This window comes from Clostridium gasigenes (assembly GCF_900104115.1).
GTDB lineage: Bacteria > Bacillota > Clostridia > Clostridiales > Clostridiaceae > Clostridium > Clostridium gasigenes.
Genome location: NZ_FNJM01000002.1, coordinates 1 through 115,343 on the forward strand (window position 1 = coordinate 1; position 115,343 = coordinate 115,343).

The window sequence follows — 115,343 nt, forward strand, 5'->3', positions numbered from 1 at the left end:
TTGTAACTCTGTTATTTCTAACAAAAATGTTTTTGAAATGACAAATCTAGTTCCTGGTATCCATACGGCTAAAATAGTAGTTACTTCTACTAAAAGTAATCTAGCTACTTCATCTCATATTTCTATTGATAGTATTAATATAACAAATTAATATTTTTATAGTCTTATATTTTATTATCTGGTATCAAAGTTACTTTGATACCAGATAATAAAAAGTAGTATTCAATTTTCAATAATTGAATACTACTTTTTTTCGCATATTACTATTATAAGAATATCAACTGTTTATTTATATTTGAAACTGGTTCGTCATCATATTTGTTGGATCAAATATTAATTAAGTTCATTACTTAATTAATATTAAATAATACTTTTTGCCTTAAAAGATGAAAACCAGCTCGTCTATACATTGTTCTTTTAATCATTTTCAATCTATTTATGTTGCATTCAAGGACACCATTATTATAGTTATAAATCATACAATTTTTAACACTCTGATAATCTTTTCTTACTCCGTTTACAAAGCTTTTAATCTGCTTAATACTAGAATTTTCATGATAACCTAACCATTCATTAAGTAAAATTACGCTCCTACTTTGAAATATCTCGCTAAACCCGGAAATAGCTGCTTTTATTTCATTTAAATGAGCTATTCTAAGAAAAGTGCTTCTACTTATAGGTATTAGCTCCTTAATAATCTAGTTAAACTATTATCACTTTGGGATAGTGATAATTTAACTAAGTAATTTGTTAGTCTACCAGTTTTCCTATTATATTTTCCTGCAATATCATCAATTTTTCCTGTGAATGCCACTTGTACACATTCGTAATTTATCCTAAAATCAGTTTAATTCAACTATAGAATTATAAACAATTATACTAAAACCAACAAATTTGACTGCTTTTCAATATTAACCGACGCTAAAAACAATGTAATACCATTGCTTTTGAAAATAATAATTTATATTTAAAATAAAACTATCTAGTTAATAAACTTATTTTTAATTACTCTAATATATTTTTTAAAATCCTCTATCTTTATTCTAATTTCATTTTTAATAGATTTGTTATTCTCAATTTTTTTACTTTCCTCTATAATTGAAATTATGTCTTCAGTAATTTCTTTATATACTTTTCTCTCATAGTGTCTTATATCATTTACTAAATTCTTCTCTGTAGTTACATATTTTCTAACATCAACAATGTGTGTATTATTTAACTCGCCTATAACGGTGTCTAAAGCTTTATTCATCTTAATATGGTGTAAATATCTATCTTTTTCTTTACTATTTTCAATATTAATTTCTGCGCCATTTAAAATAATTAACGTAGTATTATCATCTATTTCATTTCTTAACCACCTTAGATTTCCTTGCAATTCTTCTTGAGAAATTGCTCCTTTAAACTCATAATTATTATCAATATTATTAAAGAAATTATCATCTAATTTATTATTATAATACTTTCTAATATCTTCTCTTATGCTTTTATCCGTAAATTTTCTATCATAATGTCCATATACAAAAGATAGACCGTCTTTCCTATTGTCATAAACTCCAAATGTATAGTCTATTAATAAACTATAAATAATAACATCATATTTCTGATTGTATATCTTTGATTCAAAACTATCGTTTTCATAAAACGGAAGTTCTTCTACCAGTTTCTTTTTTTGAATTTCATTTAGTTTCTTTATTTGCTTTAATATATTAGTATGTTCTTTATGAATTCCTAATCCAATATTATTTGCATAATTAAATTCTGTATCTACCTCAATATTAGTAGAGTTTAAATAATGGTAGATTTGCATTAAATCACACCCACCTCTTATCAAACATTTTACATCTTTGGGCTTATTTTTCTCATTTTTTATATTACTTTCATTTTCCTTTACTTTTATCCAATTTGGTTTATCAAATACATTCAAATTATATGCAACATCTCCACTTACATCAATTTTGGGGAAATTTAAATTTGCATAAACCCATTGTTCTATTCCTAAATTCATAGTTCTACACGAAAACAGAAAATGTTCCAAACAGTCACCCTCAATGCAATAAAATCCACATATTCCATATTCTCCGTATTCGTCGTAAACTTTTATATATTTTTTCACTCTAGTTTTATCATTTATAATTTTACATAATTCATCTTTTGAAATTCTTTTTTTAGTATAATTAAGTTGATTAGTTCTATGGATCAACTCATAAATTCTTTCAATTTGATCATTACAATTATCTAATATTTCAATTTTAATATTGCAACTTTCTAAAAACTTTTCATTTGATGTATATTCAAGCTTTTTAGTTGATTTTTCTTCTAAAATTTTGTATTGTTTTAGCCTACTTAATTCCAAATCTTGCTTTCCTTTAAATGATTCATGTTCTAATATTTTAGGTATAAAACTTTCATCAATTACATTAATATTTTCATTGTAAAAACTAACTTCTTGTCTATTAAGATGATTATCATCTATAAACAAAACGTTTTCTGATCTCAAATGTACTTCATCTAAAATTTGTTTTACAAGTTCTCCCTTGGCAATCCAATCAATTTTGGGAAAGATAAAATAATCCCATAAATCTAGTTTAACTAATTCTTCTTTTGCATCTACAAATGTATTTTTTGAACATACAGAATTCATTATTCCTCTTTTTGATAGTTCTTTTATAATTTTCACAGTATTTTCATCAACTTTTATGCCACCTTCACTCAAGGTTCCGTTCCAAAAAGTATCATCTAAATCCCATATTACTAATTTGATGTTTGTATTCATCTTTAATTTCTCCTCTAATTACAAATTAATATTTATATTCTCCTTAATGATTTAAAAAGTTTTTTAAGTAATGTAAAATTTATTATTACAAAAGCAATTAAAACAATAATGGCTATTATTATATGCACATAATTATATTCGTGACTAAACATAATAAATAAGTTATACACTAAAATATTTATTATATTATATACCAAATGTTTTTTCTTTAATAATATCTTTATTTCAATCTTTTTATCTAGAACCCTTATCATCCAAATAGTGAAGAATGCTATTGTTGTTGCTAATATCGCACCCCATATTTTATAACTTGGTATTAAAATTATATTTAGGAGTATATTTAATATAGCTGCAATAATAGTTGTTATCATAATTTCTTTAGTTTTCTTCATAGTAATATAATTACTAGCATAAAATATCGCAAATGTATTAAATAATAAAGCTAAACTTATTAAAGGAACATAATACCAAGCATTTATAAATTCTTCGCCAATAAAATATGTGAAAATAAATTTACTACCTATACTTATGAGTATCGTTATTAAAATCTGAAATGAATAAAAGTACTCAAACATTCTACTATAAAAAACATCTCTATCTTTAGAATTTTTTTCTTTTATCGAAATATTCTGCCAAGCCATAAAGAAAATAGAGTTAAAAACTAGTAATATACTTGCAATTTTATTAGCAATTGCATATAATCCTACATATTCATTACCCCATATATAATTTAATATATATCTATCAGAAACGTTTAAAATCCACCATGCTAGAGTATTCAGAATCAATGGCGTTGAGTATTTTAATAATAATTTTATTATATCTAATTCTATTTTAAAAACTAATAATTTATAAAATTTACACGAAATAAAATTAAAAAATATTATAAATATTGATGTAATTATTTGAGATAACAAATATCCCATTATCCCCATTTTTACTTTTGATATAAAAATTATACTCAAACTCATAAATACAGCACTGTAAATAATACCCGATAGAGCATATTTCTTATTAAAATTTAATCCTCTTAAAACTTGATTAAAATATTCATATAACGAATTAGAAATTATTATTGCTACTATAATAAATTTATATTTACTAAAAACTTCATTATCCGTATTAATTATTGTTATTAAAAATATTGCTATAAATGAGTTGATTAATATCACGATCAAACCATTTGTAAATATTTTTTCCTTACTAATATCTTCTTCTAACAAATATCTATAAGCAGCATCACCCAATTGCAATGATATAATAGGTATAATTAGAGATGCTGTAGTATTAATTATATCAATTGTTCCGTACTCTGAAACACTTAAAACCATAGTGAAAAATGGTAGCATAATAAATGATATAAGTTTCGATCCAAAATTTCCAATAGTATATATAAATGTGTCATTTATTATTTTTTTCTTTCTATTCATTTTTTCTCCAATCATCTTCTATCCTATAAATATATTTAATTTTATCGTTTTTTTCTATTAATAAATTTCTTTTTTATAAATCTACTAAGTTAATATTGAATTCATTAATTATTTTTGATTTTCTTTTCCTAATTTCATTTATATATTTTTCATAATTATTATTAATATAAATACATTTATCTAATATTTCCTTATTTTTTTCTCCAATATCAGCTATATTAAATTTATATGAATCTTTTTCTATATATTCAAAAAAGCCATCTACTTTAGGTTGCCAAGATAATCCAATTAACGGTATTTCTTGTGTGTATGCTATTATCATTGAATGTAATCTAGTTCCAATTAGAATTTTAATTTGATTATATAATTCTATTACTTGATCAAATGAATATATATAAGAAATCGTAGTATCACTCTTAGTAGTATTATATAGTTTATCATATACTTCTTTTACGCATTTATAATCATTTGCTTCTGTTGAAAATAATACTATTTCTTTATTAAACCTTATATGTATATCATTAATAAGATTTGCAAATTCAGTAATATACTTCTCATATTCTTTTGAATTTCCTTTGGTATTTAAGTATGGATCCTTATAAGGATAAATGCTTACTCCTATCTTTTCCTTTTTATTCATATTTGTAATATTATCATAAAGTAATGCTGGATCACATGATAAAAGGATATCCGCTCTTTTAGTTATAGCTTGTAATTTTTCCTGTGATATTTTGTCTCTAGTGCTAATATGTTTAATGTTTTTTACTGATTGTTTAACTATATTAGTAACAATTTTATTTTTAAATGGTCCAACACCTACAGATACTATTCTTATTTCCTTATTAAATTTCTTAGCTATTTTAGTATATTTATTTAAAATCATAGGAAAATCATAAGATAATCCCATTAACATATTTCCTCCACCAATAATTAATATATCAGTACTCTTAATTTCTTTTTCTACGCTACTCCAATCTATGTTTTTTATTGTTTTTAATGAATCCTTTAAATTAACAATCTCACTAATAATATTATTTTTCTTCAACTTATATTTTATAGTTTTTTCATTATTGTAGTTATTTTCATTAATTTTGTTAATTGTTATATATTTTTTTGATTCGTTCATTAATTTTCCGGTTAGAAAATCTATTCTTTTCACTTTAATTTTTTTCTTATATTCTTGGTATAATTTTTCTGATAGAATTATATCACCAATATTTTCACTATCAAAAAAACTAATAATTATTGCTTCTTTCATTTATTTCACCTCAAAGTTTTAATATTTTTTTATATAAATCAAAATATAATGTTGCTATTTTATCTTCATTAAATTTATAATAAATAGATTTTGTAGATATTTTTCTATCATAGCCTAAATTTATTTTTTTAATAGCTTTCATTATTGATTTTCTAAGAGATTCTATATTTTTATATTCTGCTAGAAATCCATTTATACTATCATCAATTATATCTATACATCCTGTATTGTTATAAGCTACTCCTAAGCATCCACATGCCATACTTTCTGCTAATGTTTGTCCAAATGATTCCTCTATAGATGGTGATATAAATACATCTATAGAGGAATATATTTGTCTTAATTCATTTTCATTTTTTATATATCCTTCATTGATAATTTCTACATCTATATCATGAAACAACTCATTTATTTCTTTTTGCTCATCTGAACCAAAAATTATTAATTTTAGCTGTACTCCTATCTCCATTTTTTTTAAAGCTTCTTTAAGATCATCTATTCCTTTAAATTTATTTCTAATTCCTCCTATAGCTCCAAAGCCTAAAGTTATTATTTTATTATTTCTTATATATAACTCATCATAAAACATATTAGTATTAATTGGATTTCCTATCACATTAAGTTTATCTTTATTTATGTTTGTAAAAATTTCAGAATTTAAAGCAAAATTTTTATGTGCTGAACTAGGAAATACAAAATTCACATTATTATTAGATAGAATGTTTTTCTTTTTGTTAAAAATTTTTTTTGCTATCCATTTATTTTTATCATCTAACAAATGGCAATTTTCACAATAATTTTTATAGTTATCACATTCATTTCTAACATGACATATACCTGTAAATGGCCATGAATCATGACATGTCCAAACTATATTTTTCTTTATATTTTTTATACTATCTATAGAAAAAAAACCACCATTAATCCAATGAATATTAACAATATCAGCATTACGTATCTCTAAATTTTTATAATCATTAGCTCCTGATAGATTCAATGATATATATATTCTTTTATTTTTATTTATTTTATTCTTAAACTGATATTCAATTTGATTTAATATTTTTTTTACAATAGAATATTTTACATTTCGAGAAAATTTTTCTTCCCCTTTTAATGTTAATATTTTACTTTCCAATTTAAGTTTGTTTAGTGAATCACTTATCCTTTTAGCTGCTGACTGAGCAGATATTTCAGTTGATAAATGAATTATTTTCATTTATATTACCTCTTTCTTCAATTTTTTTATAATTAATCAAATATACTATCCAAAACATATTTGTTATTAATATTAAAGAATCATTTTGGACCCAATTATAAAGTATTAATATAAAAATTGAAATATAAAATTTATTTTTAACAGTCAGAATCATATGTATAATGAAAATACATATAGCTATTATACCTATTAATCCAAATTCACTTGAAAATCTAGCATACATATTAATGCTATTTAAATATTCTGCATCATAGTTTCTCAACAACTCATAATTATTGTAATAATAAGGATCAACTTCCTCAATACTATCTCTATAATTTAAAATATAATACCCTCCACCATACCCCGTAATAGGTTTTTTCTTTAAAGCATTTATCCCTACTAAAGTATAATCTCGTCTTGCCCATAGAGAATTATCTGTAATTGCAGATGATTTATTTAGAATATTTGATATTCTCATTACTAATAAATTATCCGAATTAGCCCTTACTATGCTGGGTATCATTGTAGTTAATATTATTATAATTGGAACAAGTATTAAAGATAATTTAATATTTTTTTTGCTATTAATAATGCTTATTATAGTTATAGCTACTACAATATCTACTATCACTCGAAGAGAGTTAGCCTTTAAAGATAAAATTAACATTACTAAGATGCTAAATTGGATAATTTTATTAATTTTTATTTTGTTTATTATACAATAGATTATTATAGGCATAATAATTATTGTTATATGCGTTGAAATAAATGATGGTTCTCCGAACAAAAATTGTATTCTTCCATTTTCAATATGATTAGTACTATTAAGAAATATATCAAAAAATTTCAAAATAGATTGATTTTTGCTTAACCCATATATTAATTGAATTATTCCAAAGAAAGTATTAAATGTATATCCATAAAGAATTATTCTAATATTTTTTTCCATCTTCACTTTCCTTTTTATAAATATATCTTTTAAAGAACAATAGATAACAATAAATGAAATTATCTCATTTAAGAATTTAAATGCATTTTCTGGTTGTTTATATATTAATACCCCTTTTGTTATTGATATTAAATTAAATATTATCAATATTAAAAATATTAGTTTTTCTTGATTTTTATACTTATTATTTATTATCGACATTATATTTAGAACAAAATATATTCCTAAAAATGCTAATGATAATGGTTTAGAACTTCCCAATCCTATTTTTTGAAAAGGAAAAGAATCATAAAACAAAAAAAACATACTTAAATAAATTAAAATTTTATTTATCACTTATTTACTCCTTTATACCCCTATATCCTCAAAAATAGCTTTAATATTTTTATTGAAATTATTTATACTGAATTTTTTTTCTGAAAAATCAAATATTTTCTTTCTAATCTTTTTTATATTCAAATCATCCATCAATATTAATCTGCTTATGTATTTTTCTATATATTCTACCTTATAATTTTCTAAATAAAATGCATTATCTTCTAGTCTGTCAAATCCATTTTCTTTTATTACAATTGGGATTACTCCATGCATCATACATGTTAAGACAGATGTTGACATTGCTTCTGAACATGATGGGTATAGAACCCAACAACTCTCTTTACAAATTTGTAAAAATAATTTACTTTTAACTTCAACCTTATTAAATATTTTTATATTTTTTTGTTCTTTTATACGTAATTTTTTCTGTTCTTTTAAATTTAATCCACAAATTATCAAATTAATATCATCTCTTTTTAAAAATATTTCATATACAATATCTAAACCTTTATGAATTGCTCCGTTAGAACCAAACCATAAAAAAGTTTTTTTATTTATACTTATATTTTCATCTTCAAATTCAAACTCCTTATTTACCAATCCAGTAGGATTTATAGTGTAATACTTTTCCAAATAAGCGCCATTCCCCATGGTTATTATTTTATCTATAACCTCAAAATGTTTCTTCTTAAAGTATACATTACTTCTACTAACATATTTGTCTATTGCCCTATTTTTCTTATTTCTTCTATCCATAAAATATTCTATTCTTTCCATTTCCTTTTTGTAAGAAAATTCCGGATGATTTTCAGTTAAATACATTATTTTTAGGGCATTCTTGTTAATTAAACACATTTCATAAAATACATCCCCTAATCCAAATATAACATCATATTTTATATTTTTCAAATAATCAATTGCGTTCTCTTCGTGACAATTAATAACATCTATACTATAATCATTATCTATAAAATATTTAATTATCTGTGCTGACTCCTGAAATTGAGTGTGATATACATTTTCATATGTTTGTGTAAAATTTTGATGCACGTATACTATTGCTACCTTTCTCTGTTTTTCAGTAAAATCTTTATTAATATTAAGTATAATATTGTTTTTATTAGCTTTAGATTTAATATATGATATTATTTTATTTTTCATAAATATCACCTTCTTTTTATATAACTATGATAAATTTCTCTTATTTTCATAAATACTGATTGACCAAATATATTTTGTATTGCTGTTGCTGGGTTAGATATGTCTGTTATAAAAGTAATATCTATAATTTTATATAATTTATTACTTTTCCTTATTTTATGTCTTTCTAAAATATGTGGTTTTGCTGAAATACCATCTTTGCTAAAATTACTTATAATAACATCTAATTTTCTAAATTTAATATTATTTTTATAACATCTAATAGTAAAATCCCAATCAGCTCCAACCTTATATTTAATATTAAAATTACCAATTCTATCAAATACATTTTTCTTAACAAAACAACTTTGATGACTAAATCCCATTCCAGTTCTTAGTGTTTTTTCATTTAATAAATTAACCGAACAACTCATTTTTTCTATTATTTTTTTATCAAATGCATATATTAAATTAGTGTTTCCATATATATACTCGTCAGTTTCCTGTATTTTATTTTCTACTATATTTAATGCATTATCTTCATAAAAATCATCACTATTTAAAAAACCAATAAATTCTCCCTTGGCTAATCTTATTCCCTTATTCATTGCATCATAAATACCATTATCTTTCTCTGAAATAACAATTAATTTATTTCCCATTTTTTTTTTGTATTTATTCACTATCTCTAATGTAGAATCCGTTGATTTTCCATCTATTATTATGTATTCATAATTACCATTTCTTTGATTAATTATAGATTGTATTGTTTTTTCTATTGTTTTTTCACTATTATAACATACCGTAATTATTGAAAATAAATTCATTTTTAGCCTTCCCCTCTAACTATATAGACTTAAGTCTACACATATACCTTTCTCTATATATCGTATTTAAGTTATATTTAACTATATACTCCTTGTTTTTAATAACTCTTATTTTACTTGAAATTCTTCTATATTGTAATAAATATGAATAAAGCTTAGCTTTTATTTTTCCATACTTTGAATTTATTATCAAATTATAATTTCCATCTGCAAATCCTATCCACAATCTTTTCAAATATTCCATATCTAATCTTTTTACATCAATAAGATGATATATCACCATTTTATTATTATATCCGAATTTAAAACCTTTTGATTTCACGTATAAACACATTTCTGTATCTTCACAACTTGTTAAATTATCACTAGTTCTTCCTTTGCTTAAAAGCCAACCTTTTTCAGCTAACTCCTTAAGTGGTTCTGCTCTTATTACTAACCCTGCTCCAAAAGGAATTCTATATGGATGTTTTTTCTGAACAGCTCTTATATTATTAATCGAATAATCAGTACATGCTAATCCTTGTAAAACATTTTTCAAAATTTTTTTCTGTTCTTGACTTAATTCCTCTTTTATCGAGGGTATTACAACTCCGTTAAAAGCTCCAACTGTATGGTTTTCAATTATATAGTTATTCGTACTAATTATCCAATTTGCTTCTAAAATATTATCATCATCAATAAATATTATCCATTCAGAATTAGAGTTTTCTATACCCTTTAATCTAGCATAGCTTAATCCTTGTTTAAGTTCCTTTATCGACTTAATTCTACTATCTCTTATAATATTATTGTTGATAATTTCTACCGTTTCTTCATTTGAATTATTATCAATAATTAAAAATTCTTTCACATATTCATTATAACCATTTTGATTAATGACACTTTCAACAACATCACTTATTCTATTTCCACCATTATACGTGCACATTATAATTGAAAATTTTATATTTCCCATACTACCCATCCTCTAAATTATATTTGAAAATCTTTCAAGCGTATTACTCCATCTATAATTTTCACTAATAAACTTCTTACCTTTTATAGATAACTCGTTATTCAGTTCTTTATCTTCTATTAAATTTAATACTATATTTGCAATTTTACTTATTTCATTTTCTACTATTAATCCTGACTTAGTATCAATTTTTATACCTTCAGCACCAATTGAATTTGTTATTACAGGAACTCCCATAGCAAGTGTTTCTAATATCTTAGTTTTTATACCTGATCCATAAGTTAAATAAGCTACAGATACTAGGCCTTGTTGTACATGCACTCTAATATCATCAACTTCACCTGTCATAATTACATTTCTATTTGCCATTATTTTATTCATATAATTTTGATCATCACATTTCCCTACTATTTTAAATATAATTTCATTATCTTTATTTATTATATCTTCAAGAACATTATTAATAAAAAACTCAACTGCTTTTTTATTATGTGAAATGTTCATATTTCCTAAGTATATTATTTCTTTCTTTTTTTCATTATTCAGCTCTTTAGAATAGTATTCATAATCCACACCTATAGTTACATAATCCGCTTTATCAAAACAACATAACTTATTATACTCTTCCGCTTCTATTGGTGATACAAAAATATATTTATCAAAATAATTCTTTAGTCTTATCTCATACTTCTCAAGCAAACCACATTCTAAATTTAATATCTTCTTCATAAATATATTAACATTTAATATCCCTCTAAACCTTTTAGGAATTTTATTAATATATTCACCTATAGCTTCCCCACCCAATTCTTCACTTCCAAGTTGTCTCTTATATCTTTTAGATAACAAATCATCCATATCCAATATCTTCTTAAAAGAATTTTCTTTACAATTAACTACATATTCTGCCATTCTTGCCATGTCACATATTATAATATCAGGTGTATTTTCTTCTATATATTTATTAACTTGTTTTTGTGCATTTCTTGAATAATATAATGAAACTTGAATTGGCCACTTTCTTCTAATTATGCTGTTTATTAAAACATTATATATTTTTTCTAATAGACTTGGCGTCTTTAAAACACCTTTTAAATTTATAAATTCAGGTTGATTATCTAAATGCTGTCTATCTCCACTGTCCAAAAATGTTAATATATCTATAGCACAATTAAATTTTTCATTAAGCCCTTTACAGTAATTATATAAAACAACTTTCCTTCCACCATTTACAGGATAAATTAACCTTGTATTTATAAATAGAACTTTCTTTTTCATATTATACTCCTTTATTGGTACTTAAATACGAATTGTAAGCAAGTTCAATTCCTGAATTCAAGCTTACCTTATGTTTCCATCCAAGTTCATTTAGCTTATGAACTGTTGTTAATTTTCTTGGAGTTCCATCTGGCATATTAGTATTAAATACTAATTCACCTTCAAACCCTACTACTTTTTTAACTGTTTCAGCAAGTCTTCTTATTGAAACTTCTTCTCCTGTTCCAATATTAACATGTTGTTCTTCACTATAGTTTTCCATTAAGAATATACACGCATCAGCCATATCATCTACATATATAAATTCTCTAAGTGGTGTACCAGTTCCCCACACTTCAACTACTTCACTTCCACTTACTTTTGCTTCATGGAACTTTCTAATTAATGCTGGTAACACATGAGAACTCTTTAAGTCAAAATTATCATTTGGTCCATATAGATTTGTTGGCATGCAGCTTATAAAGTTATCTCCATATTGTCTTTTAAAGAACTTACACATTTCAAGCCCTGCTATTTTAGCTACTGCATAAGCTTCATTTGTTTCTTCTAGTGCTCCAGTTAAAAGACACTCTTCTTTTATTGGTTGTGGAGCCATTTTAGGATATATACATGTACTTCCTAAGAATAATAGTTTTGCTACTTTAAAATCATGAGCAGCCTTTATAACATTATTTTGAATCATTAAATTTTCATATATAAAATCTGCTGGATATGTATTATTAGCATGTATTCCACCAACTTTAGCGGCTGCCAAAAATACGTATTCTGGCTTTTCGGTTTCAAAAAACTCTCTTACTTGATTTTGATTAGTTAAATCTAATTCTTTATGAGTTCTAGAAATTATATTTGTAAATCCTCTTATTTCTAACTTTCTAACTAATGCCGATCCTACTAAACCTCTATGTCCTGCAATATAAATTTTACTTTCTTTATTCATAACTAAACACCTTTCTTTAAATAGTTATCTATACTTATTTGCAATTTCTTTATAACTATTGTTAAATTTGTTTTCTTTATAGTTTGGCATCCGCTTTTCTAAACTTTCTAACATCTTTATTATCTTAAATAACATAACATAACTAATAATAGGTATGTTTCTTGAATCATGACCAAACCCATATTCAGATATATAAAATGCTACTACATTCACTACTTAGTAACTGCTGCTTCTTGTTTAGTTGCAAATTCTTTTGAACCTATACCAGCAATTTCTTTCATATCTTCCTCTACCATCATTTGTACTAGCCCTCTGAAACTAACTTTTCTCTCCCATCCAAGTTCTGTTTCAGCTTTAGTTGCATCGCCCCATAGAAGTTCAACTTCTGCTGGTCTGAAGTATCTTTCATTAATATCTACAAGTACTTTCCCTGTAGCTTTATCTATTCCCTTTTCCTCTACTCCAGTTCCTTCCCAAACTATTTCTACTCCAACTTCAGCAAACGCTAATTCTACGAATTCTCTTACTGTATGAGTTTCGTTAGTTCCAAGTACGTAATCTTGTGGTTTTTCTTGTTGTAACATTCTCCACATACCTTCTACGTAATCCCCAGCAAATCCCCAATCTCTCTTTGTATCTATGTTTCCAAGTGATACCTTTTCTTGCTTTCCTGACATTATTGAAGCTACTGCCATTGTTACTTTTCTAGTAACGAAAGTTTCCCCCCTTCTTGGTGATTCATGGTTAAATAATATCCCATTACAAGCAAACATATTATATGATTCTCTGTAGTTTACTGTTATCCAATATGAATAAAGTTTAGCTACACCATATGGGCTCTTTGGATAGAATGGAGTTGTTTCACTTTGTGGAGCTGTTTCTGGAATTCCACCAAATAACTCTGAAGTTGAGGCTTGATAAAACTTACACTTAACTCCTGATTCCCTTATTGCATCTAATAATCTTAAAGTACCTGTCCCTGTTGCTTCTGCTGTATATTCTGGAACTTCAAAACTTACTGCAACATGTGATTGAGCTGCTAGGTTATATATTTCTTCTGGTTGTATTTTTTCTATTAATCTATTTAAGTTACTTGAATCTGTTAAATCTCCATGATGTAAGAATAAAGTCTTACCTCCAATTTCAGGATTTTCAAATAAATGATCTATTCTTCCTGTATTTATAGTACTATGTCTTCTAACTATTCCATGTACCTCATATCCTTTTTCTATTAATAATTCTGCTAAATATGATCCATCCTGTCCTGTTATTCCTGTAATTAGTGCTTTTTTCATTATTGTACCTCCAAAATTTTATACTATTGATTTTAATTTTTTTATATTTGAAACATTTTCTTTGTTACCAATTATTATTTGTCCATTGTTTTCTATAACATAAATCCCACTTAATCCATCAATTATTACCTTTTGATTAGATGCAATTACTAAGTTATCTTGGGAATCAATACTATTTATATTTCCTACATGTATATTTCCCATAGTATCCCTTTCTCTATACCTTTCAATTGCCTCCCAACTTCCAACATCATCCCAACCTATTTCACTAGGAACAACATATATCTCATTAGATTTCTCTAATATTCCATAATCAATTGAAATACTATCCGTCTTACCATATTCATTATTTATAAGTATTTGTAACTCTTCTTCTTTTACATCTTCTATTCCCTTAATAGCCTCATATGTATTCGGTAAATAAGTCTTTATCTCATTTAATATATTTTCTATATTCCATAAGAACATTCCACCATTCCATAAATAAGAACCATTTTCTAAGTAAGTCTTTGCAGTTTCTAAATTTGGCTTTTCCACAAATTTTTCTACTTTTATTACACTATTTCCTCTTATCTTTAACCCTTCGTTACCATACTTTATATAACCATATCCTATTTCAGGTCTATCTGGCTTCATACCTAATGTAACTATTGCCTTTTTATTTTCTTTTAAATATTCATTTGAAATTTCTATAATCTCTCTAAACTTCTCTTCATTTCTTATTAAATGATCAGCAGGAAGAACTACCATATTTGCATTTTTATAATATTTTTTAATAACCAGCGCTGAGAGCGCGATACAAGGTGCTGTATTTCTTCCTTGTGGTTCAACTATTATATTTCTATCTGGAATCTCTGGTAATTGTTCTTTTACTAAATCAACATAAATAGCCGCAGTACAAACAAATACTCTCTCTATTGGTATTATAGGAATAATTCTATTTACAGTTGTTTGTATCATAGTTTCCTCACCTATAAGATTTAAGAACTGTTTAGGCTTTTTCTCTGTTGATAAAGGCCAAAATCTTGTTCCCTTACCACCAGCCATAATTAAAGCGCATAGCATCTTGTCTTCCCCCTTATTAATGTGCATTTTCATCTCCAAATAAAACAAAAAACGTCCTAACTATCAACTTAATATCAAGTAAAAAGTTCCTATCATTCACATAATCTAAATCTAATTGCATCCACTGCTCAAAATCTATATTATTTCTACCAGACACTTGCCAATAGCAAGTTAACCCTGGTTTCACTTCTAATCTTTTTAACATCCAAGATTCAAACTTTTCTACTTCCTTTGGAAGGCTTGGCCTTGGTCCTACTAAACTCATTTCGCCCTTTAGCACATTTATAAGTTGTGGCAGTTCATCTATACTTGTTTTTCTTATAAATTTACCTGTTTTTGTTATTCTAGGGTCTTCTTTCATTTTGAACATTGGTCCTGACATTTCGTTTTGTTCTAATAGTTTTTTCTTTAATTCTTCCGCATTAGGTACCATTGACCTAAATTTATACATCTCAAACTTCCTACCTTTTAATCCTATTCTCTTTTGAGAAAATATAATTGGTCCTTTTGATTCTATTCTTATTAAAATCCCTATAATTACAATTAGTGGACTTAATACTATTAATCCTATTAAAGATGCGACTATATCCAAAGCTCTTTTTGAAAATAAGTATAATTTATTTTCATTTTCTATAGTCACTTCTATTTGTTGTATTATTTCTGTATTTAAATCAACCTTTTCCAAAAAATACCCCGTCCCTTCATTTTACTAACTAACCAAAAATTTTCCCTAAAAACCCTTTTTTCTTCTCTTTTATTGTTATCCCCATAAAACTTATTTCTTTATTTTCTATAGCCGCTTGTCCATTCTCTTTGAATATATTTACATATTCACTATTAATCTTCCTTGTAGCAGTTATTCCATCAGTTAAATTAGTATCTCTTTTTTCATCTCTGTGCCCATCAGAACCTATAAAGCTATATAATTTATTTTCTAAAAACATTTCTGCTGTTTTTTTCACATCTTTCCCAAAATACCCCACCAAACTTCCTGAGTTTAATTGGAATAGGAATCCTTCTTTTATAAACTTATTTATTAATATTGGGTTCTTTATAAATGGAATATAACGTTCCGGATGTGCAAGTATTGGTACGAGTCCTTTTAACTGCAACTCATATATATTATCTACAACTTCCGAAATGTTAAACTCTTTTATTGGAAGCTCTATTAACATATATCTCGAATCATTTATTGTGCTTATAAACCCTTCATTATAATGGTCTAGAATATTTTCTGAGTAGTAAACTTCTTGTCCACTATATATTTCAATATTTATATTATTTTCTTTTGCAAGAGTTTTAACATCTTCCAATCTTTCGCGAACTTCAGCAGTTGAAGCTTCCCACACTCCCCTATAGAAGTGTGGCGTGGCTACTATTTTAGTTGTTCCATTTACTTCGGCTATTTTAAGCATATTAAGTGTCATATCTTTTGATTTTGATCCATCATCTATATTCCATATTATGTGTGAATGTAAATCTACCATTACTTTTTCTCCCCATAATAGTAATAATACTTATTTCTTTTATTATCTACACCATTAAGAACAGTTCCAATTATATGTGCATTAACTTTCTTAAGTAAATTAATTGAATTTTGAACTGATTCTTTTTTTGTCTTTTCTGCTTTAACCACAAGTATTACACCATCTGCTTTTGCTCCCAATATTTGCGAATCTGTTACTGCTTGAATAGGTGGCGTATCTAAAATAATATAATCGAATATTCCTTGAAGTTCATTAAGCAGTGCTGTCATGGCTTTTGAACCTAACATTTCTGATGGGTTTGGTGGTATTTTTCCTGATGTTAAAACAGTTATATTTTTCTTATATCTGGTTGCTGCATTTTCTATAACTTCTCGTCCTATAAGAACATCTGATAACCCCATAATATTTGATATTTTAAACCTTTTGTGTAAACTTGGTTTTCTTAAATCACAATCTATTAAAATAACTTTTTTTTCCCCTTGTGCAAGAGACATTGCAAGGTTTCCTGCTGTTGTTGATTTCCCTTCACCAGGTTCTGAGCTTGTAACAACAATTACTTTATATTCTTTATCAAATGAAGAATATTGAAGGTTTGTTCTTAAAGTTCTATAGCTTTCTGCTGCTATTGATTTTGGCTTTGTTTCTACTATAAACATATCTTCTTCCTCCTCTAATCTTCATCTATATTTGGTATAACACCTAAAACTGGTATTTCTAAGGCTCTTTCAAGTTCCTCTTTGCTTTTAAATGTATTATCTAAGAATTCTAAAAGGAAAGCTAAGCCCATGCTTACCATTAATCCTAAAAGAAATGCAATTGCTATGTTCATTTTTTTATTTGGACTAACTGGATTTTCTGGAAGCTCTACAGTTTCAATAATTCTTATGTTACCATTTGGAACTAATTCCTTTGAAGTAATTATAAATTCATCTGTTAATGCTTCAATTATTTGCTTAGCATCATAATTGTTACCAGTCTTAAATTTTATTTGTAAAACTTGAGTATCTGCAACTGGAACAACTGTTATTCCTCCAAGTACATCCCCTTCATTCAAATCTGTTCTAACATTTTCTAAAGCTCTATTTACTAAATCCTTAGTTTTTATTGTTTCTGAATATGTCTTCATAAGTTTTTGATACATTTGTATATCATTACTATTATAAGCTTCACCTTTTCCTTCTTCTTTACCTATAAAAACTTTAGTGCTCGCTTCATATTGTGGTTTAATTAAAAAGAAACTTACTAGCCCAGATGTTAATGTAGCTATTAAAGTAATTAAAACTATCATTATCCATCTTTTCTTAAGCGCTTCTATTAAGTCACCAATTCTTATTACTTCTTCTTCCAATATTTTCACTCTCCTGTTTAATTTTCTTCAATTTTTGCTTATATTTCCTTCATTATAACATCTATACTTATATTTTTATACCTTTACAATATATATTTTCGCAAATTTAGACAAACATCTTTAAACACAAACACATCTTTATAATTTGCATAGAATCTTTAATTATTTATAATAATCTTAATAATAGTGACTACTTAGTTTTTCTAATCTTCATCTATATTTGGTATAACCCCTATAACTGCTATTTCTAATTCTCTTTCCATTTGATCTTTTGAGTTAAAAGTATCATCTAAAAATTCTAATAAAAAGGCTAGTCCTATTCCTACCATTAACCCAAGTAAAACTGCAATTGTAATATTCATTTTTTTATTTGGACTAACTGGATTTTTAGGAACTTGTACATCTTCTAATATTTGAATGTTTCCATTAGGAACTAATTCACTAGATAACTCTATAAATTTGTCTGTAATGGAACTTACTATTTTTTTTGCATCATTTGGCATTTCACTCTTAAACTTTATTTGTAATATTTGAGTGTCTGCTAGTGGAACTATAGTTAAGTTGCTTAAAAGTTCTTCTGGCTTTATGTCAACATTTGAGTCTTTAATTGCTGCCTTAGCTAAATCTTTTGTTTTAATAATTTCAGAATATGTTTTCAAAAGTTTTTGATACATAATTATCTCATTATTATCATAAGCTTTAACTTTAGCTTTTGTTTCTTCTTTTCCTATAAACACTTTAGTACCAGTCTCATATTGTGGCTTAATTAAGAAAAATGTTCCTATTGCAGATAACAAGGTAGCTGTTAGGGTACATATAAGTATTAATTTCCACCTTTTTTTAAAAGTATCTAAAAGTTCTTGTATATTTATATTCGTTTTCATAATTCCCCCTAAGATTCTCATCTGTTTAATTGCAATGATATTCATTATAACATAAATTAAAATAAATGTTTTTGAACTAATTAGTCTAAATTTAAATTATTTCAAATTATTTCATTTTATATTTTTAAAAAAATTTGATTTTTTCGATTTATTTTTTTGATTTATTTAAAAATGTATTTATATTCTATATTTTAAATTAGTTATTAAATAAAATTGTTTTTTTATTTACAAAAGGACTTTAGTCCTTTTGTAAATTGTCGCTTTTTGTATTGTTATTGTTTTCACCTTTCAAATCTACTTTTTAAATTTAATTGTGTTTTTTTCTATCAAATTATTATTATTACTGAAAAGTTAACACTTTGTTCATTTTATTATTTGTTATATATATTATTTAAGACGATAATTATTTTCTATTCCTATTATTTCTACTGTATAACTTCTTATCATTTCATAAATTCTACTTCCAACAGCTTCATCTATCTTGATAATATCCGCTATTGTTAATTCCGTTGAAATTATCATTGGAAGGTTATTCATATATCTATAGTTAATAATTTCAAACATTATATTTAAATCCGATTGAGTTCTTTGACCTTTAAATAGATCATCTATTAATAGCACTTCTATTTTTCTGTATTTATTTAATGTATTGTTATACATTTCTGAATCTAACATGTTTTGTTTTATCCCAATAATTATATCTCTGTACGGCATATATATAACTTTTTTCTTTTTCCTAATTAAGTTGTTTGCAATTGCTATAGATAAATGTGTTTTCCCACATCCGGGATTTCCAGAAAATATTATTGAGTTTGATCTTGTATCTCTAATACTATCAAAATCTTTTAAATAATTTACTGCAGTATTTTTCATAGTCTCCACTTTTTCATTCCAAGGTTTAAAGGTTGTAAAATTTAATTTACTACTTTCTAAAGTTAAACCAACATCCTTCCACCCATGATTTTTATCATTTTGCATTTTATTGTAACATTCACATCTATAAGCGCAGGTTCTTTTATCTTTTATATACTCAATCCAAGTAGTGTCATCACATAAAGGACATACCTTAGAAAAGTTCCCTATCTGCCCATTCCCTATCTTCGTCTGTAAGGATACCGCTTGCTCTGTTACATCCTTTAAGCCATTTGCTTGGTTGTTTAACTTCTGTGTTTTTCTTATCCTCTCTATTGTTTCTAAAAGTTTTATATTGTTCTCCACAAGCTTGTCCCCCTTCTCTACTTGAATTATTATTGTCATTACTGCTATTTTCATTTAAATAACTTTCAAACTTTGTTCCAAATAAAGTTTCTGGCCTTAAATATTTTTCCATGCTACAACCTAACCAAGACTTAGACTTTCTATCAATTACATTTTTAAAATCAGCTATTACAAAACCTTCCCTTACCCTTGCATTTATTAATTTCTGAGTTTTTCCAGTTGTTAGCCTATACTTCTTGTGGCATTTTTCATTTAAATAATTAATAATTTCCCCGCAAGAAACTTCTTTAGTGTTTACACTTATAGGTTCCCCATTTTTCTCTATGCTGTCTTCTGCCTCACCTCCAATTCCTTCTGTTTCTGATATTCCGGCTGTTCCTATAGCTTGTCCTGTTTCTTCTTCACATTGTTTTATTGTTAACTGTATTTGTACTGATGGCTCTTTAGCTATTTTCACTACTGGTTCTATAATTTCTAATTCCCCAAGATCTGCTTTTTCATTTACCTGCTTCATATTTTTAGTTTTCTTAACGGATTTTTTTGTTAGCATATTTTCATTAACCTTTATAACTCTACGTTCCACTGTTTTTCTGTCTTCTTTGTAAATATAATTTATGATAATATATCCTTTTTTCTTTAGTGTATTAATTATTGTAGAGCACCTAGATTTGCTTAAATCAAAAAAATTTGCAAAATAATCATTTCTTGCATAACACCCTGCCACCCCATCTAAAGATGATATCTCCACTAAAAACACCTTTTCTATAAGTGTTAAATCTTTTTTCAACCATAATTCACTTGAAATCCAAATGCCTTTAAATGATCTTTCCACTAACATCCACTCCTTTTAGTTTTTTATTTCTTAGTATTTCAGTTTTTTATTTTCTCAAAAGCTAGTGTTTTTTAATATTATAAATTTAAAAGACAATATATCTAAAATATATTAACTTGTATTATTAACTTGTATTATTATCTTTTAAGTTTTCGAAATACCCCCTTTAAGTTTTCCAAATACCTGCTTTAAGTTTTCCAAACACCTATTTAAAAGTTTTTTTCAAAAAGTTAATTTACTGCATATATTTAAGTGTAAGAGTAAATTTTTAAGGAGGTATTTTATAAATGAAAAATACTAATTTTAACGATTCTAAAATTTCTAAAGAAAACGAGGTGTCAGAAAATGAATTTGAAATAAGCCGTACTTATAAATTAATATTTTCTCAATTTTTTCTTGATTTTACTAAATAAAACTTGTATCATATTAATCATAGAATATACGTTCTCATTATGCAATGTCTTTATAATGAAAATATTAACAAATTTATTAAGAAAAAATTTATCAGTATTTATTTAAAATTGGAGGTGAAATTTTTTATATGGAAGTTATCGACTTGTTGATACTTGCTAAAAATGGAGATGAAAAATCAAAAGAAAAGTTAATCGATAAATATTATGGATTAATAATTCATCAAACTAAACCAGTTTTCTTAAATGGGTATACCTTTGAAGATCTTATACAAACGGGGGTAGAATCAGTTCTTAAGGCAATAAATAGTTTTGATATAAACAAAGGAATTGAAAGTTTTAATGCTTATATTTTTTGGTCTATTAAAAATAACTTTAATTATTTATGTAGAAATGAGATTAGACATAGCCAATGCCTTAGTTTAAACATTGTGATGAAAGATGATATGGAATCTATAGATCTTATTGAATCCAAAGAAACTCTAGAAGAAATTGTTTTTAAAACCGTAACTTTAAAAGAGTTACGATTTTCACTGCAACTCTTAGATAAAGAGGAATTGGAACTAATAAGTTTTTTATACTTAAATGATTCAACTGACAAAAAACAATATCTATCTAAGTATGCACAATTAAAAGGAAAAGATTACTACTATTGTACAAACCTAAAAAAACGAGCATTAGAAAAGCTAAAGTCAGCTTTTCATTAATTCTCTAAACAGCAAAGAGCCCTAAGAGTTAATACTCCTAGGACTCTTAATTCATATTCAAAAAAATAGTTTTAAATTCAGATTTTTTTTTCAAAGTGCATTAAACCATATTTCAAGATACAAAATAGACTAACGCATATTGTCTTGTTATGTTTTTTAAGATGCCTACTATGGTATAATAAACTTAATCATAAAGAAAATTATATTAATAAAATTACTAATGATCTTTTAGGAGGAAATAACTTATGAAATATAAATTAATTTGTATTGATATGGATGGTACATTATTAAATACTGATAACCAGGTTAGCGATGATAATATTAAGGCTTTGAAAAAGGCTACTGAAATGGGAATACATATTGCTATAACTACAGGTAGAATTTATGCTTCGGCTAAATATTATTCCGGAATTGTTGGCATTGATGCACCTATAATAACTGCTAATGGAGCTTCTATTAAGGACAGTGGTGATGGAAATGTTATTTATAACAATCCTATTCCTTCTGACATTTTAATTGGCTGTGCAGAAATCTTAAAAAAATATAATTTAAAGGCTAATTTTACAACTGGCGATACTATTTTTACCTCGTATGAAATTCCTGAAACTCATTCTTATAAAGTTACTAACAAAATTGTTCCTAATGAATTTAAGGTTAACTTTCTTGTTTTTGATAATATCAATGATGGTATTTCTAAATTTGAAGGCAAAATTTTAAAATGTTTTGTTGGTGAAGATAGTAATTTAGATGGATTCAGAAATGCTAGAGCAGAAATTACTAAGACTTTTGGTGATTTTCTTCACATTGTAAGCTCTGGGGTAAATAACTTTGAAATTATGCAAAAAGATTCTTCAAAAGGTAATGCAGCTAAAAGGTTAGCAAAAAGACTTGGAATAACTAAAGATGAGGTTATATGTATAGGTGATTCTGAAAATGACTTATCTATGATTCAATTTGCAGGCCTTGGTGTTGCTATGGGTAATGCTATGGATCTTCTAAAATCAGAAGCTGATTTTATTACAGAAACAAATAATAACTCTGGTGTTGCTCGTGCTATAGAAAAGTTTTGCTTCGCTTAAGTAATATGATATAAGGGACTATCAAATAAATAATAAACCAATTTGCTAGTCCCTAAACTAAAAAAAATAAGTATGGGTAATTAAATAGGTTCTTACTCAAGTATGGGTATTACGAAAATAGCTAAATATAATTAATAAAGGCTAACATGTTAAAAATAACGTGTTAGCCTTTATTAAAATAGTATCATTTACCCAAAGTTGAGTAAGAACCATTAAATACCATACTTATTTTCTATTATTTATCTTTTACTTAAAAAACTTACTAAATTATTAACAGTTGCCATATCGCTTCTTTCTAAATCTGTTGGTTGAAGCTTTATTCCAAATATTTCTTCAATCTTTAATAGAACTTCAATTATTCCTAATGAATCTAAAAGACCTGATTCAAAAAGATCTAAATCTAACTCTTCTCTTATCTCATCCGTCCCTGTTACTTCCTCAAAAATATCTAATACTTTATCTTGCATTATAAATTCCTCCTAATTTTTTATTACTTTAGTCATCTTCAAAAAATATCATGCTAATATGCTAGTATATTTTTTCAGATGCCTTATAAAAATTAACCTCTAAAAATCCAACCTGAGAATAAAAATAATCCAAAGCAAGCCACATTAAAGTTTATAGCAATTTGTGTCCACTGGAACCATTTTTCTTTTTTATGTTTCCTGTAGAATTTTGATTTCCTTTGGAATATATCAGTAAGTACTAATACACTACCTTGGTACAACCCATATATTATATAAAACCATTCTAAACCATGCCATATACCCATTACTAGCATTGTGATCATTTGTGCAAAATGAGATGCTGTAAATCTACTTTTGAATCTCTTTTTCCTCATTGATCTTAATACTATTCTAGAGTATAAGTAGTCTCCAAACCATCTTGATAATGATATATGCCATCTAGACCAGAACTCTTTCATATCTTTACTTAAGAAAGGTTTATTAAAGTTATCTGGTGTTTTAATACCTAATATATAGCTTGTTCCTACTGCAAAAGAACTATATCCTGCAAAATCAAAGAACAAGTACAAACTATAAGCATACATATAATTTAATCCATTTACGAATGTTATATCTGCTGGAATTTTCACCATCCAGAAAGTATTTATTATATATGCTAATACAAATTTGTATCCAAGACCTATAACTATTTTTTTAATACCTGTATATAAATAATTATTTATATACTCATCTTTTGCAATTGGTTTTTCTAAATTTTCTTCAAATCTTCTAAATCTATCTATAGGACCTGAGCTTAATGTTGGGAAGAATAAAAAGAAGTATACTAAAGTAGAAAATTTGACTTCTTTTATTACTCCATCATATATTTCGATTATCATTTGTATAGCTTTAAAGTTAAGGTATGATAACCCAATAAATCCTATTGGCCCAAAGCTAACAAATGTAGATAGCTTTGTTATTATTACAGGTAACATTGATAATACCAATGCTATGTAATATATTATTTTATTGTCTGTTTTTTTTCTTATGTTTAAATAAGCATATATTACAAAAAACTCTCCTACTATAAACATAATAAATAGTACTAAATTAAACCTTCCATTACCTACTATTAAACCCACCATTAATATGGATATAATTACTCCATAAGATTTAATACTCTTTTGTCTAATTCCTAATATTATTGCAGGAATAAATGATAATAGTAATATATATAGGTATAGATAATCTCCATATTGCGCTAATCTCATTATTTAATTTCCTCCATAAGTTTCTTTCTATCTATTTTTCCATTTATATTTATAGGAAATTCTTTAATAACTTTCATATTTCTAGGGATCATATATGAAGGTATATATTTTTTAAGCTCATCTTTTATTAATATTGAATTTTTCAAGCTACTTAACTCATTATCTTTATTTAGAGTTACAAAAGAAACTAAATGTGATATTTTCTCATCTTTATAAGCTGGAAAAACAACACAGTTATTTACATTGCTTACTCTTCTAAGGTTATTTTCTATATCTTCAAGTTCTATTCTAAATCCATTAAGCTTAATTTGAAAATCTTTTCTACCACAATAATATAATATTCCATTTTCGTAGTAGGCTAAATCTCCTGTTTTATATCCTTTTATAACTTTGCCTTCAACTTCTTCTTCAAAAAATACTTTTTTAGTTGTTTCTTCATTATTGAAGTATCCTTTGCTTATACTAGCCCCTAGTGCTAATAATTCGCCCTTTTCTCCATCTTTAAGAATATTACCTTTTTCATCAACAATCTTTAATATACCACCTTCTATAGGATATCCTATTGGTATACCTCTTTTATCTTCTATCATTTGCACCGTAACATCTATTGCAGAAAGTAGTACAGTTCCTTCCGTTGGTCCATATCCATTTATAATTCTTACACCTGGAAACCTATCCATTAATTCTTTTATAAGTTTCTTTGATAATACTTCCCCTGCAAAAAATAGAGTGTTTAGTTCTGGCATTAAATCTTTATTAAAAGTATTATCCCTTATACACATTTCTGCTAGTGCTGGTGTTGATACCCATGTCTTTATTTTTGATTCTTTTAAATTATTAAATAATGATTTAAAATCTTCTAAAGTCTTTTTAGATAGGCTATTTAATGTTTTTCCATATATTAATCCAATATATATTGGGATAACTGATACATCAAAAGAATATGACACTTGATTCATAATAACTTCTTCATCATCATTTAATTTCATATACTTTCCAAACCAATTGTTAAATGAATCTAAGTTATCACTACTAATTTGGACGCCTTTTGGCTTACCTGTGCTTCCTGATGTAAATAATATATAGGCATTTTCATCATCTTTTACCCAATACTCTTCTGAAACATCTAGCCCATTATATTTAATTATAATATCCTCTATAGACTCTTTTGTGTGCACACCATCAAATTCTAAATCTCCATCTGTTAAATTAATTACTATTTTAGCATTAACTTCTTCTATTACTTGTTTTACACGTTCTACTGGGAAAGTTACATCCAATGGAATATATGCTCTTCCTGATTTTAAGGCTCCCATCATTAAAACTAAAATTAAGTTTTCTTTATTTCCACAAATTACAATAGGGCTTTTATCATTAGAATATTCCTTTATAAAATAGCTTGCTACTTTATCTGATAGCTTGTCCAACTCTTTATATGTTAATTTTTCCCCATCACAATTAATAGCCATACGATTTTGCTTTGCATATTCTTTTATATTACGTAATATATCCATAATTCCCCTCCAACTCTTCATAACTTTTTTTAGGGTGCTGAAAAAAATAATAGACTATCAAATTGGTCTATTTTTTTAAAAGTACCTTAGTCACTATTTTTCTAAAATTGATTATAGATAAATGGTAAATCCTTTAGTGTAGATAATGCAAATATTAAAAACATTGCTATTAATGTTAATGTTAATAATATACTATCCCACAATTCTTTTTTATCTTTTATTAAAGTGCTTATACATTTCTTCATCTATATTAAGCCATCCCTTCCAACCTAAATGCATTACATCACTAAGGTAATATTTTTCATATTCTTTACTTTGTAAATTTAATACATCAAAGCCTTTTTCTTTAGCCATTTTTTCTATAGTATTATAAAATAAATCTCTTTTTTCTTTAGTTAATCCAAGGTAATCATAATATAATCCATTAACAGGCATTAAAATTATTAATGGTTTTACACCTAATTCACTGCTTACATTTAAGAATAGTTCATAATCCTTTACTTCTTTCGAACTTAAAAGATCTACATTTTTCCATTTCCCATTAAGTTGATCATATACATCTCTTAGATACGTATCATAGTAATAATCATCAACATTAATATCATTATTAGTTACCTTGCTAGCCCCCTCTGCTTCTGCCTTTGCATATTCTTCTTCCCAATTAATATCTTTTATATCAATATCTTTTTTATCATTTAAGTCTTTAAATACCTTAATTGTTTGTACTTTATCCTTTACTTCTAGCATATATGACTTTGCATTATAATACGGTTTCAATAAACCTATTGTTATTTTAGAAGCTATGTTTTCTTTAGCGTATAGCTGCGCATATAAGCCTTCTTCCCCAAACTGTCCGCTTTTATTTAGTAATTCTGACATTCTTTGTGCATAACTTTTTTTATTTTCTTTACTTATTTTATCATTATTAAATATTTTATAAAATTGCAGTTCTGAAAAATTGACACTAAAGTCACTTCCATCTATTCCTTGTGTATGTTCAAACCATTGAGCTGAAACTACCATTGCTATTTTATCATCATGTTTTAAATTGCTTATACTATTTAACATTGCCGTGTGTTGTAATGTTTGAGTATATGCTCTTCCATAAATACTTACATCATATTCTGCGCCTTTAAACGGAAAAACATTTATAGGATTTTGCGCTACAGGTGATGATAATTCTGATGATCCGAGTATAATCAAATCACCTTCCTCATGCATCTGATCTTTAAGCACACCGCCTCTATCTCTAATTATCTGATTATAAGCATGTTTAATAGTTGTTAAATCTTTTTTATCTTTTACTTCTTCATATTTTTTATCTAAAATAACATTAAATGCAAATGCAAAAATAGTTACACATATTATTGGAATTATAAAATATCTATACTTTTTCATTTATTACTCCTTTAGGATAGCACCCCTGGGGTGTAATAAATTGAATTAAATCCATTTATTACACCCCAGGGGTGCTAATTTAAATTATTTAATGCTCTCTACTATATATTTAACTTGTTCTTTTGTTAATTCTGGGTACACTGGTATTGCGAAAGTTCTATGTGAAAGATATTCTGAAACTGGCATATCTCCAACTTTGTATCCTGAATTTTTATAAGCTTTTTGAAGATGTAATGGTACTGGATAATAAACACCAGTTGCAACCCCTGCACTCTTTAATTTTTCTAGAACTTCTTCTCTATTTTCTGATTGTAATATATACATGTGATAAACATGCTCGTTACACTCTTTACATATTGGAGTTACTAAACTTTCATTTTGTAATTCTTCATTATATATATTAACTATATCTCTTCTTTTTGAGTTCCAGTTTTTTATTTCTCTAAGTTTTACTCTAAGTATTGCAGCTTGAATTGCATCTAATCTTGAGTTAAACCCTATTAAATAGTTGTAATATTTTAAAGGATTATAAACTGTATCATTTGCACCTTCCACTTTTGCTACTTCTTCTTTAATTCCATTTATTAAATTATAAGCTTTTTGTCCATTTTCTCCACTTCCATGAGTTCTTAAAGCTCTTATTATTATAGCTAAGTCATCATTATCAGTTACTATCATTCCGCCGTCCCCTGCACAACCTAAGTTCTTAGTTGGGAAAAATGAGAAACATGAAACATCTCCAAGTGAACCTACATTTCTACCTTTATATTTTCCGCCTATTGCCTGGCATGCATCTTCTATTACTAGTAAGTTATGCTTTTTAGCTATTTCATTTATTTCGTCCATATCTGCAGATTGACCAAATATATGAATTGGCATTATTGCCTTTGTTTTTGAAGTTATTTTTTCTTCTATTTTTGTTACATCTATATTGAAAGTATCCGCCGTTACATCTACAAATACAGGTGTTGCTCCAACAGCTGATATACTCTCAGCTGTTGCAAAGAATGTGAATGGTGAAGTTATAACTTCATCCCCTTCCCCAATTCCCATTGCTTTTAAGGCTATTATTAAAGCATCTGTTCCATTTCCTACTGATATAGCATGCTTTACCCCTATAAACTCAGCAAATTCTTTTTCAAATTCTATAACATTTGTGCCCATTATATAGTTAGCAGATGAAAGAACTTCTAAAGTTACCTTATTTAATTCTTCTGCAAGTGAGTTATATTGAGCTTTTAAATCTATTAAAGGTATATTCATGTTTTTACTCTCCTTAATCATATAAATTAGTGTAATTTGTATTTTTCCATGCTGAACTTAATTTTAAAATCTAGTTCAACATGAAATTCTATATTAGATTTATTATTTTACTAATAAAATTTCCTTAGTAATTTTTACCAATTCTTCAACTATATATTTTGCATCTTCTAATGCTAATGTGCTATATACTGGCAATGTTATTTCATTTATATATTGAGCATATGCATTTGGATAATCTTCCATTTTATATCCTAGATTTTTATATAAAGTAAACATTGGTAGAGGTTTATAATGTACATTTGTTGAAATACCTTTTTCAGCCATTTTTATTATTAAAGTATTTCTTTGCTGTTCTGTAAAACCTTTTATTCTTAATGTATATAAATGATATGAACTTTCTGTTCCCTTATCATCTTTTGTAAATGGAGTTATAGCAAAATCCTCATTTTTCAATATATTATTATATATTTCAAATATTTCTTTTCTTCTTACTAGCATTTCTGGATACCTTGTTAATTGAACTCTTCCTATAGCTGCTGTAATATCAGTCATATTACACTTATAACCATCTGTTATAATGTCATAATCCCAAGCTCCTGGCTTTGTTTTTGCAAGGGCATCTTTTGATTGTCCATGTAATGATGTAATTTTAAAGTTTTTAAATAAATCTTCTTGTCCTTTAAAGTTATTATCATTAAAAGTTATTGCTCCACCTTCTGCTGTTGTAAAGTTTTTAACTGCATGGAAAGAAAACGTATGAAAATCACATTGTGACCCAACTTTTTCACCTTTATATTTTGCTCCAAAAGAATGTGCAGAATCACATATTATTATTATATCTTCTCTGTTCATATCTTTTAAAACTTTTTTAATTGCATCAAAATCACAAGGTACTCCTGCAAAATCTACTGGCATTATTGCCTTTGTCTTATCTGTAATAGCTTCTGCTATTTTATCTTCATCCATAAAAAACGTATCTTTTTTAACATCTACATAAATAAGTTTTATTCCTCTATGAATAGATACACTTGAAGTAGCTGTATAAGTATAAGGTGTTGTGATTACCTCATCACCTTCTTTAATATCAAAAATCTTTAATATTATTTCCATTGCCGCTGTTGCACTATTTAATGCTACTGCTTTATTAGATTCGCAATAAATTGCTAATTCATCTTCAAATTTCGCAAGATTTGGACCTGATGTTATCCATCCTGATCTCATAACCTCTGCTACAGCAGTTATTTCTGCCTCTGTTATATCAGGAGGTGAAAACGGTATATTTCTTATATTTTCCATTTTATTCATTCCTTTCACCAATTGTAACTTATTTTATATTTTCCAATATATATTATACACCTTAATAATGTAGTGGTATATATTGAATTTATTTTATGATGCCTTATTTAGTAAACCAACCCTTTATAAGTCCTATTCCTATGCTTGTATGTATAGTTAGATATATCCATAATAATTTTATAGGATTTTTTCCTGCTGCATATTTAAAATAAAACATTGTATATACCAATAAATATGGTACATAACATAATAATAAAGGTACTATAGTTTTAACTGCTAATAATATTGCTATTATATTATAAATTACAAATGCTACCGGAACCATTGTTATTATACTAAATTGTTTTGGATCTTGTTTTATAACTTTAGATTCCCAATATCCATAGTTAAACATTTGTTTTTTTATATCTTTATAGTTATCTCTAGTGAAATAAGTAAACTTTATACTTGGGTCAAAAAGCATTTTACCGCCCTGTGCTCTAATTCTTTTATTAATATCATTATCTTGATTTTTAACTAACTCTTCATTGTAACCACCAACATTTTTCATGCTTTCTGTTTTGTAACAACCAAAACTAGCTGTATCTACATATTGTTTTTTATCTGAATATCTGTATGATGCTGTTCCACCACCAAATAAAGTTCCTCTTGCTAATGCATAGTATTGTCCTATTTTAGTTTTTGCATCAAATGTAACTTTTCCGCCCACACATACTGCATCATTTTCTTTTATTGATATAACGCTATTTCCTATAAATTCCTTATCAAATGTGGCATGTGCTCCAACAACAAAGCAATATTCTGTTTCTGAATTATTTAATCCAATATTAAAAGCTACTGCTTGTATTTTCTTAGGATTATTGAATAATTTTATATTGCTATATTCAGCCATTAACTTTTCTACTACTTTAGTAGTATTATCTTTAGATTCGCCATCAATTATATATATTTGATACTTATCTTTTGAATATGTCTGATTTTCTAAACTTCTAATACATTCTTCTATAAAATTTTCTTCATTATAAGTAGCTATTATTACTGTACATTCCACCATTTATACCTCACTCATCATTTTAATTTTAAATTTTCTAAATTTTTTAGCATCTGATAATGATTCTGCTGGTGATCCTACCATAACTTCATTGTTATCTACGGATTTATTAATTACAGCACCCATACCTATAGTTACATTTTCTCCAATTGTTATTCCATTTATTACTGATGTGTTTGGTGCAACCCACGTGTTTTTGCCAACTATGCAACTACCACTAATTTCAGCACAAGCTGTTATTGTACAATTTTCTCCAATAACACAGTTATGTGCAATGTGTACGTGATCATCTATTTTCACATAATTCTTTATTATAGTAGGATTAATAGTTCCTGAACATATTGTTGTAATTGCTCCAATTTCAACATTATCTTCTATTATTACTCCTCCAATATGTGGTATTCTATAGTTGATTCCAGATTCATCTTTTTCAAACCCAAAACCAAATCCTCCAATAACACAATTTTCTCTTATTATACAATTCTCACCTATAGTTACGTTATCTTTTATTTTAGCTCCAGCCATAACAATAGTATTTTGTCCTATTTTAACGTTCTTTCCTATATAACATGTAGGTTCAATAAAAACACTTTCATGTATATCTGAGGATTCTGATATATAAGATCCATTTATTAATTCAATATTTATTTTATTTTTTTCTTCATTTTTTAAAACTACATTAACTACTCTTGCATACTCGTATCTAGGGTTTTCTGCAAAAACATAGGTATTTTTCCCGAATTTTATTTTACTTTTATATTCCTGTTTTAATATTATAAAACAGTCTTCTATATTATTAACTATTTCTACAAGTTCCTCACTATATTTTTTGAAAAATATTATAGTGTTTTTTTTAATATTTCCTATAGTTGATACTCCATTTATTTCTATATCTTCATTTTGGATTATATCTACATATCCAATTGTATTTATTATTTTTGAACTTATAATTTTCATTATAATATTCTCCTTCTACTCTGTTATTTTAAAGTCTTTTTTCTCATAGCTCTTTATATTTCCAGCTATATCATTATTCATTTTTCTTAGTTTAAACCCTAAAAATTCTTTTAATCTATCTTGATTATTAAGGCTTTTTTCTTTCCACCATATAGGATGAGTTAAAAATTGTATTTTTTCATTATCTATATCTTTAAGTAGTTTACACATACAATCTTCTCTCCATAAACCTTTACTATCTGAAATATATTTAAATTGTTTAAAGAATTTTTGTGAATATGTGTTTATATATTTCCCAAGTTTTAAATCACTATTTAATACAATTTCAGATGGTCTATGAAAAGATACAGATTCTATATCTATGTCTAAATGGGTATTTAAAATCCCGCATTCTTTTTCAATACAAAATAACATATCATCAATAGTTTTACATTCATGGCAAGTTTCATCAAAGTGTAATCCTACTTCATGTCCTAATGATATAATTTCATTAATTATTTTAGTATATCTATCTTCAAAAACATTATAAAAAGGAGAATTTATCCATATGAAATAACATGCTATTACACCCCTATTTGCTTCTATTTTAGCCATTTGTAATGCTGCATCTAAGTCTAAATCTACATCATGCCTTATTATTATTTGTTTACCATTAATTTTTTCTTTTAAGAAACCACTTTTATATCCTGCTTCTTTTATTTTTGTTATAATTTCATTATAATGTTCAAATGAAAAATCACATTTCATAATATTTCTCTCCTCATTTTCAGAAATTTAGTTTTTTTAGATTGCTAAATATATATAAATTAAAAATTCCTATTATTTTACTAAATTTATTATAACACAAAACAATCCTAAAATATGTAAACACTAGTTTGCTACTTTAGGTCTTTAAAAAAAATAACAAGTCAAAGTGGATATACATTGACTTGTTATTTTTTGAAAATGACTTAACAAATTAGTCGTCGCTTTTACCTACTCCTGAAAGAACTAGCCCTTCATTATGTTGCAACGCCCAGCTAATACCCCAGTCATTTTGGAATATAAGTATGTTTCTACCTTTAAAGTCCTTAACTTTTTTTGTATCTGAAGTTAAGTTTAATTTATCTGCCTCTATTTCTTGATTTTCTATCCATCTTGCATATCTATAGGAAAGTCTATCCATTTTGATTTCAACATTATATTCATGGTTTAATCTGTATTCTAGAACTTCAAATTGCAAAGCTCCTACAACTCCAACTATTATTTCTTCCATCCCTATGTGGAGTTCTCTAAATACTTGGATTCCACCTTCTTGTGCAATTTGTGTAACACCTTTAACGAATTGTTTTCTCTTCATTGTATCTTCTGGTCTTACTCTTGCAAAATGTTCTGGAGCGAAAGTTGGTATTCCTTCAAATTTAAATTTCTTTGAAGGTGCACAAAGTGTATCTCCTATTGAGAATATACCTGGATCAAATACTCCGATTATATCTCCTGCATATGCTTCTTCAACTATTTCTCTATCTTGAGCCATAAATTGTTGAGGTTGAGCAAGTTTTAGCTTTTTGCCACCTTGCATATGGAATACATCTTCACCCTTAGTGAATTTACCTGAACATATTCTCATAAATGCAATTCTATCTCTATGAGCTTTATTCATGTTTGCTTGTATCTTAAATACGAAAGCTGAGAAATTATCTTCAAATGGATCTATAGTTCCAACGCTTGAGTTCCTTGGAAGTGGTGATGTAGTCATGTCTAAAAAATGTTCTAAAAATGGCTCTACACCGAAGTTTGTTAATGCTGACCCGAAGAATACTGGTGTTAATTCTCCTGTTCTAACAGCTTCTAAATCAAGATCATCTCCAGCTATATCTAAAAGTTCTATATCTTCCATTAGCTTTTGATGAAGACCTACTCCTAATATTTCTCTAAACTTTGGATCATCTATAGCACCTTCTATTGCGTCTACTGCCTTTGCTCCATGGTTCCCAGCTTTAAAAGCTATGATTCTCTTATTGTCTCTTTCATAAACACCTTTAAAGTCACTACCGGAACCAATTGGCCAGTTCATTGGATAAGTTTTAATTCTAAGTTCATTTTCTATGTCGTCTAATAATTTAAATGGATCTTGAGCTTCTCTATCCATTTTATTTATGAATGTAAATATAGGCATTTCTCTAAGTGAAGCAACTTGGAATAGTTTTCTTGTTTGATCTTCTATACCCTTAGCCGCATCTACAACCATAACTGCACTATCTGCAGCCATAAGTGTTCTATATGTATCCTCTGAGAAATCTTGATGTCCTGGAGTATCTAGTATGTTAATACAATTATTATTATAATTAAATTGCATAACTGATGAAGTAACTGATATACCTCTTTGTTTTTCAATTTCCATCCAATCAGAAACTGCATGTGTTGAAGCTTTTCTTGCCTTTACTGACCCTGCAAGTCTTATAGCACCACCATATAACAGAAATTTTTCTGTTAATGTAGTTTTACCCGCATCAGGATGAGATATGATAGCGAAAGTTCTTCTTTTCTCTATTTCATTTATATAATCAACCAAATTATTTTCCTCCTTGATTTATGTATCCTAATTATTTATTATAACCTAATATATTATAACTTAAAAGTAGAAGTTATAATAGTGTTACACTGCTACTATCACCTTTAATCACTATTTCTAGATATTCTTCACTATCTTCAAGAACATACATTGGATCCACTGTATGGTAGATTTTATAATTTTGCATTTAACCTCTCCTTAAAAACATCTGATATACCCTAAGCTAAACAGCTTGTATCTTACTATTATACCCACTAAAATATATTTAAACAACATTCCCTATAAAAAAGAAATTTAGGATTCACATGTATTTTTGCACCCCTGGGGTGTTATCTATTCATTAAATTCTTTTCGTGAATATTCATGATGTTCCATACATGCTAAATTAAGAATTTTATACCCGTCTTCATTAAAGTCTATTTCTGTAAGACTTGTTTGTTTTATAAACGGAGGCTTAACTATTGAATCTATTTCTTGATTTTGAAGCATATTTAAAAATCCTTTTAAAGTTACTGTATGGGTAACTATAAGTATAGTTTTTCCTTTTTCTTTTTCTAATATTTTAGTAATAGTATTATAACTTCTCTCTCTAGATTCATAATAATTTTCCCCATCAACTGAAATATATTTTGATGGTAAGTTCCAAAAATTAAAGTGATTTTCTTCACTAAGCTCTTTTATTTCATCTTGACATAGACCTTCCCATTGTCCCATGTTTATTTCTCTTAACCCATCATCTGCTAACAATTCTATATCTCTATCACCTTTTATTATCTCTGCTGTTTCATACGCTCTGCCACTTGGGCTTGAATATATAACATCTATATGTAAATCCTTCATTCTATCTCTTAACCATTTACCTTGTTCACGTCCAAGCTCAGTTAAAGGAGAATTTCCAAAGCCTTGCATAATACCTTTTGTGTTCCACTCTGTTTCCCCATGTCTTGTAATATATAATTTTGTCATAATTATTCCTCCTTTAGTCACCCCTGGGGTGTAATTTATTCCATCATTTCAAATACTATAATAATGAAACAATTTAATTTATCTCGTTGTTTTAAACATTAGAAAAGTGAGGATTAATTTAATCCTCACTGATAATTTAATCCCTACTGAGTAATTTAATCCTCACTGATAATTTAGACTAACTTTATTTGATTTACTTCTATTTTATCTACTTCAATAATTTCTAAAATTTTATCTGATCTTTCTTTTGTTAATCCTGTGATTATTGTATATTTTACATTTTCAGCTTCTAGGAAACTTAAAATTGCTTTATCTACTGCCTTTGCAACTTCTTCATCTTGCCATCTTACTCCATCCTTTGAATAACCAAACTCTCTTGGAACAAAGAATATATGATTATACTTTGGTAGATCCCTTAACGCTAAAACATATAAATCTTTTAATATTTCTATTTCTTTTACAGTTCTCTTTTTATCCCCTAACATAAATCTACCGTATATGTATGGTACAAAGGTTGCATAATCAGTTATTGCATAGTCAACTTCATTTAAACCATCTTCTAAATGAAGTTGTCCTAAGTATATTCCATATTGCTCTGCTATGTTTTCAATCATTCCTTTATCTCTTAAATACTCTGTACTATATTCTGTAGCAACCCCTACATTTAAATCTCTTATTTTTAATTCAACATATAATTGTTGTATTAAAGTTGTTTTTCCACATCTTGGTCCACCTAAAATAGCAATTCTATTTGGCATTAATTATTCCTCCAAAGTTTAGACATATTAAAATGCCTTATATTAATTTTAATTTCTTTAAGCCTTCATATATACCTTCATTTTCTACATTTTCTGTGAAATCATACGCATGTTCTTCTAGCCTTGCATGATATCCACCCATTGCTATTCCATGTTTTACAACTTGGAACATTTCAATATCATTTTCTCCATCTCCAAAGGCATAGGTATCTTCCTGATTTATTCCTAGTTTTTTTATTAATTGCTCAATTCCATACCCTTTAGTGTATTTACCTATATAAATTTCAAAAGAATTTCCGCCTGGATGAATCATAAATGCATATTTATCCTTATATTTTTCTTGAATTTTCTTATACATATTTTCATCATTTAGAACTACTACTATTTTATTAGTTCTAACAGTTTTTATATCCCACTTATCTATAAAACGAGCATCTCCAAGTCCTGAATCCTTAATTATTGCTTTCATTTTATCTCCATCTAGATTTAAAACATAACTAGCTTCTTGTCCTTCTAAAATATAGTCTATTTTATTTTCATGAAAATACTCTACTAATTCTGCTAACATAGAGTTTTCAATAGGATAATCAAAGATAATTTCGTCCTCAATTTTTGCATATGATCCATTAGATGCAATGTACCCATGAAGTCCTAGATTTAATAAATCTTTATTTACAAAACTCATTGGTCTTCCTGTTGCAAGTATTGTTAAATATCCTGATTCTTTTAATTTTTTTATAGATTCCCTTGTTTTCTTTGTAGGAACATTTATACCGTTTGCACAATCTATTATAGTTCCATCTACATCAAAAAATATAACACCTTTATATGTCTTCATAATTCCTCCATCTATTCACTATACTGAATAACTTTTTAATACTACTAGATTTCCTTTTATTTCATAATGTCCAAGTGTCGCTGGTATTAATATGCTATCTCCAGTTTTAATTTCTTCTATGTATCCTGCTGCAATAACTTGTCCACATCCTTCTACGCATGTTAGCATATGGAATCTTTCTTCATCACTCATTTGCTGAGCTACTGTCTTTATTGTATATTTTTCAATACCAAAATATTCATTTTTACATAGTAATGCTGATTTAAAACCGCCAAAATCTCTTTCCTCACCTTTAAGATTTTTGCATTTCAAATCAAATTTTATTACATCTAAAGCTTTTTCCACATGTATTTCTCTTGGTCTACCATAATCATAAACTCTATAAGTTACATCACTGTTTTGTTGTATTTCTGCAATAATAACACCTTCACATATAGCATGTACAAGTCCGCTATCTATTAAGAAACAATCACCTTTCTTAACTTCTATTTTATTTAAGAAATCTTCTGACCTGCCTTCTTCAATTGCTTTTGCAAAAATTTCTTTATCACAATCCTTAGTTCCAACTATTAAAGTAGCTCCTGGTTTTGCATCTATAACATACCAAGCTTCTGTTTTACCAAATTCATTTTCATGTTTAGCTGCGTATTCATCACCTGGATGTACTTGTACTGATAAATTTTCTTTTGAATTTATTAATTTAATAAGTAATGGGAATTTCTCTGCATTAACCTTATTACCTAAAAGATTAACGCCTTCCTTTTTAATTAGTTCTTCAAATCCCATTCCTTTATATTTCCCATTTGAAACAACTCCTGTACCATTTGGGTGACAAGCTATATCCCAACTTTCTCCTATTAATCCTTCTGGCATATTATTTCTGAAGTTTTCGAAATCTCTTCCACCCCATATTTTTTCATAATATAAATTTTCAAATCTAATTGGGTACATAATATCTATCTCCTTATATCTTAAATATATTTTTATAGATTTTATTTAGGAACTTTTTTTAAAATAATAGGCTCACAAAGAGTTTATTATTTTTTGAAAGCGCCTTATCTAATTTAAATCTTTCATAGGTTTATATTTTATCATAATTTAATAAAAAAATCTCCTTAGAGAGCTTAAAGAATCTGACAACTCAAAGCTTTTTAGGCTAGTTTCTTCTACTATTTTTTTATATACCTGATTTTTCACTTACAATATCCCTTAATTGTTGGTTTTTTAACATATAATTCTACACATTAATTTTTCTTTAAGACAAATACTAACTAAGTAGGTTATGGTAGCCTAACTTAAAGAATCTTAAAATACTGAAAAGTTATTTAGAGATTCCTAACATGTACAAAATAAAATAATATTTAAGGAGGTTCTATTAATATGCATAAAAAAACTTATTTACCTTTAGTTAAAACTGGTTATGCACCACCTAAAGAAGCTTTAGTTAGCTATGCTCCTGATGGTAGTTCAACTCCACTACCAAACACAGTAACTGACGATATAGCTGTAAATAATATTTCTAATGTAGAGTTTGATAATACTGAAGATTTTAATGTTGATGAGGATATTACTGTTAATCCTTAGTTTTCATGACTTTTTGCAGTTAAACTAAATATTTAAATTTATTTAAAGAAGGGAGGAAGTTACTAAGATTTGTAGTTTCTATGAATTTTTAGTGACGAATTTAATATGACTAAGAAAAAAAATAGTTCTAATGATGGCGTAATACCTTCAGTTGGAAAGAATTTTGCAAAGCCTAATAATTCAACTAACACAGGTACTTCTGATTATAATTATACTAATAAAGAAATTTTACAAAGACAAAATCCTAATTCCTTTAAATAATAATTTTGTTTAAGATTTATTATTATTTATATAGGAGATGATTTATATGTGGGAACCTAGAAATACCCAGACTTTTTTTTCTTTAAGTAGCATGTATCCTGATAGAAGTAACTTAAATTATGTGGGGCCTTATTATTATGAATTGACTTCTGAAACTAAACCCCACAATGATTATAATCATAGTTATTTTAGAAACTATTATTGAACACTTTAAACCTTCATAACACAAAAAGAGTTTTAACATCAATTAAGATGTTAAAACTCTTTTCACATAGAAAGCTAACTAATGCATTTATAAATAACAACTTAACGTTTTAAATTATTACTATTACATCAACTTCACCTTTTGTTTTTGGTATTAAGCTTCCGACAATTTTCTTTCCATTTATGCTTATACCTTTTTCGGCTCCTCTAATTACTTTTATATGATATTTTGCATCTTCTTCTTTTATATCTATTTCATATTCGTTCCAATCATTTGGCACACATGGTTTTATTTCATAGCCTTTTCCTTCTACTTTTCTTAGACCTAAAATATCTTCAAGACCAACTTTATACATCCATCCAGATGCTCCAGTGTACCAGCTCCATCCGCCTCTTCCACCATGAGGTTCTTTTATGTAGACATCTGCTGCCATAACATAGGGTTCAACCTTATAGTTTCTAGCTTCTCTTTCTGTGTTTGAATGATTTATTGGATTTATCATGTTGTAATATTGCCATGCTTTATCTCCCATACCTAGCTTTGTTAATGCGAGGATTACCCATACTGCTGCATGAGTATATTGGCCACCATTTTCTCTAACTCCAGGAACATAGCCTTTTATATAACCTGGTTCCAAATTAGAATTATTAAATGGAGGTGATAATAGCATTATCATTCCTTTATCTTTGTTTACTAAATATTTATCTACAGATTTCATTGCTTCTATGCTTCTCTCTTTGTTTGCAGCACCTGATATAATTGACCAACTTTGTGCTAATGAATCTATTTTACATTCATCATTTTCCTTAGAACCTAATGGAGTTCCATCGTCAAAGTAAGCTCTTCTATACCAATCTCCATCCCAACCGTTCTTTTCTTGATTTTCTTTTATGAACTCTTGGAATTTCAAGTACTCTTCTTTTTTATCATTATCATTTTGCTTTTCACAAATATCTGTAAATCCATCTAGTATTTTATATAAGAACCAACCTAGCCATACACTTTCCCCTTTGCCTTTATTTCCTACAGTACTCATTCCATCGTTCCAATCTCCACTACCCATAAGAGGTATATTATGCTCTCCAAACTTCAATGCTCTATCTATAGCTTTTAGGCAATGCTCGTAAATAGTTCCTTCTTTATTACTCTTATTTACTATTGTGTATCTTTCATCTTCGCCTTCCCTTAGAGGTTCATCTTCTAAGTATGATACTTTTTCTTTTAAAATATCATAGTCTCCTGTTGATTCTATGTATCCAATAAGTACATATGGTAACCATAATAAATCATCTGAAAATCTTGTTCTTATACCAGAATTAATAACTGGATGCCACCAATGTTGAACATCACCTTCTACATATTGCCTTGATGCGCTTCTTAAAATTTGTTCTCTTGTAACTTTAGGATTTAATATTCCAATTGATATTGAATCCTGAAGTTGATCTCTGAACCCATAAGCTCCACCTGATTGATAAAAGGCTGTTCTTGCTAAATATCTACAACTTAATGTTTGATACATTAACCATCCATTTAGCATATAGTCCATTGATGGATCTGGTGTCTTAACTTGTATATTTCCTAGGAAATTTGACCAGTATTGTTTTACATTTTCTAAAGAGTTATCAACTTCTGATATATTATTGTATTTTTCAATTCTTTCTTCTATTAAATTCTCTTCTTCCTCTTGCCCTAATATTATAACTAAATCTCTTTTTTCTCCAGATTTAAGCTTTATTTTAGTTGAAGCTGCAAGACAAGGATCTAATATTCCTCCAGAATTATTTGATAACATTTCATATTTTAAAGCTCTAGGAGTTGATAAATCTCCTCCTATTCCTATAAACTCTTTTCTATCTCCTGTGAAGCTTTGTTTGTCTCCACCTTTTATTGATAAATAAGCTTTTAGTTTTCCAAAATATTTACTAAAAGGATTTTGGCCTCCAATGTAATTCCCTTGGATATATGTACTTATGTATTTTGAACTTTCGTAATTATGTACTCCAAGGACTAATTGAGCATAGTAGAACAAAGATAATTCTTTATCTACTGATGATAAATTTTCAAGAGTTACTTTATAAAGCTTTAACTTCTCACCTTTTGGTGAAAAAGCAGTCATTACTCCACTAATATTATATGCAGTATGTCTAAAAGTGGAGTAACCAAAGCTATGCTCTATAATATATTCTCCACCGTCTCTTATAGGCTTTGGAGTTATACTGAAATATTCTCCTGTATTATCATCTCTTATATATAAAGCTTCTCCAAGTGGATCTATTACCCAATCGTTGCTCCAAGGCGTTATTTTATTTTCCCTACTGTTTCCACACCAGGTATAGGATGCTCCCGCCTCGGAAATATGGAAGCCAAAATCTTCATTGGAAATGACATTGATCCATGGAGCAGGAGTGTTTTCATAGTTTTTAAGCTTAATTACATAGCTGTTTTTTTCTCTATTAAACCCTCCGTAGCCATTAAAGAAGTCTAGCTTCTTTTCATCAAAATCATGATTTCCCTGTTTTATTAATTTTTCTTCATTTAATTTAGTTTTGTGTTTTGTGTTTTTAAGTGTATTCACTTTTTTAATTTGAGTAGGTTCTTCTATATTTTCTTCCTCTATAATGTTATTTGAAACTTGTTTTCTAATTCCTTTAACATTATAAAGTTCCTTATGTCTTAAATAATTTTTTGGTTCATCATCATTAGCTAATCCTATTTGATTTACTAAAGTACCATTCTTTGAATCTATGAAAAGCCTTGCTATTCCTATTAGGAAAAATTTAATTTCTTCTCCCATAGTAGCTTTATTATGAATAAAGATCCCTGCTGGTTTATTTAGGTTATCTCTTGAATTAGAATTTCTTATTGATTCTCCAATGCTTTTTTGTAATGGTTCTTCATAAGATATTTCCTCTTCATTATATATAATTAAATCAACTTTAAGCCCTTTCGCTCTCCAGTAAAAATGCATGTTAACCACTTGCGCTACCAGATCAATATCATCTTCATTATTAACCACTAACATTACAATTGGTAAATCTCCGGATATTCCATAGGCCCAAAGATTTTCTTGATTCAATTTTATATCTTTTATAAATGTTTCCCTATTTTCTCTTCCACTATTCAGAAATAATATATTGGATGCTAATCTTTGATATATATTTGCCTGCGCAGATTTTACTCCTATATACTTTAATTCTAATTGACTTGAATAGTTATAGCTTTCTGAAACCTTTTCTATTATTTTTGTATTGCTATATTTAGCCTGCAAATTTAAAACTTCGTTTTTACTCTCACCAACAGCTGTTATATAATAGATTTCGCATTCTTCCCCAGCTTTTATTTTTAGCTTTGTTCTTAGACTCATTATTGGATCTAGAACTATTCCTGTAGTGTTGCTCAAGGCTGCATCATTATCCATAACTTCTGGCGATTTCAAATCTCTGCCTCTTCCTATAAAGTTTATTCTTGATGTTTCATAACTCATTTGGCTATTTTCCAGGTTATCTACTACTATTTTATTAAGAATATAAGGTGTTTTACCCTCCTTTGATCTTGCTCTTCTGTTTCCTATTAAACTTTGTGTTTCTTCATCAAATTCAGTGTTTATAAACAAATTAGAGAAACCAGGATGAACAACATCAGCTTCAAACGACGCTAAAGTAACTTCTAAATAACTTGTTATCTCAATGTTTTTTTCATCTTCTCCAGTATTTCTAAATGTTAACTTTCTTATTTCAACATCATCCTCTGTTGATAATACTACTTCATAATTTGTTTCTATATTCTTATCTTTTCTTTGGAATTTTGCCTTATCTAAGGTAAACTCCACATTGTAATTCCAATCCTTTTTGCAAGGTTCATATGTAGCACTCCAATATTCTTTAGACCCTTGATCTTTTATATAGAAAAACATTCCTGTTGAATCAGTTGTAGAATCACCTTTCCATCTATAAACTGTCATATCATCTTTTTTAGAATACCCACTTCCATTTTGAGTAATCATGGTACTATAACTTCCATTTGACAACAATAAGATTTCTGGATCATCACTTTTTGTTCCCTCAAATATTCTTGGAACAAAATATTGCTTTTCTATCTTATTTTCAGGGTTATTAATATCCACTTCTCTTTCAAATATTATATTATTTGAAACTCTTTCTTTTAATAGTAGTTCTGTTGCTTTTATCTCTGGTATATTATGAAATCTTTCTTGTAATATGTTATTATTTAAAACATTATCTAATGCCATTAGAGACATTCCTAAATGATGTACCATATAACATCTTACTTCTTTTTCTTTTTCACTTTCACCTTTTAAAGCTCTTCCCGCTGTATAATCTAAAGCTTCTATAAACCCATATTTTCCTAGAGCTCCAAGAGATTTAATAGCTCTTAAATTATCTATTGCGCCATCATTTTTATAAGGTAGTGTCATTATTGTTGAATAAGGTGATATTACAACTTCATCTTCAAGACCTCTTTTCAAACCTATTCCAGGAACTCCAAATGCTTTATATTGATAATTTTGATCTACATCAAATTCATAATATGCCGATTCTGAAATTCCCCATGGAGTTTTTCTATTACTTGCATAATCTTTTTGCGCTTCTATTACCGAGTTATAAGTTACATCTAATAGAGTCTCTTTATAACTTTTCATTATTTGAAATGGCATAAAATACTCAAACATAGTTCCACTCCATGAAACTAAACTTTTTTGTCCGAATGCTTTAGTCATATTCCTACTTAAATTATACCAATGACTTTTAGGCACTTCCCCTCTTGCTATTGCAAGAAATGATGCTGTTCTTGCTTCTGATGCCATTAAATCATAATAAGAATCTCCAAGACTATCTTCTTCTAAATTATATCCTATTGAAAATAATCCTCTTTCTTCATTAAATAATGATTTAAAATTCATAGCATCCATTATGTTTTGAATTTCAGAAATTATTTCTTCTATTCTAGCTTCAAAATCATCTAATCTTTTTATTCTTTTTTCTAGTATATTTGTAAATGCTTCCTCTTGAGTATCTTTAATTTTATTTAAAAATTCTTTTGTTTCTATTATTGACGGGCTTCTTTCTCCCATAAATGTATCTTTAACTATTTTTTCAATTCCACCAAATATAGATTCATAAAAATCTAACTTCATTTCAGCTTCTATTTTTGATTTATTTATCCAATAATGTTCCTTAGTATCTTTTTCTTCATTAACATAGCTCTCTAATAAATTATTAATAGTTACTAGCTCACTTTCTAAAATCTCTTTATATTCTCTTACATCTATTTCATCTGGTAGGCTATCTTCTATATCACTATTATCTTCTTCTCTAATTAATGAATAGCTATCTTTTAATGATTTTAATTCATCCTTTTTAATTAAAGGTTTGTTTTTAAAGTCATTTAATGTTTCTTTTATTATCCATAAATAACCTAGAAGATTTCCACTATCTACTGTAGATACGTATCTTGGCCATAGAGAACTTTTATTTTTTGTATCATACCAGTTCAAATAATGTCCCTTGTATTTTTCAAGATCTCTCATTCCTGCTAGTTCTTCTTCTAATCGATTTATAACTTCACCCATTGTAATGTAGCCTAAATCATAAGCCATTATATTACTTATGAGCCCCATACCAATATTAGTTGGTGAAGTTCTATGTGCTATTCCCTTAAAAGGCTTTTCTTGATAGTTGTCTGGTGGCAGAAAATTATTTTCTTCATTAACAAAATCTTCATAATATGCCCAAATACTTCTACTTAAGCTTCTTAAAAAGTTTTCGTCATCTTCTTCTAAATACTCTTTTACCTCAAACCCTATTTCAGAAATTTTATAGGCTAAAAATGGTGCAAATATCCATAGCACTACTAAAGGTATGCTAACTATTCCCATAATACTATAATTATTAAATGCTAGTATTAATATTAACACTGCCATAACTAATGATATCCACATTCTTCTATAATATCCACCAAGAGTATTTTTAACGGATTTTTCTGCCTCTTCTGCTGTTTTCCATTGCAACAAATTCTTTTTTGATATTACTAGCCTAAATAGTGTTCTGAATATAGCATCAATCATTAAATAAGATTGATAGGGTATAAAGCTTATTATTAATACTATTTGCTTTAAGCTTTTAAATGTTCCCATTAATTTGTTTTTAGGGGTAACAACAAAATCAATTATTGTAAAAACAAGTGGAGTTATTGCTGCAAATAATAGGAGCATAATAACCTGTTCTGCCCCTTTTAACACTGTTAGTGTTAAAATTAAACCAATTAATAAGCTTGGTGCTAAAAGACTTCTTCTGAGGTTATCGAATATTTTCCACTTTGAAAGAGCTGATAACTTAGATGAACCCATCCATCTTAAAAGTTGCCAATCTCCCCTTACCCATCTATGTAGTCTTAAACAACTAGATTCATAAAAGGCAGGATATCCATCTATAACTTCTACATCTGTTAGCAATCCACACCTTGCATAGCATCCTTCTAATAAATCATGAGAAAGAACTTTATTTTCGGGTATTTCATTTTTTAACACTTCATAAAACACATCAATATCCAGAATTCCTTTACCTGTGAAGCTTCCTTCTCCAAATAAATCTTGGTAGGTATCTGATGAGGCTGTTGAGTATCCGTCAATTCCTGCTTCTGCTCCAAATATTTTTGAAAATTGTGTTCTATCTTTACTTTCCAGTGTTATACCAACCTTTGGTTGCATTACTCCATATCCTCGAACTATCTTGCCATCTTTAAGAAGGGGAGTATTTAATATATGACTCATTGCCCCTACCATCTTTTTGGCTGCATCCATTGGAAGTATTGTGTCTGCATCTAATGTTATTATGTATTTTGCATTTTTTAAACCTTCAATATCACTACTTATAACTGTATAACTAGTTTCTTTTTCACCCTTTAGTAGTTCCATAAATTCCATGAGCTTTCCACGTTTTCTTTCATAGCCCATAAACACTTTTTCTTTTTTGTTGTAAATCCTTTTTCTATTTAAGAAAAAGAATTTTGGTTCTACACTATTTGCATATTTCTTGTTTAATACTTTTACATATCTTAATCCTTCTTCATTTATTTCTTTATCTAAACTATTTTCTTCTGTATTACTATCCTTAAAATCACCAAGAAGCACAAAATATAAGCCATCACATTTATTGGCTAAATAATAAACCTCAAGTTCTTTTAATAATTCTTTTGTTCTATTTACTGATGATAAAATTGTTGGAATTACTACTATTGTTTTATTGCTTTCATTTATAGCTTTTGTGTAATCTAATTTAGGTATATGTGCGGGTCTTCTTATTTTAACTACACTCCAATTAAATAACGTTATAGTTATTTCACTTGCTGGTATTAGCATTATTAAAAATGCAATTATGTACTGCGTTTTTGTATAACCTGCACCTAATCCATATATTAATAAAATCACACCTAAATTAATAGCTAATGTTATTAAAGCTATTATTCCTAAGTATTTTGAGATTGACATTTTTAGCTTAAGAGGTCCTTTATAAGAAAACTCCTTAGCTAGTATTTCATCTCCTTCATCTATTAGATAATATCCAACATGAGCTTTGAACTTTTCCTTTTCTTCATTCATTGCAAGCATTGATAATTTTAATGCACTATTTACTATGTTTTTTTCTGAAGTATTAAACTTTCTTGATAATTCTTCTACTTTATGTCTGTAATAATCCCTTGATGAGAATTCCATTTTCTTATAAGTTTCACTTGGATCTTTCATTAATAATTTTTCTACTTCTGAAGTTTTATCAAAAAACTTCTTCCAGTTTATAGATTCTATAACTCGAAGTGAACTTATTGTACTTCCTATAGATGTTTCTATAGATGCTTCCTTCATTTGCTCTTTTATAAAAGCTTTTTTAATGCTATCTTCATCTTTGTTTTGCAATCTGTCTAACCCAAATTTAAATATTCTTTCATCTTCAATGGAATTATCTCTTAATATTTTAAAGAATTTTTCAATAAACTCAGCAGAAAATAAACCATCATGTAAAGATTCATCATCTCCTATAAAACTTATTTCATTATCATTATCACTTATTTTATTATTTTTAATTGGATATTCCTTTGACAATTTTAATAATAAAGCTTCAACTTTACATTGATCATATGCATCAACCACTATATTGGCAAGTTTTGTGGCTCCTTCTCTTTGTTTTTGAACCAAAACCATTTTGCTTGTTACTCCTGCTAAATTGATTATAAGTGCTATTCTAATCATTAATGGAAATGCCCAAAGTTCTCCCATTGTTAAATCTATCTTTGTATTTTTTATAAACTTTATAAGCTCTTCTTCTTTTATCATTGCCTGATTTTTAATTACATAATCCTTTGCTAAATAATAAATTCTAGGACAATCCCTATTATCATTATCTTTCATTGGTAAGTTATTAAAATAACTTAGCGGAAGGTTAACTTTTATGGCTTTATATTCTTTTTCTATTAGATAAATATTATCCAATAGCCATTCACTTGCAAATGCAATTTCCTCCCCCTGTTTAGCTAACTTATTTAGATATTTGTGATTGTGTAATATTCCACTAAAGGCTTCTTTTAACTCTAACAAAACTGCTTTTCTGCATATTAGGGAATTATTCTCATTCATAAATTTCTCTCCTTTTATAGCAACTTTTTATCAACGAGGTTATTATTCCCAAGATTTATTTATTTACTCTTATTTTATAAATACTCTAATAAGTAGGCAAAAAAAATAAGAAGTAAAGTTCCCTTTAACAAGGAAATTTCACTTCTTATTTGGAAAATATTACACCCCTGGGGTGCTATTCTATTCCCACAACTTCATATCCTGCATCATCAATAGCAAATTTTATATCTTCATCATTTACATCTACTGATACTTCAATAATTGCTGTTTTAGCATCTAAATCTACAGTTACACTAGTTACTCCATTAAGTTCACTTAACGCCTCCTTAACATGATTAACACAATGTCCACAACTCATTCCCTCAACTAATATTTTCTTTTCCATTTTTTATTCCTCCTCAAATTTATATATTGTTTTTTGAAACCTTGGAAAATATTACACCCATGTGGTGCCTATACTTACCTTATTTAACTGGTTTAAATCCCTTTAGTCTTAATGCATTTAATAAAACTGATACTGAGCTAAAACTCATAGCTGCAGCTGCAATAATTGGATTTAAAAGCGGACCTCCAAATATATATAAAATCCCCATGGCAACTGGAATTCCTAATATATTATATCCAAATGCCCAAAATAGATTTTGTTTAATATTTGTGATAGTCTCCTTACTTAATTGTATGGCCGTCGGAACATCCATTAAATCACTTTTCATAAGAACTATATCGGCAGATTCCATAGCCACATCTGTACCTGAACCTATAGCAATTCCAATATCTGCTTGTGCAAGTGCTGGAGCATCGTTTATACCATCACCTACCATTGCAACTTTCTTCCCTTCTGCTTGAAGCTTTTTAACTTCATTTGCTTTATCTTGGGGAAGAACTTCAGCTAAAATTCTATCTATTCCAACTTGTTTTGCTATAGCTTCAGCAGTTCTTTTGTTGTCACCAGTAATCATTGCTACTTCTATTCCCATTTTACGAAGCTTTTCTATAGCCTTTTTGCTGTTTTCCTTAACAGTATCCGCAACAGCAATAATCCCTGCCATTTTTTCATTTATGGCTATATACATAGGCGTTTTACCTTCACTAGCTAGCTTATTAGAAGTTTCTTCAAGATTCTGCAATGATATATTTCTTTCAACCATAAGCTTTCTGTTTCCAAGTAAAATGTTTTTACCATCTATTTTCACTTCAATTCCATGACCTGGAATTGCTTTAAAGAAATCTAAATTTTTAAATTCTAATCCCTTTTCTTCTGCACCTTTTACTATTGCTTCACCAAGAGGATGTTCAGAACTTTTTTCTGCTGATGCCGCTAACTGTAATAAATCATTTTGTGTTATGCCATTTGTAACAACTATATCTGTAACCTTTGGCTTACCTTCTGTAATAGTACCTGTTTTATCAAATACTATAGTTTTTATCTTGTGAGCAGTTTCTAATGCAACTCCACTTTTTATTAAAACACCATATTCTGCTCCTCTGCCGGTACCAACCATTATAGCTGTTGGAGTTGCTAGCCCTAGTGCACAAGGACAGGCAATTACTAAAACAGATATAAATATAGTTAATGAAAATACTCCTGTTTCACCAGACATATACCATACAATTGCTGATATAATAGCCAGAGACATAACTACAGGAACAAAATAACCTGAAATTATATCAGCCAATTTAGCTATTGGAGCTTTTGACCCTTGAGCATCTTCTACTAATTTTATAATTTGAGCTAAAGCTGTATCTTTACCAACTTTTGTTACTTCATATTTTATTGCACCATTTTTATTTATACTTGCACCTATTATTTTATCACCAATAGTTTTTTCTACTGGCATGCTTTCTCCTGTAAGCATTGACTCATCTACAGAGGTTATCCCATGAACAACTACTCCATCTACAGGCATTTTTTCCCCTGGTTTAACTAGAATGATGTCACCTACTTCAACTTCTTCTATAGGAGTTTCTATTTCTTTACCATCTCTTATTATTATTGCTGTTTTAGGAGCAAGACCCATTAGTTTTTTAATAGCTTCTGATGTCTTCCCCTTTGTAACTGATTCTAAATATTTACCAAGTGTAATAAGAGTTATAATAACTGCTGCTGATTCAAAATATAAATCATAGGCATAATCTATGTTTCCTCCAAAAATCTGTACTATAGCAAATATTCCATATAAAAATGCTGCTGAAGTACCCATTGCAATTAAGGAATCCATATTAGGACTCTTTCTTACTAGAGATTTAAATCCTACTTTAAAGAATCTATTACCAGCTATCATAACTGGAATCACTAATACCAATTGTACTATTGCAAACACTCTAGGGCTGCTCATAGGATCAATAAATTTTGGAAGGCTGTATCCAAATTTTTCTCCTACCATGTGTCCCATAGATATCACAAGTAGAGGTATAGTAAATATTAAAGAAATAATAAATTTCTTCCATAATAATTTGATCTCTTTTTCTTTCTTTTCTTTATCTTCATCTATATTAGTATCTTCCTCTTCAAATGCTTTATATCCAGCCTTTTCTATTGCCTTTTTTATATCAGAAACTCTAATCTTTGAAGATTCATAACTTATACTTAACTTTTCTGTTGCAAAGTTTACATTAGAATCAATAACCCCATCTAATTTTTTTGTTACTCTTTCTACAGCTTTTGCACAAGCTGAACAAGTCATACCTTCTATTTTTAATGTTTTATTACGGGCTTCAATAACAGCCTTGTATCCAGCTTTTTCTATAGCTGCTTGAATATCTGATACAGATACCACTGTTTCATCAAAGCTTACATTAAGTTTTTCTGTAGCAAAATTCACACTTGCTTCAGAAACTCCTTGAACTTTTTTAGATGTTCTCTCTACAGCTTTTGCACAAGCTGAACAGGTCATTCCTTCTATTTTTAATGACTTAGTTGCCATGTATTTCATCTCCCTTACTTACTTCATTATTTTAGATAAAATGTCTATAATTTCATCTATTTTTTCATCACCGTTATCCAGCTTAACAGCATCCTTAACACAATGATCTATATGCTGCTTTAGAATTAACAAATTTGCTTTTTTCAAAAGAGCTTGAGCTGCAATTATTTGGTTAGATATATCAACGCAATACCTTCCATCTTCAATCATCTTTATAATTCCTTCAATTTGTCCTCTACAAGTTTTTAAGGATTGTAATGCTTTCCTTTGTTCTTCGTTCATAATGTACCGCCTTTTTAATACTCCCCTATATGGGAGTGGTATATTTTTAGTATAATACATATATAAAAATCACTTTCCTCTTGTTAAGAGGGCTATAACTGTAAAAATTTTATTTGTTTATATCATATATTTTTACTATTTGATCTGGATTTTCTCCCATTCCCATATTATCCTTAGACGCTTCTCTAAATATCCAACCACTTCCCTCAAGCTTGCTAACATCAAGACCTGCTTGTACAAGAGGTTCAGCCTTAAGTACAAATATCATATCTTCATCATTTAAATCTAGATTTTCAGTCCACTGCACTTCATTATCTTCCCCAAGTGTTAATCTGTAATGCTGTTGATCTTCATGGTATTTTATAATACTTGGATCTACTTTTAATAATCTTCTCATGGAATCTTCTGATCCTTTAGAAGTTTCTTTTTTATCACTTACATTATATGGCCTTATTAATCTATTTGGTAAATCTTGTCCATCTTCTTTTTCTGCTGGTTTATATAACCACTCATTTGGGTCTAATTTATTAACATCTAGTCCTGCTTCAATAAGTGGATCAGCTAACATTACCATAGCAAAATCTGCTTTATTTGCTGACATATCCTTGCTCCATTCAAACTTTTCTCCACCTGGAAGTTTAAAACCCCAATGTTGCAAAGCACTATGGAAGCCTTTATTTTCTGAATAAGTCTTAACAATTTCATTAAAAGCATTAAGAGCATTATCTGTATCTTCATTTCCTGTTACTGTCCTGCTACACCCTACAAAGGATAACACTATCATTGAAGAAATAATAAAAGCCACTAATTTTTTAGTCTTCTTCATATAATTACAACTCCTTATATTTATTTTGTCCTATATAAATATATAATAATTGAATCTTATGAAGACTGTATGAAGAAATAAGGAATTTCATTTTTTATTTCTTCATATTTCTTTATAATGCTTCTGAATTTATTGATATTAATTATTTTTTTCAAGTACTTTACTAAAGTAAACTTTGAAACTAGTCCCCTGACCATAATTACTTTCTACATCTATATTTGCAGAATGAAGCAGTAATATATTTTTAGCAATAGTTAACCCTATACCACTTCCTTCAATTTCATTTCTGCTTTTATCTCCTCTATAAAGCCTTTCAAATATAAAAGATAAATCCTCTTTATTTATTCCAATACCATTATCCTTAACCTCTACTATTATATTTTTATTATTATCATACAGATTTATAGATATTTCACCATGACTATTAGTAAATTTCAGTGCATTTGATATTAGGTTTATAAAGACTTGCTTTAGTTTATCCTTATCACCAGTTATTTTATAATTTTTGTTAGGTTGTATATTGTATTCCATATTAATATGTTTGTTTTTTGCTGCCATATAAAAGTCATCACATATAACTTGTATTAATTCATCTAAAAGTAAGGTTTCAAAATTAAGCTTTACACTCTCTGACTCAAACTCATTTAGAACATTTAAATTATTTAATAACCCTCCAAACCTTACTACTTCCTCGTTTAAATAATTTAACCTTTCTGTTGAAACTGGGAAAATCCCATCTATCATAGCCTCTAAATTATTCTGTAGTATATTTAAAGGAGTTCTTATCTCATGTGATATATCAGATACTAATCTTTTTCTAAGCATATCCTGCTGATTTAATTTTCCACCTAATATATTAATACTCTCCCTTAAATTTTCTAATTCTTCAATATTACTTTTTGTACCAGATTTTATATCAAAGTTACCTTTTGATAAGTTTACAGACATACTGGCAACTTCTTTAATTGGACTTGAAAATTGCTTTGAAAAATAAAGACTTATATAGATAATAATTACTAGAGTTATTACTCCACTAGCGATAATACTTTTATTTATTGCTGTTTTAAAATTCATGTCTTCTTCAGATAACAATACAGATGAATATTGACCCACATCTACATAACCAACTACAGTTCCATCAACATTTATTTCAAACCTGTTAGACTTATAAACCCCTTTATCTTTTACTAACATAGTGTTTAGATGCGTGCTATTTTTAATATCATCTGAATTCATTCCCCATATATATTCTTTATTATTATTAAGTAAAGTTAAACAATAATTTCCCATATAAGCCTCATGCATTAATTCAACACCTGAATCTTCATCCCACTTGCCTTCCTTTTTATACAGCTCTTCAAAGTAACCTACAATTCTTTCATATCTCTTATTTTGAGTATCTATCATATATTCATTAAATTTTTTACTTATAGTTACATTTACAAATAGTGTAATTAATAGTATTGATGAAATTGAGCATATAACAAATAAAATACTTAATCTTTTTCTAATAGTTTGCATTTAATTCCCCCCACCAAATTTATAGCCTACTTTCATAACCGTTATAATATATTTAGGTTTTTTTGTGTCTTCTTCTATCTTCTTACGTATATTTTTTATATGAACATCAATAGTTCTATCATATCCATCAAAATCTATACCACCTATTTTGCATAAAAGTTGTTCTCTTGATAGTACATTACCTTTATTTATAATAAGTGCATATAATATATCAAATTCATTGGGAGTAAATTGAACTTCTTCTCCATTTAATTTTACAGATCTTTTTTCATAATCAACAATTAATATTTCATCATCAAAAGAAAAATTTGAAGCCTTACTCTCTGATAATAATCTTCTAAATAACGAATTAACTCTAGCAGTTAATTCTCTTGGACTAAATGGTTTTACTAAATATTCATCAGCACCAATATTAAGCCCATCTATCTTTTCATTTAATGTTCCCTTGGCAGTAAGCATAAATATATGTACATCAGAACTTTGCCTTATTATTTTACATACTTCCTCTCCACTTATATCTGGAAGCATTAAATCAAGGATTATAAGTTTAAAATCAATTGTTTCAAATATTTCAATACCCTTTAAGCCTTTAGTAGTGCAGTAGACCTTATATCCTTCTTTCTCTAAGTAAGCCTTTAACACCTCTGATACTTTTTCTTCATCTTCAATTATTAAAATGTTATACATCTTTATCCACCTCTTATTTTATGTAATTATTATTTTTAAAATATATTCAATATATTAATTAAATCTTTTATTCACTACCTATTATATCAATTAGTTTTAAAGATATTATGAAGATTTATTATATTATTTATATTTTATTGCATAATTCTTTTTTTATTTAGGGCATCCTTGGAACTATGATGGATGTTTAATTGAATTTTAATGTGATTTTTTTATTTTCTTAAAGGTCATTTGGAATAATATTGTAATTTATGATATCATAATACTAAATAAGCAACAAAAAATCTGCAAACTATTCAGGGGAGGAAATTAAAAATGAAAGTATGGGAAAAAAATTATAATGGAAACACTATTCGCATTGAAAATCGATGGAGTGGAGAAAAATTGATTGTTAATGGAGAAGTTCAAGATGAGTGTATTGGTATTGCATCACGTTCAAGATTATGGGGTAAACTGCCAACTGGAGAAACAATAAAGGTTTCACTTGGTTGTGTTTTTACAGTGAATTGTGTTGTTTTTATAGATAATAAATTATTAATTAAATGTTAGATATATTCTGTAAAACAATTGGCCATTAAATTAAATTTGATATTAAGATATTTCCCAATTCAAATATCTGCATTATCATTAGGTAAAGCAGATATAGGATTTAATGAAGTGGCCTCATTATTACAGGAAAGATTAGAAAAACATAAAACAAATCAATTAACAATATTGTCATCTAGTTTTGGTCACAGTTGTAGAAAATTTCGTATATTTATACTATTAAAAAAATATAAATAAGAAGTTAGTAACATAATAAAGTTACTAACTTCCTATTTTAGGGTATTACATACCAGTCATTTTTTTACATTCATCAGCACATGAATAACATTCTGTACCACATCTCATGCAATGCTCATCTTTAAACATATCACATTCTGATGCACATTTTTCACAAATAGTAGCACATAGTTTACAATGTTCTTTTACAAATTGACCACCCATTGACATAAGTGATGATGACATTTGGCACATTTGTGCACATTCAACAAGAATGCTTATACAATTCTTTCTTTTATTAACATCAGCTTCATTTAAGCATGCTTTAAAACATTCATAACATGCCTGTTCACACCTATTACATGCATCAATACATGCTTGAGATTTGTTTGTTGAATTTGTTGCTATTCCCATTTTAAAAACTCCTTCACATATTTAATTTTTTCTACCAAATATATTATGTGTAAAATGAAAAATTTTCATACTAAAATCAAATGGGTAACTCTGATTTTATACAGCTGACCCTTATATACGAAAGCTTCAAAGGTTCCAATCAGTGTTTCTATAATGCAAATGTAAAATATGTAATTTTTATAAAATACATGTTAATATTGTTATATAGTTTTGATCACAGTTGTTAGATATTATGACTTATCTATGTATTAGGAGGATAATTAAATGAAAAATATGGGAGTAACTTTTACAATTCCGAATGAGTATGGAAAATACCTCTCCGGTATATTAGAACCTATACCATTTGGTGAGTACCAGTGGTCAATTGATAATGATGAAATACATATGTTGGAGAATAATGAATTTCTGTTTAAAGAAGAAGATAAACTAATACAAGGCGAAAGATTATATAATATTGCAAAAATAAATACTTACTATTTGGTTTTTGCTACTTTAAGGGCTTTCTTTAAAGATGGAACTGTTCAATCAGTACGGACTTATAAAGAATTTTTAGATAGCGATTGTCAAATAGCACTTGCAGTATATGATTGTTCTTATGTTATGTTTTGGTGCAAAAGCAATCAAACGGTAACAAATATGTATAGTTATGCCCTATCAAAGGGCTATGAAGATGTTGAATATATTTCTGAAAATGATTTACTTAAAGAAAAATATTATATTGAGTAAATCATCCGTGGCACAATATGAGTTGGCTTGATTGCTATTTTTATTGTTGTATATATTACGAACTAAACGTCCAGCAACATGTGTCGCTGGACTTGTTACTTTAACATAATATACATAGATATTATGTTAGAAGTCTTATTTTAAAATAGCTTTTATAAAATTACTCTTGATAAATTTCACCAATTCTTCGTTAAATTCGTTACGTTGGTCATAGAACGTCGCATGACCGCTATATTTAAATGGTATAAGTTTTGAATTTTTAATACCTCTTTTTTGTACTTCAGCTAGTGCAAATGGAACAACTTTGTCATGTATGCCATGAATAATTAAAGTAGGAACATTTATTTTTTCAAGATCAGAAAACAGTACTTCATTTATCCAAGTATTTGCAATAGCTGCAGTTGCCCACCCTGCTGCCTGTAATCCCAATTGAAAGAACCAATCAGAGAATGGTTCCGTTATATTTTGAAAGAAAAATATATTGCCGAAATCGCGCAGCATTTTAGGGCGATCAGTATATGTTCCCTGGATTATATCATCTATAACTTTTCTTGGTACCCCATAAGGGAAATTAGGACTCTGGATAAGACTAGGAGCCGCTGCGTCAAACAGAGCAAGTTTCGATACCCCATATTCTCTGTGCCTAGCCATGTATCTGATAGCAATTGCTCCTCCCGTGGAGTGCCCCGCAAGTATAAAATTATTTAATCTCAATGCATGTACTACGGCTCGAACATCGTCTGATAATCGATCGTAGTCATAGCCTGTGTAAGGCTTATCTGATTTACCAAATCCTCTCATATCTATACCAATACATCTATATCCCATTTTGGGAAGCTGATCAAACTGATACTCAAACAACTCATGACTTCCAGGCCAACCGTGAAGAAATAAGATTGTCTCCTCGCCCTCTGGGTTAATATCCTCTACATAAATATTTACATTTCCTTCTACTTTAATATAATATCCCAAGTAAATACCTCCATTAATAATTTATCCATTAACAATGTATTCCTTTTGAAGTACATATGTGAGTTATCTATCTAATTTTTAAACGCCATTATATTCAGTTATCAAAGAACGATGTCCATGTTATCAAACTTAATAGTTACTTCTCATTATTACGCTATTTTGAGTTGTCTTGATTGCGATGTTGAAAAATGTATTTTTTAAATATGAAGATTTCAATCAAATAAAAGAACATCCTTAATTTTTCACAATAATAGAGCCTTATGATTTCTTAATAATCATAAGGCTCTCAAATATTAATAATCACCTATATTATAGAATATATTATTCAATAGGTTGCTTGAATTTTGCTACTTCGTTATTACCATGATCATTATTTTTATTTTCACAGCAGCTCTTGTTTTTATTACCACCCATCATCATTGGAATCATTAAAATCATCATTACTGGACATAAGAATGGTACTATCCTTGCTAGTACTCCCCCAGTACTAGGACTAAATCTCATTATAAGTGGTAAAAAAGCTATAATTACTATAGGTAAACCACAGCAAATAACCATATGCAACATGTGCTTTAATGGGCTATGTTTGTGCTTTGATTTATTTTTTTTGTTATCTTTGTGACAATTCATACTTATTCCTCCTATATATTTTCAAATTTAAAATAATTATTATCTGATTACATCCTACATTATTTATATAAAGATTTTATGAAGATACTTTACTATGATTAATATTTATTTTAATATCAAATCAACAAAAGCAAATATTATCTCTATAATTTAATGAATACTGGTGATTTATGGTGTATATTATTTATATTAGACATGTATTTGAAAGGATGATAACTATGACATTTGATGAATTATATACTATTGAAAAAAACATTGAATCCTAAAAAACTTTTAAAAAATTCTCATTCAGGTTCTGTTGCAGCAGCAATTTTGAGTGAAAATGGTAGAGTTCATACTGGGGTATGTATAGATCCCCCTTGTTCTATGAGATTTTGTGCAGAACATTCTGCACTTGCTTCGATGATTACTGCTTGAGAAAATAGAATAGTTAAATTAATGGCAGTTTATAAAGATGGAACAATTGTCGCCCCCTGTGGACGATGTAGAGAATTTATTTGTCAAATTCATGATGACAATCATAAATGTGAGGTAATGCTAAAAAAAGATAAAGTCGTTATTATGGATGATTTATTACCTCATCGTTGGCAAACTACGTAATGAATAATATTCTTATATAATTTGGGTTACAGTTGTTAGATATTGTGACTTTAATGAAGGGATTGATATTATGAAATCAATAATTTATAAAAATCCAGTAATATCCGCAATACTACTTAATTTATTTACTCTGTTTTTATGCATATATATATATGTACATAGTTTTTTCGGTTTTATTTTAACAATTATGCCACTTACCGGTTTTTTAAATGGAAAAATAATAGTTAATGGAACTGATATGAACAATAAGAAAAAAATACTTATAATAGTTAGTTTGGTGGTGATGATTGGTATTATTTTGTTTTCTATTTATAATATGATAATCAACAAATTTATTAATAAATAGTTCGTATAAGACGAAAAACAAGCATTAATTACAATGCTTGTTTTTTATCTACTCTTTTCTAAAATTTTCTAAGTCTATAATTATAATCCACTCCTAAAAAAACAGCTATATATTTAAAAGTTCTGCACCAATGGCTATTATAATATGAGTTATTTATTGAATGTATCTGGACATGCATAAACTTCATTAGGATCTGATCCTACTCTTAAGCTTTTATCTAGTTGTTGAATTTTATTCATATCTTCTTTACTTAGTTCAAAATCAAATATTTCTGTATTTTCTTTTATTCTTGACGGAGTTGTTGATTTAGGAATAGTAACAACTCGCATTTGCAAATCCCATCTTAGTACAATTTGAGATATTGTTTTTCTGTATTTTTTTGAAAGCTCCTGTAAAAGTGGGACTTCAAAAATCTTACCCCTCATTAATGGTGACCATGCTTCTAATTGTATTTTATGTTTTTTACAGAAGTCTATTAACTCATTTTGAATAAGCAGAGGATGGAATTCTACTTGGTTTACCATTGGTACAATTTCTGCATCTTCTAGTAAGTCATTTAGATGGTTAACTGTAAAATTACTTACTCCAATAGATTTTATACGTTTTTCTTTATAAAGTTTTTCTAAAGCCTTCCAGGTTTCTTTATGTAAAGGATGTGGCCAATGAATTAAATATAAATCAAGATAATCTGTTCCAAGCTTTTTTATAGAAGTTTCAAAAGCTTCTAAAGTTTTCTCATAACCTTGATCTAAATTCCAAACCTTGCTTACTAGAAAAATTTTTTCTCTAGGTACTCCACTTTCTTTTATTGCAATGCCAACTGCTTCTTCATTATTATAAAAAGAAGCAGTATCTATATGACAATAACCAACTTTAAGTGCTTCTTTTACTGATTCAATAACTGTATCTTTGTTTTCAACCTTATATGTGCCAAATCCAAGCCAAGGCATTTTTACTCCGTTGTTTAAAATTGTATAACTTTTTATATTTTGCATTTAAATCAACCTTTCATATTTATTAAATAATTTTTTTGCCATATGTAATCAATATATTTTTTAAAAATTGATAACTTATATTGCTTACTATATTATAATAAATAAATGATAAAAAATCCTTACTATTTGATATTATTTTTAAAGCAAATACATTTCAAATGAAATAAAAAGAGAGATGATTGGAAAGATCTACATGAATATTTATCTGACGAGAAAGTAGTTAGATTTGAACCTTATGAGCCATTTTCAGCAGAAGGATGTAAAGAACAAGCTATTTACCTATCTAAAAATGAAGACTTTATAGCAGTATGTTTAAAAGAATCTGGAAAAGTTATTGGCAATCTTTATTTAGCAAAGCAAGACTATGAAAGTTATGAATTAGGATATGTATTAAATTCTACTTATTGGCATAATGGTTATGCCTTAGAAAGTGCTCAAATTCTTATTAATTATGCATTTAAAGAATTGAAAGCTAGACGAATTATTGCAATGTGTAATCCAGATAATGAATCATCATGGAGGTTGCTTGAAAGATTGAATATGCGACGTGAAGGACATATTTTGGAGAATATATACTTTAAAAATGACGTGGATAATCAGCCCCTTTGGCAAGATACATATGAATATGCACTTCTTGCATCAGAATGGAATATATCTTAATATAGATGTTAATTAACATAAGTAATCATAAAATAAATAATAGAGCCTTTGTTTTATGCTATAGAAATTGAGTATGAAATTGAATAATATGAAAATAAATTAAGACAGAAGTGGATTTTTCCACTTCTGTTAGGTTTTGGATTAGTTTATCTTAAAACTTCCACAGTCTGTACATTCAATAGTATCTGCCTTTTGAGAATGCTTTACTACTTGAATATTATCTAAAGTACAATAGTTATCATCTTTACAATGAAACTTACATTCTGCTACTGAACAACCTATGCTTGAATTATGATTCATATCTATTTCCCCTCCTTATATCGTAATCGTAACATTTTTATTTTGCCTCTATTAATGATAATTATGCACGAAATTTATTAAATTAAAATATCAAAAAAATAATAGCACCCCACTCTAATTGGGTGCTACTATTTTTTTATTTACATTTTAGTTAATTAGATCATATCTAATGTTGATTTTACTCCTAATATATTTTGATGGCACTTCATATAATCTAAAATACACGACAATATTATTACTATGGATTTATTTATTTAACTCATAATAATATAAAGTAATAACAGGATAATTAAAAATAGGTGAAGAAATATATAGTTGACAAGTCAACAACTCAACCTTATAATAAGGTTGACTTGTCAATCAAAATAAGAAATTTTTTAAGAGAATTTAGTATAAGGGGTGTTATATTTTGAACGAAATAATGTATTTAATTAAACTCAATAATAGAATTTTTAGAACCACCCAGATTTATTTGGATAAGGTGTTAAAGGAATATGAATTAAGTAGCGGTTCTTACCCCTATTTACTTACATTAAATGAAAATGAAGGCATAAGCCAAAATAAATTAAGTAAAGAATTAGGTTGTGATAAGGCAATGTCAGCTAGGACCATCACTAAACTTATAAAACTTGGATACTTAAATAGAGAAAAAGATGAAACTGATTCTAGAGCCTATAAATTATATTTAACAGAAAAAGCTAATATTGTAATTCCAAATATCCTCAAGGAAATTCATAAGTTGGTACATTTAATAACAAAGGATTTAAGTGAAAATGAGAAAGTTATTACCATAGATTCCTTGAATAAGATTTTAAATAATATGAAAAAAGTTTAAATTATAAGAATAAAAGGAGAATATAAATGAAAGTAGCAAATGATAGCAGTAATAAAAATAGATGGGTAATTTTAGTTATAGTTGTAATGGTAGTTTTTATGTCTACTCTAGATAGCAGCATTGTAAATGTAGCTTTGCCTGTGATGGTGAAATCTTTAAATGTAACATCAGCAGGTATTCAACTGGTAGTAACCAGTTATTTAATTATAATTTCAGCAACTATATTAGTTTTCGGGAGATTGGGGGATATAGTTGGTAAAACAAAGATATTCAAATTTGGAATAGCTTTATTTACACTAGGCTCTTTATTTTGTGGAATAACAAATTCACTGCTTGTCTTAGTTTTAGCTAGAGTAATACAGGCAATAGGAGCCGCGGCCACTATGGCCAACAGTCAAGGGATTATCACTGAAGTATTTCCAACCAATGAAAGAGGAAAAGCACTAGGAATCACAGGAACTTTTGTGGCCCTTGGAGCTTTGGTTGGCCCACCACTAGGAGGATTTATAGTACAAGTAGCTAGTTGGGAATATATTTTTTTAATAAATGTACCAATAGGTATAATAACTTTATTTTATAGTTTTAAGATACTTCCTAAAAGGCATGAAATCGCAAAGGGAAAATTGGATAGCCTGGGAGCGTTATTGTTTATGTTTACTATAGTTCCTCTATTTGCAGCACTAGGTCAAGGTCAAGAGGTTGGATTTACTCAGCCAATAATTTTGTTAGGTTTTTTAATTGCAATTGTTTCTTTTATTGTATTTATTATGGTGGAAAAGAAGCGTGAAGATCCTTTATTACAGCTACAAATTTTTGAAAACAGATTGTTTTCACTGAGTATATTTTGTGGATTTATATCCTTTGTAGCTATCTTTTGCTCAACTATTATTCAACCTTTTTATCTTCAGAATGTGATGATGTTTTCGCCTTCATCTACTGGTTTATTACTGATGATATACCCATTAGTTTTGTCTGTGGTGTCACCTTTTAGCGGACACTTATCAGATAAAATAGGTTCAGAAATTTTAACTTTTATTGGGCTTGTGGTTTTAAGTGTGGGCTTATTATTAATGTCAACTTTAAATGAACATTCTTCAATTATAAGCATGGTAATTTTTATAGGGACTATGTCACTTGGAAATGGGTTATTTCAATCACCTAATACTTCTTTGATAATGTCCACAGTACCAAAGGATAAACTAGGTATTGCAGGAAGTGTAAATGCACTTGTAAGAAATTTAGGAATGGTATGTGGAATAGCCTTATCCACAACTCTTTTGTATAGCAGGATGAGTTATAAAATTGGATATCATGTAACAGATTACGTAGTAGGAAGAAATGATGCATTTATTTACGGCATGAAAATTGTATATATAACTGCAGCAGCTATCTGCATGATTGGAGCAATTTTAACCTCTTTAAGATTATTTAGTAGTAAATATAAATTAGAAAACCAAAAAACACATGATCTAAATTCATCTCCAGTGTATTCAAAAGAGGTATCATAATATAGTTAACAATAGTAATTTGTTGTGAATTTACAATGTAAATTAGGGGTTATTATAATTAAGAAAGTTATTGAAATCTCAAAAATAATGTTTAGCAAATTCAAGCTAAAGCTTAAAAATTTAAAGAAGGAAATTGATTTTACTGTTGCAGAAAGGTAAAATTTTCATAGTATGATATTTAAAACTCCAACCAATGGAATTATAATTGGTTGGAGTTTTATTATTTGGGTTATAAATTACTAATAGGAGTTTCATTAAAATCTGTATTTTTTATGAAATACATGATAATATTGTTATATTATACAGATGATTTTTGCGTTAAATCTAGTCATCAAAAGAATGGTATTTGAAGATTGATATTTTAGTATATTGTAGATTATGCAAAAACATAAGCTGCTTTATCTCTACAGTTGGTTGTATCAGAATTTAATAAAGATGCTATTAAATTTTACTAATCATTGGGAATGTCAACGAGAGATAGAAAAATGGAACTAAACTTATAGTATTATTAGTTAGATATGATGAAGATTATTTATAATTGCAGAAGGAGAAGAAAATTATGTACACTATAAAATACATGGGAAAATATAAAGATGAATCACAGATTTTAAAGGGTGATTTACCAAAACAAGCGATACAATATAAAGAACCAGATAATGTTACTAGTGCTTTTTTGATAGGTGCGTTAATCTCTTCGCCAATAATTATTATTTTATTAATATTAATTCTTTGTAAGATAGAAATTTGGGATATAACATTTAAAAATATTAACGTTCTTAATTTAGTAATAACCACCATGGTCGCTAGCATTTTATCATTAGTTTTTGTTATTATTCATGAATTTTTACACGCTTTTTGTTACCCTAAAAATGTTATTAAAGAGATATGGTTTAAGCCCAATGAGTTAGCAGCATTTGTTTACTGTAATGCACCAGTTTCAAAAGGGAATTTTATATGGATTGTATCTTGTCCAAATGTGGTTTTAGGATTGATACCCTATATCTTGTGGATGCTTGGTGTTTTTGACTCTAATTCATTAGTTTCACAAACAATAATTATTTTTGCTATGCTGAATATTATATCTGGTGTAGGAGATTATTTAAATGCCTATTTAACCATTAAGCAGGTGCCTCAAAATGCATTAGTTCAAAATTATGGATTTCATACATATTGGTTTTTATAAAAATAATATAATTCATATTATTTTATAACGTAAATCAAATGTAATTTTATAAAATATATAGTAATATTTACATAGGATTTATGTAACCGTTACTAGATATTGTAACATAAATATTATTTATAAAAGGAGAAAAGTTTTTATGGGTTTATTGAATGAAATTGTTAGTGAAAGATTAATAATTCGTAGGTTTAGTGCAGATGATTGGAAAGATCTACATGAATATTTATCTGACGAGAAAGTAGTTAGATTTGAACCTTATGAGCCATTTTCAGAAGAAGGAAGTAAAGATCAAGCTATTTACAGGGCTGAAAATGAAGAGTTTATGGCAGTATGTTTAAAAGAATCTGGGAAAGTTATTGGCAATCTTTATTTAGCACAGCAAGACTATGAAAGTTACGAATTAGGCTATGTATTTAATTCTACTTATTGGCATAATGGTTATGCCTTAGAAAGTGCTCAAATTATTATTAATTATGCATTTAAAGAATTGAAAGCTAGACGAATTATTTCAATGTGCAATCCAGATAATGAATCATCATGGAGGTTGCTTAAAAGATTGAATATGAGACGTGAAGGACATCTTGTGAAGAATATATACTTTAAAAATGACGTGAATAATCAGCCCCTTTGGCAAGATACATATGAATATGCACTTCTTGCATCAGAATGGAATATATCTTAATATAGATTATGATTCATATCTATTTCCTCCTTGTATCGTAATCGTAACATTCTTATTTTGCTTCTATTAATGATAATTATGCACGAAATTTATTAAATTAAAATATCAAAAAATAATATCACCCAACCCTAATTGGATGATACTATTTTTTTATTTACATTCAATATATTTACTTCAAAATAAAAAAGAGCATTTCTGCTCTTGACGTTGAACAATAATAAAATCGTACCATACTCTCCATACGATTCTGCTACTTTAGTTACTATTACATTTTATAAACGTCTTCTTTCTTTACATATCCACTGTCTATAAGAACCTTATCTATATTATTTTTATCTGCAGCTATTGGTGTAATAAGAAGTGAAGGCACATCTATTTTACCGTTGTTTATAGTATAATTTATATCTACAACTTCCCCATTAGCTAATTTTATTGCAGCATCTATAGCAGACTTACATAATTGTCTAATATCTTTAATTACCGTCATTAACTGAGTTCCTTGAACTATTCTTTTAAAAGCGGCTAAGTCTCCATCTTGTCCTGCTACAGGAATCTTACCGGCTAAACCTTGTGCTTGCAATGCTTGAATTACAGCACCTGCTGTATTATCATTTGGCGCTAATATAGCATCAATTTTATTTTTATTAGCAATTAAAGAATCTTCCACTATCTTAAAAGCATTCTTTGGATCCCAATTATCTACTGCTTGTTCTGTAACTATCTTTATATCACCTTTATCAACTAATGGTTTTATATAGTCCATTGCACCTTCCTTGAACAACTTAGCATTATCATCCTCAGGATCTCCTGACATAATAATATAATTTCCCTTTGGAACTTGCTTAATAAGAAACTGTGCTTGAAGTTGTCCAACCCTTGTGCTATTAAAAGAAATATATAAATCTAAATCACTATTTTTTATAATTCTATCAAAGGCTAGTACCTTGATTCCTTCTTTATGAGCCTTTTCAACCATAGTTGCTGCAGTTAATGAATCTACAGGAGCTAAAATCAATACATCTATACCTTGTGCTATTAAATTTTCCACTTGTGAAGCTTGCTTGTCTGCATCATTATCAGCATTTTCTACCTTTACGGTAATTCCTTTAGTTTTAGCGTATTTTTCAATGCACGCCTTCGCCCTAACAAATATCTCTTCTCTTTGGCTAGGTAAAGATAGACCTATTACTAATTCCTTTCTCTTTGCAGTTTTATTTGTAAAACCACTATCAAAATTGTAGTCTTGCAATATTACTATTTTTTTTATATTAAAAATATCTTCTTCATCATAATGAACTGGTACTAAAAAAACATCTGGTATCGATAGGTACATATTTACCACCTACTTAATTATTAATCTCCTAATTAATATATTCAGCTTATTCCCCTATCGTTACATGCTTAATTATTCCATACAAAAATACTTCTTCATATAATCTTCACATATTAATGATAATATGTAATAATTAATGTTATTTATAGGAGGTGATTTTAACTTGAATGATATTTCTTTGATCTTAGCCTTTTCGGCTGGTGTACTTTCTTTTTTATCTCCTTGTGTACTACCACTAGTTCCAGCTTATATAAGCTATTTGACTGGTTCTGTTATAAATGAAACTAATGATACAAAATCCAAATTATCTACTTTTTATAAGGCTTTAGGATTTGCCCTAGGTTTTTCTATTATATTTATTCTTATGGGAGCCTCAGCTACTACATTAAGTAAAGTAATAATTAAAAACCAAAGTGTCTTTAGAAAAATAGGTGGCTCCTTAATGATAATTTTTGGGCTCCATACCCTAGGTATATTAAAAATTAAGTTTTTTTATTATGAAAAAAAATTTTTACCTTTTAACACCTTAAGCAAAAAATTTGGCCCAGTTCTTATGGGAATGTCTTTTGCTGCTGGATGGACTCCATGTGTTGGCCCTATATTATCTTCAATATTAATTTATTCTAGTAGTTTGGGCACTATTTATAAAGGTATATTATTATTAAGTATATATTCACTAGGTCTTGCAGTACCTTTTATACTTACAGCAATGGCAATAGATAGTTTTATGAAATATAAAAATAAGATATTAAAGTATACTCCAATTATTTCTATTATAAGTGGTTTATTACTTATAATAATGGGAATTATGGTCTTTACAAATACTGTTAATATAATAAGTAGATATATGAATTTTATCAATTTTTAATCACTGATTTTAGTCCCTAAATATATTTATACTATGTATATAATGCATAATAATCATTAAATTAGAAATATTAATAACATATTACTATAAGGAATCTTTGACTCATTATTTTCTTTCAGATTCCTATAAGGAGGCTATGTATGAAAAAATCTCTTTTTATTTTGGCAATTACCATATTATTTGGTGTAAGCCTTTATACGGTGATAAATTATAATAAAAATAAAACTATAAATCTAGGAAATTCAAACAATATCAGTCTACCAGTTGAAACCGATGGTAATAAAATTGACATGGAAAATTCGCAGACTACAACTAAAGAGAAAGCTATTGATTTTAAATTAAAAGATTTAAATGGGAAAGATGTTTCCTTAAATGATTTTAAGGGCAAAAATGTACTTCTAAATTTTTGGGCAACTTGGTGTCCTCCATGTAAAGCTGAAATGCCTGACATTGAAAAACTTTATCAAGAAAATAAAAATTCTGATTTAGTTATTTTAGCTGTTAATTTAGGAGAAGATAAACAAACTGTAAAGTCTTTTATTGAAAAAAATAAATATACTTTTGATATCCTATTAGACTCTGACCAGGATGTTGCTATAAAATATAATATTGTTTCAATACCAACATCTTTTTTCATTGATAAAGAAGGTAACATAGTTTCTAAAAAAATTGGTGCTATGACCCTTGAAGAAATGAAATCTTATATAAATTTATTAAATAATTAATACATTTTAATATAAGTAACTATAGACGCACTGTTTCCAAAGCACAGTGCGTTTATTTCTATTATTTTTCATAACATATTAACACTTTATCTATTTTCATCTTCATATAATCAACATATTTATTTTATATACTTTAATCATGTTCTTATTTCACTATGCCTAACATTGAATAAGACACTTTAATCTACAGATATATATTTATGTGGTAAAAGTTCTAAATTAACTTTTGCTACATTACTTACTAATTGAAATTAATTAAATTGGGACGTCTTATACCCCTATGAAAGTAATGAGGAGGAAATTTATGAGTATTAGAAGTGAAAAATTTAAAGTGTATGAAATGACCTGTACATCTTGTGAAAATTCAGTTGAAAAAGCTGTTATAAAACTGGAGGGTGTATTAAATGCCAAAGCTGATTATAGTGGTCAGTTTGCTATTGTAAAATACGATGATGAACTCTGTAATATTAATAAAATTAAAGCTAGTATAAAAAAAGCTGGATATAGCACTAAAAGTTCAAATGATTATAAATTTATGGGAATTCTTATAGTTGTAGCTGCAGTGATTCTGCTTGGCATGAAAACTAGTGGCTTTGATATGGAATCCAAACTTACTAATGCTTCTTATGCGGTTCTCTTTGTTGTAGGAGTTCTTACCTCTATACATTGTGTAGGGATGTGCGGTGGGATTATGCTTTCCCAAAGTTTATCTAAAGAAAGCACTAACAAGTTTGAAGCTATTAAACCATCCCTTTTATATAATTTAGGAAGAGTTGTATCTTATACTATCCTAGGTGGAATAATTGGTGCTCTTGGTTCTGTATTCTCACTTTCAATAACTGCAAAAGCTATCATGCAATTATTTGCTGGTGTATTTATGATAATGATGGGCTTTAATATGGCAGGGTTTAGTGCATTTAGAAAATTCACTATTAAATTGCCTCATTCTGCATGTAAAGTTAAAAACAAATCTGGTTCTCCTTTTATAGTTGGACTTTTAAATGGACTTATGCCATGTGGCCCCTTGCAAACTATGCAGCTTTTTGCTCTAGGTACAGGAAGTGCTACAAAAGGTGCCTTATCGATGTTCATGTTCTCGATAGGAACAGTCCCTCTTATGCTAACCTTTGGTGCATTATCTGGACTTTTAAGTAAGGGATATACTAAAAAAATACTAAAATTTAGTGGAGTTCTTATTATAGTTCTTGGTCTAATTATGGGAAACAGAGGATTAGCCTTAGCTGGTATAAATATTAATCCTTTGGCAGCACTTTCAAATAGTCCAAAAGATTTATTAACTGGCAACTCAAACGGAACCTCAAATGGTTCTTCTAATTCAAATGTTTCTAAGGCTATTATAAAAGATGGTGTTCAAGTTATAAATATGACAGCTTCTAATAATGGTTATACACCTAATGAATTTTACGTTCAAAAAGGAATTCCTGTTAAGTGGATAATTGATGGAAAACAGCTTACATCTTGTAATAATACCATTGTAGTGAAATCCTTAAACAAACAGTTAAAATTAAAAAGTGGTGAAAATATTATTGAATTTACTCCTGGAGACAAGGATATAAACTTTAGTTGTTGGATGGGAATGATACGAGGTGTGATAAAAGTTGTAGATAAACTTGATACAGTAGACACATCAAAATCTGATTCATCTATACCACCAGTAAGTCCAAATCCAAGTCTAGGTCCAAGTTGTCACTAGTAAGTACAACAAGTTGTTGTACTTACCGGTTTTCTGATAGTTCTGGGCTATAGATTCTAGCAACCCTAGTTTATACTAGTACAATCTATTTCGCCTTAAGCTACAAATTTTATATTTTACATGAAAAAGAGATGCCTCAACATAGAAATCAATTTCTACCTTGAGGCATCTCCATTTATTTTACTTATGCATATTATTCATATTATTAAAAATATCTCCACCATTTCCAAGCATACTTGATGCAAAAAAGCTTAGTGTAATATGTATAGCTAAAGCTAGAATTATCAGTGCAACGCATAGCTTTATTTTATTTTGTTTGTTCAATTTGTAGTTATTCTTTACTGTAAAACTTATTGATGAAACAATTATTCCTATTGGTATAAGATATGATACATAATTAGGATTTTCTTTAAAGTGAGAAATTCCACCACTTATCATTCCTATTCCTATAGCCAAGCTTAATGATACAATTATTAACTTGGTAACTTCTATAGCTGATAATTTGTTTTTATTGATCACAACCTCATTAAACATCGTTCCAGATATAAAAAGAATTAATCCAATTACCAATATTGTAGAATATCTCATTATATTAAAAGGCATTAATACTATGCCGCTTGAGACTAATCCCATCCCCAAAAAATATACCATGTACACTAAATAGTTAAAAATTAAATTACTCATATTTACTACCTCCATATTTTTTTGTTACAATACATAATACATTGTATCTAACTAATATGAAGATTATATGAAGATTGATTATTAATTTCATTTAATAATCACTTGTCATTTGGAAAATATTACACCCCTGGGGTGCCCTATAACAACCCTTCCAAATTTTTAACTAGTTCACCAATCGCTGCAACATAATCATTCATTATCCTTTTTGCAACTTCATCTGCTAAATTTTCATTATATATATGTGATGTAGAATTTCTATCTTCTAATAAATTAATCCATACTAAATCATCAGAGATTAAGTTATTTATATAAGCTTTTTTAAATATAGTTCTTGGAAATGAATTTTCTAAAGTCACAACTAAATACTTCATAAATTCATTAAGTGTTCTATGAGTAAGCTCATATGAAAAATCAAACTCTAATAATGTAGATGTTTTTGTTTCAATTTCTTCAACAAAATCCCCAGTTAATCCTTGTGAATATATGGCTAAATCGATATCGCTTTTCAAAGAATTATCTCCTCTTGATCTTGAAGCAAAAAGAAGAATTTTTTCTATATTCTTATATTTATTTGAATATCCCTTACTATATAATTACCTTAATAATCACCATTCCAATAATTAAAACTCCAATACTAATTACAAATATCCCTACTTTTTTGCTACCTTTAATAATACCTTTTGAATTTATCTGCTTTGACATATTAATTTGGCTTATTCCACCAAGTACTTGAATAATACCTAAAGATATCATCATAATATCCATGTATTTCTTATCAAAAAACGCTAACACCGCTAAAGATAAAGTAATAAGACTACATCCAATTACTACTATTGATAATTTTTTTTGATTGATCTTCATAATTTATTCTCCTCTATTTTACTATTCTACATAATCAATGCAAACTCTATCACACGTTACATTACGAGCAAACTTACCTATACGAAGATGTTCTGGGTGTGTTTGATAGTTTTCTAATTCTTTTGTGCCTTTAAATAAACTATTAAGAACTAAATCTTTATTGCTTCCAGCTATAGGATCAATTATTACCTCTAAACTAATAATCCCTTCAATTATGTCCTTCAATTTTTCTAGTTCATTTTTAATTTTTTGCAAATTAATTTTATTTTCTTCCTCTGTAAAGCCTTCATTCAAATTCCACATTACAATATGTCTTATCATTATAATTATCTCCTTCCTACTTCTTTTAGTTTCCTACTATAACTTTAATTCCATAATTCTACTTCTTGTATTCATGTTTTCACTTTTATAGAAATTTATTGCCTTTTTATTAAACTCCCATACCATTAACTCTAAACTATCTACACTAAATTCTAATGCACGTTTTTTTCCTTCATTAAATAATCTTTTTCCTATACCTTGTTTTCTATAATCTTTAAGAACACATAAATTATCAACAAAAGCTACTTTTCTTGATACTAGTGCTTTATTATCTATTCTATCTCTAATTGAAATAATACATAACCCTACAATAATTGAATCTATTTCAGCTACTATTGAAATTGTTTTATCATTACTTAAACTATTTGTAAAATCCTCTTTAGACATTACTACAGCTGTCTTTTTATAAATATCAGGTCTATTATCTATATGCAATTTATGAACTTCATCCATTAGCTTATTTATACCTAAAAAATCATCCATTTCAAAATCCCTAATTACTAACCTTGCCATAGCTATGCCCCCCCTTTTAGTATCCACCAGTTAAAGTCATATTATTTCTTAAATTAATTATATGCTTATTTGTATATATTTTCCACAAATTAGAATTATTTCTTCTATTCTATTATATAGTTTTAGCCCTTTTATCCTAAATTTATTGTTTAATACAATAATAAGGTAAACCCTATGAGCTACCTTATTTCTTTATAATATCGTTTTTTACTTTTCTAAATTTTTCTGCAACTCTTCTACTTCTTTAATAGTTAATCCTATTCCGCTTGCAACCATTTCTATACTAGCACCTATTTTCAAGAGGTTCTTTGCATTTTCTATTCGTTGTTCTTCTCTTCCTTCTTCTCTTCCTTCTTTTCTAGATTTATTAAGAGCACTTACTTTATCTTTTACTATCTTAGATCTCATATCATATATTTCTCTTTGTTCACTGTCATTGCTCATTTTTATCAGTTCATCTTTAGCACTTCTTATTTCATTAACATTCATTTCAATATTCCTAACTTTATCACTTTCAGGGTCCTTTAAAAATTCTGTCCATGCAACTAACATATCTTTTTCATAACTATCTTTCTTAAGTTTAGGTACTTCAATAAAATGTATTTCTATAATATCTGTTAGTTCTTCATTTGTAGCTATTTCTAATAACCCTTTGCTCACCCTCTCACCCTCTCACCCTCTCACCCCTAATTCACTTATTTTCAATATTATAATTATATAACACATATATTTTTTTATATACAAAAACAGCATAAAAATTAATTCATGCTGTTCCCTTCAATTGGAAAATATCATATCCCAACAACTCTTAATGTATCCATTCTTCCTTTAATATTCCATAACTTAAAGAGTCATAATATTTATTATCAACAATTCTTGCTTTTCTATAAACTGCTTCTTTTTTCATTCCTAATTTTTCAGCTAATTTCATCATTCTTTTGTTTCCAGACCATGTTGTTATTCCAATTCTTATAAGTTTTGGATTTTCTCTAAAAATTTCATTAATCCACATTTTTAAAGCTTCATACCCTAATCCTTTTCCCCAATAATTTTCATTAAAAATAATAATTCCTACTTCCATCCAAAGAGTTTCTTTTGATTTCCAATACCAATTTACTTGTCCAATTATCTCATTAGTATCTTTATTCGCTATTATTTTTTGATTTTTAAATACATTTTTCTCACCTTTTAGTAACAATACTTTTAACCCATCTATATATTTTTTCAATTCCGCTTCATTATCTTTCTCGTAATAAGGCCCATTAAGCTTATGAAATTCACGTGAAGGATGGGTTAAATATAAATAATCATCTAAATCATCAATCTCTAATTGTCTTAAAACTAATTTTAATAATTTACTCATTATGGTTCTCCCCTATTATTCATTCATTTGGAAAATATTACACCCCTGGGGTGATTAGTTCTTAATCTTTATTTTTCGAATAAAGTTCTGCCCATGCTGGGAAAAAACCTGCACTAATGGCAATATTTTGTGAATTTAAATGTGATTCTACTGTACCATAGAATGGTATTTTCCCTCTTTTTAAAACCTCATTTTTTAGAAGTGTAATCAAGTTTGTTCCTATACCCCTGCCTCTATATTCTGGCATAACATCAATACCTATTTGCCACATAGTTTCACTATCTGCACTTGCACCTGCCATACCAAGTATCTTATCATCATCAAAAGCAGCGACTGCAATCATATCTGGATGATTCTCATCAAAGGCAAATGCCTCTCCAAATCTATCATCATTCTCAAATTGTGAAATTTCTTTACCTTCATACCATTTCACTGTGGTTTTAGCTTCAATTTCTCTAGCTTTTGCATTTGGTAGATAATAATGATGCACATCAGCTATTTCATGTCCAAACTCTCCTAACTTTTTATCTATTTCTCGCAAATTTGGATATTCAAAAAGCCATGCAGCATTTTTATTTATAAGTTTTTCTTCACACCATGGCATAATTGAAGGTGATGCTGTGATAATTGATTTTCCCCCTAAACAAAGTATCTTCAAAAAGCATCCATCATTATCATAAATACGTCTACCCTCAACAAGCTTATTTTCAACCAAAGTATTTTTTCCCTCTTCAAACCTAGATAGATCACAACTATAATCTAGCCCTAATTGAGCCTTAGCAATTTGTAAAACCTCACTCTTTGTGTACATATCTTTCCCTCCATTATAAAGCACTTACTACTAGTGCTCTATTTACTAATATCCTTATTAAAAATTTAATTTTAAATTCTTATATATTTTCCCTATATTAAAAGCTCCCTAATCAAGACCTACAACATTAAATAAATTGGGGAATATCCATTCAATAAGAAAAAATATTGCCAAAACAAATATAACTGTTAACAATATCAAAATAACTCCTATTATTTTAGTAAATACTTTCTTACTTTTATTACTATCATAATCCGGATTTCTTTTTTTCATAAACTTGATCCAAACATCATTAACGCCCTCTAAAATCACTTCAAATACAAATTCTATAATCAGCTCCATATTTCTTCTCCCATTTTAAATGATATATCTAACTACTAGAACCTCCAGCCGCAGCTCCTGCTGCTGCAGCAGAAGCCGCTATTTGCATTGCAATAATTATATTTATAACAGCATTTTTCGTAGTTTCAGTAAATGTATTATTAATCTCACTTGTATTCTCTAGGTAAGTTGAACAAGTTATAGATGCTGATATCATACACCTAGTTGCATACCCTAAAGACATAGATCCAAATCCCTTATGCTTTTTCAATTCATCATCAGTTTCTTTTATAGCTAACGCTAGCTCTTTATAATCATCTGTTACCAATATCGCAATACCTAAAATAGGTAATGCATACCCCTTAAGTGGCATGTTAATATTCCTTAATTACTTATCAAATAAAATAACTTTATTACATTTTTCTTTTGGTGTACCCTCTCCAAAACATAATATATTTGATAAAGCCTGAAGATTATTACCTTTAAAGTATCCATTATTATTTAAAATTTTATAACATTTTTCTATTTCCTCAAAAGTTTTTTCTAAGTTATTTGAGTTTGTAGCTATCATTGCACTAGCCATAACATCATCACTGCTAGTTAAAAAATAATGGTTTGTTTTCATTCTATCATAAGCTTCCTTAGTTTTTATAATAGCTTAATCAATAGGCAACTTATTCTTATTTGTATATAAATAATGTGCCACTAAAACTAAATAGGTACTTTGAAAAAATTGTTTCTTCAACTTATTGTAAATGTCTAAAATTTCATCGAATGATTCATTTGGATTATCAAATAAAGATAAATTAACTGCCGTTGTTAATAAATTATAACTTCTAAAATTAGAAATTAATGAGGTTCTATCCTTAATAATATTTCTAGCATTATTAACATTTAAAACATTAATTTCAGAATTTTTCATAGTTAATGTTAATGCATTAGATTTCTTAAACATTCCCATAGCGAAAGTACCATCTACATTTTCAATTTTCTCTGAGTTAAGTATCATTAAATCTAGTTTTCGATTTAACATTTTATCAGCCCCTTAATATTCATAATTGTATTATATGTTATCCAAAAACTTATATCAATACATTTTATAACTTTTTTGTATTTTGTTTAACAATTATACATTTAATTTATATTATTATTTGCAACCAAAATTAATAATAAAACTTTAAGCTATAAATTTTTATTATTTATAAATATTATATGGTCACATAATTAATGAGTTAATCAGTATGTATTTATATTAAATATAAAAATCCATCCTAAGAAACTCATCATATCCTATATAAGTATCTTTACTATAAGTGTCAGTAATCTTAAACCCTGCTTTCTTATAACATTTAATTGCTCTTTTATTAAAAGATCTAACTTCTAAAGATATTTTTTGATTTCCATACCCCACTTTGGATAATTATATACTGAATACTCATCAGCATATTTCCAATTGCATATTTCTTTTGCATTATATTCATTTAGTCTACCCAATTTAAAGTTCATAACTTATCTTTATAGAGAGTGTGTATAATAAGTACCCAGCCCGCACTAAATGTCACTTCCTTTCTTTTTATACTATTTATTGTGCATAACATGTTAATAATTTTGTTTATAATTCGTTATATAAAAATGTTATGTATCAACAATACCATTACCTACTAGCTTTATTTTTGTATAATATCTATACTTGATATACTACTTCAAAATCTTCAAAAACCACTGGCATATCCTCACTAAACTCATACCCTAGCTGTTTCCCCTCTTCCTTGAAAAAATGAACATGTCCCTCAACCCAAGATTCCAATGTATCATCCTCACCCTCACGCTTACAAATATCATAAGTAATATCTGAAAATGGAATAATTGTTATCTCAGTAGTTTCAATAACACATCGTGGTACACCTTCCCAATCAGTTACAATACTTAAATCACCAACCTTAGGTATACGCTCTCCTTCAATTTCATAGTTCAATAAACTACTTGCTGTAGCCCTCTTTTGCCCAATTAACACCAAACGTAATAGTTCATTGGCCCATTTTTCAGTTAATTCAAAATGGAATACCTCTAAATACTTTATTGTTTCATTTCTCTTCGTTTCCCTCAAAAATGTTTCCCAAAACATATCAATCTTTTCTTGTGGATATTTTTCATTTTCCATTACTACTACCTCCATCAAGTTTTATACTAGTTTTTTGTATTATATAAGTAATCTTTACTAAAAATAATCTTACAATTACTACTTTGCTTTATACTTTTTAATTTATCTAATTGCTATCTTAATCGTTTATTTTTATCCTTAAGTTATTCCATCTCAACTAACTGAATAATTAATTCCTAAATCAAAATAATCATCCTTTATAATGCCATAATAATATACATTAACAAATTTATTATTAATGTATGCAAAACTTCTTAAAAGCCCCTCTTGTATAAATCCTGACTTTTCTAAAACTCTTTTCGATGCTTCGTTTCCCGATCCTACTAAAGCTTCTATTCTTTCAACTTTTTCTATTTCAAATAGATATTTTATAAGTGCTTTAGTTATTTCTGTTGTGTAATTATTGCCCCAATATTTAGGAAGTAAGTTATAACCTAACACAACTCTATTATTATCTTTATTAAATGAAAGAATACCAGCTTCCCCTATATATTCGCCAGTAGATTTTAAAAACAACCCTTGAAAGTCACATTTATTTTCAGAGTAATTTTTCAATATTCTACTAAGTGCAATCTCTGCATCTTCTATTTTAGCTGTAGCAACTTTAGTTGAAAATTTCCAAACTAAAGGTTCAGATTTAAGACTACAAATATTCTGTAGATCCTCTTCATTATAATTTTTTAAAATTAATCTTTCAGTTTCTATTTGAATATTCACTTATATCCCCCAAACAATATAAATCTTCTATAGATTTTAATTATAATTTCTATCTAAATTTTTCTAATCTAAAATTCCCTTCATCATCTAATTCTGTTATTCCATCTTTATAATCATATCCCATTTTTTTATAAAATTCACAACCAGTAATTGATGCTGGAATCTCAATTCTCTTTGCTCTTAAAAAGTATTCATCAAGTTCTAATGTTTCTATTATTCTTCTTCCTATCCCTTTATTGTGCACTTCTGGTAGTACAAATATTGTTAAAAGTATACTTTCATCTTCTTTTCCCCAAAAACTTGAAATTGAACCACAACCAACAATTTTATTATCTATACAAGCAACATACATATGTGCATAACCTGCTATTACTAATACTTTATCTTCATTATAAACTTCCGCTAGACTTTCCATTTCTTCTTTTGGATAATCCTTTGTTAAAACTTCTAAAAAATTTCTGCGCAGGATTTTTGATATTGTAGTTGCATCATTTTTATCAAATCTTCTTATTTCTAAATTCTCCATATGAGCCTCCTTATTATTTTCAATACCCTCACTACTTTATTACTTTTCTGCTAAAATAGTAAATTCTCCTGGAATATTTGTATTTTCAAAGTTAGGCTGTTCATCAAATTTCTTTAATATAAAGCAACTTTCAATAACTGAGTTTATAATTTCACTAATTGTATAAAATCTTAATAAACAGTCTGGAAAAGTTTCTTGTTCCTCTTTATTAAAGAACTTTTTATAGGCTACATCTCCGTTGTGTAATTCAGTGTCAAAATAACTTCCTTGTGCCCCTCCTCCGGTATCCACGCATTTTCTAAAAGGGTGAAAGTCACTTAAAATCATCTTACCACCTGGTTTTAATATAGCATAAAGAATTCTCATCAGCTTGGCTATATCATTAAAGTAATGTAATATTCCACCTTCTAAATAAAGAATGTCAAAATAATTATTATATCTAACTGTATCAATATTATATAAATCACAAACTATATAATTAATACTAGTGTTTGCACACTCTGCAAGTTCCAAAGCATATTTCTTATTTTCATCTGAAATATCAAAAACAGTTACATTTGCTTCCATTAATGCAAGTGGAATAGCTTTTCTTCCATTAGATCCACAAAGATTAGCTATTTTCTTTTCACTTATGTCTTCAAAATACTTCTGATGATTTTTCAAACATTCTTTTGGATTTTTTAATATTTCTTCAGCCTTTTTATTAGGTTCCCCATCTCTTATATCCCAAAATTCATAAGCTCTATGCTCCCATGCAACTTTATTTAATTTACTTTGTTCACTCATTGCTATCCCCCTATAAATAATACCTTATTCTTCATCCTGAAAATAATATCTACCATTAGGCAAATCAATTTCATGACCATTTATCTTAATTGTATCCTCATCAACCCAAGTGATAATTGCTTTATTAACATGATAATCATTGTATATACTCTTCTTCTTTTTCTTACCATTTGTTGTTAAATATCCTCTTACCGCCCAATCAGTTGTCATTCCACCATTGATAAGATAAGCCTCTACCTTATATTTACCATCACTAGATTCTGATGATGTTATAAATTCTTCGCTTGGTTTAAACATATATCTTAATGTCTCTATAGAAATTACTAATCCACCTAAAATCACCACTAATATAATTAGTACTGATATAACCACTTTTTTAACTTTACTCATAATTGGTGAATTTATTTTCTTTACCTTCTTACCTTCAAATTTATTTGGATACATATTTATTTCTCCCATATTTTAAAGTTATTAAATAAAATATTTTTAACTTTTTTCTTAAATTAATTATACGCTATTTTGGATATATATTCCACAAACAATATCAATGTTCTATACTACTATTAAGAATATAATCAAAAATAAACTTCACTTAATATTTTCAAAATATGACCAAAAAGAACAATTTAAAATAAGTTATGTTGATACATATAAACGCTAACCTCACTAACTGTTATATAATGTGTACTTTAAATAAAATCTAAAAAAAATAAAATTAGGGTATTACACCACTAAAAATATTTATGCTATACTATGAAAGTCAATGCGTTGTACCGACGGTCATACCACTTGTCGTCTATACAGCGCATTTTTAAATTCAAGTAAAACCAAGGAGGATATTATGGAAAAATGTATGCCTAGAAATGAAAAAGAGGGCCTGATTTATGGGAGTGTTATATGTGGGTTGACTTGCATATTTATGGCAACTATGAATATTTGTATTAACATGGGTGGAGTGTCCGGAGAAGCTATAGTTACAGCATTAAAAGCATTTCCATTAGTTTTTATAATTGCAATGTTACTTGAAAAGTTTATTGTGGGGAAGATAGCTGATAAACTAGTGAATATTTTTAGCTTACCAACAGATAGTTTAAATGCTCATATTCTGTTTAGGACATTTTTTACTGTTATTGGTATGTCCATTATTATGACAACTGTGGGGGGGATTTTAGCAACTGGATTCAGCCTGGAAGTCATTAAAGAGTTTCCAATTTCCTGGCCACGCAACTTTTGTGTAGTTATATTTTTGGAACTACTTATTGTACAGCCTATCGCAAGAAATGTGATGATAAGAATGCATGAAAGCCAAGAAAAATATCAGGTCACGAATGAAACTAATTTAGATTAAAATTATTCAGCTTATAGGTTAAGTGCATTGATATAGAAATATTTTTGAGCAATTAACATGCTTCTATTACTACCAAACAAGACCAGCAAATTATTTGCCGGTCTTCATATTACTTAATCTGTTATATAAGGAGTATTCCTCCACTTATACACATTTGTTATTATACCAATTGTAAACATATTAATTATTAATCCAGTTCCGCTATAACTAATAAAAGGCATCCCTACAGCAAATGCTGGTGAAAGATTCAAGTTCATTAATATATTTAGTAAGAATTGTGCTGCAAACAATCCACAAAACCCACTTGCTATTAACTTTCCATATTTATTTTTAGTATTTACCCCAACAAATCCAATTCTTATTATAAATGCTAAAACTAGTGCTAGTAATATTATTCCAATAATCCAGCCAAAAGTATAGATTATATAAGTTAAAATATAATCTGAATTAGCTAATGGTAACATATCTTGAGCATAATTTCCGCCCTGTCCAAATAATCCTGCTGAACTTCTTAACGTAGCTATCTGATTACGCATCCATCCAGGGCCATCTGTATTATCTAATGGTCTAAGAAAAGAGAACATCCTATCTATTCTATATTGTGCCTGTAAAATATAAAGTACAAACGCTACCCCTAAAGCACCTGTATAAATTAATATATGTCTTAACCCAATACCAGAAACTGTTATTAACGTTATAACTGCTATTGTATAAATAATTGTATTAGTTAATGATTGAGTAAATATAAAAGTCATACATGGTAAAAACGCTAAGGCAAAGCCTATTAATACTCTCTTTATATTACTCCAATCATAGTTTTCAAAAATTCCGGCTAGTGAAAATATGAATAAGACTGGAGTAATACTAAAAATTTTAAAAATGTCAAAAGAAATAGATTCAAAACAGATCAATCCAAACCCATCATTTACAGCAGTAGCAATATATAATACCAATATTGAAATAATCATTGTTCCTACATATATATTTTTAGAATATTTTTTCAAACTTCTATAGTCTATTTTTAACATAACAAATACTCCTACGATACCAATAATTAAACAAATAGTAGTTCTAACCAGGGGGCTTTCCATTAATCCTGTAGAATCATTTTTCACCATAAATCCTAAAGTAAATATACTGAAAAGAATAAACACACTAGTCATTAATAATAAAATCCAATCTGGTGCTGCCTTATGAACTTTATTTAAGCTACTGCCCACAATATCAAAAGATCCCATTTGAAGAAGTGCGCAATTAATAGCTTCCTCTTCTGATTTTCCATCTGCTACAGCTTCTTCAATTATTTCTTCTATATGGCTTAATAATTCTTCTTTTATATTTTCATGTACTTTTTTATTTTTAACTAGCCCACAAACATTATTAACATATTCATCCACCATTTTATTATCTATTGATTGCATAACTCTCCCTCCCCTAAAACCTCATTAACTGTTGAGCTAAATAATTTCCACTCACTTTCTTTTTCTTTAAGTATGTTTGCCCCGGATTCTGTTATTTTGTAATATTTCCTTTTACGTTTACCTTCACCACAATCCCAATAAGATTCTATAAAATTTTCATTTTCAAGTCCATGAAGTATTGGATAAAGTGTACCTTCCTTAAAAGAAAATATCCCTTTAGATCTAACTTCAATCTCTTTAATCATCTCATACCCATACATTTCTTTACGATTTAGTAAGCTTAATATTAATATTGTAGTGCTTCCTTTTAATAATTCTTTATTAATCTTCATAAATTCACTCCCTTACATAGATTTGATATACCTCGGTTATCTATGTATATAATATCAAAGTATTTTCTCACTGTAAAGATAATTTTTGTAAATATATCCAACCTTTCCATCTATTAATTTTTCTATTCTTTCACTCTTACTTCCCTTTGTGTTAGTTACATATCCAACTCTTACTTATAACTCTTTATATGCTCTAAGTATTACATCTAAAAATACTCTAACCAAATCTCATTTTAAAACAGAATAAACCTTATCATTTAGAATTAAATGATAAGGTTTATTCTAGGTTAACATTCATTAGTTTATAAAATATATTAATTTTATTTTTGTAAATTTAAATTTTTTCACTAAGTGAATCCACATAATCCTTTGCTTCTTTTAAACCAAGTCCAGTAACTATTCTATATTTTTTAATTGCTTTAATTTTTTTACCTTCTTTAATTAGATTTTTTAATTCAACATCAATATTTTCTACAACTGCATCAGATATTACAGTGTTATTAGATTTACTAAGTAAATCTACATAATCCTTCGCTTCTTTTAAACCAAGTCCAGTAACTATTCTATATCTTTTAATTGCTTTAATCTTTTTACCTTCTTCAATTAGGTTTTTTAATTCAACATCAATATTTTCTAGCATTGTATCAGATACTGCACTTTGCTCAAATTTATTAAGTGAATCCACGTAATCCTTCGCTTCTTTTAAACCAAGTCCAGTAACTATTCTATATTTTTTAATTGCTTTAATTTTTTCACCTTGTTCAATTAGGTTTTTTAATTCAATATTCATATTTTCTAACACTATATCAGATACTACAATTTTATTAGATTTATCTTTGCTTTTATACTGAATTATGCTTAAAACAAGATATAATACTCCTATAAACAGAAACATATATCCATTAAAAGACTTTTTTTCAATTGTTGACATTATACCTGCAAATGTAAAACAAACACCTGCAAATAAAAACATTTTCCATTTTTTTGATTCCAACACTAATTCCTCCTATATTAGAACTTTTATAAAAAATTATCTTAAAATAAGAATACTGGTCTGCTCTTTATCTGGAGATGCCTAAAATATAAATTTTAAGGCTTCATAGATCACCATTTATAAATCCATGTATAAACCCTTTGAAAAAGTCTTGAGCCATATAACCCAAACATATTAAAATTAAAACTACTCCTATAGAAATAAATATCTTATTATTTTTCTTATTTCCAATAACAATAAGCACAATTGATAATATCACTCCAATTAAAGTAATAATATCTCTCATATTTTTCACCGCCTTCTAAAATTGGATAATCAATAGATTACCTGCTTGTTTTTAAAATCCTAATGTTGCGACTTCTACATCTTATTAATTTCCGTTTTAAGGCTGCTCTTATATATATTAATAAGGTCACTTACAAGTATTCCATCAATTTTCATTCCCTCTATATTACAATTACAAATAGATAAATCCTGTAAATTTGAATCAACAATTCTGCTACTTCTTAATTCGCATCGTTCCATTATAAGTGGTGCTTTTTGTTCTTCAAATCCTAAATTAGTATCATGTATATAAGCATCTGCCAATGAAACATGACAAATTTCTATTTTATTCATATTAGAATCACCTAATACTGCATTACTCATATTTACATTAGTAAATCGTGTATTGGACAAATTAGAATTCTGATATATTCCACTTTCCAAATTCATATTAGTAAATCCGGAATCCCTCATGTTAACGTCATATATATCAACATTCTGCATATTACATTGGATAAAATTTTGGTTGCTAAAATCTTCATCTGAGTTAAATCTATTTATCTCTTTGATTGGTTCACTTATTGTCTTACAATAATATCTTTCATCTTCATCCTCTCCTATTTTCTCATACCCGTTTTTTTCATAAAATTTATGATTCCTGATACTTTTCTGAATTGTATCAAGTGTCCATAGCCTCACCATTGGATACATTCCTTCTATAAGAGTAATAACTTTCGACCCTATACCCTTATTCTGAAATGTTGGTTCTATGTAGAAACGGTCAACTCTTGCGTGTTCTCTTCCTGTATATGATATAAGTAAAACACCTGCAAGAATATCATCATACATTATTTTGTAATATTTTTTATCCCACATATGATATTTTTGCATATTAATAGAATCATAACCCGGTATAAAAGGTCGCTCATCATTATCATACCATCTATCAGTTTCATCTCTTTCAATTTCAACCATCATATTTCTTATTTGTTCTGCATCAGTTTCTAATGCAACTTGTAATCTTATTATTTCATTCATTCTGTCTCTCCCCCTAATTTCAAAATCATTCGTAGTACCTAACTTTAACTAATTACTATCAATTGATTGTTTTCTTTTTAAAAATATTACATCCATAAAAGAAGTACCAAATGCCAAGCCAAATGCAATAGACACATTTTTAGATAAATCTATTTTAGATGGTCTAAAAAAATAATCAGTACCATAACCTAAAGATCCCAATAAGATAAATGTAATTTCCATAATAAGGACCATTAAATTTATGAATTTAATAACCTTTTAATATTGCATCTTACTTCATTTGGCAGCTCTCCAGTTAATGCTCTGTCTAATAATTCTGGTTTCTTTATTCCATTTAACAACAAATAATCTTCTATCATCTTAACCTTTATTTCCCTATTAGGAATCAACTGATATATAAAATACCAATCTTCTAATGAAGTTAAGTGTATATCTATATCATGAATTTGGATAGTTTTCGAAATTGATTTTTCATCAAAAATATATTTATATATTCCTTCACTATGGTTAATACCCAAGCCCGACATAACATCAACTTCAAAACCATTTATAACATATTCATAAAAATATTCTGTGGAATAATTATCAGACTTTTCCCATAGCCTTTTTTCTCCCATGCTTTTTAGAATTTTATCTGCTTTTTCAATATTTTTTACATCTACTAAAATATCAATATCGTTAGGTTTATCAATAAATCCATAATGATTTAATAGCATAGAAGCCCCTAGCCCCCATAGAATACCGCCTTCATTAAGCTTTTCCCCTATATCCCTTAAAGTATCAAACATTCTCATGCTCCTCTCTAATTATCATAATATATCCACTACTAATTACTGTTATTCTTTGCCTTCTAATTTATTAAAAATAACATCTATCTTTTTATTCATCTCTTTATCTCTGTTAATAAATTTTTTAACACCTTGTATTCCTTTATATCCCACTATTGCAATTGCAACTAATAAAGCAAAATTAATAACTGTCCAACTAATAATAAAATAATTTAATTCCATATAAAATTCCTCCTATATTTTAAAATCTTCAATTATAATATAGCAATTATACCATATTATTCTATTTTTTTAAAACTGACTTAATCAAATTCCTTTCAACTATTTATAATTAATAGCAATCATTATTTATCTGAATTATTCCTATTCCTGTTATTATACAAATTATATATTAATGAAAAAGTTGCATTATAAATCGCTTAAGTATAGTATAATTACTATGCTTAAGATATTTATATATATTTATAAACATAATCATGCGATGAAATTTGGAGGTTTTAAAATGAAAAAAAGATTAATATTACTTATTATTATAACTACGGTATCTCTTTCAGTAGTTGTGAGTTGTTCAAAAGCTAAGGATACTAGTGAGGATACTACTACTAATTCTGAAACCCAAGAGAAGGATGCTTCAGCGAAAGAAACTCCTACAGAAACTGCTGAGGTTGTAGAACCTACAGAGCCTACTGAAACACCTACAACTCCTACTGAAGTTGTGGAACCAGTAGAACCTTCAGCAACTACTGATGAGGCTATTGCCACTACTAAAGATCCTGTTAAAGATCTATTTACTAGTGCTATAAACAAACTTTATAATACTGATTATAGTACTCAAAAAAACAAGGATTTAGCTAAAGAATTTGCTCAGAAAAATTTCTCAGAAAAAGGTGCTGAAAATATTACTAAAAATATAAATGAATATAATTCAAGCTTTACTTCTTCTGAATTATTAATAACAAACGTAAAAGAAATTCAATCTGAAAATGCTAATTATCCAAAAGCATATGAAATTATATATAATGTTGTAATAACTTCTGGAAAACCATCATCTTATTCTGACTTAATAGGTATAGTTCTAGAAGACAGCAATGGAAAATTATTTATTGATTCATTAAGCGAAAATAATTTCTAAATTTACCAATTAGATTCTATATAATAAAAATCCCTAAATAAGTTATTGAACTTATTTAGGGATTTTTATTTAGGAATAGTAAAATAAATAACTAATTAAAGATTCTTAAAACAGATTTACTATTTTACTATTTAATAAATGTATGATTTTTTTATTTATCAAAGGTTTTTCTAGTATGTTATTGCATGTATATTCAAGGTCTCCTAAACTCATTTCTATTTCCGACTGTACAAATTCCTCAAAATCCCAGCCTATAGTTTTTTTGATAAAGCTATAAATATCTTTACCCTGGTTGAAAAATTTAATGAATGCCTTGCTTTTTGGCTCTTCATTCCAATATTCATTAAAATCCACAACAAATTTATTTATGCCTAAAAGAATCTCTTCATTACTTTTATTCCATAAATACTCTAAATAGTAATAATAAGATTCCATTTTTGTACTTCTGATACAATTACCATTATATTTATTTATTTCATTAACTACTATGCTAAAGTTGGAAATAGGAGTTAAAAATTCATTCTCTTTTTTATCAAATAAATTAAAATAGACAGTTGGAATGAATACATACTGTAAAAATCCCAAAAAACTATTTACATCAGGATATACAACCCAACCCATTTTTAAAATATCCTTTTCTAAATTAAAAATACCGGTGTATACTATAATAGATTTATCAGTTATATTATTATCTTCAAAATAACCTTGCCATAAATTATTATCATTTATTATTTTATTTTCCCAATATAAATATTCTCCATAGCATTTTTTTATTTTATTTCCTTCTATTTCTTTATTCATGATGACCATCTCCTTAATACCATATGTTTTATAAATTTTATCCGTATATATCAAAGGGGACATTCATCCCCTCTAATAAAAATACATTTATATAAGAGACGTCATTTTTAATATATGTTAAAGCTTTGAATAGTATTCAACAACTAAAACATCATTTATTTCTATTGGAATCTCTTCTCTTTCAGGATATCTTACTAATTTACCTGAAAAATCATTTTCACTTTTTTCTAAATAAGAATAGCTATTTAAGATGTTTGAAAGAAAATTTTCTTTAAATAGTTCATTTTTTTGTGATTTTTCTCTTAAGGAAACTACTTTCCCTATGTTTACATTATAAGATGGTATATTAACTTTGCTCCCATTAACTAATATGTGTCCATGGACTACCATTTGTCTTGCTTGCCTTATTGATGATGCAAACCCTAATCTATAAACTATATTGTCTAATCTACACTCTAATTTCTTTATTAAAGCATATCCTGCCTTTTCATTTGAGTTTAATGCTTTTTTAGCATAGTTCTTAAATTGTTTTTCCATTACTCCATAATAAGCTCTTAACCTTTGCTTTTCTAATAGTTGCTTACCATAATCTGAAAGCTTTTTATCTGCTCTACATTGCCCATTTCCAAAACGTTTCATTGCCTTTGGATTTCCTGTAACATTTAGTCCTAGCCTTCTACACTGTTTAAATCTAGGACCCATCATTTTTGCCATAAATATCATCTCCTAATAAGATTTGCCGCAATAATTTATGCCCTAAATTTATAGTAACATATTTTCTTATACTTGTAAATGATAATGATTATCATAATTATCATTGTTTTTAAATTAATATATTTTATTATACGAATTTGCCAAATAGGAAAAAAGAAACAATATACATGTAGATAATAACTAAATAGTTAAGGTATCTCCAAATAAAAAAATCCCTAAATAAGACTAAAACTTATTTAGGGATTTCTATTTGTTTTATGATGCCTTATATAAGTCATCATAAAATGTAAAATATTACACCCCAGGGGTGCATTAAATATTAAACATTGTAGAATTCTGTGAATGCTTTTATAGTATAAGTATTATCTTTAACTGCTGCAAGTTCTCTTATTGAGTGCATTCCAAGTACTGGCGCTCCCATATCAATAACTGGTATTGTAAGGTTTGCAGCTGTTACTGGACCTATTGTTGTTCCACCTCTAACATCTGATCTATTAACAAATTTTTGGAATGGAACTCCTGCTTTTTTGCATACTTCTGTAAATATTGCAGCATTGAAACTATCTGTACTATAGCTTCCAGCAGCTGCTATTTTAAGAACAGGACCACCTTCTAATACTGGTTTATTTGTTAAATCATGCTTTTCTGGTAAGTTTGGATGAACTGCATGAGCTAAATCTGCTGATATCATCACTGAGTTTGATAATGTTCTGTAGAAATCTTCTTTATCTTTTCCAAGAGCTAAAGTTATTCTTTCTAAAGTATGAATTAATAGGTTTGAACTAGCCCCTTGAGCTGTTAAGTTACCTATTTCTTCGTTATCTATACAAACCATAACCTTAGTTGCTTTATTTGATTTACTATCAACTAAAGCTTTAGTTCCTGCATAAACCATCCACATATCATCAAGTCTTGCTGAAGAAATTAATTCTTCGTTCATTCCTATTAAACAGCCTTTTTCATATTCATAAAGCGCTAAATCGAATCCTAAAATTTCTTCTGAGTTTACATTTAGTTCTTCTGCTATTAACTTAAGTAGATGTCCATCTTTTTCAAATTTTTCATTAATTAAACCTAATAAAGGAAGTGTATCTTTTTGCTTGTTTATAGCATATCCTTCATTAACTTCTCTATTCATATGAATTGCAAGGTTTGGAATTATCATTAAAGGTTTATTTATGTTAACAAGTTTCACTTCTGGTTTCAAAACTGAAGCTCCTTTTAATGTAACCTTTCCTGCTATACTAAGTGGTCTATCATACCAAGTGTTTAGTATTGGTCCACCATATCCTTCTGTATTTAATTTTAAATATTTACCTTCTGTTGTCATTTCTGGGTTCGGTTTAATTCTAAACCCTGGAGTATCTGTATGTGCTCCTATAAGTCTGAATCCATCTTCTACTACATCTCCGTTCCCTACAACAAATGCTATAATTGCTGAATCATTTTTCACAGTGTAATATTTACCATCTTTTTTCAAATTCCATTTATCCGCTTCCTTAACTTCACTAAATCCATTTGCATCAAGAAGCTGACGAACCTTAACAACCCCATGATAAGCTGATGGACTTTCATATATAAAATCCAATAATTCTAAAGCTGATTTTTTCTCCATTTTATATTCCTCCTAATGTTCTTTTATCCATATATATATATTGACTATTACTTATAACTTGTTATATTAAAAATTAAAGTACTAGTTTAATTATATCATTTTCGATAATTAAAACAAATTTTTCTATCAGCAAATCACTTTTTATTTGATTAATTTATGTTTATCTGATGTTTTCTTAACTTTAGAAACTAACAATATTGTCTGAATCATAGTAAATACAAGGGATGTATTTCTTCTATATGCCATATATCTATTCTCCCATGTATCTGCATATTTTTCTTTAAAACTCTTAAGACCTTTAAATGAATAAAAATGCTGTCCATGTAAATAAACTTGATATGCAACCTTTTCACTTACAAATGAATATTTAGATATCCCTACATTAGAGAGCGGCGCCATTCCCATATTAAATTTACTAAATCCATTTTCTTTACCATATTTAAATAAATTTACAAACATAAAATCCATAACTCCATTAAAGGGACATTTTGAAAATCGCATTAAATCAATAGATAACGTTTCATTATTATCATACATAGATATGATGTTAGCAAAGCCTTTTATTATACCCTCTTTATCCTTAATTAATGCTAATTCTCCTCTATTTAAGTAATCTTCATCAAAGAATCCTATAGAAAACCCCTTTTCTTTTCTACCTCCAAGCCACTCATCTGATACACTTTTTATTTGCGCCATAACATCGCATGTAAATGGTGGACTAATAACAGAAAAAGTATATTCTTGCCTTTCTGCTCTTGTTACTGCATTTCTTATAGTTTTTCTTTTGCTACCACTTAAGGTGAAATCATTTTTAATATCCACATTTGCATCTTCGCCTAATTTTATAAATTGATACCCAGTTGCATGAAGATAAGGTATCATACTACTATCTATTGCAGAAAATACTGGTGTGTACCCATAACTATCAGCTAAATCATAAAATTCTTGTATAAAACTAAAGAATTTACTTTCATCTCCAACTGGATTTCCAAGTATAACAATTTTATCTGCATATATTTGGTACTGCAACATTACATCACTATCTTTGTTTATATACACAAACTTATCATTTAAAAATATATAATGACTTACTTGTGTTCCCTTATACTTTTCAAGAATTACTTTTACTCTATCCTCACATTCACTTAGTTCCATTCTAGGAAATTTATTAAACCTACTTAAATAATGTATTACGCCTAAAAATATTAAAGCTGCAGTAAACCCAATAAAACTTATTAATAATATCCTAATTGCATGATGTCTCGTAAAGTTCTCATACTGTGAAACTATAGGAAATCTCTTTGTAAATCCCCTTAAGTTTACATAAGCTACTCTTAAATAAACTCCTTGAAAAAATAATAGTATTATAAGATCCTGTAACATCTTTCCCCAGGTCATTATAAAACTTTCTCTATAAAATCTCTTTTTACTAAACCACAATGTAATTGCAACTAAAGTTAAATAAGTTGCTTCTTCATAATCAATACCTTTTAATAAAGATAATACAGCTCCAAGTATTACTAAAATTATTGTTAACTTATAAATTCTTTTAGATTTATAATTAATTGCCATAGAAACTGCAATTAATAAGAATCCTATTATTATTGATAAATCTTGCGATATATGAATAACAGAGAAATTAAACATTTTACGCAATAATACTACTCTTTCAATTATCCCCGGAATAGCTTCTGATACTAATAAAACTGAACCCGCTAGTAAAACTAAAATTACTAAAATAAAGTGGAAAATTCTAGATATTACAGATTCTATAGTATCTCTTAAATCATTATCAATATGTATATATAATTCATGTAGATACATAACTCCACCTATAATCAAAGGTACTATATAATAGCTAACACGATATAAAACTATAACTAATAATATTTTTTCTGATGGTACATTATATTTCTCAAGACCAATTAATAATATTAGATCAAATGTACCAATTCCACTTGGAACCATACTTATCATAGCTACAACAACTGCACTAACAAATATAGGGAAAACCTCCCCTAGCGACACCCCACATCCAAGTACAACTAGTATTCCATAAATTAATCCTACTGTTGCTGTCCATTCGAATAATGATATAAATATTATTTTAAATGTATATATTGTTTGACTTTTATTTTTATATTTGAAGTATTTGTATATTAAATATATAAGTATTATAGGTAAATACATTGCTAAGCAAACAATTGCTACTTTTACTAAATTTAACGGTTTTAAACTTTTAATATTAAATATAGTATAAATAAAACAAACTACGGAAAATCCTGTTAGGTTTAATGCAACATTTTTTAATACCGCTTTAACTAAAGCTTTCTTATCCTTAACATATTTTCCATAAAAATTACTTTTTAAAGCTATAGCTGAGGCTCCTCCAAGTCCAACTACACTAGATACAGAACTAGCTATCCAAGAATACTTGTATAGCTTTTTATTTTTCAACTTTATTCCAATATTCTTCTTTAATGCTAAATCATAAAGTGTAAGTGGGAAAAATGCAATTATTCCTAAAGTCAAAATAATTGCTATATGCCCTAACGTTAACTCACTTGCATATATAGCAAATGTATCCTTATTAAAATTACGTATAATACCACTAAATTCTTTAATTACTAGCCCTAAAACTATTAATATAAATATTATTTTTAACCATAATTTCATTTTATTATTTAATCTTAATTTCATGTTTTTCCTCCATTTTCGTTTTTTTCTAACTAATTATAATATCATTTACTATAATATATTCTAATTAACTCTCTTTCTTAAATTCACCTTAATTTTCACCTAAATCATCTTCAAAAAAGTTTACTTAATATCAATTTCGTTAATACTTCTTAAATTAGTATATCCAATGTTACTAACCCTAAGCATTCGACAATTTCAAATCATAAAATATATTATACATGTCTTATATATTTTATGATTAATTTTTTTGTTGATAGGGTCGTTGAATCTATAGCTATTATTGCTGATACTTTCAATAATTTATCTGATGCTACCTCTTCTGTCATTACTATAGCCGGTTTTAAATTTGGGTTAGTGATTTACAAGAAATGATATTATGAAAATACACAATGTCATTGATAATGCAAAAAAGAAATATCAAAAAAACTTAATCTTCACTTAGTTATACACATGGATCCAATTTGTGTAGTTACAGCTGAAATTAAAGAAATTAAAACTTCTATAAAGGAAGTTCATTCTGATTATAATGGTGTTATAACTGTAGATTATGATTATATCTAAACTATATATAAAAGCTCCTATAAAATGACTTTAATCATCTTATAAGAGCTTACTTATACTACTTTTTATTATTCCTTCCTATTCGACACGCTTTTTTATATTTATAAAGAGCTAAATCAAAGTCTAAAATTTCTTCTGTATTTGCATTTAATTCTTAGGCAATTAATTTAAAAACATATCCATTTTTTAGAATTTATTATTAATAAGTATTCAATCTTCATTGCCATAATTATTTATTTAATGATTTAGATTCTTTATTAAAACATATATAGTTAGTCTTTTTATCTGATGTCTTTTTAACTTTGGAAACTAATAATATTGTTTGAATCATAGTAAATATAAGGGATGTATTTCTTCTATATGCCATATATCTATTTTCCCATGTATCAGCATATTTTTCTTTGAATTTTTTTAATCCTTTAAACGAATAAAAATGTTGACCATGTAAATAAACTTGATATGCAACCTTTTCACTTGTAAATGAATATTTAGATATTCCTACATTAGAAAGTGGTGCCATTCCCATATTAAACTTACTATAACCATTTTCTTTACCATATTTAAATAAATTTACAAACATAAAATCCATAACCCCATTAAAAGGACATTTCGAGAATCTCATTAAATCAATGGACAAGGTTTCTTTTTTATCATACATAGGTATTATATTAGCAAAGCCTTTTATTATACTATTTTTATCTTTAATTATTGCTATGTTTCCTCTGCTTAAATAATCCTCATTAAAAAAACCTATAGAAAATCCTTTTTCTTTTCGGCCTCCAAGCCATTCATCTGATACACTTTTTATTTGCAAAATAAAATCTGGTGTAAATGGTGGATGTACAACAGAAAAAGTATATTCTTGCTTTTCTGCTCTTGTTACTGCATTTCTTATAGTTTTTCTTTTACTACCTTCTAATGTAAAATCATTTCTAATATCCACATTTGCATCCTCACCTAACTTAATAAATTGATATCCTGTTGAATGAAGATAAGGTATCATGCTACTATCTATTGCAGTAAATACTGGAGTATATCCATAAGTATCAGCTAAATCATAAAATTCTTGTATAAATTCGAAGAACTTACTTTCATCTCCAACTGGATTTCCAAGTATAATAATTTTATCTGCATACATCTGATACTGTAACATTACATCATTATCTTTATTTATATAAACAAATTTATCTTTTAAAAAAATATAATGGCTTACTTGTGTTCCCTTATACTTTTGAAAAATCGCTTTTACTTTATCTTCACATTCGCTTAGCTCCATTTTAGGGAACTTATTAAACTTACTTAAATAATGTAATATTCCTAAAAATGCTAAAGCTATACAAAATCCAACACAACTTATTACTAACACCCTAATTGTATGATGCCTAGTAAGTTTCCCACACTCTGCTAGTATAGAAAATCTCTTTGTTAATCCATGTAAGCTTAAATATGCTACTGTTAAATAAACTCCTTGGAAAAATAATAATATTATAAAATCCCGTAGAATTCTTCCCCATGTCATTATAAATCCTTCTCTATAAAATCTCTTTTTACTAAGCAGCAGTGCAATTGCAACTAATGTTAAATAAATAGCTTCCTCATAATCAAAGCCTTTTATTAAAGATAATACTGCTCCAAGTACTACTAAAATTATTGTTAATTTATAAATCTTTTTAGATTTATAAATAATTGCCATAGAAACTGCAATTAATAAGAATCCTATTATTATTGATAAATCCTTAGATATATAAATAATAGAGAAATCAAATATTTTATGTACTAGCGCTATTCTTCTAAATATACCTGGAACTGCTTCTGATAATAATAATACTGAACCTGCTAATAAAACTAAACATATTAATAAAAAATGAAAAATATTAGCTGTTATAGCTTCTATAGTATTTCTTAAATCATCATCAATCTTTTTATATGATTCATGTAAATACATAACTGCACCTATAATCAAAGGTACTAAATAATAGCTAAATCGATATAAAACTATAGCTAATAATACTTTTTCTGATGGTACATTGTATTTCTCAAGACCTATTAATAATGTTAAATCAAATGTTCCAATTCCACTTGGAACCATACTTATCATAGCTACAACAACTGCACTAACAAATATAGGAAAAATTTCGAATAGTGATACTCCACATCCAAGTACAACTAATATTCCATAAATTAATGTTACTGTAGTTATCCATTCTGATAATGATATAAATATTATTTTAAATGTATATATTGTTTCTTCTTTATCTTTATATTTAAAGTATTTGTATATTAAATATATAACTAATATAGGTAAATACATTCCTATAAAAACAATTGCTACCTTTATTAAATTTAACTGTTTCAAACTTTGAACATTAAAGATCGTGTACACAAAACAAACCATGGAGAATCCTGTTAAGTTTAATGCAACATTTTTTGATATTTCTTTAACTAAAACATTCTTATCTTTAACATGCTTTCCATAAAAATGACTTTTTAAAGCTATAGCTGACGCTCCCCCAAACCCAACCATGCTAGATACGGAACTTGCTATCCAAGAATACTTGTATAGCTTTTTACTTTTTAACTTTATTTTAATCTTCTTCTTTAATACTAAATCGTAAAATGTAAGTGGTACAAATGAAATTAATCCTAAAGCTAAAACAATTACTATATCCCAAAATGTTAACTCACTTGCATACATAGAAAATGTATTACTATTAAAACTACCTATAATACCGCTAAATTCTTTAACTACTATTCCCAAAACTATTAATATAAATATTACTTTTAACCATAACTTTATTTTATTATTTAACCTTAATTTCATATTTTTCCTCCATTTTCATTTTCTAACTTAATTATAACATCATTTGCCATACACTTTTTTAAGTTCACCCTATAACATATTAAATATTAAGAAACAAATAATTAATAACAAGGTTTATATCTATTATAAATCAAGTAATATAGCCATTCATTAGTATAATATATTCTAATTAACTCTCTTTCTTAAATTTACCTTAATTTTTCCTTAAGGGTTCTGAAAAAGTTTACTTATTTCAATTAATACCTTAAGTATTAGTATGTCCAATATTACTAATACTTAAGGTATCTTTCGTATATCATAAGAATCTTTGAATTATTATTTTCTTTCAATTCCTTAAATATTTAACAATTCCAAATAATATCACTACATATTATACTATATTTTACATGTATTATGCATTTTGTTTATTTTATAATTAATAAAATTTGATTAAATAATTATTTTGAAGTAAAATCATTATTTATACTCTAAAATTAGAATGATTTATTAGTTAATTCCATATAATACTTATATAAATAGGAGGATTTTTATGTTTTCGAATTTTTTAGTTCAATTCTTTGTTAAGGATAATGAAAATGTTAAAAATAATAAAGTTCGTAATTCTTATGGTACCTTAGGCGGGATAGTTGGTATTATTATTAATTCCATGTTATTTATACTTAAATTCTTTGTTGGTATGTTAGTTGGCTCTATAGCTATTACTGCTGATGCCTTTAACAATTTATCTGATGCAGCTTCTTCTGTTATTACTATAGCAGGTTTTAAAATGGCAAATAAACCACCTGATGCCGAGCATCCTTTTGGACATGGTAGATTTGAATATATTTCAGCCTTAATCGTTGCTTTTTTGGTAATGTTTGTAGGAATTCAATTTGTAAAATCATCAGTTCAAAGAATCTTAAACCCAGAAACTATAACTTTTGAATTAATACCATTTATTTTATTATTAATTTCAATAAGTTTTAAATTTTGGTTATCTTTATTCAACAAATTTATTGGCAATAAAATTAATTCTTCAGCTTTAAAAGCTTCTGCTACAGATGCTTTAGGAGATGTTTTCACTTCAAGTACTGTTGTTCTTTCATTCTTATTAGCTAAGTTTACAACACTACCTATTGATGGATACATTGGTGTTTTAGTTGCTCTTGCAATTTTATATGCTGGATTTAGCCTTGTTCGTGAAACACTTAATCCACTACTTGGCGAAGCTCCAGACCCTGTTTTAGTTAGTAGTCTACAAGAAATGATATTATCTTATGATATGATTTCAGGAGTCCATGATTTAATAATTCATAACTACGGACCTGGAAGAGTTATTGCTTCTGTTCATGCAGAAATACCTTCTGATATTGATATTATGGAAATACATAATGTCATTGATAATGCAGAAAGGGAAGTATCAAAAAAACTTAACCTTCACTTAGTTATACACATGGATCCTATTTGTATTGTTACAGATGAAATAAGAGAAACAAGAGATTATGTAGAAACAGTTCTAAGAAAACACTCATGCATAAAATCACTACACGACTTTAGAATAGTTGGAGATGGGGATATTAAAAACTTAATATTTGATATTGTCGTTAGCAATAAAGATTCAAAATCAGAACTTTCTGAGGAAAAATTAATTAATGAAATTAAAACTTCTATAAAAGAAGTTCATAATCACTATAATTGTGTAATAACTGTAGATTACGATTATATCTAAATACTATTTATTTGGATATGCCTAAACTCAATAAAGATACTATTTCTATTTATATGAGGAATGTTTTTTAAAATAGCAATTTAATATTCTAGTCTGTTTTTGAAATATTCCTAATAATAAACTAAGGTACTATTTTAAGTTGTCAGACTTAAAATAGTACCTTTAAGTTATTTCCAAATAAATAACTAATCAGTATTCTTGTTTTCTATTTTATAATCCCTTACCTAGCACACTTTATTTCTTCCAGTCCGTTTTGCTAAATATAGTGCATCATCAGCTTGGGTTAATAGATCATTAATATTGGTGGTTATATCTGGATAAGAACTTATACCTATTGAAACAGTTATATTAATCGATCTATTACCCTTAACAGAAAAAATATACTCCTCTACATTTTTTCTTATTCTTTCAGCAATTGTAGTTGCATGTGTGAAATTACAATCTAATAAAATCACTGTGAACTCTTCGCCTCCATTTCTTGACACAACATCAAAACCTCTAGAAGAACTCACTAAAATATTACTAAGTTGCTTTAAAACTAAATCTCCTGAAGAATGACCGTAATTATCATTAATATTTTTAAAAAAATCTATATCTATCATAAGTATAGATAATCTCTCCTCTTTCTCTATTGCATTATTTATTAATTTGTTCAATATATTATCAAAGGTTCTTACATTATTGAGCCCTGTAAGAAAATCCTTTTTAGCATCATAATTTAATTTTCTATATAATTCATTAGTTTTAGATATATAAATCAAATTGTAATAAACTATACCAGATAAAAATGTTGTTGAAAAAATAAGGTTTCTTAAAGCTATTGTAAGAACATTTATATCTTTTAATAATATAGAAAATGCTATTATTAAAGAAACTATGTTAAATATACTCATTGTAATATATTTTTTAAAAAAGCTTATTTTACATTCCGATATAAAAGTGAAAAGAAACAATAATATACATATATCATAAGTCGCTACTAAAGAGGCTGTACTTATTCCGTAATAGCTAAGTCTAAACACTATGATTATAAATGCTGTTATAATTGTTGATATAAATCCACCATAAATTGATGATATTATCATTGTAATTGTTCTAAAATCCATAATTGAATCTTCAGATAACTGTATGCTGTAAAACATTAAAACACAACCAGTTATACCTAATAAAGACCCTAATAAAATTTTTTCTTGTAATTTTGAATTTAAATTAATTTTTTCTTTTTTTAATATTTGATTGCCTAAATATAAAAATGATATAAGTATAGTAGAATTTACAAATAATGATTTAAGCATTAAACTTCACCTCCAAACAGAGTTTACCGTGTATTATAGCATGTTTTTTTAAAATAGAGTAATACACAAAACTTCGTTCTACCCGTAAGGCATTAATATATCTTGTTTAATCCAAGATATCATTCCTACTAGTTATTTATCATTACCTGATTGAGCTAGTGATATTCATTATATATCACTCAATTTAAATTTACTTGTAAGTCATCTCCAAATAAATTTAAATAAGCCACTATAAAATGACTTTAATCATCTTATACCAGCTTATGACATCGTAATAAATAGCTAGCTATTTATTACGATTCCTTATTATACTGCTTTCTATTCAGCTATGCCTTATTCCTTAAACCAGCCCTTAGTATTATTTGCTATTTTAACAAGTGTAAGCATAACTGGTACTTCAACTAGTACCCCTACAACTGTAGCTAATGTTGCTCCTGATTGTAATCCAAATAATGATATGGATACTGCAACTGCAAGTTCAAAGAAATTACTCGCTCCAATCATTCCTGCTGGTGCTGCTATATTGTGTGGTAACTTCCAAAGTTTAGCCCATCCATATGCAATCCCAAAAATTAAAAAAGTTTGTAATGTTAATGGAACTGCTATTAATAGTATGTGTAACGGGTTGTTTAATATTGTATCCCCTTGGAATGAGAATATAATTATTAAAGTTAAAAGTAATCCTATTATTGTTAGATTATCAAATTTCTTTAAGAATGTATTTTGAAAATAATCTAATCCTTTATTTTTAATTACTAATGTTCTAGTAACATATCCAAGTGCTAAAGGAATTACTACAAATAATACTGTTGAAAGAATTAGTGTACTCCACGGTACTATAACATCTCCAACTCCTAGTAAAAATCCTACTATTGGCGCAAATGCTATTAATATTATTAAGTCATTTACAGCGACTTGTACTAATGTATAAGCTGGATCTCCTTTAGTTAAATGACTCCATACAAATACCATTGCAGTGCAAGGTGCTGCTCCAAGTAATACGGCTCCAGCTAAATATTCTTTAGCTAAATCTGGTGTAATGAAGTTTTTAAATATTACATAGAAAAACAATGCTGAAATTGCATACATTGTAAAAGGTTTTATTAACCAATTTGTAACACATGTAACTATAAGCCCTTTTGGCTTTTTTGTAGCATTTACTATGCTTATAAAATCAATTTTCAACATCATTGGGTAAATCATAAGCCATATTAAAATAGCTACTGGTATTGATACATTATAATATTCAAATTTACTTAAGGTCTTTGGTATAATAGGTAAAATCTGCCTCAGTAATATTCCTACAACTATACAAGCCCCAACCCATAGTGTTAAATATTTTTCGAATATACCTAATCCCTTTTCTTTTACTTCTTTATTTTGTGACATGTCTTTATCCCCCTTAAATTTCATTTTTCTCTTTCAATGGAGCTGAAAGAAAATAAACTACAATATGACTAGTTATTTTTTGAAGCTCCTCAATATTAATTTATTAATTTATTAATTTATTAATTTTGCTTTCACTTTTTAGTGGATTTATAGAATTTATGACCACCAGAAAGGTTACAAACATTCTTAAACCCATGGTTTATTAATATATTTTGAGTTGCATTACCAGTAACCCCTTTGTTGCAGTAAGTTACAGTTAGTACATTTTTGTCTAAAGTTTTAAGTTCATTTCTTAATTTACTATGAGGTATATTTATTGCTGTATAAACATGATTTTCATCATATTGTTTACTTATTCTCGCATCTATAACTTGAATATTTTCTCCCTTATCTATTAACCTTTGAGCCTCTTTCGATGTAATTATAGGTCTATTATTATTTAGTGCATTATCAAGTATCATTCCTGTATAATGTACTGGGTCTTTTGTAGTTGAAAATGGTGGTGCATAAGCTAAATCTAAATGGAATAACTCATCAACCTTTGCTCCATAAGTTATTAATGTAACAAATACATCTAACCTCTTATCTACACCTTCATATCCAACTATTTGAACCCCTAATATTTTTTCAGTTTTCTTATCTGCTATTGCCTTAATAACCATTTCTTTGCCTTTAAAGTAAGATGGTTTATCTGGTTTAATATTATGGCACATTACTATTTCATAACCTTCCTCTAATGCCTCCTTTTCAGATAACCCAGTGCTTCCTATAGCCATATCAAACAACTTAAATATTCCTGTGCTTAAATTCCCCCTATATCTTAACTTCCCACCAGTTACTACATCACCTGCTATTCTACCTGTTTTGTTTGCAGTTGATCCAAGTGGTCTATATACTGCTTTTCCTGTTATAGATGAGAAAGTTTCTATACAATCTCCGCAAGCATATATATCTTCTATATTTGTTCTCATTGAAGTATCTACCTTTATAGCTCCAGTTATTCCAATCTCCACTCCAGCTTCTTTAGCTAAACTAACATTTGGCTTAACCCCTGTAGCCATAATAACCATATCGCTCTTTATTTCAGTTCCATCTTCAAGCAAAACTTTATTTTCTAAAATTTCAATAATATCAGCATTTTTTATTATTGATATATTCTTTTTAATTAATGCTTTTTCTAAGAATGTAGCCATATCCTCATCTAAGTTTGGAGTTATTTTTCCTTGTTTTTCAACAACAGTAACATTTACTCCAGTATCCATTAAGTTCTCAAGCATTTCAAATCCAATAAAGCCAGTACCTACTATTACTGCATGCTTTGGTTTATTATTTTCTATAAAACCTCTAATGTTTCTAGCACTTTGAACATTTCTAAGAAAAAATACATTTTTATTTTTTATACCTTTAATATTAGGCATAAAAGGAGTTGCCCCTGTTCCAAGTATTAATTTATCGTATTTATCCACAAATATTTCTTGTGTATTTAAGTTCTTAACAGTTAGTTCCTTAGTGTTTGGATTTATATTTAAAACTTCATGACCTGTTAAAACATCAACATTATATTTCTTCTTAAAAAACTTAGAATCTCTTGGTGTAAGTTCTGAAATATCCTCTATTTCACCACCTATATAATAAGGAAGTCCACAACCTGAATAAGATATATCATTATCTCTTTCGTATATTACAATTTCTGCATCATCATTATTTCTACGTGCCTTTGCTGCTGCTGATGTACCTGCGGCTACTGCACCAATAACTAGTATCCTCATATCTAACACTCCTTTAATTTAGGCATTTTAAAAAACAACACTTCAATATATATAGACTTTTCACTTGTTATTTTTTCAAATGCCTAATGATTTTCAACTTACTTTAATAGATCTTTTAGTTCATTTCCCTTTACGTCCTTTGGTTTCCAATCTATAATAGCAAAATTCCCATTTGAAATTTCATTAACCTTATTAATCCATTGAATTTCATTACTAGCTTTTGCTTTTAACACTTTATTTGTTGTATTTGTTGCATACATACTTGAATTAATGATCCACCATTTACTATGAAGTCCTGCTCTTTTTAAATCTTCTTGTAGTCTTAAAGCTTCATAAACTGGAGTAGTTTCTGCTAAAGTTACTATTATTACTGCTGTATCTTTTTCACTTCTAAGAGTAGGTAATAATTTTTTCACTGATTCTGGTATATCTCCTTGTGAACGCTGTATTTCTTTATGATAGCTTTGAGTAGAATCTAAAAGCAATAACGTATGTCCTGTTGGTGCTGTATCAATAACAACTACTTCATCACCGGATCCTTCAACTATTTCTGCAAAAGCTCTAAATACTGCTATTTCTTGAGTACATGGGCTTCTTAAATCCTCCTCAACATACTCAAGGTCTTCCTCGCTCATAGTCTCACGAGCCTTACCTAATACTTCTTCTTTATATTTTTCAAGTTCTTCTTTTTCATCTATATTACTTATTCTAATTCCTAAACCTTCATCTAGTACAAATTTCAAATGTGCTGCCGGATCTGTGGTTGTTAAATGAACCTTCTTTCCTCTGCCAGCTAACCCTAAAGCAATAGCTGCCGCAATTGTAGTCTTTCCTACACCACCTTTTCCCATTGTAAATATAACTTTTTTGTTACTGTTATATAAGTCATCAATTACATTTTTTAGTTTAGGTATTTCTGTAACTTCTAACTTGTTTTCATTATATTTAATATTGTCTTCTTTTAAAAAGGCTCTTATATTTTCAAGGCCTGTTATATTATAAGGTCTTAACGGAATTTCAAAGGTAGTTAATGTTTTTAAATCCTCTGGAATATTCTCTAAAGCCTTTTGTTGTTTTTCATATAATGCAGTTGATAGGTTATCATCATGACTTTGCATAACTCCATTTATTACAAGTATTTGATTATTTACACCTATATTTTTAAGCTCTGCTGATGCTCTTTTAGTTTCCTTTAAAGGTGATTCTTCAGGTCTTGTAACTAAAATAAGTGTTGTCAAATCCTTACTCGCTAAAGTATTTACTGCATTTTTATAAATTTCTTTTTTATCTTCTAAACCAGCAAGTTGCCCAAGACAAGATGCTCCATGAGTGCTGTCACTAATAAAATTACTCCAAGCTGACGGTAACTGTAACATTCTTAAAGTATGCCCAGTTGGTGCAGTATCAAATATTATATGATCAAATTCTGCCTCTACTTTTTCATCAGTAATAAAATTAGAAAACTCATTAAAGGCAGCTATTTCTACTGTACAAGAACCTGAAAGTTGCTCTTCCATATTTTTAATAACTACTTCTGGAAGCTTTCCCCTATATGGTCCAACTACACTTTCTTTATACTCACTTGCAGCTTCTTCTGGGTTAAAATTAGCTACTACAAGGTTTGGAACTTCCTTTATCTCTACACCCTTATTATTTAATTTCCTATTAAATACATCTTGAAGATTAGAGGCTGGGTCTGTACTAACAAGCATTATTCTTTTGCCTAAATCTGCTAAAGTAATTGCTGTAGCACAAGCTGTTGAAGTTTTTCCAACTCCACCTTTACCTGTAAAAAACAGATATTTAGTTAGCTTTATATCATTTAAATTAAATAGTTTACTCATTTAATTTATCCCCTTTCTTAGCAGCATCCACCTTTACATCCACAGCCACTTGATTTTATTTTCAGAGTTGTTTTAATATAATTTTCTGGTATATCTAACATTTTACAAAACTCTTCATTACTAGGATAATCAGCGATTTTAACAACCTCTCCATCTACCATAACAACAGGCAAAATATCTATTCCTTTAGTATTTAACATTTCATTAATAACTTTATTATCTACAAAAGCTTGTGGATTACTTGATAAGTTATATCTTTCTACTATTATCCCCTTGTTTTTCAAGCTATTTAAAACTGTTGAAACTCTTAATAGATTTTGATCAACTCCAGGACCACAAACTCCTGTTGAACAACACATAGCTGGTTCAAATATAATCATTTTTCTCATAATTTTTAACCCCTTTATACTTATTTTTTATTTACATTCACATTTAGATTTATTTTTGCACACACAATCTTCAGTATCTGTAACAAGATCCATAATGAAAAATATTAACTTATTACAATTAACAATATTTAAAGAATAATATGTCCATAATCCCTCACGTCTAGAACTGACTACCCCACACTCCATTAATACTTTCATATGATGTGAAAGTGTTGGCTGAGTAAATTCAAAATGTTCTAAAATATCACAGGCACATTTTTCACCACATGATAAAATATCAACTATTTTCATTCTATTTCCGTCTGATAGTGCTTTTACTATTTTTGCATTATCCTCATATTTTTTCTCCACCTATTAGCCCTCCTATATAGATACTATTCTATATACAATATATTCTGATATTATATATATGTCAATTTAACTTAACGAATTTAACATCACCTTAATTTTCATATTTGTTATTATCTATATAGTTTATTATTATGCAATAACTTTAATATTGTGAATAAAAAAAATACTATTTAGTAATACTTGATGTATATCAAATCTTCCTCTAATATATACAATGACACTTTTTTAAAACAACAAGTCAGGTGATATGTACATTTTCTTGTTATTTTTAAAATATACCTGAAACGAAAGAAGGAATTAAATGAATAACTTAAGAGAAGAATGGTTTGGAAATGTTAAAGGTGATTTACTAGCCGGAATAGTTGTATGTATGGCTTTAATACCAGAGGCAATAGGATTTTCTATAGTAGCTGGTGTTGATCCTATGGTTGGAGTATATTCATCATTTTGCATTTCTCTAATAATATCAATTTTTGGTGGTAGAACAGGTATGATTTCTGCGGCTGCGGGTGCAATGGCATTAGTATTAGCTAGTTTAGTAAAAAGCCATGGAATAGAATATATGTTAGCTGCAACAATACTTACAGGTGTTTTCCAACTAATACTTGGATTTCTTAAAATAGGTAACTTATTAAAGTTTATACCAAAACCTGTTATGATTGGATTTGTTAATGCTTTAGGTATAATGATGTTTCAATCACAATTAAACCACTTTAAAGGGTCATTTGTTTTAATTTTATTAGGTGCACTAGGAATAGCAGTAATATATTTATTACCTAAATTAACAAAAGCTATCCCATCACCTATAGTAGCAATAATGACAGTTACTTTAATAGTTGTAATATTTAAAATAGATGTTACTACACTTGGTGACATGGGAAGAATAACAAGTGATTTACCTAAGTTCTTAATACCTACTATACCTTTCAATATGGAAACACTAAGTATAATATTACCTTACTCACTATCACTTTCACTAGTCGGTATAGTAGAATCTTTATTAACAGCTCAATTAGTTGATGATTTAACAGATACAAAAAGCAATAAAAACAAAGAATGTGTTGGACAAGGCCTTGCAAATATAGCTGCTGGTTTTTTTGGCGGAATCGCTGGTTGTGGAATGATCGGACAAACTATAATAAATCAAAATTACGGTGGAAAAGGTAGATTATCTACGCTTACAGCTGGAACCTCTATGTTAATATCAGTAATAGTTTTAAATAAATTTGTAGTACAAATTCCAGTAGTTGCACTAGGTGCAGTAATGGTTGTTGTATCAATTAGTACATTTAACTTTGAATCTATAAAACGAATTGCAAAGGTCCCAAAAGCAGATACTTTTGTAATGATTTCAACTGTTATAGTGGTTGTACTAACTCATAATTTAGCTTATGGAGTTATAGTTGGAATAATTTTAAGCTCTATTTTCTTTGCATCTAAAATATCAGATATACAGGTTAATCTATCTACTAATGAATCTGATATAGTAACATACGAAGTTAAAGGGCAACTGTTCTTTGCTTCTACACTTAAATTCATTCATAGTTTTAATTATACAGAAAAAATTGACTTCGTTAACATAGACCTTTCGCATGTTAAAGTATGGGATGAATCGGCAGTAGACGCTATTGATAAAGTAGTTATCAAATTCCATAAAAATGGAGTTAAAACTAATTTATTAGGTATGAGACCTGAATGTTTAGCTTTAATTGATAAAATAGCTATATATAATAAGCCTGGTGGATTAGAAGTTGTATCTGACCACTAAGATAAATTAAAATAAATAGACTATCATATCTGACTTACTATTTATTCAAACTCTCCTAATTCAAAAAAGGTATATAGGTTAAAAACCTATATACCTTTTTTATTTGCAATTTATATTTTAAGTATTTGAAATATTATACTTCCATTATAATTGGAATAATCATTGGATTTCTTTTTGTTTTACCATATATGAAGAAACTAATATCATTTCTCATATTTCTTTTTATTTGTGACCATTGTGTAATATCACTATTTATGCACTTTTCTATAGTTTTATTTGCCACAAATCTTATATCTTTCACTAATTCCTCTGACTCTCTTACATATATAAATCCTCTTGTAACTACATCAGGTCCTGATAAAATAGCCTGGCTTTCTCTATCTATAACAACTACTATAGTTATAATACCATCTTGTGATAAATATTTTCTATCTCTTAGTACTACGTTTCCTACATCACCAATTCCACTTCCATCTATTAATATCTTTCCTGAATGAACCTTACCTGTAACACGAGCGCTCTTTTTTGTTAAGTTTAAAATATCTCCATTTTCTATAATAAATATATTTGATTTATTTAAACCCATTTCTTCAGCAATTTTTCCATGCTGTATTAAGTGCTTAGTTTCACCATGAATTGGCATAAAGAATTTAGGTTTTAATAAGCTATGAATTAATTTTAGTTCTTCTTGACATGCATGCCCAGAAACATGAATCTCTTCTATAGACTTATATATAACATTAGCACCTTTTCTAGTTAAATCATTTATAACTTTTGATACAGGTTTTTGATTACCAGGTATTGGAGTTGCAGAAATTATTACTGTATCATCTTTTTCAATATTTATACTTCTATGACTTGAAGCTGCAATTCTAGTAAGTGCCGCCATTGGCTCTCCTTGGCTTCCTGTTGTAACAATAGTAATTTTATTATTATTGTATAATTTGATATCCTTTAAATCTATCAAAGTACCTTCTGGTATAGTTAAGTATCCTAGGTTTATAGCTATCTCTGATATTCTCTCCATACTTCTACCACTAAAAGCTATCTTTCTTCCATACTTTTGAGATGAATTTATAATTTGTTGCAGTCTATGAATGTTAGATGCAAAAGTAGCTACTATAACTCTCCCAGTGCATTTACCAAATAGATTATTTAGAGTTTCTCCAACAGTCATTTCAGACATTGTATATCCTGGATTAATAGCATTTGTACTATCTGCCATAAGCAATAACACGCCTTTTTTACCAAGTTCTGCATATCTAGCTAAATCTATTATTTTCCCATCAATTGGTGTAAAATCTATTTTAAAATCTCCAGTATGGAAAATTATGCCTAAAGGAGTATGAATCGCAATAGAGCAACTATCAGCTATACTGTGGTTTGTTCTAATAAATTCAACTTTTAAATCTCCTATTTGCAATATATCATTTGGATTTATTACATTTAATTCGCAAATATCAAGCATTTTATGTTCTATTAACTTACTCTCAACTAAAGCCATTGTTAATTGAGTCCCGTATACAGGGAAATTAATTTGTTGCAATACATATGGTAGTGCCCCTATATGATCTTCATGTCCATGAGTTATGAAAAACCCTTTTATTTTTTCTTTATTATCTACTAAGTATTTTACATCCGGAATAACAATATCTATTCCATACATTTCTGAATCTGGGAATGTAAACCCACAATCGATTATTATTATTTCTTCTCCGTACTCTATTGCCGTAATATTTTTTCCTATTTCACCTAATCCACCCAAGGGTATGATTTTTATATTATTTATCTTATTTATATTTTTCATTTCTCCTCCAATTCGATAACTAGTTTCTCTTAGAAACCGTTATCTAAACTTCTTATTTTCTAAACATTTAATATTTTTTCTACAAATTTTTTTAAAATTGCTAAGGAAGGTAAAATAAAATAGCAAGTCAAAGATTCTGACTTGTTATTTTTTTGAATATCCCTTAGGCATCTTCATTTTTACAAAACCTAATTAACATCTAACTATATGCTAATTAGAAAATTATAGTAATTGTGTGAAGCATTGATTTAGTGTAGTTTTACTGTAATAATTCTAAAAAAACTTTAATAAATATAGTTATCTTTTTATACATTGAAATATATCCATTAAACTTCTTTTACTATCATTAATATTATACACATTATAATATATATAATCAACTTTATCCCTAAATAAGGCCACTAAGCTATAAAAATTATAGCTAAAAGCCTAAAAAAATAACAAACCAAGGTGCTATGTATATTTTTTTTGCTTCCATATAGATAATATGGTGCAAAATAGACTAGCATATTGGCTTGTTATTTTTTTTTGAATATCACTTATATATTATAATAAACAGCTTTTTCTTTATACTTGCTTAAATTAATTAAATTTTCTCTTGTTGGTTCTTCTGTTTCATAGTATTTTATTATTTCAAAAATAGCTAGATAAAACCCTTTCTTAACACTTCTTTTTAATTCTCTTATTCCTTTTTCTATCTCCATAGTATTTTCTCTTTCTTTTCCAGCATTAAATATTTTTATAGATTTTAAATAGAACTCCTTTCCTATTTGCAGTGGGCATTCATAAATTTCATCATATTTTATTCCATTATTATTTTTATATAAATAATATTCTATATTATACTTTGCTTCACTACAGCCACTTTCTATTGCTTGAAGATAGTAAGTTATAGCTTTAGTTTTACCCTTTATATATATTCCACTCTCAACTAATTCCCCTAGAAATTTAAGAGTTTGCCCTTCATCTAATTCCATTGTTTCTGCTATAATTTCCTCTGCCTTTTCAATGTCTACTTCTGTTCCTATCCCCTCCATATAATAGTAAGCCATTCTCAAATTACCTTCTACTATATTAGCTTCTCTCAAAAGCTTCACCCCTTCAAAAGCTCTTTTATAATCAGCCTCTATTCCTATTCCTTTTTCATATATTTCAATTATACTGGAAATTGCTTCACTATTAAATTTTTCTGCTGCTTTTTTATACCATTTTATTGCTTCATAAGTATTTGGCTTAACATAGATTCCATGCTTATACCAATTAGCAATTTTAATTATTGCTTTTTCACAGCCCTTTTCTGCAGCAATTTTAAAATATTTAAAAGCATCTTCATTATTTTTTTTCATGCCTATTCCATAAGCATTAACTAGACCATAATAATAAATTCCGTCTTCTAAATCTCCATCCATAGCTTTTTTTATATATTTCAAAAGTTCCTTTTCATCTACTTTCTTATCATTTAAAACTTCTATTAATAATTCACTTGCTAAAGCTTCTGCTGCATATATTGACCCTAATTTATAAGCTTCTTTTAAATATTCCATAGCCTTTTCTTTAGAACTATTTAAACTGGCAACTCCCATTACATATAAAGAATGAGGTTCCTTTCCTTTAGATGCTATTTCCATATATTCTAAAGATTTTTTAACATCTCTTTCAACTAAATCTCCATTATAATACATAACACCTAGCTTTTGAGTTGCTCTAACATCATTTTTTTCATGACCTTTTTTATAATAATTAATAGCCGTTTTATACTTACCCTCTTCTTCATATATTTTTCCAAGCTTATAATATAATTCTGTATTTCCAAGGTCTATGCTGTCTTTATATAACTTAAAAGCCTTTTTTTTATCTTCATCAACATAGAATCCAGAGTAATACATATCCCCTAATCTTTCTAGTGCTTTTTCATTTTGGTTTTTAGCCGCTTTTGATAGATACTTATATGCCTTTTTATAGTTTAATTCTACATAAGCACCTTCAAAATAAGATTCACCTAGCACATAAAACGAATCTTCAAAGCCATTTTCTGCAGCCTCTTCTAACCAATAATAAGCTTTAAAAATACTCTCTTCACAACCATCTCCCATTTTATATAAATATGATAATGCATGTTGAGCTGCTGCAAATCCATTTTCTGCTGATTTCTTATACCAATTAAAAGAATACTCATAGTTTTGATTTATTCCTTCACCATTAAAATATATACAACCCATTGAATATTGAGCAAATGCATTTTCTTTAATAGCTGCTTTTTTATACCAATACATAGCTTTCTCTATATCTAATTCTCCCCCAAGTCCTTTTTCATAGAAAAGACCTAAATACACTTCTCCATATTCATTTCCTAAGGTCGCAGCTTTTTGAAAATATTTTCTTGCCTTATAAACGTCCTTATCTATTCCTCTTCCAAAATAATAATTTTCCCCTATATTAACAAGTTCCGCTAATTCATAATCATCTATTTCTTCATCTATTTCATAGTTTTGTTTTTCGTTAGTATTTTCAATATCATCATCTTGCTCTTCTCTATTAAATTTATCTTTTTTATAATTTTGCAGTTCTCTACTAAATATCACCTTTTCCTTTAAATTAAGCTTACTAATGAACAAAGAATAATTTTCCTCACCATAATTTATAACAAGCCATACAGCAACCTCATATATTTTAGTGAAATCCTCATTTGAGATATGCTTATTTGAATCCCCTTCACTAAGCTCCTTTGGTTGATTTATAAAAAAATTCATCTCTTCTTCAAAAGTCTTAAGTATACTTATAATTTCAGTAGGAACTATCTTTTTATTCTCTAGTTCCTTAATGCTTTCCCCTATTAAAGCATCTTTACTTAAAATCATTTTATTACTTTTATAGATTATTTCTATTATATCTTTAAGTAGTTTTAAAATACTTTTGCATATTACTTCTAAATCCGTCTCTTCCTCAATTTCTATAATTGCATTGTATAAATCCTTATATTCTAGTCTTAAAAAATTATAGTCTAATTTATACGTCATTCTTCCCCCGCTGAGTTTAATTTTAATACTACTATATTTTATTATAAAAACCTAAATGCTAGAACTAAAAAAATATCCTAGGGAAGAATATGAAATTTTATATAAAAAAATACAAAATAACTAATCATATTCTAATCTATTTTTTCCACTATCTAATCCACCTTAATTTAGGTATTTTATAAATCTAATTTTAGATTCTTCATTCTTTTTAAATAATCCTGAATCCTTAAGTACTTCTGCGAATTTATTACCTATTTCTTTTTTCAAGATCCCCTCAGTAGCATCACTATTAATTATTCCATATTTATTTATAAGCTCTTCTATCCAGACCTTATGTTTAAATAGTTCATCATTAGGCTGTATAGATTCTAAATTTTTGTTTCCTACTAATACTTCCTTAATTTCTTCCATTTCAATTTTTAATCTTGATGGAAGAACAGCGAGTCCCATAACTTCAATTAATCCTATATTTTCTCTTTTAATATGATGTAGCTCTTTATGTGGATGGAATATTCCCTCTGGATATTCTTCTGTAGTTCTATTATTTCTAAGAACTAAATCTAACTCAAATAATTTATCTCTTTTTCTACAAATAGGAGTTATTGTGTTATGAGGTTCCTTACCTGTGAATGCTATTACATCTATTTCTTTATCTTCATATAGCTTAAATTTTTCTAATATAAAGCTAGCACAGGAAACTAATTCTTTTTTATTTCTACTTTTTATTCTTACGACAGACATAGGCCAACTTAAAATACATGACTTCACTCCAGTAAATCTATTAATATCAAACTCTACTTCTTCTTTAGCATTACTCATTGCAAATGGATAATTACCACCTTGAAAATGATCATGAGATAATATCGACCCACCAACTATAGGTAAATCTGCATTAGATCCGATAAAATAATGTGGGAAATCTGATACAAAATCTACTAACCTCTTAAAGGTATCTCCTGTTATTTTCATAGGCTCATGTTCACCTTTAAACACTATACAATGCTCATTGTAGTAAACATATGGAGAATACTGCATAAACCATTTTTCACTATTTAATCTAAGAGGAATTACTCTATGATGACCTCTCCCCGGATGATTAACTCTTCCCGAGTACCCTTCATTTTCCTTGCAAAGTAAACAACTTGGATAATTAGATAATTTTATATTTTTGCTTTGCATAATATCCTTTGGGTTCTTTTCTGGTTTAGATAAATTTATAGTAATATCTAATTCCCCATAGCTTGTATTATGTTTCCACTTTAAATCCTTCTTTACATCATTAGTTCTTATATAATTAGAGTATTTACTTAAGTTATAAAAATATTCTGTAGCTTTGGTAGGCTCCATTAAATACTTTTCATTAAACTTCTTAATAATATTTGATGGTCTATCTACTAGGCATGCCATTATCTTACTTTGGAATAACCCATTTAAAACAATTGATCCCTCTTCTATAATATTTTTATCAATTGCCCATTTAGTCATTTCTTCTAATATAATATGAAGCTTTTCATCATAAACTTCACCATTACATTCATAAGATTCTAAGGATAAAAAATCTAATATTCTATTTCTAGTAAAAATTTCATCATCTTTTTCAATTAATTCCTTACTAATACTATATTTAAGCAACTTATCTATTTCTAAAAATATATTAACCATACGTCCCCTCCAATATTATATTTCTCTAATTATATTCCTGTTACTTTATAATCATCCCTTAAAGGAACATTAGAAGCGTTAATCAATTTACCAAATAATTCTAAATAACCTTTTAATTCATTAATCATTTTATCCACCCTCTCCGTAAATGTTTACTTAAAACTTTATACTTGTAATTTTAGTAATTTCTTTACTATTTGTTAATAATTTTAGTAAATATTTTATATTTTATCCAATAATATTTACTAAATATATAGTAAAGAACCAAGCAACCAACATTTTACTTACTTTTCACCTTTTTCTCAAGCCACAGTTCCCATTTAGAGGCAAAAAAATAACAAGTCAAATACTATGACTTGTTATTTTTAAAGATCAACTACAGCAACTTTTTCTTATTTTCAAAACAGTATCTATAATAACTTTTTTTCTATATTCCCTTTCACAATTAAAGTTTTCCATCAATAAATCAACTGCGGCTTCCCCCATATATTCAGTATATACTTTACTAGTTGTCAATGATGGAACTAAATATTTCGAAGATGGAATATCATTAAAGGAAATAACACTAACATCTTCTGGAATAGACATCCCTTCTTTAGAAAGAGCATTATATGCTCCCACCGCCATAGTATCACTTCCAAGGAAAAAGGCAGTTGGTAATTCTTCTGAATTTTTAATAATATCTCTCATTAAATCGTGTCCATCTTTAATTGAAAAGCTACCAATCCTAACATATTCTTCATTATATATTCCTCTATTTATCATATACTCCTTAAAAGCCACTTCTCTTGGATCCACCTTGCTAGGCTCACCATTTCTGTAAAATTCTTCGCCACCAATATATCCTATTTTTTCATGGCCAAGGCTTATTAAGTAGTCTAAACTTTCATTAACTGCCTTTCTAAAATCAACAACTACTGAATCATATTTATTATGTTCTGGAGATGAATCTACAAAAATTAAATTATCAGTTAGTTTGCTTAAGCCACAAATTTCTTCATCACCGAACTTACCTATAGCTATTATTCCATCAAGAATATCTATTGACTCTAAACTCTTATACTCATGAATTCTCACTATATTTACAAAATCTAAAATCAACTTTTTTTCTACAGCAAGTTTTATAGTTACATAGTAAGGATCTTCACATTCTTGAGACTGAGTTTGCCATTGTACAATCCCTATATTTTTAATTTTACTTTTCTTTCTATTTCTAACAGATACATAATCCAACTCCTTAGCCACCTCAAATATCCGTACTTTAGTTTCATCTAAAACATTTAAAGTATCATCATAATTTAAAATTCTAGATACTGTAGAAGCTGAAACTCCTACAATGCTTGCAATATCTTTTATAGTAGCCATATTTTTCTCCTTAAATAATATTCTTTGTAGGTATATTAAAAATAGCTATTTAGTATTTAAGGCTATTTTTTAATACCTTAATATAAATAATACTATTAATATATTAAAAAAGTCAATTATTTTAGTAAACTTTTACTAAAATAATATCTAAATATATTTTCGTAAAATTTTTCTAATAAAGCTGTGTTTTTATTTACTTATTTTTTCATAAATATTTTTTTATTGAACTATAGGTAATTATTTACTTAATTATTCTTATGTGATATGCTTAGATTACTCAACGGGAACCGACCAAGTCGGGAGTATTAAAAAAATGGACAACTAGTGCTGCTAACACTAGTTGTCTTTTTTGTTCATAAGGAGTTGCTACTTTGAAAACATTAAAAACAATTTTCATTTGGATCCTTTCATTAATTTTTATAATTATATTCTCTATAGTCTTTTTTATATTGCTAAGCTTTGTTCAATCAAAGTTATTTTTACCTGAAGATTATATACTATGGATTTTCAAATTCCCTATTTCTAGATTAATCTTTATTTATGAACTATATATTATAATTGCACTTCTTTATTTTGTTAATAAGAATTATAGAGAACTTTTATTTATCCTTATTAATTTTTCAAAAGACTTTATCAAAAATTATAAAACCGCTATTATCTTTACCTTTGTAATATTTAATATAATTCTAACATACGCTATTCTCTTTAATGTTACTGTTATAACCAATAATAAAATAATAGACTATACATTTTTATCACCAACTGGAAAAGAATATGAATATAATGATATTGCAAAAATTGATACAGGAGTATACGGCAAAAAACGATATTTATCTTTTACACATTCAAAAGGCGATTTTTATTACATAATAGAATTAAAGGACGGCACTAAAATTGATTTAAATGAGGTAGATTCCACTGATAGTGATATCGACTATCGCTTTATCCTTGAGAATCTTGATAAAGAATATGTAAACATGGATATTCCAAAAGTATCAAGCATGGATAACTTTGAATATTGCACTGAACATTTAGATAAAATTTATACTGATAAAATACGAAATATATTGCTAAATACTAAATGATGAGATTACTAAATATCAAAAATAAAATACAATTTATGTTAAAAACAGTATGTAATTGTATTAAATTATTCGTTATATAGTAATTATAAGTAAAGGAGATGATAATATGTTCTTGGCATCTATATGGGGCCTTATAAATATTATTTTGATTTTATCTGTTTCAGTCTTAGGGTTATATGCATTAATACTTCTAATCAAAGCTTTAAAAATTTACATTAAAAACAACTCCTAATATTAACAAGTAACACTCTGTTAATATTCCGATAAAAAAAATAAAATTATCTTTAAAATCAATATTATATTAATTATCAAAAAAGAATTGACAAAAGTATCCTCATAGTGTAAATTTACACCATGAGGATACTTTTACTTATATATATTTATAAGTAAATGATAATTAAAGGG

Annotated in this window: 107 protein-coding genes and 5 pseudogenes; 23 read left to right on the forward strand and 89 right to left on the reverse strand. The window is 27.7% G+C overall.

The features are described from left to right. Nucleotides 1–350 precede the first annotated feature (350 nt). The 21 genes from BLS77_RS20715 to BLS77_RS20240 all read right to left on the reverse strand — a co-directional run bounded on the left by BLS77_RS20715 (nt 351) and on the right by BLS77_RS20240 (nt 21,198). A complete protein-coding gene (locus BLS77_RS20715) occupies nt 351–698 on the reverse strand; it encodes a transposase (RefSeq protein ID WP_139164823.1) in 348 nt (115 codons plus the stop codon). A gap of 284 nt (nt 699–982) precedes the next feature. Further along, nucleotides 983–2,776 carry a hypothetical protein gene (locus BLS77_RS05010; RefSeq protein ID WP_089966559.1) on the reverse strand — a complete coding sequence of 598 codons (1,794 nt, stop codon included), beginning with the start codon at nt 2,774–2,776 and terminating at the stop codon, nt 983–985. A 32-nt stretch (nt 2,777–2,808) separates the two neighbouring features. After that, on the reverse strand, nt 2,809–4,206 hold the full coding sequence (locus tag BLS77_RS05015; RefSeq protein ID WP_175490782.1) for a lipopolysaccharide biosynthesis protein: 1,398 nt from the start codon (nt 4,204–4,206) through the stop codon (nt 2,809–2,811). A gap of 73 nt (nt 4,207–4,279) precedes the next feature. Further along, the gene (locus BLS77_RS05020) at nt 4,280–5,464 is read right to left on the reverse strand and encodes a polysaccharide pyruvyl transferase family protein (RefSeq protein WP_089966563.1); all 1,185 of its coding nucleotides are present in this window, start codon (nt 5,462–5,464) and stop codon (nt 4,280–4,282) included. Between the two features lie 10 nt (nt 5,465–5,474). Continuing rightward, a complete protein-coding gene (locus BLS77_RS05025; protein ID WP_089966565.1) occupies nt 5,475–6,683 on the reverse strand; it encodes a glycosyltransferase in 1,209 nt (402 codons plus the stop codon). Continuing rightward, nucleotides 6,658–7,950, reverse strand: coding sequence for an O-antigen ligase family protein (locus BLS77_RS05030; protein ID WP_089966567.1), 1,293 nt, complete (start codon nt 7,948–7,950; stop codon nt 6,658–6,660). The genes BLS77_RS05025 and BLS77_RS05030 overlap by 26 nt, the downstream gene beginning before the upstream one ends. A gap of 12 nt (nt 7,951–7,962) precedes the next feature. Continuing rightward, nucleotides 7,963–9,093 (reverse strand): glycosyltransferase, encoded by a 1,131-nt coding sequence (locus BLS77_RS05035; protein ID WP_089966569.1) that lies wholly within the window; start codon nt 9,091–9,093, stop codon nt 7,963–7,965. Nucleotides 9,094–9,098: 5 nt separating this feature from the next. Next, nucleotides 9,099–9,899, reverse strand: coding sequence for a glycosyltransferase family 2 protein (locus tag BLS77_RS05040; protein ID WP_089966570.1), 801 nt, complete (start codon nt 9,897–9,899; stop codon nt 9,099–9,101). 19 nt (nt 9,900–9,918) lie between these two features. Beyond that, complete coding sequence (locus BLS77_RS05045) at nt 9,919–10,854, reverse strand: glycosyltransferase (protein ID WP_175490783.1); 936 nt, start codon at nt 10,852–10,854, stop codon at nt 9,919–9,921. Between the two features lie 12 nt (nt 10,855–10,866). Then, entirely contained in the window at nt 10,867–12,132 is a 1,266-nt protein-coding gene (locus tag BLS77_RS05050; RefSeq protein ID WP_089966574.1) for a glycosyltransferase family 4 protein, read from the reverse strand. A gap of 1 nt (nt 12,133) precedes the next feature. After that, a complete protein-coding gene (fcl, locus tag BLS77_RS05055; protein ID WP_089966576.1) occupies nt 12,134–13,069 on the reverse strand; it encodes a GDP-L-fucose synthase in 936 nt (311 codons plus the stop codon). Between the two features lie 24 nt (nt 13,070–13,093). Further along, on the reverse strand, nt 13,094–13,282 hold the full coding sequence (locus BLS77_RS05060) for a hypothetical protein (RefSeq protein ID WP_089966578.1): 189 nt from the start codon (nt 13,280–13,282) through the stop codon (nt 13,094–13,096). Continuing rightward, the gene (gene gmd, locus BLS77_RS05065) at nt 13,282–14,364 is read right to left on the reverse strand and encodes a GDP-mannose 4,6-dehydratase (protein ID WP_089966579.1); all 1,083 of its coding nucleotides are present in this window, start codon (nt 14,362–14,364) and stop codon (nt 13,282–13,284) included. The genes BLS77_RS05060 and gmd overlap by 1 nt, the downstream gene beginning before the upstream one ends. Nucleotides 14,365–14,382: 18 nt before the next feature. Beyond that, nucleotides 14,383–15,429 (reverse strand): mannose-1-phosphate guanylyltransferase, encoded by a 1,047-nt coding sequence (locus BLS77_RS05070; RefSeq protein WP_089966581.1) that lies wholly within the window; start codon nt 15,427–15,429, stop codon nt 14,383–14,385. 16 nt (nt 15,430–15,445) lie between these two features. Then, nucleotides 15,446–16,069, reverse strand: coding sequence for a sugar transferase (locus BLS77_RS05075; protein WP_423231027.1), 624 nt, complete (start codon nt 16,067–16,069; stop codon nt 15,446–15,448). 73 nt (nt 16,070–16,142) lie between these two features. Further along, entirely contained in the window at nt 16,143–16,916 is a 774-nt protein-coding gene (locus BLS77_RS05080) for a tyrosine-protein phosphatase (RefSeq protein WP_089966584.1), read from the reverse strand. Beyond that, nucleotides 16,916–17,572 (reverse strand): CpsD/CapB family tyrosine-protein kinase, encoded by a 657-nt coding sequence (locus BLS77_RS05085; protein ID WP_089966586.1) that lies wholly within the window; start codon nt 17,570–17,572, stop codon nt 16,916–16,918. Before BLS77_RS05085 ends, BLS77_RS05080 begins: the two co-directional genes overlap by 1 nt. A 14-nt stretch (nt 17,573–17,586) precedes the next feature. After that, a complete protein-coding gene (locus BLS77_RS05090; protein ID WP_089966588.1) occupies nt 17,587–18,264 on the reverse strand; it encodes a YveK family protein in 678 nt (225 codons plus the stop codon). 203 nt (nt 18,265–18,467) lie between these two features. Continuing rightward, nucleotides 18,468–19,148 (reverse strand): YveK family protein, encoded by a 681-nt coding sequence (locus BLS77_RS05095; protein ID WP_423231025.1) that lies wholly within the window; start codon nt 19,146–19,148, stop codon nt 18,468–18,470. A gap of 387 nt (nt 19,149–19,535) precedes the next feature. Further along, nucleotides 19,536–20,327 (reverse strand): ATP-binding protein, encoded by a 792-nt coding sequence (locus BLS77_RS05100; protein ID WP_242873955.1) that lies wholly within the window; start codon nt 20,325–20,327, stop codon nt 19,536–19,538. Next, nucleotides 20,215–21,198 (reverse strand): conserved phage C-terminal domain-containing protein, encoded by a 984-nt coding sequence (locus tag BLS77_RS20240; RefSeq protein WP_242873940.1) that lies wholly within the window; start codon nt 21,196–21,198, stop codon nt 20,215–20,217. Before BLS77_RS20240 ends, BLS77_RS05100 begins: the two co-directional genes overlap by 113 nt. A 287-nt stretch (nt 21,199–21,485) precedes the next feature. On the opposite strand from BLS77_RS20240, the gene BLS77_RS20505 reads away from it, so the two are divergent. From BLS77_RS20505 to BLS77_RS05120, 3 genes are all read left to right on the forward strand, one after another. Then, complete coding sequence (locus BLS77_RS20505; RefSeq protein WP_278336645.1) at nt 21,486–21,611, forward strand: hypothetical protein; 126 nt, start codon at nt 21,486–21,488, stop codon at nt 21,609–21,611. A 128-nt stretch (nt 21,612–21,739) separates the two neighbouring features. Then, nucleotides 21,740–22,315, forward strand: a complete 576-nt coding sequence (locus BLS77_RS05115) for a sigma-70 family RNA polymerase sigma factor (protein WP_089966592.1) — start codon at nt 21,740–21,742, stop codon at nt 22,313–22,315. Nucleotides 22,316–22,560: 245 nt separating this feature from the next. Continuing rightward, entirely contained in the window at nt 22,561–23,394 is an 834-nt protein-coding gene (locus BLS77_RS05120) for a Cof-type HAD-IIB family hydrolase (RefSeq protein ID WP_089966594.1), read from the forward strand. A gap of 239 nt (nt 23,395–23,633) precedes the next feature. Here the strand turns inward: BLS77_RS05120 and dltC are convergent, their stop codons facing one another. From dltC to BLS77_RS05190, 15 genes are all read right to left on the reverse strand, one after another. Beyond that, nucleotides 23,634–23,861 carry a D-alanine--poly(phosphoribitol) ligase subunit DltC gene (dltC, locus tag BLS77_RS05125; RefSeq protein WP_089966596.1) on the reverse strand — a complete coding sequence of 76 codons (228 nt, stop codon included), beginning with the start codon at nt 23,859–23,861 and terminating at the stop codon, nt 23,634–23,636. Nucleotides 23,862–23,953: 92 nt separating this feature from the next. Further along, complete coding sequence (dltB, locus tag BLS77_RS05130; protein ID WP_089966598.1) at nt 23,954–25,111, reverse strand: D-alanyl-lipoteichoic acid biosynthesis protein DltB; 1,158 nt, start codon at nt 25,109–25,111, stop codon at nt 23,954–23,956. Next, nucleotides 25,111–26,625, reverse strand: a complete 1,515-nt coding sequence (dltA, locus tag BLS77_RS05135; RefSeq protein WP_089966600.1) for a D-alanine--poly(phosphoribitol) ligase subunit DltA — start codon at nt 26,623–26,625, stop codon at nt 25,111–25,113. Before dltA ends, dltB begins: the two co-directional genes overlap by 1 nt. A 101-nt stretch (nt 26,626–26,726) precedes the next feature. Further along, nucleotides 26,727–26,870 (reverse strand): hypothetical protein, encoded by a 144-nt coding sequence (locus BLS77_RS19775; RefSeq protein WP_175490784.1) that lies wholly within the window; start codon nt 26,868–26,870, stop codon nt 26,727–26,729. Continuing rightward, entirely contained in the window at nt 26,836–28,023 is a 1,188-nt protein-coding gene (gene dltD, locus BLS77_RS05140) for a D-alanyl-lipoteichoic acid biosynthesis protein DltD (protein WP_089966602.1), read from the reverse strand. Before dltD ends, BLS77_RS19775 begins: the two co-directional genes overlap by 35 nt. Nucleotides 28,024–28,107: 84 nt before the next feature. Then, entirely contained in the window at nt 28,108–29,286 is a 1,179-nt protein-coding gene (locus tag BLS77_RS05145) for a DegT/DnrJ/EryC1/StrS family aminotransferase (RefSeq protein WP_089966605.1), read from the reverse strand. A 102-nt stretch (nt 29,287–29,388) separates the two neighbouring features. Continuing rightward, on the reverse strand, nt 29,389–30,582 hold the full coding sequence (locus tag BLS77_RS05150) for a DegT/DnrJ/EryC1/StrS family aminotransferase (protein ID WP_175490807.1): 1,194 nt from the start codon (nt 30,580–30,582) through the stop codon (nt 29,389–29,391). Nucleotides 30,583–30,685: 103 nt separating this feature from the next. Further along, nucleotides 30,686–31,636, reverse strand: coding sequence for a glycosyltransferase family 2 protein (locus tag BLS77_RS05155; protein WP_089966607.1), 951 nt, complete (start codon nt 31,634–31,636; stop codon nt 30,686–30,688). Further along, on the reverse strand, nt 31,637–32,590 hold the full coding sequence (locus BLS77_RS05160) for a UDP-3-O-(3-hydroxymyristoyl)glucosamine N-acyltransferase (RefSeq protein WP_089966609.1): 954 nt from the start codon (nt 32,588–32,590) through the stop codon (nt 31,637–31,639). A gap of 15 nt (nt 32,591–32,605) precedes the next feature. Beyond that, the gene (locus BLS77_RS05165) at nt 32,606–33,337 is read right to left on the reverse strand and encodes a hypothetical protein (RefSeq protein WP_089966611.1); all 732 of its coding nucleotides are present in this window, start codon (nt 33,335–33,337) and stop codon (nt 32,606–32,608) included. Between the two features lie 211 nt (nt 33,338–33,548). Further along, nucleotides 33,549–35,144: a peptide chain release factor 3 gene (locus BLS77_RS05170; protein ID WP_089966613.1), complete on the reverse strand. Its 1,596-nt coding sequence runs from the start codon at nt 35,142–35,144 to the stop codon at nt 33,549–33,551. 333 nt (nt 35,145–35,477) lie between these two features. Continuing rightward, nucleotides 35,478–36,110 carry a histidine phosphatase family protein gene (locus BLS77_RS05175; RefSeq protein WP_089966615.1) on the reverse strand — a complete coding sequence of 211 codons (633 nt, stop codon included), beginning with the start codon at nt 36,108–36,110 and terminating at the stop codon, nt 35,478–35,480. 173 nt (nt 36,111–36,283) lie between these two features. Beyond that, the gene (locus tag BLS77_RS05180) at nt 36,284–36,868 is read right to left on the reverse strand and encodes an ATP/GTP-binding protein (protein ID WP_089966617.1); all 585 of its coding nucleotides are present in this window, start codon (nt 36,866–36,868) and stop codon (nt 36,284–36,286) included. 37 nt (nt 36,869–36,905) lie between these two features. After that, a complete protein-coding gene (locus tag BLS77_RS05185; RefSeq protein WP_089966619.1) occupies nt 36,906–37,706 on the reverse strand; it encodes an HAD family hydrolase in 801 nt (266 codons plus the stop codon). A gap of 18 nt (nt 37,707–37,724) precedes the next feature. After that, nucleotides 37,725–38,657 (reverse strand): type I phosphomannose isomerase catalytic subunit, encoded by a 933-nt coding sequence (locus tag BLS77_RS05190; protein ID WP_089966621.1) that lies wholly within the window; start codon nt 38,655–38,657, stop codon nt 37,725–37,727. A gap of 429 nt (nt 38,658–39,086) precedes the next feature. Between BLS77_RS05190 and BLS77_RS05195 the strand changes: the two genes are divergently transcribed. Beyond that, nucleotides 39,087–39,290, forward strand: a complete 204-nt coding sequence (locus tag BLS77_RS05195; RefSeq protein ID WP_089966623.1) for a hypothetical protein — start codon at nt 39,087–39,089, stop codon at nt 39,288–39,290. Nucleotides 39,291–39,395: 105 nt separating this feature from the next. Continuing rightward, nucleotides 39,396–39,551, forward strand: coding sequence for a hypothetical protein (locus BLS77_RS19780; RefSeq protein ID WP_167867350.1), 156 nt, complete (start codon nt 39,396–39,398; stop codon nt 39,549–39,551). Between the two features lie 314 nt (nt 39,552–39,865). On the opposite strand, the gene BLS77_RS05200 is transcribed toward BLS77_RS19780, so the two are convergent. From BLS77_RS05200 to BLS77_RS05230, 7 genes are all read right to left on the reverse strand, one after another. Next, complete coding sequence (locus tag BLS77_RS05200) at nt 39,866–48,403, reverse strand: glycoside hydrolase family 94 protein (RefSeq protein WP_089966625.1); 8,538 nt, start codon at nt 48,401–48,403, stop codon at nt 39,866–39,868. A 175-nt stretch (nt 48,404–48,578) separates the two neighbouring features. Then, nucleotides 48,579–48,788, reverse strand: a complete 210-nt coding sequence (locus BLS77_RS05205) for a heavy-metal-associated domain-containing protein (protein WP_089966627.1) — start codon at nt 48,786–48,788, stop codon at nt 48,579–48,581. A gap of 79 nt (nt 48,789–48,867) precedes the next feature. After that, complete coding sequence (locus tag BLS77_RS05210; protein ID WP_089966629.1) at nt 48,868–51,327, reverse strand: heavy metal translocating P-type ATPase; 2,460 nt, start codon at nt 51,325–51,327, stop codon at nt 48,868–48,870. An 18-nt stretch (nt 51,328–51,345) separates the two neighbouring features. Then, nucleotides 51,346–51,609 carry a metal-sensing transcriptional repressor gene (locus tag BLS77_RS05215; RefSeq protein ID WP_089966631.1) on the reverse strand — a complete coding sequence of 88 codons (264 nt, stop codon included), beginning with the start codon at nt 51,607–51,609 and terminating at the stop codon, nt 51,346–51,348. Nucleotides 51,610–51,718: 109 nt separating this feature from the next. Next, complete coding sequence (locus BLS77_RS05220; protein ID WP_089966633.1) at nt 51,719–52,435, reverse strand: hypothetical protein; 717 nt, start codon at nt 52,433–52,435, stop codon at nt 51,719–51,721. Nucleotides 52,436–52,573: 138 nt separating this feature from the next. Next, a complete protein-coding gene (locus tag BLS77_RS05225) occupies nt 52,574–53,956 on the reverse strand; it encodes a sensor histidine kinase (protein ID WP_089966635.1) in 1,383 nt (460 codons plus the stop codon). Continuing rightward, nucleotides 53,957–54,643 (reverse strand): response regulator transcription factor, encoded by a 687-nt coding sequence (locus BLS77_RS05230; RefSeq protein ID WP_089966637.1) that lies wholly within the window; start codon nt 54,641–54,643, stop codon nt 53,957–53,959. A gap of 315 nt (nt 54,644–54,958) precedes the next feature. Between BLS77_RS05230 and BLS77_RS05235 the strand changes: the two genes are divergently transcribed. Then, on the forward strand, nt 54,959–55,192 hold the full coding sequence (locus BLS77_RS05235) for a hypothetical protein (protein WP_089966639.1): 234 nt from the start codon (nt 54,959–54,961) through the stop codon (nt 55,190–55,192). A 279-nt stretch (nt 55,193–55,471) separates the two neighbouring features. Here BLS77_RS05235 and BLS77_RS05240 read toward each other — a convergent pair whose 3' ends face one another. After that, a complete protein-coding gene (locus tag BLS77_RS05240) occupies nt 55,472–55,819 on the reverse strand; it encodes a four-helix bundle copper-binding protein (RefSeq protein ID WP_089966641.1) in 348 nt (115 codons plus the stop codon). A 264-nt stretch (nt 55,820–56,083) separates the two neighbouring features. Between BLS77_RS05240 and BLS77_RS05245 the strand changes: the two genes are divergently transcribed. Further along, nucleotides 56,084–56,545, forward strand: coding sequence for a DUF2691 family protein (locus tag BLS77_RS05245; protein ID WP_089966643.1), 462 nt, complete (start codon nt 56,084–56,086; stop codon nt 56,543–56,545). 135 nt (nt 56,546–56,680) lie between these two features. On the opposite strand, the gene BLS77_RS05250 is transcribed toward BLS77_RS05245, so the two are convergent. Continuing rightward, complete coding sequence (locus BLS77_RS05250; RefSeq protein WP_089966645.1) at nt 56,681–57,517, reverse strand: alpha/beta fold hydrolase; 837 nt, start codon at nt 57,515–57,517, stop codon at nt 56,681–56,683. A gap of 321 nt (nt 57,518–57,838) precedes the next feature. Continuing rightward, nucleotides 57,839–58,147, reverse strand: a complete 309-nt coding sequence (locus BLS77_RS05255) for a hypothetical protein (RefSeq protein WP_089966647.1) — start codon at nt 58,145–58,147, stop codon at nt 57,839–57,841. Between the two features lie 243 nt (nt 58,148–58,390). On the opposite strand from BLS77_RS05255, the gene BLS77_RS20245 reads away from it, so the two are divergent. Both BLS77_RS20245 and BLS77_RS05265 read left to right on the forward strand, forming a co-directional pair. Next, on the forward strand, nt 58,391–58,564 hold the full coding sequence (locus BLS77_RS20245) for a cytidine/deoxycytidylate deaminase family protein (protein ID WP_242873941.1): 174 nt from the start codon (nt 58,391–58,393) through the stop codon (nt 58,562–58,564). A gap of 253 nt (nt 58,565–58,817) precedes the next feature. Next, nucleotides 58,818–59,093, forward strand: a complete 276-nt coding sequence (locus BLS77_RS05265) for a hypothetical protein (protein ID WP_089966649.1) — start codon at nt 58,818–58,820, stop codon at nt 59,091–59,093. A 149-nt stretch (nt 59,094–59,242) separates the two neighbouring features. Here the strand turns inward: BLS77_RS05265 and BLS77_RS05270 are convergent, their stop codons facing one another. Beyond that, nucleotides 59,243–60,088 carry an aldo/keto reductase gene (locus BLS77_RS05270; RefSeq protein ID WP_089966651.1) on the reverse strand — a complete coding sequence of 282 codons (846 nt, stop codon included), beginning with the start codon at nt 60,086–60,088 and terminating at the stop codon, nt 59,243–59,245. 183 nt (nt 60,089–60,271) lie between these two features. Here BLS77_RS05270 and BLS77_RS05275 point away from each other — a divergent pair. Next, nucleotides 60,272–60,748: pseudogene (locus BLS77_RS05275) on the forward strand (GNAT family N-acetyltransferase); the annotation flags it as partial. A 141-nt stretch (nt 60,749–60,889) separates the two neighbouring features. On the opposite strand, the gene BLS77_RS05280 reads toward BLS77_RS05275, so the two are convergent. Further along, on the reverse strand, nt 60,890–61,048 hold the full coding sequence (locus BLS77_RS05280) for a DUF1540 domain-containing protein (RefSeq protein WP_089966653.1): 159 nt from the start codon (nt 61,046–61,048) through the stop codon (nt 60,890–60,892). A 406-nt stretch (nt 61,049–61,454) separates the two neighbouring features. On the opposite strand from BLS77_RS05280, the gene BLS77_RS05285 reads away from it, so the two are divergent. From BLS77_RS05285 to BLS77_RS05300, 5 genes are all read left to right on the forward strand, one after another. Further along, nucleotides 61,455–61,883: a MarR family winged helix-turn-helix transcriptional regulator gene (locus BLS77_RS05285; RefSeq protein WP_089966656.1), complete on the forward strand. Its 429-nt coding sequence runs from the start codon at nt 61,455–61,457 to the stop codon at nt 61,881–61,883. A 26-nt stretch (nt 61,884–61,909) separates the two neighbouring features. Beyond that, entirely contained in the window at nt 61,910–63,391 is a 1,482-nt protein-coding gene (locus BLS77_RS05290) for an MFS transporter (protein WP_089966658.1), read from the forward strand. A 24-nt stretch (nt 63,392–63,415) separates the two neighbouring features. Continuing rightward, complete coding sequence (locus BLS77_RS20510; protein ID WP_278336647.1) at nt 63,416–63,550, forward strand: hypothetical protein; 135 nt, start codon at nt 63,416–63,418, stop codon at nt 63,548–63,550. Between the two features lie 400 nt (nt 63,551–63,950). Continuing rightward, a complete protein-coding gene (locus BLS77_RS05295) occupies nt 63,951–64,574 on the forward strand; it encodes a DUF3267 domain-containing protein (RefSeq protein WP_089966660.1) in 624 nt (207 codons plus the stop codon). A 139-nt stretch (nt 64,575–64,713) separates the two neighbouring features. Then, a complete protein-coding gene (locus BLS77_RS05300; protein WP_341423416.1) occupies nt 64,714–65,256 on the forward strand; it encodes a GNAT family N-acetyltransferase in 543 nt (180 codons plus the stop codon). 265 nt (nt 65,257–65,521) lie between these two features. Here BLS77_RS05300 and BLS77_RS05305 read toward each other — a convergent pair whose 3' ends face one another. Beyond that, nucleotides 65,522–66,589 carry a sugar ABC transporter substrate-binding protein gene (locus tag BLS77_RS05305; protein WP_089966662.1) on the reverse strand — a complete coding sequence of 356 codons (1,068 nt, stop codon included), beginning with the start codon at nt 66,587–66,589 and terminating at the stop codon, nt 65,522–65,524. Between the two features lie 163 nt (nt 66,590–66,752). Here BLS77_RS05305 and BLS77_RS05310 point away from each other — a divergent pair, with 163 nt between their 5' ends. From BLS77_RS05310 to BLS77_RS05320, 3 genes and pseudogenes are all read left to right on the forward strand, one after another. Then, entirely contained in the window at nt 66,753–67,457 is a 705-nt protein-coding gene (locus tag BLS77_RS05310; protein ID WP_089966664.1) for a cytochrome c biogenesis CcdA family protein, read from the forward strand. A 140-nt stretch (nt 67,458–67,597) separates the two neighbouring features. After that, nucleotides 67,598–68,182 carry a TlpA family protein disulfide reductase gene (locus BLS77_RS05315; protein WP_089966666.1) on the forward strand — a complete coding sequence of 195 codons (585 nt, stop codon included), beginning with the start codon at nt 67,598–67,600 and terminating at the stop codon, nt 68,180–68,182. A gap of 304 nt (nt 68,183–68,486) precedes the next feature. Continuing rightward, nucleotides 68,487–69,875: pseudogene (locus BLS77_RS05320) on the forward strand (urease accessory protein UreH domain-containing protein); the annotation flags it as partial. Between the two features lie 201 nt (nt 69,876–70,076). Here the strand turns inward: BLS77_RS05320 and BLS77_RS05325 are convergent. From BLS77_RS05325 to BLS77_RS05400, 16 genes and pseudogenes are all read right to left on the reverse strand, one after another. Continuing rightward, a complete protein-coding gene (locus tag BLS77_RS05325) occupies nt 70,077–70,580 on the reverse strand; it encodes a hypothetical protein (protein ID WP_089966669.1) in 504 nt (167 codons plus the stop codon). Nucleotides 70,581–70,717: 137 nt separating this feature from the next. Beyond that, a pseudogene (locus BLS77_RS05330) lies at nt 70,718–71,146 on the reverse strand (HI0074 family nucleotidyltransferase substrate-binding subunit); the annotation flags it as partial. 19 nt (nt 71,147–71,165) lie between these two features. Next, nucleotides 71,166–71,441 (reverse strand): hypothetical protein, encoded by a 276-nt coding sequence (locus BLS77_RS05335; protein ID WP_089966672.1) that lies wholly within the window; start codon nt 71,439–71,441, stop codon nt 71,166–71,168. 21 nt (nt 71,442–71,462) lie between these two features. Beyond that, nucleotides 71,463–71,762 carry a Dabb family protein gene (locus tag BLS77_RS05340; protein WP_089966674.1) on the reverse strand — a complete coding sequence of 100 codons (300 nt, stop codon included), beginning with the start codon at nt 71,760–71,762 and terminating at the stop codon, nt 71,463–71,465. 36 nt (nt 71,763–71,798) lie between these two features. Continuing rightward, nucleotides 71,799–72,275 carry a GNAT family N-acetyltransferase gene (locus BLS77_RS05345; protein WP_089966676.1) on the reverse strand — a complete coding sequence of 159 codons (477 nt, stop codon included), beginning with the start codon at nt 72,273–72,275 and terminating at the stop codon, nt 71,799–71,801. Nucleotides 72,276–72,482: 207 nt separating this feature from the next. Further along, a complete protein-coding gene (locus BLS77_RS05350) occupies nt 72,483–72,935 on the reverse strand; it encodes an Rpn family recombination-promoting nuclease/putative transposase (RefSeq protein ID WP_089966678.1) in 453 nt (150 codons plus the stop codon). A gap of 148 nt (nt 72,936–73,083) precedes the next feature. Then, nucleotides 73,084–73,638: a GNAT family N-acetyltransferase gene (locus BLS77_RS05355; protein WP_089966680.1), complete on the reverse strand. Its 555-nt coding sequence runs from the start codon at nt 73,636–73,638 to the stop codon at nt 73,084–73,086. Between the two features lie 61 nt (nt 73,639–73,699). Next, nucleotides 73,700–74,449, reverse strand: coding sequence for a GNAT family N-acetyltransferase (locus BLS77_RS05360; protein ID WP_089966682.1), 750 nt, complete (start codon nt 74,447–74,449; stop codon nt 73,700–73,702). A 108-nt stretch (nt 74,450–74,557) separates the two neighbouring features. Next, the gene (locus BLS77_RS05365) at nt 74,558–74,791 is read right to left on the reverse strand and encodes a hypothetical protein (RefSeq protein ID WP_089966684.1); all 234 of its coding nucleotides are present in this window, start codon (nt 74,789–74,791) and stop codon (nt 74,558–74,560) included. Nucleotides 74,792–74,819: 28 nt separating this feature from the next. Next, a pseudogene (locus BLS77_RS05370) lies at nt 74,820–75,803 on the reverse strand (DUF4003 family protein). A gap of 347 nt (nt 75,804–76,150) precedes the next feature. After that, nucleotides 76,151–76,276, reverse strand: a complete 126-nt coding sequence (locus tag BLS77_RS20515; RefSeq protein ID WP_278336648.1) for a hypothetical protein — start codon at nt 76,274–76,276, stop codon at nt 76,151–76,153. 178 nt (nt 76,277–76,454) lie between these two features. Continuing rightward, on the reverse strand, nt 76,455–76,931 hold the full coding sequence (locus BLS77_RS05380; RefSeq protein WP_089966687.1) for an ASCH domain-containing protein: 477 nt from the start codon (nt 76,929–76,931) through the stop codon (nt 76,455–76,457). A gap of 153 nt (nt 76,932–77,084) precedes the next feature. Further along, the gene (locus tag BLS77_RS05385) at nt 77,085–77,648 is read right to left on the reverse strand and encodes a GNAT family N-acetyltransferase (RefSeq protein ID WP_089966690.1); all 564 of its coding nucleotides are present in this window, start codon (nt 77,646–77,648) and stop codon (nt 77,085–77,087) included. Between the two features lie 49 nt (nt 77,649–77,697). Then, a complete protein-coding gene (locus tag BLS77_RS05390) occupies nt 77,698–78,174 on the reverse strand; it encodes a GNAT family N-acetyltransferase (RefSeq protein WP_089966692.1) in 477 nt (158 codons plus the stop codon). A 39-nt stretch (nt 78,175–78,213) separates the two neighbouring features. Beyond that, nucleotides 78,214–78,960 carry a class I SAM-dependent methyltransferase gene (locus tag BLS77_RS05395; protein ID WP_089966695.1) on the reverse strand — a complete coding sequence of 249 codons (747 nt, stop codon included), beginning with the start codon at nt 78,958–78,960 and terminating at the stop codon, nt 78,214–78,216. A gap of 24 nt (nt 78,961–78,984) precedes the next feature. Further along, on the reverse strand, nt 78,985–79,404 hold the full coding sequence (locus BLS77_RS05400) for a DUF5412 family protein (protein WP_089966698.1): 420 nt from the start codon (nt 79,402–79,404) through the stop codon (nt 78,985–78,987). 397 nt (nt 79,405–79,801) lie between these two features. On the opposite strand from BLS77_RS05400, the gene BLS77_RS05405 reads away from it, so the two are divergent. Then, nucleotides 79,802–80,308, forward strand: coding sequence for a DUF2798 domain-containing protein (locus BLS77_RS05405; protein WP_089966700.1), 507 nt, complete (start codon nt 79,802–79,804; stop codon nt 80,306–80,308). A gap of 113 nt (nt 80,309–80,421) precedes the next feature. Here the strand turns inward: BLS77_RS05405 and BLS77_RS05410 are convergent, their stop codons facing one another. From BLS77_RS05410 to BLS77_RS19800, 9 genes and pseudogenes are all read right to left on the reverse strand, one after another. After that, nucleotides 80,422–81,729, reverse strand: a complete 1,308-nt coding sequence (locus tag BLS77_RS05410; protein ID WP_089966703.1) for an FtsW/RodA/SpoVE family cell cycle protein — start codon at nt 81,727–81,729, stop codon at nt 80,422–80,424. Next, nucleotides 81,717–82,061, reverse strand: coding sequence for a PadR family transcriptional regulator (locus BLS77_RS05415; RefSeq protein WP_089966706.1), 345 nt, complete (start codon nt 82,059–82,061; stop codon nt 81,717–81,719). The genes BLS77_RS05410 and BLS77_RS05415 overlap by 13 nt, the downstream gene beginning before the upstream one ends. A 334-nt stretch (nt 82,062–82,395) precedes the next feature. Beyond that, nucleotides 82,396–82,701 (reverse strand): ribosomal protein L7/L12, encoded by a 306-nt coding sequence (locus tag BLS77_RS20520; protein WP_175490809.1) that lies wholly within the window; start codon nt 82,699–82,701, stop codon nt 82,396–82,398. Continuing rightward, a pseudogene (locus BLS77_RS20260) lies at nt 82,687–83,058 on the reverse strand (ribosomal protein L7/L12); the annotation flags it as partial. The pseudogene BLS77_RS20260 and the gene BLS77_RS20520, both read right to left, overlap by 15 nt. A 100-nt stretch (nt 83,059–83,158) precedes the next feature. Further along, complete coding sequence (locus BLS77_RS05425; RefSeq protein ID WP_089966708.1) at nt 83,159–83,341, reverse strand: hypothetical protein; 183 nt, start codon at nt 83,339–83,341, stop codon at nt 83,159–83,161. 74 nt (nt 83,342–83,415) lie between these two features. Further along, entirely contained in the window at nt 83,416–84,357 is a 942-nt protein-coding gene (locus tag BLS77_RS05430) for a GNAT family N-acetyltransferase (RefSeq protein WP_089966711.1), read from the reverse strand. 48 nt (nt 84,358–84,405) lie between these two features. After that, nucleotides 84,406–84,591 (reverse strand): hypothetical protein, encoded by a 186-nt coding sequence (locus tag BLS77_RS19795; protein WP_089966715.1) that lies wholly within the window; start codon nt 84,589–84,591, stop codon nt 84,406–84,408. Nucleotides 84,592–84,596: 5 nt separating this feature from the next. Beyond that, nucleotides 84,597–85,145 carry a nucleotidyltransferase family protein gene (locus BLS77_RS05440; protein WP_089966717.1) on the reverse strand — a complete coding sequence of 183 codons (549 nt, stop codon included), beginning with the start codon at nt 85,143–85,145 and terminating at the stop codon, nt 84,597–84,599. A gap of 48 nt (nt 85,146–85,193) precedes the next feature. Then, nucleotides 85,194–85,367, reverse strand: a complete 174-nt coding sequence (locus BLS77_RS19800; RefSeq protein WP_175490785.1) for a hypothetical protein — start codon at nt 85,365–85,367, stop codon at nt 85,194–85,196. A 280-nt stretch (nt 85,368–85,647) separates the two neighbouring features. Here BLS77_RS19800 and BLS77_RS19805 point away from each other — a divergent pair, with 280 nt between their 5' ends. Then, on the forward strand, nt 85,648–86,277 hold the full coding sequence (locus BLS77_RS19805) for a hypothetical protein (protein ID WP_089966720.1): 630 nt from the start codon (nt 85,648–85,650) through the stop codon (nt 86,275–86,277). A gap of 105 nt (nt 86,278–86,382) precedes the next feature. On the opposite strand, the gene BLS77_RS05450 is transcribed toward BLS77_RS19805, so the two are convergent. The 5 genes from BLS77_RS05450 to mprF (BLS77_RS05475) form a co-directional block, all read right to left on the reverse strand. After that, nucleotides 86,383–87,078 (reverse strand): hypothetical protein, encoded by a 696-nt coding sequence (locus BLS77_RS05450; protein WP_089966723.1) that lies wholly within the window; start codon nt 87,076–87,078, stop codon nt 86,383–86,385. Between the two features lie 117 nt (nt 87,079–87,195). Continuing rightward, nucleotides 87,196–87,792 (reverse strand): 30S ribosomal protein S4, encoded by a 597-nt coding sequence (rpsD, locus tag BLS77_RS05455; protein ID WP_089966725.1) that lies wholly within the window; start codon nt 87,790–87,792, stop codon nt 87,196–87,198. Nucleotides 87,793–88,111: 319 nt separating this feature from the next. Beyond that, nucleotides 88,112–89,407 (reverse strand): M18 family aminopeptidase, encoded by a 1,296-nt coding sequence (locus tag BLS77_RS05460; RefSeq protein WP_089966728.1) that lies wholly within the window; start codon nt 89,405–89,407, stop codon nt 88,112–88,114. 141 nt (nt 89,408–89,548) lie between these two features. Then, on the reverse strand, nt 89,549–92,107 hold the full coding sequence (gene mprF, locus BLS77_RS05465) for a bifunctional lysylphosphatidylglycerol flippase/synthetase MprF (RefSeq protein WP_089966730.1): 2,559 nt from the start codon (nt 92,105–92,107) through the stop codon (nt 89,549–89,551). Between the two features lie 790 nt (nt 92,108–92,897). Beyond that, nucleotides 92,898–95,489 (reverse strand): bifunctional lysylphosphatidylglycerol flippase/synthetase MprF, encoded by a 2,592-nt coding sequence (mprF, locus tag BLS77_RS05475; protein WP_089966733.1) that lies wholly within the window; start codon nt 95,487–95,489, stop codon nt 92,898–92,900. A gap of 529 nt (nt 95,490–96,018) precedes the next feature. Between mprF (BLS77_RS05475) and BLS77_RS05480 the strand changes: the two genes are divergently transcribed. After that, complete coding sequence (locus tag BLS77_RS05480) at nt 96,019–97,197, forward strand: cation diffusion facilitator family transporter (RefSeq protein ID WP_089966736.1); 1,179 nt, start codon at nt 96,019–96,021, stop codon at nt 97,195–97,197. A 224-nt stretch (nt 97,198–97,421) separates the two neighbouring features. Here BLS77_RS05480 and BLS77_RS05485 read toward each other — a convergent pair whose 3' ends face one another. From BLS77_RS05485 to BLS77_RS05510, 6 genes are all read right to left on the reverse strand, one after another. After that, a complete protein-coding gene (locus BLS77_RS05485; RefSeq protein ID WP_089966739.1) occupies nt 97,422–98,492 on the reverse strand; it encodes a diguanylate cyclase in 1,071 nt (356 codons plus the stop codon). A gap of 333 nt (nt 98,493–98,825) precedes the next feature. Then, nucleotides 98,826–99,881, reverse strand: a complete 1,056-nt coding sequence (gene arsB, locus BLS77_RS05490) for an ACR3 family arsenite efflux transporter (RefSeq protein WP_089966741.1) — start codon at nt 99,879–99,881, stop codon at nt 98,826–98,828. 131 nt (nt 99,882–100,012) lie between these two features. Further along, nucleotides 100,013–101,650, reverse strand: coding sequence for an FAD-dependent oxidoreductase (locus tag BLS77_RS05495; protein WP_089966744.1), 1,638 nt, complete (start codon nt 101,648–101,650; stop codon nt 100,013–100,015). A 98-nt stretch (nt 101,651–101,748) separates the two neighbouring features. Further along, a complete protein-coding gene (arsA, locus tag BLS77_RS05500; protein WP_089966746.1) occupies nt 101,749–103,494 on the reverse strand; it encodes an arsenical pump-driving ATPase in 1,746 nt (581 codons plus the stop codon). 17 nt (nt 103,495–103,511) lie between these two features. After that, nucleotides 103,512–103,883: an arsenite efflux transporter metallochaperone ArsD gene (gene arsD / locus BLS77_RS05505; RefSeq protein ID WP_089966749.1), complete on the reverse strand. Its 372-nt coding sequence runs from the start codon at nt 103,881–103,883 to the stop codon at nt 103,512–103,514. A 27-nt stretch (nt 103,884–103,910) separates the two neighbouring features. Then, nucleotides 103,911–104,234: an ArsR/SmtB family transcription factor gene (locus tag BLS77_RS05510; RefSeq protein ID WP_089966751.1), complete on the reverse strand. Its 324-nt coding sequence runs from the start codon at nt 104,232–104,234 to the stop codon at nt 103,911–103,913. Between the two features lie 301 nt (nt 104,235–104,535). On the opposite strand from BLS77_RS05510, the gene BLS77_RS05515 reads away from it, so the two are divergent. Then, nucleotides 104,536–106,002 (forward strand): SulP family inorganic anion transporter, encoded by a 1,467-nt coding sequence (locus tag BLS77_RS05515; protein ID WP_089966754.1) that lies wholly within the window; start codon nt 104,536–104,538, stop codon nt 106,000–106,002. Between the two features lie 133 nt (nt 106,003–106,135). Here BLS77_RS05515 and BLS77_RS05520 read toward each other — a convergent pair whose 3' ends face one another. The 4 genes from BLS77_RS05520 to BLS77_RS05535 all read right to left on the reverse strand — a co-directional run bounded on the left by BLS77_RS05520 (nt 106,136) and on the right by BLS77_RS05535 (nt 113,853). Beyond that, nucleotides 106,136–107,809 (reverse strand): ribonuclease J, encoded by a 1,674-nt coding sequence (locus BLS77_RS05520; RefSeq protein ID WP_089966756.1) that lies wholly within the window; start codon nt 107,807–107,809, stop codon nt 106,136–106,138. A 539-nt stretch (nt 107,810–108,348) separates the two neighbouring features. After that, nucleotides 108,349–110,826: an SEL1-like repeat protein gene (locus tag BLS77_RS05525; protein WP_089966758.1), complete on the reverse strand. Its 2,478-nt coding sequence runs from the start codon at nt 110,824–110,826 to the stop codon at nt 108,349–108,351. Nucleotides 110,827–110,988: 162 nt separating this feature from the next. Further along, nucleotides 110,989–112,488, reverse strand: coding sequence for a UDP-glucose--hexose-1-phosphate uridylyltransferase (locus BLS77_RS05530; protein WP_089966761.1), 1,500 nt, complete (start codon nt 112,486–112,488; stop codon nt 110,989–110,991). Nucleotides 112,489–112,860: 372 nt separating this feature from the next. Beyond that, nucleotides 112,861–113,853, reverse strand: a complete 993-nt coding sequence (locus tag BLS77_RS05535; RefSeq protein ID WP_089966764.1) for a LacI family DNA-binding transcriptional regulator — start codon at nt 113,851–113,853, stop codon at nt 112,861–112,863. 371 nt (nt 113,854–114,224) lie between these two features. On the opposite strand from BLS77_RS05535, the gene BLS77_RS05540 reads away from it, so the two are divergent. After that, on the forward strand, nt 114,225–114,938 hold the full coding sequence (locus BLS77_RS05540; protein ID WP_089966767.1) for a hypothetical protein: 714 nt from the start codon (nt 114,225–114,227) through the stop codon (nt 114,936–114,938). The last annotated feature ends 405 nt before the right edge of the window (nt 114,939–115,343 follow it).

Coding starts and splice junctions, on each gene's coding strand:
- BLS77_RS05425 (WP_089966708.1), bottom strand. CDS start 83,341: ATGAGAGATATTATTACTTTAATTGGAGTGATATTATCAATTGTGCTT.
- BLS77_RS05220 (WP_089966633.1), bottom strand. CDS start 52,435: ATGAAGAAGACTAAAAAATTAGTGGCTTTTATTATTTCTTCAATGATA.
- BLS77_RS05050 (WP_089966574.1), bottom strand. CDS start 12,132: ATGAAAAAGAAAGTTCTATTTATAAATACAAGGTTAATTTATCCTGTA.
- BLS77_RS19775 (WP_175490784.1), bottom strand. CDS start 26,870: ATGAAGAAATGTATAAGCACTTTAATAAAAGATAAAAAAGAATTGTGG.
- BLS77_RS05395 (WP_089966695.1), bottom strand. CDS start 78,960: ATGAGTGAACAAAGTAAATTAAATAAAGTTGCATGGGAGCATAGAGCT.
- BLS77_RS05270 (WP_089966651.1), bottom strand. CDS start 60,088: ATGCAAAATATAAAAAGTTATACAATTTTAAACAACGGAGTAAAAATG.
- BLS77_RS05175 (WP_089966615.1), bottom strand. CDS start 36,110: ATGACAAAATTATATATTACAAGACATGGGGAAACAGAGTGGAACACA.
- BLS77_RS05415 (WP_089966706.1), bottom strand. CDS start 82,061: ATGAAGATTAATAAAGAATTATTAAAAGGAAGCACTACAATATTAATA.
- BLS77_RS05040 (WP_089966570.1), bottom strand. CDS start 9,899: ATGAATTTATTTTCAATAATTACGGTATGTTATAATAGTGAAAAAACA.
- BLS77_RS05450 (WP_089966723.1), bottom strand. CDS start 87,078: ATGAATAAAGAAATAGAAGGAAATAAAATAAAAAAATGCTATGGAGAA.
- BLS77_RS05280 (WP_089966653.1), bottom strand. CDS start 61,048: ATGAATCATAATTCAAGCATAGGTTGTTCAGTAGCAGAATGTAAGTTT.
- BLS77_RS05495 (WP_089966744.1), bottom strand. CDS start 101,650: ATGAGGATACTAGTTATTGGTGCAGTAGCCGCAGGTACATCAGCAGCA.
- BLS77_RS20520 (WP_175490809.1), bottom strand. CDS start 82,701: ATGCTAGAAAATATTGATGTTGAATTAAAAAACCTAATTGAAGAAGGT.
- BLS77_RS19805 (WP_089966720.1), top strand. CDS start 85,648: ATGAAAAAAAGATTAATATTACTTATTATTATAACTACGGTATCTCTT.
- BLS77_RS05085 (WP_089966586.1), bottom strand. CDS start 17,572: ATGTTTATAGTAGAAACAAAGCCAAAATCAATAGCAGCAGAAAGCTAT.
- BLS77_RS05210 (WP_089966629.1), bottom strand. CDS start 51,327: ATGGCAACTAAGTCATTAAAAATAGAAGGAATGACCTGTTCAGCTTGT.
- BLS77_RS19780 (WP_167867350.1), top strand. CDS start 39,396: ATGACTAAGAAAAAAAATAGTTCTAATGATGGCGTAATACCTTCAGTT.
- BLS77_RS05255 (WP_089966647.1), bottom strand. CDS start 58,147: ATGAATTGTCACAAAGATAACAAAAAAAATAAATCAAAGCACAAACAT.
- BLS77_RS05480 (WP_089966736.1), top strand. CDS start 96,019: ATGTTTTCGAATTTTTTAGTTCAATTCTTTGTTAAGGATAATGAAAAT.
- BLS77_RS05240 (WP_089966641.1), bottom strand. CDS start 55,819: ATGGGAATAGCAACAAATTCAACAAACAAATCTCAAGCATGTATTGAT.
- BLS77_RS05315 (WP_089966666.1), top strand. CDS start 67,598: ATGAAAAAATCTCTTTTTATTTTGGCAATTACCATATTATTTGGTGTA.
- BLS77_RS20505 (WP_278336645.1), top strand. CDS start 21,486: ATGAAAAATACTAATTTTAACGATTCTAAAATTTCTAAAGAAAACGAG.
- BLS77_RS05025 (WP_089966565.1), bottom strand. CDS start 6,683: ATGAAAATAATTCATTTATCAACTGAAATATCTGCTCAGTCAGCAGCT.
- BLS77_RS19795 (WP_089966715.1), bottom strand. CDS start 84,591: ATGGTCCTTATTATGGAAATTACATTTATCTTATTGGGATCTTTAGGT.
- BLS77_RS05185 (WP_089966619.1), bottom strand. CDS start 37,706: ATGAAGACATATAAAGGTGTTATATTTTTTGATGTAGATGGAACTATA.
- mprF (WP_089966733.1), bottom strand. CDS start 95,489: ATGAAATTAAGGTTAAATAATAAAATAAAGTTATGGTTAAAAGTAATA.
- BLS77_RS19800 (WP_175490785.1), bottom strand. CDS start 85,367: ATGGAATTAAATTATTTTATTATTAGTTGGACAGTTATTAATTTTGCT.
- mprF (WP_089966730.1), bottom strand. CDS start 92,107: ATGAAATTAAGATTAAATAATAAAATGAAATTATGGTTAAAAATAATA.
- BLS77_RS05035 (WP_089966569.1), bottom strand. CDS start 9,093: ATGAAAAATAAAATAATATCATATATTAAATCTAAAGCTAATAAAAAC.
- BLS77_RS05245 (WP_089966643.1), top strand. CDS start 56,084: ATGAAAAATATGGGAGTAACTTTTACAATTCCGAATGAGTATGGAAAA.
- BLS77_RS05145 (WP_089966605.1), bottom strand. CDS start 29,286: ATGAATATACCTTTAATAGATTTAAAAGCTCAATATAACTCACTTGCA.
- BLS77_RS05520 (WP_089966756.1), bottom strand. CDS start 107,809: ATGAAAAATATAAATAAGATAAATAATATAAAAATCATACCCTTGGGT.
- arsD (WP_089966749.1), bottom strand. CDS start 103,883: ATGAGAAAAATGATTATATTTGAACCAGCTATGTGTTGTTCAACAGGA.
- BLS77_RS05410 (WP_089966703.1), bottom strand. CDS start 81,729: ATGCAATCAATAGATAATAAAATGGTGGATGAATATGTTAATAATGTT.
- BLS77_RS05200 (WP_089966625.1), bottom strand. CDS start 48,403: ATGAATGAGAATAATTCCCTAATATGCAGAAAAGCAGTTTTGTTAGAG.
- BLS77_RS05205 (WP_089966627.1), bottom strand. CDS start 48,788: ATGGAAAAGAAAATATTAGTTGAGGGAATGAGTTGTGGACATTGTGTT.
- BLS77_RS05440 (WP_089966717.1), bottom strand. CDS start 85,145: ATGTTTGATACTTTAAGGGATATAGGGGAAAAGCTTAATGAAGGCGGT.
- dltA (WP_089966600.1), bottom strand. CDS start 26,625: ATGGATATATTACGTAATATAAAAGAATATGCAAAGCAAAATCGTATG.
- BLS77_RS05300 (WP_341423416.1), top strand. CDS start 64,714: ATGGGTTTATTGAATGAAATTGTTAGTGAAAGATTAATAATTCGTAGG.
- dltB (WP_089966598.1), bottom strand. CDS start 25,111: ATGAGATTAGCGCAATATGGAGATTATCTATACCTATATATATTACTA.
- BLS77_RS05150 (WP_175490807.1), bottom strand. CDS start 30,582: ATGGAAAATATAAGAAATATACCGTTTTCACCTCCTGATATAACAGAG.
- arsA (WP_089966746.1), bottom strand. CDS start 103,494: ATGAGTAAACTATTTAATTTAAATGATATAAAGCTAACTAAATATCTG.
- BLS77_RS05400 (WP_089966698.1), bottom strand. CDS start 79,404: ATGTATCCAAATAAATTTGAAGGTAAGAAGGTAAAGAAAATAAATTCA.
- BLS77_RS05380 (WP_089966687.1), bottom strand. CDS start 76,931: ATGGAAAATGAAAAATATCCACAAGAAAAGATTGATATGTTTTGGGAA.
- BLS77_RS20515 (WP_278336648.1), bottom strand. CDS start 76,276: ATGAACTTTAAATTGGGTAGACTAAATGAATATAATGCAAAAGAAATA.
- BLS77_RS05115 (WP_089966592.1), top strand. CDS start 21,740: ATGGAAGTTATCGACTTGTTGATACTTGCTAAAAATGGAGATGAAAAA.
- BLS77_RS05335 (WP_089966672.1), bottom strand. CDS start 71,441: ATGAAGATCAATCAAAAAAAATTATCAATAGTAGTAATTGGATGTAGT.
- BLS77_RS05160 (WP_089966609.1), bottom strand. CDS start 32,590: ATGAAAATTATAAGTTCAAAAATAATAAATACAATTGGATATGTAGAT.
- BLS77_RS05195 (WP_089966623.1), top strand. CDS start 39,087: ATGCATAAAAAAACTTATTTACCTTTAGTTAAAACTGGTTATGCACCA.
- BLS77_RS05070 (WP_089966581.1), bottom strand. CDS start 15,429: ATGCTATGCGCTTTAATTATGGCTGGTGGTAAGGGAACAAGATTTTGG.
- BLS77_RS05225 (WP_089966635.1), bottom strand. CDS start 53,956: ATGCAAACTATTAGAAAAAGATTAAGTATTTTATTTGTTATATGCTCA.
- BLS77_RS05485 (WP_089966739.1), bottom strand. CDS start 98,492: ATGCTTAAATCATTATTTGTAAATTCTACTATACTTATATCATTTTTA.
- BLS77_RS05180 (WP_089966617.1), bottom strand. CDS start 36,868: ATGCCAAATAGAATTGCTATTTTAGGTGGACCAAGATGTGGAAAAACA.
- BLS77_RS05165 (WP_089966611.1), bottom strand. CDS start 33,337: ATGAAATGTGATTTTTCATTTGAACATTATAATGAAATTATAACAAAA.
- BLS77_RS05530 (WP_089966761.1), bottom strand. CDS start 112,488: ATGGTTAATATATTTTTAGAAATAGATAAGTTGCTTAAATATAGTATT.
- BLS77_RS05295 (WP_089966660.1), top strand. CDS start 63,951: ATGTACACTATAAAATACATGGGAAAATATAAAGATGAATCACAGATT.
- BLS77_RS05155 (WP_089966607.1), bottom strand. CDS start 31,636: ATGGTGGAATGTACAGTAATAATAGCTACTTATAATGAAGAAAATTTT.
- BLS77_RS05230 (WP_089966637.1), bottom strand. CDS start 54,643: ATGTATAACATTTTAATAATTGAAGATGAAGAAAAAGTATCAGAGGTG.
- fcl (WP_089966576.1), bottom strand. CDS start 13,069: ATGAATAAAGAAAGTAAAATTTATATTGCAGGACATAGAGGTTTAGTA.
- BLS77_RS05020 (WP_089966563.1), bottom strand. CDS start 5,464: ATGAAAGAAGCAATAATTATTAGTTTTTTTGATAGTGAAAATATTGGT.
- BLS77_RS05095 (WP_423231025.1), bottom strand. CDS start 19,148: ATGAAAACGAATATAAATATACAAGAACTTTTAGATACTTTTAAAAAA.
- BLS77_RS05045 (WP_175490783.1), bottom strand. CDS start 10,854: ATGGGAAATATAAAATTTTCAATTATAATGTGCACGTATAATGGTGGA.
- dltC (WP_089966596.1), bottom strand. CDS start 23,861: ATGCAAGATAAAGTATTAGATATTTTTGAGGAAGTAACAGGGACGGAT.
- BLS77_RS05290 (WP_089966658.1), top strand. CDS start 61,910: ATGAAAGTAGCAAATGATAGCAGTAATAAAAATAGATGGGTAATTTTA.
- BLS77_RS05535 (WP_089966764.1), bottom strand. CDS start 113,853: ATGGCTACTATAAAAGATATTGCAAGCATTGTAGGAGTTTCAGCTTCT.
- BLS77_RS05405 (WP_089966700.1), top strand. CDS start 79,802: ATGGAAAAATGTATGCCTAGAAATGAAAAAGAGGGCCTGATTTATGGG.
- BLS77_RS05365 (WP_089966684.1), bottom strand. CDS start 74,791: ATGGAGCTGATTATAGAATTTGTATTTGAAGTGATTTTAGAGGGCGTT.
- BLS77_RS05325 (WP_089966669.1), bottom strand. CDS start 70,580: ATGAGTAATTTAATTTTTAACTATTTAGTGTACATGGTATATTTTTTG.
- BLS77_RS05015 (WP_175490782.1), bottom strand. CDS start 4,206: ATGAATAGAAAGAAAAAAATAATAAATGACACATTTATATATACTATT.
- BLS77_RS05360 (WP_089966682.1), bottom strand. CDS start 74,449: ATGTACACAAAGAGTGAGGTTTTACAAATTGCTAAGGCTCAATTAGGG.
- BLS77_RS05215 (WP_089966631.1), bottom strand. CDS start 51,609: ATGAACGAAGAACAAAGGAAAGCATTACAATCCTTAAAAACTTGTAGA.
- BLS77_RS05525 (WP_089966758.1), bottom strand. CDS start 110,826: ATGACGTATAAATTAGACTATAATTTTTTAAGACTAGAATATAAGGAT.
- BLS77_RS05080 (WP_089966584.1), bottom strand. CDS start 16,916: ATGGTAGATTTACATTCACACATAATATGGAATATAGATGATGGATCA.
- BLS77_RS05265 (WP_089966649.1), top strand. CDS start 58,818: ATGAAATCAATAATTTATAAAAATCCAGTAATATCCGCAATACTACTT.
- BLS77_RS05340 (WP_089966674.1), bottom strand. CDS start 71,762: ATGATAAGACATATTGTAATGTGGAATTTGAATGAAGGCTTTACAGAG.
- BLS77_RS05120 (WP_089966594.1), top strand. CDS start 22,561: ATGAAATATAAATTAATTTGTATTGATATGGATGGTACATTATTAAAT.
- BLS77_RS05515 (WP_089966754.1), top strand. CDS start 104,536: ATGAATAACTTAAGAGAAGAATGGTTTGGAAATGTTAAAGGTGATTTA.
- BLS77_RS05010 (WP_089966559.1), bottom strand. CDS start 2,776: ATGAATACAAACATCAAATTAGTAATATGGGATTTAGATGATACTTTT.
- BLS77_RS05390 (WP_089966692.1), bottom strand. CDS start 78,174: ATGGAGAATTTAGAAATAAGAAGATTTGATAAAAATGATGCAACTACA.
- dltD (WP_089966602.1), bottom strand. CDS start 28,023: ATGAAAAAGTATAGATATTTTATAATTCCAATAATATGTGTAACTATT.
- BLS77_RS05235 (WP_089966639.1), top strand. CDS start 54,959: ATGAAAGTATGGGAAAAAAATTATAATGGAAACACTATTCGCATTGAA.
- arsB (WP_089966741.1), bottom strand. CDS start 99,881: ATGTCACAAAATAAAGAAGTAAAAGAAAAGGGATTAGGTATATTCGAA.
- BLS77_RS05460 (WP_089966728.1), bottom strand. CDS start 89,407: ATGGAGAAAAAATCAGCTTTAGAATTATTGGATTTTATATATGAAAGT.
- BLS77_RS05190 (WP_089966621.1), bottom strand. CDS start 38,657: ATGTACCCAATTAGATTTGAAAATTTATATTATGAAAAAATATGGGGT.
- BLS77_RS05345 (WP_089966676.1), bottom strand. CDS start 72,275: ATGGCAAGGTTAGTAATTAGGGATTTTGAAATGGATGATTTTTTAGGT.
- BLS77_RS05430 (WP_089966711.1), bottom strand. CDS start 84,357: ATGAATGAAATAATAAGATTACAAGTTGCATTAGAAACTGATGCAGAA.
- BLS77_RS05305 (WP_089966662.1), bottom strand. CDS start 66,589: ATGTACCTATCGATACCAGATGTTTTTTTAGTACCAGTTCATTATGAT.
- rpsD (WP_089966725.1), bottom strand. CDS start 87,792: ATGGCAAAAATGATGGGTCCTAGATTTAAACAGTGTAGAAGGCTAGGA.
- gmd (WP_089966579.1), bottom strand. CDS start 14,364: ATGAAAAAAGCACTAATTACAGGAATAACAGGACAGGATGGATCATAT.
- BLS77_RS05355 (WP_089966680.1), bottom strand. CDS start 73,638: ATGAGTAAATTATTAAAATTAGTTTTAAGACAATTAGAGATTGATGAT.